This window comes from Pseudomonas koreensis (genome assembly GCF_036668835.1).
Classification (GTDB): domain Bacteria; phylum Pseudomonadota; class Gammaproteobacteria; order Pseudomonadales; family Pseudomonadaceae; genus Aquipseudomonas; species Aquipseudomonas koreensis_I.
The window spans coordinates 57672-171078 of sequence record NZ_JAZEVW010000010.1; the positions used below are offsets into that span (position 1 = coordinate 57672).

Sequence of the window (113407 nt, forward strand, 5' to 3'; positions counted from 1 at the left end):
GGATGTAGGCGGCTATGTCTTGGTGGCCATCAAGTTCCGGGTATTCATCGATATAGATGAACTTCGGAATTGCGCCAGCAGCCCAGCTACAAGCCTGCTGTTGGGCATCCTTGTCAAACACGATGCTATCGGCCAGCTCTTCGAGCTCAGAGAGCGTCTCCTCTTGTTTGTCAGTCAACTCAGCATCAGCGCCGGCCAGCGCTGTCCGCAGAGCGTTTGCCGCAGCCACCATCTGACTAGCCCACGTGTCACGTAACCTTGTGGCGGTCGCAACTTTCTCGAAGGCATCGGCTGCCGCATCCAACGCGCTAGGGGTCTCCTGCTTCAACGCTGCAGCGCGCACCGCCGCAGCTACCTTCTTAACCTTGTTTTTTATGTCGGTTTCGTCGAAGACTATTGCCTTGAGCTCGGGGAATCTCACAGTTCTTAACGAGCCATAGCTACGCCCGACGATGACCAGGGACACCTCCGTGGCCCGCGGAAGTACTTCAAGCAGAGCTTCTTTGTCGTCATCGTCTAAGACCCATGTCGTTGACAACACGGGCGTGTCGTCTGTGCACTCCTCTAGGCGCCTGTGACGGGGAAAGTCCTTAATGGGCCTCAAAGCCTCGAATCCTGTAATCGGGTTTAGGCTGTGCAATGCACGAAGCAGGTTCGACTTGCCGCTCTCGTTTCGTCCCAGAAGGGCGGTAATACGAGAGACCGCGATTTCACCGCTGTCATTGATAGAGCGATAGTTACGAACTCTTAATGACTCTAGCCTCATGGCTACCCCCTGCTTGTTGGCCTAGTTCTCTATAGGTGCGGGTATTTTGGGTAGAAAGCAAGTGGAATAAGGATGCAGGATGCCATCATTGCGTGGAAGGTCCGCAATTGGTCCAAAACGGCACTTGCGAATGGCCGCTTTTGGCCGAGTGCAGCCTATCAAGACGACTCCCTAAAGCCGACGGAGTCGCGTGATCGTTTCTGTAATCGCTTTCGCGTTTTCATCCAGGATTTCCATGGCCCCAACCGCGTTCTTTGCAACTGTCCCTACGCCATTCTCCGAAAGCCACTTGGTGACCTCCTCTTATCGCCGCCCCAAGCGCATGCTGATTGTGCAGTAGTAATGTGAGTGCATCTGCGGTGGCAATGTTGGAATCTGAGTTATTTGGCATAGCAGCCTTCCTTCGAGTTCGGTTCGCAGAAGCCTAGCTCATCGAATCGCTGGCGACGGTCAGCCACCCATTCGGTGGTGGCCATTTCCGCACCAAAATAGCGCCCCGGTCCCATCTCAGTCCCATATGGCCTTTTTTCGCATGCCAAAAACCACAAACCCCCGATTTTCTCTAGCTGCGGGTCAACTCCCGACGCAACACCCGCGAAATGCTGTAGGGGTGCAAGGCGCTCGTGGCCAGATGGCCCCAGCGATTGATACTGCAAAACACCGGCCCCGCCTGCCGGAGACTAAGCGCCAGCCACTCTTCAAATGCCTGGACCGGACACAACCGTTTCAAGGCCGGCACGCTGACGGTGCGGCCCTGATGCTCACGGTCGGATTTACTGCTGGAGAGAAACAGGGTCAAGCCTTCGCCCGCCACCAACTGATTGGACTCAATCCGCAAGCGACACAGATCGTCGCTGCGAAAGGCTCGCAAACGCACCGTCGGATTAGGCGACGTCTCCTCCAGCAGCAGGGTCGTCACACACTGCTCCAGCTCCCGCAGTTGCAAGGGTTCGGCCTGGCGGACTGGCCGCGGGTGCAAGGCCTGAATGCCACGCAACACGTCACGCACCTGCGGGGCTTTGGTCGGGTCGATAGAGCCATGACTTTGGTGCCAGCACGCTAGGGCGGCGAGGTACCCGCGCAAGATGCTGATAGCCAGGGACTCGGCGTGCTCGGCTAGCTAACGCACGATGGTGTCACTGGACGCCGGCAGAAAACCACTAAGCCCACCTCGTAACGCGTGAGGGTCTGCTGGTAGCGCCGCGTCGTGCTGTCCCGCCTTGCTGCCTGCAAGTAAAGCTCTGCAGCCGTGTTCATATTCGTACCCTCCTCACCGAGTTTGCCTCGGGCTGGGGCGGAACAAACTGACGACTCCCCCAATGCATCCTTAAGTGCCCCAACAATGCAGGTCTGTACACGGCTCGGGTTCTGTTGACTATTCGACAAGTCAACATCATCTGGGTCGGATAAGCTGGACCACCGGCAGCCTGTCCGGCGATGGCGCGATGCGCAAACAGATGCGCGCAAAACTCGGCGATGACGTCGATGATTTCATCTGGCACCTGCGCTGGCGCGGCCACGAAATCATCCAACAGCGCGTCGAAAAATATGCCATTGAGTGCGACCTCAAACACGGTCATTTGCACGCGGCGTACAAGCCCGGCCACATGACCGGCCTGCGCAATGACTACGAAGAAGCCGTGCGTCGCGGACTGGGCGATGAGGTCAGTCTGCTCGACCGCAGCCAGGTCCGCGATCTGCTGCAAAGCGAGCTCTATCACGGCGCGATCAAGAACACCCGCAACATGCACCTGCATCCGCTCAACCTGTGCATCGGCGAAGCGCGGGCGGCGGAAAGTCTCGGGGCGCTGATCTTCGAGAACAGCGAAGTGCTGGAGATCATTCACGGTGACAAACCCGGCGTGCGCACCGCTCACGGACAGATCGACGCCAGCCAGGTGATGCTCGCCGGCGACGTTTACCATAAGCTCGAACCGGGCAAACTCAAAGGCAAGATTTTCCCGGCCATGGGCGCCATCGTCACCACCGCGCCGCTGGGCGAACTGGCGCGGCAGATCAACCCGCAAGACCTCGCCGTGTACGACTGCCGTTTTGTCCTCGACTACTACCGCCTGACGGCTGACGGTCGCTTGCTATTCGGCGGCGGCGCCAACTACAGCGGCAAGGATTCGCGGGACATCGCCGCCGAACTGCGCCCGTGCATCGAGCGGACATTCCCGGCGCTCAAAGGCGTGCAGATCGACTATCAGTGGAGCTGCGCGATGGGCATCGTCATCAACCGCATTCCGCAACTGGGCAAGCTCTCGGACAACGTCTGGTACTGCCAGGGCTACTCCGGCCACGGCATCGCCACCACGCACATCATGGGCGAAATCATGAGCCGGGCGATCACCGGGCAACTGGAACAGTTCGACACCTTTGCCGCCTGCCAGCACATTCGCGTGCCGATGGGCGATTTGCTCGGCAACCCGTTGCTGGCGGCGGGGATGTGGTATTACCAGATGCTTGAAAAATTGCGCTGACTGCGCCGACCCCTTCGCGAGCAGGCTCGCTCCCACAGGATTTATGAACGACACAAAAACCCTGTGGGAGCGAGCCTGCTCGCGAAGAGGCCCTCAAATCCAATATCAATCCGGCAACTGCTCGACCACAATCCCCAACCGCCGATAATCCTCGACACTGCCCGACGCCACATGCCGCTCGGTGATCAACATGTGCAACCGCGTGCACGGCGCCACCACAAACGGTTCGACCGCGCCAAGCTTGTCCGCCGAGGTCACCGCAATCACCCGCGCCGCGCCGTCAAGCATCGCTTGCTTGACCGGTACTTCATCGAAATGCAGCGAGGTAATCCCCACCTCCGGATGAATCGCACACACACCGGTTATCGCCAGATCGGCCTTGATCCCGCCCAACAGACGCAGCGCCTCATGCCCACCCGCCGCCATCGTCCGTGGGTTCAACTGCCCGCCAGCGAGAATCACTTTCACTCCTTCGAATTCGGACAAGGCGATGGCCGTCATCGGCGACGCGGTGACCGCTGTAATGCTGATGCCGGCACGCAGCGAGCGCGCCACCTGCAACGTTGTCGAGCCGGAATCGAACAGCACGATCTGTCCGTCCTCGATCTGCTGCGCCGCCAGTTGCGCCAGGCGAACCTTGACCTCATCGGTTTCATCGAGCCGGGTGAAGTAATCCTTGCCCGAATCCTTCGGCCGCGGCAACGCCCCGCCGTGCACGCGTTGTACCAACCCGGCGTTGTCGAGTTCGGCAAGGTCGCGGCGGATGGTGTCCTCGGATACTGCAAAGTGCTGGCTCAACTCGGACGCCATGACCTTGCCGTCGCGTTCGAGGAGCAAGAGGATTTTCTGCCGGCGCAGCGACGGCAATTCGGCGATGGAGTGATCATGCATGGTTGTGCCTGTTTATGCTTGTAGTTGCAGGTTTCATCAAGGCTAGCGAAAGCCTCGGGCAAATACAAACGCAGCGGCCATCAATTGTTTCGATCATTGGAATCAACAAGGCGAATTTTTTCTTTGCGGTGCGCCTGTTCACAATGGCCCCACTCTCAAACGGCTCAGGATGAACACCCCATGAATCTCAATTTCGCCTTCGCGTGCATGATCGTCGTGTCGTTTGCAGTGGCCTTGGTCCACGCCTGATCAGATCTCAGACAGACGCCAGCAGATGCTCGCGCAGCCACTTGTGCGCCGGATCGCGGTGCGAGCGTTCGCCCCAGAACATCGCCATTTCATAACCCGGCACTTCAAGCGGCGCGTCGACCACCTGCAAGGCCGGGTTGCCACGCACCAGCCGTGACGGCAGCATCGCCACCAGGTCGGTGCTGGCCAACACCGACATCGCCATCAGAAAATGCGGCACCGACAACACCACGTTGCGCATCAAGCCGACATCGGCCAACACCCGATCCGTCACCCCGAAAAAGCCCCCACCCTCACGGGAAACCAATACGTGCTCCAACGCGCAGAATCGTTCGCGCGTGGGCGCCGTTTGCAGGTGTGGATGGCCGATGCGCCCGGCCAGCACGTAGCGCTCCTGAAACAGCGGTCGCCGATACAGCTCCGGCGGCGCGTCCTCGCTGATGTGCAGCGCCAGATCGAACACGCCCTGCTCGGCCTCTTTCACGAGTTGTTGCGGGTGCAGGTCGATCACCGCCAGCCGCGTGCCCCGCGCCTGTTCGCGCAAGCCGCTCAGTGCCGGCAGCACCACGGTCGATTCGCCATAATCGGTCGCGGCGATTTTCCAGCTGTGCGTCGCCTGCGCCGGGTCGAACGCACTGGCCGGCGCCACCGCCCGCTCCAACGCCTCCAGCGCTTCGCGCAACGGCTCGCGCAACTCATCGGCCCGCGCCGTCGGGCGCATGCCCCGTGGACCAGGTAGCAACAACGGATCACCGAAAATGTCGCGCAATTTGGCCAGATGCACGCTCACCGACGGCTGCGACAGGTTCAGCCGCTGCGCCGCGCGCGTAACGTTGTGCTCAGCCAGCAGCACATCCAAGGTCAGCAACAGGTTGATATCCAGGCGTCTCAAATTATTCATGGCTATACCAGACATATCAGACATTCATTTCCAATATACCGGGCGAGCGCCGATCCTGCAGCCATCAACCAACGGAGCTTTTCACCATGAATGTATTACTGGTTTACGCCCACCCCGAATCGACGTCGCTCAACGGTTCACTGAAGGATTTCACCGTCCAGCGCCTGCAAGCCGCCGGCCACAGCGTACAAATCTCCGACCTCTACGCGATGAACTGGAAATCCACCCTCGACGCCGACGACGCACCGCAACGCGATCCTTCGCAACCGTTCCACGCATCCCTCGACTCAAAACGCGCCTACGCCGACGGCACCCAGGCCGCCGACATCGCCCGCGAACAGGAAAAACTGCTGTGGGCCGACGCGCTGATCCTGCAATTCCCGCTGTGGTGGTTCACCATGCCAGCGATCCTCAAAGGCTGGGTCGACCGCGTCTACGCCTACGGCTTTGCCTACGGCGTCGGCGAACATTCCGACAGCCGCTGGGGCGAGCGTTACGGCGAAGGCAAAATGAAAGGCAAACGCGCGATGCTGATGGTCACCACCGGCGGCTGGGAATCCCACTACAGCCCACGCGGGATCAACGGGCCGATGGATGATCTGCTGTTTCCGATCCAACACGGGATCTTGTACTACCCCGGTTTTGAGGTGGTGCCGCCATTTGTGGTGTATCGCACCAGCCGGATGGATGCGGCGCGCTATGCCGAGACCACTGATGAACTGGGGCGGCGGCTGGATGAGTTGTGGAGTGCGAGGCCGATCGGGTTCCGGCAGCAGAATGCGGGGGAGTATGAGATTCCGGCTTTGACGTTGAAGGAAGGCATCGCGCCGGGGCTTGAAGGTTTTGCGGCGCATATCCGCTAGCCCTCACCCTAACCCTCTCCCAAAGGGAGAGGGGACTGACCGAGTTGTTTTCTCGAGCTACGGCGACCTGACATCTCGAGCCGAACTCAAATTTCGGACAGCACAGAGATCGGCTCCCTTCCCCCTCGCCCCCTTTGGGGAGAGGGCTGGGGTGAGGGGGATGGATTTAACTGACACGCCGCAACAGATTGGCATCAGCTCGAGTCAGGCTTCCTCCCTCACCCGCCGCACCTGCACCCACAACGCCGGCGCAAAGTGCAGCAATACCATCCGGCTCAAATGATGCGTCAGAATAAACACCACATTCAGCCCGCCACCAAACGCGACAATCGCGATGGTCTCGATCGCTCCGGGCATATAAGCGAGCCATAACGACAGCGGATCGTTGCCCAGCAACCCCGCCGCTACTTCGGCAAACACCGCCGCGACCACAATCATCAAGCCAACCGAGACCAGCGCTGTGCACCCGTGCCGGGCCAGTTCGGCAAAGCCGAGGCCCTGGAACCTTGAGCCGATGCGTACGCCGAGGATCAGCGCGGCCAGGTTCAAACTCCAGTCCGGCATGTGAAAACCGTGCAGCCATCCTGATTTCACGAACACGGCGGTGATGATGATCGCGGTGAGCATGAACGGCGCCGGGACGCCGATCAGCAGCAACAAGCGCCCGAGCAGCACGCTGAGTGCGATCACAGCACACGCGGTCAGCGCCATGCCCGTCGTCAACGGATCGCCATCGGCAACCGCGATGGCGGCCTGGCCGGGAATCAACAAACTCACCAGCACGGTGATCAGCAGCAAGCGCATCAGGTGGACGATGATGACCTTGCTTGATGCCTTTTCCGACTCCAGCAGATCGAACACTGCGGCCAGCGCGCCGGGGTAAACCGCCAGCAGCGCATCGGTGCGACTCCAGCCGGCGCCGCGGGTCAGCCACCAGCCGGCCAATGCGATCTGCACAGTGAGGCAGATCAGCAACACACCGAGGCTGGGCAACAGGGCCGAGGCCGTCGCGCTGTCCCACGCTTCGAACATCAGCCCGGTGGCGATACCCAGCGTGACCTGAATGTAGCCCAGCCCATAAGGCGTCGCCGGCGCGATGCCGGTTTTACTGGCGAACACTGCGGTGACGATAATCGAACCCAGCAGCAATCCATGGGGGACGCCTTCGAACTGCAACAACGCGCCGAAACCGGCAGCAATCAACAAGCAAATAATGGATTTCATAGTCGCCTTCCTGGCTATCAACTGACACATCACCGATCCATTGTGGGAGCGAGCCTGCTCGCGAATGCGGTGTGCCAGTCACTGATGAATAACCGGTCTGACGCCTTCGCGAGCAGGCTCGCTCCCACAGCGGATGTAATCTGTTTCACATGCGCAACCGCGCAATCGCCCGCCGATACTTTTCGATCCGCTCCAGGTCCTCCCAACCCGGTGAGGCGATCCGCGAGATATCGCTGTTCTCCTCCAGATCCGCCAGTTTCACCACCCGGCCAATCGGGTTTTGCGCGGCGCGGTCGACGAAATCCTCGTAGGATTCACCAGGCACTTTAGTCACCGATGCAATCGCCGTCAGCACGTCTTCGCTGAAGCCTTCAATGCGCAAGTCATCGAGGCTGACGCCGCAGTCCTCAACCACATCGTGCAGCACGGCGACGATGCGTTCCTCCAGCGTGGTCATGCGCAACATGACTTTCAGTGGATGGAGAATGTACGGCGCACCGCCCTTGTCGACCTGCCCGGCATGAGCGGTGGCGGCGATGGCGATAGCGCGTTCGAGGGTTTGCGTCATAAGGTTCTCCGAAGGTCAGATGCCGTAACGGCCGCCGACGTGGATGTTGCGTTTGAGCCAGTTGCCGAAGCCTTTCCAGCGCCCGACTGGCTGCGCGGATGCTGCGTGACGCTGAAGAATCAACCCCACCAGCGTCGCTTGATCGGCGTGCGGGTTGGCGTCGATCAACTCCGCGACCCAGGCGCAATTGGCTTTGCTCAAGTGTTCGCGCCAGTCGCCGCACCACGTGTCGAGTTCATTCAGCGCGAGAAATCGCGCCCCGCCATGTTCCATGTGCCCGCCGCCCATCGACTGCTCGAAGCAGAACGGCGTCTCGGGTTTTGCGGGGTCGATATGAAAAAGATAGATATCGTGAAACGGATGCTGCGAAGCGGGGGCGATGTTGCGGCGGCCGATTTCGATCATGGCGACGGTCCAATCCTTGGGCGCTGAATGTTTCTGATTGTTGCGCAGTGTACGCGAAGATCACCCGTCGCGAAGCCGATGGAACCCTGCACGTCATCGCCACCTCGAAAGCAGACAAGCGCCAAATCACCGATCAGACGCGGCGCCATTGGAGAGGAACTGCCGATGAAAACCCGATTGCTGTTGCTGATCGCCACATTCGCCATCATCCCCACCTGCGTCATGGCCGAAGGCTGCGACGTCCAGACCCGCTCTTCGAGCCCCGCAGTGCCCGCCGTGGAAACTCATAGCTGCTATGAATATGAAGGCGTTCCAGTCGATTCGATCAACTGGTCATGCAGCAACGAAAGCAAAGACACCCTCAACGCCACCAAGAAAAAAGTCGCGCGCTGCGAAGATCACTACCAGGCCACCTGCACCGCCCGCCTCACCCAGGAATCGCTGGCCAACCCGCACTCCACCAGCAAAGACAAAAGCGCCCAACCGCTGAACCTGCCGGATAACGCGCAAGTGACGACGTATTACTACGGCGGTGAGCATCTGGAGCAGGCGAAGATCGACTGTGAAAACAGCGGCGGCAACTGGAAGACGAAATAGCCTTCAGTCATCCAGGACTTGCCCATAAAAAAGCCCGGCTACATGCCGGGCTTGCTGCATTCGAAACACGCTTAACCTTCGCCGGCGCCGCTGCTGGTGCCGCTGTCGTTCGATTGTTTCGAACCGCTGGGCTTGCCGCCCGAGGGTGTCGAGCCATCGTTATTGGTGGTATTGCCCTGCGTGCCTTTTGGCACCGTGGCTCCGTTGGAATGGATGTCTTCCGGCGCGCTCGGGTTGGTTTGGCCGTTGCCGTCGTTGGCGGTCGGCGCCGGGGTATCGTTGGCGGCGGTTGCGTAGAGGGACGTGACGGATAACAGGGTGGCGAGGGTCAGGGCTGCGAAGTTGACTGGGCGCATGTTGGCTGTTTCCTTTGCGGGGGGTGAGTTACGCATTGGAAACAGGCGCGGGGTGAAAATGCGGTGCGGCTGACGAATGGCAGCAAAAAAAACGGCCTGATTCAGTCGAAACGGGCCGTTCAGGCAGCGATCGGGATCAGAAATTCGCCGGCGTATTCGCGCTAATAATCTCAGCCTCATCCGCACCGATATTGCGGAACTTGTGCGGCAGCGTGGTGGGAAAGTAATACCCATCCCCCGCACTCAGCACACTCACCTGCCCGTCCACGGTCAACTCCACGGTGCCACGCGTCACCAGCCCGCACTCCTCGCCTTCAGCATGCACGATCGGCTCGTCGCCGGAGCTGGCGCCGGGGGCGTATTGTTCGCGCAGCAGGCGCATCTGGCGGCTCGGGACGGAGGCGCCGATCAGCAGCAGGCGCAGGCCGTGGCGGCCGAGGTCGGGTTGTTCGTTGGCGCGGAAGACGTATTGGTGTTCACGCGGCGGCTGGTCGAAGGTGAAGAAGTCGGCCAGGGACATCGGTATGCCTTCGAGCAGCTTTTTCAATGAGCTGACGGAAGGACTGACACGATTCTGTTCGATCAGTGAGATGGTGGCATTGGTCACGCCGCTACGCCGGGCCAGCTCGCGCTGGGAGAGTTTGTAGCTTTCGCGTACTAGCTTGAGTCGAGAACCCGTATCCATGACAGCCTTATATGAGAACAACAAGGACGATGGGGGGGTGGGTGGCGGGTGACGCGCAGGTCGCGCGGATCACGCTGCTCCCGTGTCCCGGAACCGTGAAAGGCGGCTATTAAATCACGTTTGCAGGTGATGCTCAGCAGGTTCGATGGATGGTGGGGAAAAAGTCCTTCTTGCCTTGGTAATACGGACCTGTAGGAGTGAGCCTGCTCGCGATTGGGTGGCCCATTCACCATTATTTTTGACTGGATGACCGCCTTCGCGAGCAAGCTCGCTCCCACAGGGTTTGTGGTTTTTTCTGTGGGAGGGATGGTGGCTGGGCTGGCCTCATCGCGAGCAGGCTCACTCCTACAATTTGATCTTTGGTGTGTCAGTGGGGTTGATGGTGTATCAGGTAAAAACCGGCGGGGTTTTGGGCCGCCGCCGGGGAGGTAACTTAGACGCCGAAGCGGTCGCGCAGCGAGTAGTAGACGGCGCCCAGGGCGGTCAGCGGTGCGGAGAAGGTGCGGCCGCCGAGCATCGGCATGTGTGGCAGGGAGGCGAAGGCGTCGAAGCGTTCGGCGTCGCCGCGGATCATTTCCGAGATCAGTTTGCCGGCCAGGTGCGAGCAGGTGACGCCGTGGCCGCTGTAGCCTTGCATGTAGTAGGCGTTCTTTTCGATGCGGCCGAATTGCGGCATGCGCGACATGGTCAGCAGGAAGTTGCCGGTCCAGCGGTAGTCGATTTTCACGTCCTTGAGCTGCGGGAAGGTCTTGAGGATCTTCGGGCGGATCAGTTGTTCGATGTCGTCCGGTTCGCGAGCGCCGTAGACCACGCCGCCGCCGTAAAGCAGACGGTTGTCGGCAGTGAGGCGATAGTAATCGAGCAGGTAATTGCAGTCTTCGACGCAGTAGTTGTTGGTGATCAGGCTGCGCGCCTGCTGCTCGGTCAACGGTTCGGTGACGACGATCTGCGAGCCGCACGGCATGCTCTTCGCGGTCACGCGGTTGTCGAGGCCCTGCGGCAGGTAGGCGTTGCCGGCGATCAGCAGGTACTTGGCGCGAACCTGGCCTTTGGCGGTGCGTACGATGTTCGGCTCGCCGTACTTGATTTCCACCGCAGCGGATTGCTCGTAGATCTTGCCGCCCAAGCGCACGATCGCCGCGGCTTCACCGAGCGCCAGGTTCAGCGGGTGAATGTGCCCGCCCTGCATGTCCAGCAGACCGCCGACATAGGCGTCGGAGCCGACTTCGCGACGGATGTCAGCGGCATCGAGCATCTTCAGATGGCGGTTGCCGTAACGCTCCCAACCGCGCTTCTGCTCAGCCAGGCCGTTGAGTTGCTTGTTGTTCAGCGCCGCGAAAATACCGCCCGGCCGGTAGTCGCATTGGATATCGTAATCCTTGATGCGCGAACGGATGATATCCGCGCCTTCGAAGATCATGCTGCCGAGAATTTCCGCAGTCTTGTCGCCGTAGCGCGCTTCGATCACATCGACGTCGCGGCTGTAGGAGTTGACCAGTTGCCCGCCATTGCGGCCGCTGGCGCCGTAGCCGACTTTCGCCGCTTCGAGCACGGTGACTTTGTAGCCCGCTTCAGTCAGGAACAGCGCCGAGGACAGGCCGGTATAACCGGCGCCGATGATGCAGACGTCGCACTCGACCGACTCTTCGAGGGTCGGGAAGTCGATGACTTCGTTGCGGGTGGCGGCGTAGTAGCTGTTGACGTGTTGCTGTTTCATAAATTTCTCCGATGGCCGCCAGACGCTGGCGACCGCCGCTGTAAAAGAATTAGAGCTTGATCCAGGTCGCTTTCAGCTCGGTGTACTTGTCGAACGCGTGCAGCGATTTGTCGCGACCGTTGCCCGATTGCTTGAAGCCACCGAACGGTGCGGTCATGTCGCCACCGTCGTACTGGTTGACCCAGACGCTGCCGGCACGCAAGCCACGGGCGAAGGTGTGCGCCTTGCTCAGGTTGCTGGTCCAGACGCCGGCGGCGAGGCCGAAGATGCTGTCGTTGGCGATCTGCAGCGCTTCTTCGGCGCTGTCGAAAGTGATCAGCGACAGCACCGGGCCGAAGATTTCTTCCTGGGCGATGGTCATCGCGTTGGTCACGCCGTCGAAGATCGCCGGTTGCACATAGAGGCCGCCGGTTTCTTCGAGGGTGCGCTGGCCGCCGGCGATCAGCTCGGCGCCCTGCTCGCGACCGATGCTGATGTAGCGCAGCACGTTGTCGAGTTGACGCTGATCGACCACGGCGCCGACGGTGGTCGCCGGGTCGAGGGCATGCCCCGGTTTCCACGCTTGCAACGCTTCCACCAGCAGCGGAATGAACTGCTCGCGAATCGAACGCTCGACCAGCAGCCGCGAACCGGCCGTGCAGACTTCGCCCTGGTTGAAGGCGATGGCGCTGGCCGCCGCCTGGGCTGCCGCGCGCAAGTCCGGTGCGTCGGCGAACACCACGTTCGGGCTCTTGCCGCCGGCTTCGAGCCAGACGCGTTTCATGTTGCTTTGCCCGGCGTAAATCATCAGTTGCTTGGCGATCGCCGTGGAGCCGGTGAAGGCCAGCACGTCGACGTCCATGTGCAGCGCCAAAGCCTTGCCAACGGTGTGGCCGAAGCCCGGCAGCACGTTGAACACGCCTTTCGGAATGCCGGCATCCAGCGCCAACCGGGCGATGCGAATCGCCGTCAGGGGGGATTTTTCCGACGGTTTGAGAATGAACGAGTTGCCTGCCGCCAGCGCCGGGGCGAACTTCCAGCTGGCCATGATCAGCGGGAAGTTCCACGGCACGATGGCCGCGACCACACCGGATGGCTCGCGGGTGACCAGGCCGAGCTGATCGTGCGGCGTGGCGGCGACTTCGTCGTAGATCTTGTCGATCGCCTCGGCGCTCCAGCGGATCGCGTTGGCGGCCGCCGGGATGTCGATGCTCATCGAGTCGCTGATCGGTTTGCCCATGTCGAGGGTTTCCAGCAGCGCCAGTTCTTCCTGGTGCTGGAGGATCAGATCGGCGAAGCGGATCAGGACGCGCTTGCGCTCGGCCGGGGCTTTTTTCGCCCACACGCCGGAGTTGAAAGACTGGCGCGCGGCTTCGACGGCGAGGTTGGCGTCGGCTTCATCGGTGCTGGCGACCGCGGCAAGAAAGCGGCCGTCGACCGGGCTCAGGCATTCGAAAGTTTCGCCGCTGATCGCCGGGCGGTATTCACCGTTGATGAAGGCACGGGCTTCGAGGGTCAGGGACTGGAAGCGTTGTTCCCAGTCGTTGCGGGTTTTGGTCATTGTTTTGGCTCGACGAGGGGGGATTGGGGGTGGTCTGGTTGCTGTGTCTGGCTTGAGAGGGGTTGCCCTCACCCTAGCCCTCTCCCGGGGGGAGAAAGGACCGACCGGGGGACGCTTGGGATCCGCGCCGACCTGAACGACCGAGTCGAATATGGATTCGGCAAAAATCGTTCAGGTTGGCGGATGGTCCGAGCATCCCCCGATCAGTCCCCTCTCCCTCCGGGAGAGGGTTAGGGTGAGGGGCTTTTGGGTTTTCGGGCTCTCAAACACTCACACCGTATGCAGATACCAGTTGTACTCAAGATCAGAAATCGAGTTCTCGAACTCGGCCAACTCGCTCTCCTTGCACGCGACAAACACGTCGATGTACATCGGGTCGATATAGCGCGCCATGACTTCGCTGTCGTCCAGCTCGCGCAAGGCATCGCGCAAATTGTTCGGCAGGCTCTGCTCGTTCTGCTCGTAGCTGTTGCCTTCGACCGGAGCGCCCGGTTCGATCTGATTGGTCAGACCGTGGTGAATACCGGCCAGCACCGAGGCCATCAGCAGGTACGGGTTGGCATCGGCGCCGGCGACGCGGTGCTCGATGCGCACGGCGTCGGCAGAACCGGTCGGCACGCGCACGGCCACGGTGCGGTTGTCGATGCCCCAGCTCGGCGAGTTCGGGACGTAGAACTGCGCGCCGAAGCGGCGGTACGAATTGACGTTCGGGCAGAGGAAAGCCATCTGCGCCGGCAGGGTCTCGAGCACACCGCCGATCGCGTGACGCAGTGCGGCGTTCTGCTCGGGATCCTCGCTGGCGAAGATGTTGTTGCCTTCTTTATCCAGAATCGAAATGTGCACGTGCAGACCATTGCCGGCCTGGCCCGGATACGGCTTGGCCATGAAGGTGGTGTCCATCTCATGGTCGTAGGCGATGTTCTTCACCAGACGCTTGAGCAGTACCGCGTAATCGCAGGCCTTGATCGGGTCGGAGACGTGGTGCAGGTTGACTTCGAATTGCGCCGGGGCGCTTTCCTTGACGATGGCGTCGGCCGGGATGCCCTGCTCTTTCGCGCCTTCAAGGATGTCTTGCAGGCAATCGACATATTCGTCCAGGTCGTCGATCAGATAGACCTGGGTCGACACCGGACGCTTGCCCGACACCGGCGAGCGTGGCGACTGCGGACGGCCGTTCACGTTGTCCTGGTCAATCAGATAAAACTCGAGTTCGAACGCGGCGCAAATCGTCAGGCCCATTTCATCGAACTTGCGCACCACATTGGCCAAGACTTCACGCGGGTCGGCGAAGAACGGCTGCCCTTCGATTTCGTGCATGGTCATCAGCAGTTGCGCGGTCGGGCGCTTTTGCCACGGCTCGATACTCAGGGTGCCGGGAATCGGATAGCAGATGCGGTCAGCATCGCCGATGTCCAGACCCAGCCCGGTGCTTTCCACCGTGGAGCCGTTGATGTCCAGCGCAAACAGCGAGGCCGGGAGGTTGATGCCTTTTTCGTACACCTTATGAAGACTGGTGCGTTCGATGCGCTTGCCGCGCACCACACCGTTCATATCCGCAATCAGAAGGTCGACGTACAAAACCTCAGGATATTTCTTAAGGAATGCGTTGGCTTCGTTGAGTTGAACGGTACGCAGAGGGACCGACATGATGCACCTATTTAGCTGTTAATTATTATGTTCACTACCCTGTCACGCAGCCAGTCAATCCGAAAGGCAAAGTGAAGTCAATAGCGAACACAGTGCCCCGCAGCCTTTATTTTTCGGGCTTTTTTTAACACTCTCGTGGCCAAGCAGGCGCCAGAGCGGCGTAGACGTCACCGATTTGATGAACGGCGTTTAGAATTTTTTACATGGCAGTTGTTAATTAAAATCAACGAGGCTAAGCTCCGGAAAAGCTCGTTCAAGTGTCAGACTTCGAGGTGAATAAAAATGGCATTCAAGCCATTGATCGGCGTTACTGCGTGCGTCAAACAGATCGGCCTGCACCCCTATCACATCAGCGGCGACAAATATGTTCGCGCTGTCAGCGTTGGCGCTGAAGGGTTGCCGGTGGTCATTCCTTCCCTTGGCAACCTGACGGAAATCGAAGACCTGCTCGGCCAACTCGACGGTCTGTTGCTGACCGGCTCGCCGTCCAATGTGGAGCCCTTCCACTATCAAGGCCCGGCCAGCGCTCCCGGTACGGATCACGATCCGGCGCGGGACGCCACCACCCTTCCTTTATTACGTGCAGCCATCGCGGCCGGCGTTCCGGTGCTGGGCATTTGCCGTGGCTTCCAGGAAATGAACGTGGCGTTCGGCGGCAGCCTGCACCAGAAGGTGCATGAGTTGCCGGGCATGCTCGATCACCGCGAAGCCGACAGCCCGGAGGTGGCCGTGCAATACGCACCGGCCCACGCGGTGACCGTGCTCGCGGGCGGCGTGTTTGAAGCGCTCGAACTGCCGGGTGAGTTTCAGGTCAACTCGATTCACAGCCAGGGCATCGATCGCCTCGCTCCCGGCCTGCGCGCCGAAGCCGTGGCGCCGGATGGCTTGATCGAAGCGATCTCGGTCGGGCACAGCCCGACCTTCGCCCTCGGCGTGCAATGGCACCCGGAATGGCAAGTGCTGGACAACCCGAACTACCTGAAGATTTTCCAGGCGTTCGGCGCGGCCTGCCGGCAACGGGCGGCGCGACGCAACCAGCGCTGATCCAACCCAAGAATACGTAACGATTTACTGCCCCCGCGGCGGTCGGGAGCGCCTGCGCGCATCCGGCAGTCGTGAACAGCAACACCCGTGATAACAACAAGTACGACCCAGGCAGCCAGGACGGCGGTGCCGAACAAGCCGGACGGCAGGAGCAAGACCTTCAGATCAATGCAAAACCCTGTGGGAGCGAGCTTGCTCGCTCCCACGGGGGGATGTGATCCGACCGGGAGTGCACCTGCAGGCTTGCAATCCACTTAAGCCCGGCCACATTGGCCAGGCAAACGAAACCTGTTGGGAGTTTCACATGGCAAACGCCTCCAGCACTTACAGGAAGGCACTTGAAGGTCATCAGCAACCGAAAAAGGTGTTGGTGAAAGTCGATCGTGTCACCAAGAAGTTCGATGAAACCGTGGCCGTGGACGATGTGTCCCTGGAGATCCATCAGGGCGAAATCTTCGCGCTGCTGGGGGGCTCGGGCTCGGGCAAATCGACCCTGTTGCGCATGCTCGCCGGTTTCGAGCGCCCGACCGAGGGGCGGATTCTGCTCGATGGCGTGGACATCACCGACATGCCGCCGTACGAGCGGCCGATCAACATGATGTTCCAGTCCTACGCGCTGTTCCCGCACATGACCGTCGCGCAGAACATCGCCTTCGGCCTCAAGCAGGACCGTTTGCCCGCCAGCGAAATCGATGCCCGCGTCGAAGAAATGCTGCGCCTGGTGCACATGACCCAATACGCCAAGCGCCGCCCGCACCAGTTGTCCGGCGGCCAGCGCCAGCGCGTCGCCCTCGCCCGCTCACTGGCGAAACGGCCGAAGCTGTTGCTGCTCGACGAACCGATGGGTGCGCTGGATAAAAAGCTGCGCTCGCAGATGCAGCTGGAACTGGTCGAGATCATCGAGCGCGTCGGCGTGACCTGCGTGATGGTGACTCACGATCAGGAAGAAGCCATGACCATGGCCGAGCGCATCGCGATCATGCACCTGGGCTGGATCGCCCAGATCGGCAGTCCGGTCGACATTTATGAAGCGCCGGTCAGCCGCATGGTCTGCGAATTCATCGGCAACGTGAATGCCTTCGACGGCACCGTGGTGGAAGACCTCGAAGGCCATGCGATCATTCACAGCCCGGATCTGCAGCAGAAGATTTACGTCGGTCACGGCGTCAGCACATCGGTGCAGGACAAATCGATCACCTACGCGATTCGCCCGGAAAAAATGCTGGTCAGCAGCACCCAACCGGAGGGCCGCTACAACTGGTCCGAAGGCAAGGTGCATGACATCGCCTACCTCGGCGGCCATTCGGTGTTCTACGTCGAATTGCCCGGCGGCAAGATCGTCCAGTCGTTCATGGCCAACGCCGAACGCCGTGGCGCGCGGCCGACCTGGGACGACAAGGTCTACGTGTGGTGGGAAGACGACAGCGGCGTGGTGCTGCGCTCATGAGAACCTTCAATCAGCAATTCCTGCGCCTGGTGCCCAGCGGGCGAAAACTGGTGATCGGCATTCCGTTCATCTGGCTGTTCCTGTTCTTCATGCTGCCGTTCTTTCTGGTGATGAAAATCAGTTTCTCGGAAGCCGCGCTGGCGATACCGCCGTATTCGGAGATCTACACCTACGCCGAACAGAAATTCCAGCTGCTGTTGAACATCGGCAACTACACCCTGCTCGGTGAAGACGAACTGTATCTGTCGGCCTACCTCGGCTCGCTGAAAGTCGCGGCGCTGAGCACGCTGATGTGCCTGGTCATCGGTTTTCCAATGGCCTATGCGATTACCAAGACTGGCAAGGAAACGCAAAACGTCCTGCTGTTGTTGATCATGATGCCGACCTGGACGGCGATCCTGATCCGCGTCTACGCGTGGATGGGCATCCTCAGCAACAACGGCCTGCTCAACGCGTTTCTGATGTGGACCGGGCTGACCGATCAGCCGATCGAGATCCTCAACACCAACACCGCGGTGTATATCGGTGTCGTCTACGCGTACCTGCCGTTCATGGTGCTGCCGCTGTACGCCAATCTGGTCAAGCACGACAACAGCTTGCTGGAAGCCGCGCAGGATCTGGGCTCGAGCAACTTCAACAACTTCTGGAAAATCACCGTGCCGCTGGCCAAGAACGGGATCATTGCAGGCGCAATGCTGGTGTTCATTCCGGTGGTCGGTGAGTTCGTGATTCCCGAACTGTTGGGCGGCCCGGAGACGCTGATGATCGGGCGCGTGTTGTGGCAAGAGTTCTTCAATAACCGCGACTGGCCGGTAGCGTCTGCGCTGGCGGTGGTCATGCTGTTGATCCTGATTGTGCCGATTCTGCTGTTCAACCGCAGCCAGGCCAAAGAGATGGAGGCACGGGGATGAAACGCTTCAATTTTTCCAGGTTCATGCTGATCTTCGGGCTGATGTTCATTTATCTGCCGATGCTGATTCTGGTGATCTACTCGTTCAACGCCTCGAAACTGGTGACGGTGTGGGGTGGCTGGTCAGTCAAGTGGTACGTCGGCTTGCTCGACAACACGCAATTGATGGGCTCGGTAGTGCGTTCGCTGGAAATCGCCTGCTACACGGCGATTGCTGCGGTCGCGCTGGGCACCCTCGCCGCCTTCGTTCTGACGCGGGTGACGCGTTTCAAGGGCCGTACGTTGTTTGGCGGTCTGGTCACCGCGCCGTTGGTGATGCCGGAAGTGATCACCGGTCTGTCGCTGTTGCTGCTGTTTGTGGCAATGGCGCAACTGATCGGTTGGCCGCAGGAGCGTGGCATCGTCACGATCTGGATCGCCCACACCACGTTTTGTGCAGCTTATGTGGCGGTGGTAGTCTCCGCGCGCCTTCGCGAGCTCGACCTGTCGATCGAAGAAGCAGCGATGGATCTGGGCGCGAAACCGTTCAAGGTGTTTTTCCTGATCACCATCCCGATGATTGCGCCGTCGCTGGCGGCGGGCGGGATGATGTCGTTCGCCTTGTCGCTGGATGACCTGGTATTGGCGAGCTTCGTCTCTGGGCCTGGCTCTACGACCCTGCCGATGGAAGTGTTTTCGGCGGTGCGTCTGGGCGTGAAACCGGAAATCAACGCCGTGGCCAGCCTGATTCTGCTGGCGGTGTCGCTGGTGACCTTTCTGGTCTGGTATTTCGGTCGCAAGGCGGAAGCCAATCGCAAAAAAGCGATTCAGGAAGCGATGGATCAGACGGCCAGCGAAGCATGGCAGCCGCAACGTGCGGCAACTGCCTGATCCCGCATCACTCGCGAGTTTCCGCAAATGTTGTCAGCCCCTCGGTCAGTCTCTCTACCTTTGGGAAAGGGTCAGGGTGAGGGGCCTTTGCTTGAAGTGAATAAAAAGAATGGAGTTGTACCGATGAAAATGTTTGGCAGGACTCTGCTGACACTGTCCTTGATGGGCGCAATGGTCATGGGCGCCCAGGCCAACGATAAAGTGCTGCGGGTTTACAACTGGTCCGATTACATCGCGCCGGACACCGTCAAGAAGTTCGAAGACGAGACCGGTATCCGCGTGACTTACGACGTCTTCGACAGCAACGAGACCCTTGAGGCACGTTTGCTGGCAGGTAAATCCGGTTACGACCTGGTGGTGCCGTCGAACAGTTTTCTGGCCAAGCAGATCAAGGCCGGCGTCTATCAACCGCTAGATAAATCGAAGTTGCCGAACTGGAAGAACCTCAACCCGGTGCTGCTGAAAAACGCCTCTGCCAGTGATCCGGACAACGCCCACGCGTTCCCGTACATGTGGGGCTCGATCGGCATCGGTTTCAATCCGGCCAAGGTCAGGGAAGTGCTCGGCGCCAACGCCCCGACCAACTCCTGGGACTTGCTGTTCAAGCCCGAGAACGCTGAAAAACTCAAGGCTTGCGGCATCAGCTTCCTCGATTCGCCGACCGAGATGATCCCGGCTGCACTGCACTATCTGGGCTACCCGGTGAACGACAAGGACCCGGCGCACATCAAGGAAGCCGAGGCGCTGTTCATGAAAATCCGCCCGGACGTGGCGTATTTCCATTCCTCGAAATACATCTCCGACCTGGCCAACGGCAACATCTGCGTGGCGGTCGGTTACTCCGGTGACGTCCTGCAGGCCAAAGCCCGCGCGGTGGAATCGGGTAACAACGTAGTAATCGACTACAGCATTCCCAAGGAAGGCGCCGGCAGCTTCTACGACATGGTCGCCATCCCGCGCGATGCGGCGAACGTCGAGAATGCTTACCTGTTCATGGACTTTTTGATGCGCCCGGAGATCATCGCCGAAATCACCAACAGCAACGGCTACAGCAATGCCAACGCCGCGGCAACGCCACTGGTGGACGAAGCGATCCGCAACGACCCCGGCTCCTACCCGTCGCAAGCGGTGATGGCCACGCTGTATGCCGTGCCGGATCAGCCGATCGCCACGCAGCGGATCATGACGCGCGGCTGGACGCGGGTGAAACTCGGCAAGTGAGCCGAACACAAATCCAAATGTGGGAGCGAGCCTGCTCGCGAAAGCGGTGCGTCAGGCGATGAAAATCGCTGAATCAGCCGACGCCTTCGCGAGCAGGCTCGCTCCCACAGGGACTCTCGCTGGCTTCAACAATTGATCGTTCCCACGCAGAGCGTGGACCGAGCTGCGCAACCCTTTCCGTTCACGCAGCGCTTTACCACCGCTGCCTCCTGCTCTGAACGGCCTCACCTGGCTTCCTCGGTTCAGGTGACTTCAGGCGCCTTCGGGCGCCTTTTTTTGTGCCGTCAAATCAGCGGCCAGTCTTGAATGAGCCGGTAGCGACCCTTGTGCGATTCGAACAGGGCGAAGCGTTCGGCGCGCAAGAAGAATTCCGGCGGTGTGCCGGCCTCAGGCTCAGGTGCGCGAAATTCCCGGGCCAGGGTCAGGTGCGGGCGGAATTCGCGCGGTGTCTCTTCAAAACCGAACGGCAACATGGCTTGTTCCAGTGCGTAGACCAAACGCAACAGTGCCGGCGGCGCCTGCTCCGGCGACAGCGACAAGACCCCGGCGCGGTGCCATACCTGCAGGCGATCCAGAGCAATCCTTAACGCGGCGCCCGGCGTGCGCACCTGGGCCGCGGCTTCGCAGACTGGCTGAATCTGCGCCAACGGCACGGCGCCGAGAAATAGCAGGGTCAGATGAAAATTATCCGCCGGCACCGGTTTGCCGGTTCGCAGGCGCAATTCACTGCGCCACTGCGCGATCGCCTTGCGCTGCGCGGGCGGGCAGTCCAACGCGAAAAACAGCCGCTTGAACGGCTCATCCCTGCGCGCTTCATCGATCATGGTCCCTGCCCCCTTGGTTTACTGTCAGCCGTCGATTTTACACAGCCTGTTCTGACGACCGGTGACAGGCGGCTATAGTTCAAGGATCGCTATCAACCGGAGGCAGCCATGCGCGAGATCCTCAGCAAAGAACCGTGGTGGGCCCGGCCACCGCAACCCGGGCAAGATGAAAGCCAGCTGGAATGGGGCTGGCTGGTGCATTACAGCGAGGGCGAACCGCGGTTCGAGTTCGTCCGCGAACGCCCGACCGATGAACAGATCCGCAACCGCAAAAGTTGCCGCACCACCCCCTCACCCGAGTGAACACAAAACCTGTAGGAGTGAGCCTGCTCGCGATAGCGGTGTGTCATTCAGCACGAATTCGCCTGACACACCGCTATCGCGGTGTGTCAGGCGAATTCGTGCTGAATGACACACCGCTATCGCGAGCAGGCTCACTCCTACAAAGGATCTACGGCGTGATCAGGATTCGCGGAGGCTCTTGAAACCGCCAAAAATCATCCTCTGACCATCAAAACCCATCGGGTTGACGTCCGGTTGCATGCGCGGGTCTTCCATCATTTTCGCCATGCCGGCATCGCGGGTGGCCTTGTCCGGCCAGATCAGCCAGCCGGACGATACGGTCTCGCCATCCTTGAGTTTGACCGCCATGGGGAACGAGGTGAGTTTGCCTTCCGGGACGTCATCGCCCCAACACTGCATCACCTCTGTGGCGCCGTATTCCTTGAACAGCCGCGCGGCGATTTCACAGTGATTTTTGTACTGCTCGTGATTGGCGTTCGGCACCGGCGCCACGAAAATATCGATGTAAGCCATGATCATTCTCCTTGCTCGTTGGGTTCGATCTGCTGACTGGTCGATTGCGGCGGTTGCCATTCGACACGATTTACGCCCAGCCCGACCGGCGGCTCATCACCGCCACCCAGATGGCGCTCGACCTGCCCGGCCATGTGCAGCGTACCGGCCATCACCCCGGTGGTCGGGTTTTGCACCAGCTTCAGCCAGGCCTTGTCGAAGGTCCCGCCCAGACTGCTGCGGATCAGCGCTTCGCTGTCGGGGCGGTCGTTAGCCTGGATGATTGCGCGAATCCCCGCCACGCCCACCGATATCAATCCACCCGCGAGCTTCCCGGCCGCCGCGGCTACCGCACTGGCGGCGCCGCGCGGGGCCATTTCCGCCTCCATGCGCTGGCTCGCGCGTTTGGCCACCGGCGCCATCGCCGTCTCGGTCGAGGCGATGCCTTTGGCGCCGCCGTCGGTGTGGATCTTGTCGATCAGCGCGGCATACGCCGGCAGGGTATTCAGCGGTTCAGTGCTGATGACCTGAAACAACGACGCATCGCGCGCCGGTGGTGGGCCGAGGGCGATGGCCGGGACTTTCTGCAAGCGCCCGTTGAGCTGCGCCAGCGGCACCCCATGGCGTTGGGCGATCAACGGCATCTGCTGCGCCATCAGTTGCGCATAGAACGCGGTGGCCTGAGCGAGAATCGCGTCCGGGTCGATCTCCACCGCCACCGGCGCCAACACCCTTTCCTGATATTGCTCAAGCAGATACGCCGCCAGCCGCTTGGCCGAGGCGTCCTGCTCGCCACCCGCATTGATCGTGTACCAGCTGACTTTCATCGACAGCCATTCCTGGGTCCAGTAACTGCTGAACCACGGGATGAAATTTTCTTCAGTTTGCTGATAGACCCGAGTGCGCCAATGTTCCATCGAACCACGGGCGAACAGCTTGACCTGCGCGGTGGCCTGTTGCGATGCGCTGACGATTTCCCGGTCGACCTGCTGCCAGGTGGCCGGTGACACCACGACGGCGCGCGGCGCGATCACCGGCGCCCGCGCCGAAGTGGCGCAGCCGGTCAGGGTGAGCAGTGCGGCGATCAGCAGCGCACGCGGATTCACGGTGGGGTCCTTCAAACGAGTGTGGCGAATTTTGAGTATAGGTGGGTCAGTCAAAGGTGAGTTGGATGTTCCGGCCCCTTCGCGAGCAGGCTCGCTCCCACAGGGGTTGAATGCGTTTCAAATATGGGAGCGAGCCTGCTCGCAAAGGGGCCATCAGCAGCTCCGCAGAACCCAACCATCACCGCCATCGATATTCACCATCGCCACGATTGCCTTCCGTCAACCGCCCATGAAAGGCACGATTAAGCCATCCGAAACACAACGAGGAGTTCACAACATGATTCACACCCAAGTCACCCTCTGCGTGAGTTTCCCGGTGTTCGGCAGCAACTATTACGCCCAGCAGGTGGTGTCGCACAAGGCCGGCGCGCTGGTGTTCAACGAAGCCTTCGAAGCTCTGCTGATGCCCGCTGCCAGCAATCACTTCAGCAATGAAGTGGTCGGCTTCAACGATCAGTTCCGTTTTCTGAGCGACATTCTCGCCACCCATTTGCTGGACATCGAGGCCGCCGTGCCTGCGCGATCCAGCGTCCGGGCGAGCGCTCGTTTTTAATCCTTGAGATAACCTGTCTGCGTGACAGACAGCCATGAAAAAGCCCACTGGCCGCTTCGGCTCAGTGGGCTTTCTGGCATCGTCAGCGATCAGCGCTTCCAGCAGTCGGCGAAGCGCGAGCAGACTTCGTATTTCGCATCCATGGCGGCCATTCGATCAAGGTGATGGTCGATGGCTTCGGCCATCACGCGGTTGGAGGCCTGGAAATAGAACATCAGCATGGATTTCTCTTCGCCGACCGGCGCCGCGTTGCCGCGTTTGCCATCCTTTCCATCTACGCGGGCCCACTCGGTCAGGCGCTTGTCATCGATGCTGCGCAGGCGCTTGCGATATTCGTCCTGGGTGCGTTGCATCGCCTGGTCTTTGGTGGTCGCGCTTTCCTTGTCGAATTCGATCAGGTTCTGGCGATACAGCGCCCAGTAATCGTCCGGCAACGTAAAGCCCAGTTTGGCCTTGCGGTCGTTGATCAGCGAATCGAGTTTTTCTGCTGAAAAGCTGGCTTGCGGCGTTTTGTCCGCGTCCGGCTTCATGAATACGAAGAGACTGCCTGCGATGATGCGGTCGATCAATAACGTGCGCTGCGGCGTGTCGGGCAGCAGTTCTGGCGGTTTTGGAAAGATCGGGTTACGCCCCACGCACGCGGCCAGTGCCGAGCTGTCCAATGGCATCACGGTGCGCACGTCTTTACCGTCGACCCGCTGCAGATGACGCAACGAAGTGATGCACTGCGTCTTGGTGACATTGAGCGTCACTTCATATTCGTTGCCAGGCTTGGGCGTAAAGGAAAACCCCGAGCCACAGGTGGCGTAACCGACCTGAGTGTTGACCCGCAGGTAAGCCGGCTGCTCGGGTTTGATCTTGAGTTCAAGGTAACCGCGTGCTTTTTCCGGCGGCGCCACCAGCATTCCTGCGCGGCGCTTGCTGTCGCCAATGAGCACGTTGTTGAGCATGCCGGTGGTCAAGCCGTCGCAGTGCCCGGCATCGAAATAGTCGATCGTGGCGTTGTCGGTATTGGCGACGAACCGTACCTTGGCAGCGTCAGGATCAGTCGCATCCTGATAGGTGCCGTTGATGTTGCAACCGACCAGCAGCGCGCAGGACAGCACTGTGCCAGCCACGTACAAGGCCAGGCGCAGCGGAGAAACAATGGACATGATCTTCCTTGGCAGGGTAAAAAAACGCGAATGCTACTGAATTGCCATCATTGCGTCCATCCCCTCTCCTGCAGGCCACCTGCGCCCCTCCCTGGGGCTTTGGGTCAATCAGTCGTCATCCCGGTCACGGTAGTAGCGACGCCCGTCGCGACGATCGTCATCGCGGTCATCCCAGCGTCGGTCGTGGTCGTAATAACGACCATGATCGCGGTCATAATGCCGCCCATGGCGGTGGTCATCATCAAAATCCGCCACGCAGCCACCGAGCAAAACGGCGGCGGTCACGGTCAGCAGGATCGTTGTCGCTTGCTTCATTCAATATTTCCCTAAAACCAAGGTCTTGACGACGGAAACGGCCACGCTGCCCACGCCTTCGGGGCGCAGTGCGCGCAGCCGCAGATACGACCGGGCAAAACGCGGTTGATTCAGTGGCCAGCATTGACCGTTTGTCGCCTTGTCCGTCATCGCCGAACAGCGGCGAAACGCCACCTATACTGCTTGCAACCAACCCCCACGCAATGGATCTGCGCCCTCAATAACAACAAGCAGAGGTGGACCATGGTCTGGCAGCAAGTGTACGACCCGTTTGGCAATCCAGTGCTCTCCACATTGATGGCCGCTGTGCCGGTGGTGGTGATGCTCGCGGCGCTGGCGTTTTTCCACGTCAAGGCGCATCTGGCCGCGCTGTTGGCGCTGGCCTCGGCCCTGCTGATTTCGATTTTCGCGTTCGACATGCCGGCGGGCATGGCCGGTTCAGCGGCGCTGTTCGGCGCGGCGAACGGCCTGCTGCCGATCGGCTGGATCGTGCTCAACATCATCTTTTTGCATCGCCTGACCACCGAGAACGGTTCGTTCAAGGTGCTGCAGGATTCACTGGCACGGATCACCGACGACCGCCGTTTGCAGTTGCTGCTGATCGCCTTTTGCTTCGGTGCCTTTTTCGAAGGCGCGGCCGGTTTCGGCACACCGGTGGCGGTGACCGGGGCGATTCTGATCGGCCTGGGCTTTTCGCCGTTGGCGGCGTCGGGGCTGGCGTTGATCGCCAACACCGCGCCGGTGGCATTCGGCGCGCTGGGCACGCCGATCATCACCTTGGCGAAAGTCACCGGGCTGGATGAAATGGAGCTGTCGATGATGGTCGGTCGGCAATTGCCGTTCTTCTCGGTGCTGGTGCCGTTCTGGCTGATCTGGGCCTTCGCCGGTTGGCGCAAGATGCTTGAAGTGTGGCCGGCGATTCTGGTGGCCGGCGTCAGCTTTGCCATTCCGCAATTTCTGGTATCGAACTACCACGGGCCGATGCTGGTGGATGTCATCGCCGCGCTGATTAGCATGGCGTGCCTGACGCTGTTTTTGAGGGTGTGGAAACCGGCGACCATTCATACTTCGGCGGCACTTTCGGGGCGCGTCGACAACTCCAGGGTCGACGAAGAAAAAGTCACCGCCAGCGCCGCGTTCAGCGATCAGGCGCGGCCGGCGGTGATGCGCGCGTGGATGCCGTGGATCATCCTCACGGTGTTCGTGTTTGCCTGGGGCACCCAGGGCTTCAAAAACATGTTCGACACCCGCCCGGCGATTGATCCGGTGACGCAGTCGGCCAGGCTCGATGCGCAAGGCAAACCGCTGCGCGAGGCCAACCCGATTTTCGCCCCGGCCGTAACTTTCACCAGCCTGCATTTGCAGATCGAAAAAGTGCCGCCCGTGGTGGCCGCGCCGAAAGCCGAAGAAGCGGTGTACAAATTCACCTGGCTCACCGCGACCGGCAGCGGGATTCTGCTGGCGGCGATTGTCGGCGGGCTGTTGATGGGCTATTCGATCCCGCAGTTGATCAAGCAATACCTGCGCACGCTGTGGGTGGTGCGGTTTTCGCTGATCACCATTGCGGCGATGCTGGCGCTGGGGTTCCTCACGCGCTACTCAGGGCTGGACGCGACCATGGGTCTGGCGTTTGCGGCGACGGGGATTTTCTATCCGATGTTCGGCACCTTGCTCGGCTGGCTCGGGGTGGCGCTGACCGGCTCGGACACGGCGTCTAACGTGCTGTTCGGCGGCTTGCAGCGGGTCACCTCGGAACAGCTCGGCATCAGCCCGGTGCTGATGGCGGCGGCGAACAGCTCCGGAGGGGTGATGGGCAAAATGGTCGATGCGCAATCGATCGTGGTCGCCTCCACCGCGACCCGCTGGTACGGGCATGAGGGCGAGATCCTGCGCTACGTGTTCTTCCACTCGATCGTACTGGCGATCCTCGTCGGCGGGCTGGTGACATTGCAGGCGTATGTGGCGCCGTTTACCTCGATGGTGGTGGGCGCACATTAACCCGGCGCAACACATTGCCCCTGTGGGGAGCGAGCCTGCTCGCTCCCACAGGGATTCGAATTGGCCTGATAATTGATGAACGGCGCGCATAACGCTTAGCACGAAATCCGACAAAACCTTTTCCCCTCCCCCGCGGTCACTCCTTTTACGAGACTGGCATGCATGCCGGCGCGCCCGACAGGGCCATCTGTGATCCCTGCCGCCTGATGAGAGACAAGGAATCGAACCATGACGATTTCCCGACGCAGCTTTTTGATCCTCGGCGCTGTGACTGCAACCGCGTATGCGATGCCTCCGTTTATCAGCCTCAAGGCCTATGCGGCCAATCTGGAGCAACCCGCCATGAGCAAAGTGACCCTCAACGTCAACGGCCAACCGCGCGAGTTGAACGTCGATACCCGCACCACCCTGCTTGACGCGCTGCGCGAGCACCTGCATCTGACAGGTACCAAGAAAGGCTGCGATCACGGCCAGTGCGGCGCCTGCACGGTGATCGCCGATGGCCGGCGGATCAATTCCTGCCTGAGCCTGGCGGTGATGCACGAAGGCAGCGAGGTCACCACCATCGAAGGCCTCGGCATGCCCGACACGCTGCACCCGATGCAGGCGGCGTTCATCAAACATGACGGTTATCAGTGCGGCTATTGCACGCCGGGGCAGATCTGCTCGGCAGTGGCGGTGCTCAAGGAGATCCGCGACGGCATCCCCAGCCATGTCAGCCCGAGTCTGACTGAACCACCGCAGCTGATCACCGCCGAATTACAGGAACGCATGAGCGGCAACATCTGCCGTTGCGGCGCCTACTCGAACATCATCGAAGCCATCACTGAAGTCGCGGAGGAATCGGCATGAGAGCGTTCAATTACAGCCGCGCCGACTCGCCCGCCGCTGCCGCCGCGCAAGCCGCTCAGGTCGAAGGCGCACGATTCATCGCCGGCGGCACCAACCTGCTCGATCTGATGAAGCTCGACATCGAAACACCGCCGCATCTGATCGATATCAATCACCTGGGCCTGGATCAGATCGAAGCCACGCCAGAAGGCGGTCTGCGCATCGGCGCGCTGGTGCGCAACACTGATCTGGCTGCCGATGCGCGCGTGCGCAAAGACTACGCCCTGCTCTCCCGCGCGCTGCTCGCCGGCGCCTCGGGACAGTTGCGCAACATGGCCACCACCGCTGGCAACCTGCTGCAACGCACCCGCTGCCCGTACTTTTACGACACCCATCAGGCCTGCAACAAACGCAACCCCGGCAGCGGCTGCGCAGCCATCGGCGGGGTCACGCGACAACTGGGCATCATTGGCGTCAGCAAGGCGTGCATTGCCACCCATCCGAGTGACATGGCCATCGCCATGCGCGCCCTCGATGCACAGATTGAAACGGTAAAACCCGACGGCACCACGCGCAGCATCGCCATGGCCGATTTCCATCAGTTGCCGGGTGACACGCCGCACATTGAAACCAGCCTCACGCCCGGCGAGTTCATCACCGCCGTGACCCTGCCGCCACCGGTGGGCGGCACGCACATTTATCACAAGGTGCGCGATCGCTCCTCCTACGCGTTTGCGCTGGTCTCGGTCGGGCTGATCCTGCAAGCGGACGGCAGCGGCCGCGTGGCGGTCGGTGGCATTGCGCCGAAACCGTGGCGCGTCGAAGCGGCTGAAGCGTTGCTGCCGCAAGGCGCCAAAGCCGTCAGCCAGCGCCTGCTCGAAGGCGCGACACCGACCCACGACAACCAATTCAAACTGACCCTGGTCGAGCGCACGCTCGGCGCGGTGTTGGCGCAAGCGAGGGAAACGGCATGAAATTCGACACGCCTGCCACCACCAATCCGATCGACCAGTTAAAAGTGGTCGGCCAACCCACCCCACGCGTCGAAGGCCGGTTGAAAACCTGCGGTCAGGCGACCTACGCCTACGAGCAACACGAAGCGGCAGCCAATCAGGCGTACGGTTTCATGGTCGATTCCGGCATTGCCAAGGGCCGGATCAAAGCCATTCACCTCGACGAAGCAAAAGCCGCGCCCGGTGTGCTGGCGATTGTCACTGGCGCGAATGCCGGCAAGCTCGACAAGGGCCAATACAACGCCGCGCACCTGCTCGCCCACCCCGAGGTGCAGCATTATCAGCAAGCGGTTGCGCTGGTGGTGGCCGAGACCTTCGAACAGGCCCGCGCGGCGGCGCAGTTGGTCAAGGTCGACTACGAAACCAGTGAAGGCAAGTTCGACCTGGCCAGCGTCCGCGACCTGGGCGTCGAGCCGAAAGACGAATTGCCCGACGTCAATCATGGCGATTTCGACAAGGCCTTCGCCGCTGCGCCGGTGCAGTTCGACCGCACCTACACCACGCCCGACCAGTCCCACGCGATGATGGAACCGCACTCGACCCTGGCGGCGTGGAACGGTGATCACCTGACCTTGTGGACCTCCAATCAGATGGTCGCCTGGACGGTCGGCGACGTGGCCAAGACCCTCGGTCTGCCAGCAGAAAACGTGCGCGTGGTTTCGCCTTACGTCGGCGGTGGGTTCGGCGGCAAACTGTTCGTACGCGCTGACGCGATACTCGCCGCCCTCGGCGCACGCATGGCTGGCCGCCCGGTGAAAGTCGCCCTCGCCCGCCCGCAAATGGCCAACAACACCACTCACCGTCCGGCGACGATTCAGCGCATTCGCATGGGTGCAACGGCGGACGGCAAGCTCACCGCTATCGCCCACGAAGGCTGGTCGGGCAACCTCGCTGACGGCAAGGTCGAACTCGCCGCGCAGCCGAGCCAATTACTCTATGCCGCAGAAAACCGTCGGATCAGCATGCGCCTCGCGCCGCTGGATCTGCCCGAGGGCAATTCCATGCGGGCACCGGGTGAAGCACCTGGGTTGATGGTGCTGGAAATCGCCATGGATGAAATGGCCGAGCAATTGAACATGGACCCGATCCAATTCCGTATTGTCAACGACACCCAGGTCGACCCGGTCAAAACCGAGCGGCCGTTTTCCCAGCGTCAACTGGTCAAGTGTCTGGAGCTTGGCGCGCAGAAATTCGGCTGGGATCAGCGCCACGCCAAACCTGGCACGCGCCGCGAAGGCCGCTGGCTGATCGGCATGGGCGTGGCGGCGGCGTTTCGCAACAACCTGCTGGTCAAGTCCGGCGCGCGAGTGCGGCTGGAACGCGATGGCAAGGTCACGGTGGAAACCGACATGACTGACATCGGCACCGGCAGCTACACGATCATTGCGCAGACCGCTGCGGAAATGCTCGGCGTCGGCCTCAACGATGTGACCGTGCGCCTAGGGGATTCCGACTTCCCGGTATCTTCGGGCTCCGGTGGCCAGTTCGGCGGCAACTGCTCGACCGCCGGGGTGTATGCCGCGTGTGTGAAACTGCGTGAAGCGGTAGCCGGGAAACTTGGCATGGAGGCTGATCAGGCCGAATTTGTCGACGGCCAGGTACGCGCTGGCGGTAAAACCCTGCCATTGCGCAATGCCGCGGAAGGCGGCGCATTGGTCGGCGAGGACAGCATCGAATTCGGCGATCTGGCGGAGAAATATCAGCAGTCGACGTTCGGCGCGCACTTCGCCGAAGTCGCCGTCGATGCCGCCACCGGCGAAGTCCGCGTGCGTCGCATGCTCGCGGTGTGCGCGGCGGGTCGGATTCTCAACCCCACTTCGGCGCGCAGCCAAGTGATCGGCGCGATGACCATGGGCGTTGGTGCGGCGTTGATGGAAGAACTGGCGGTGGATACCCGACTGGGCTTTTTCGTCAACCACGATCTGGCCGGGTATGAAGTGCCGGTGCATGCCGACATTCCTCATCAGGAGGTGATTTTCCTCGACGAGGCCGACCCGATTTCCTCGCCGATGAAGGCCAAAGGCGTGGCAGAACTGGGGATTTGCGGCGTCAGTGCGGCGGTGGCCAATGCGATCTATAACGCCACCGGCGCGCGGGTGCGGGAGTATCCGATTACTCTGGACAAGGTGCTGTCGTCGCTGCCGGAAATGATCTGAGGCCTTCAAAAGCCCCTCACCCTAGCCCTCTCCCAGAGGGAGAGGGGACCGATTGGGGGATATTTGAGGGTTGCATCGGCCTCGACGCGCTGCGGTGTATCTGTAAGCGATACGATTTTTCAGGTCGATGCAAGACGTGAGACACCTCGGTCGGCTCCCTCTCCCTCCGGGCGGTCCGACGTTTCGGGAGGGCTGGGGTGAGGGTCAGGGGTTTACTCGGTCTGCGGATATTGCTCAGCCCCCACCTGCTCCATCCAATCCACCACTTTCCCCTCCAGCACCTCGGCAATGGCGATATGCGTCATTGCCGTGGACGGTGCAGCGCCGTGCCAATGCTTGGCCCCCGGTGCGATCCAGACCGTATCGCCCGGTCCGATCCGCCGAACGGGCTGCCCCCATTCCTGCACCAGCCCCGCGCCCGCCGTCACGATCAACGTCTGCCCCAACGGATGCGTATGCCATGCGGTGCGCGCGCCCGGTTCAAAGGTCACCGTCGCGCCGCTGACCCGCGCCTGCCCGGTGCCCTTGAACGGCGCATCCACCCGCACGGTGCCGGTAAACCAGTCCGCCGGGCCTTGGGCCGAAGGCTGCGAGCCATTCGGGGTTACGCTGACGCGTGGGTTTTCATTGGCTTGCACCTCGCCCGCCAACAGGGAAAGGGTCAACGCCGAAGCGGCAATCGGGTTCATGGCGATTCCTCTTGATAGTCAATGCCACCACTGTACCCAGCCCTACTCTGCGAATAATCGCCTAGAATGCGAAAAAACTTATGCGGACGACTCATCAATGCTTCGAGAAAACGCCACTGATCTGCTCGCTTTTCTCGCGGTGGCCCGCGAGCGCAGCTTCACCAAAGCGGCAGCGAAGCTCGGCGTTTCGCAGTCGGCGCTGAGCCACACCATTCGCGGCCTCGAAGCACGCCTGGGCCTGCGCCTGTTGACCCGCACCACCCGCAGCGTTTCGCCCACCGAGGCCGGCGAGCACTTGTTGCGAACCATCGGCCCGCGCTTCGAAGAAATCGAAGTGGAGCTGGCAGCCCTGAGCAGCCTGCGCGATACCCCGGCCGGGAAAATTCGCCTCAGCGCCACCGACCATTCGCTGGACTGGATCCTGCGCCCGGTGCTGCAGGACTTCCTCTTGCGCTACCCGGACATCGCCGTTGAAGTGTGCTGCGATTACGGCTTCGTCGACATCGCCGGCCAAGGCTTCGACGCCGGCGTGCGTCTGGGCGAGGACGTCGCACAAGGCATGATCGCCACCCGCATCGGCCCGGACATGCGCATGGCCGTGGTCGGCTCACCTGCCTATTTCGCCCATCGCAGCGCGCCGCAAACCCCACGCGACCTGACCGACCACGCCTGCAACAACCTGCGCCTGCCAACCAACGGCGGCTTGTACGCATGGGAATTCGAAAAGGACGGCGAGAGCCTGAAAGTGCGGGTATCCGGGCAGATCACCTTGAATGGGGTCTACCCACTACTGAACGCCGCACTCGACGGATTCGGCCTGAGCTACATACCGGAAAACGTCGCCGCACCGTACCTGGACGACGGTCATTTGCAGCGGGTGCTGATCGATTGGTGCCCGAGCTTCGCCGGTTATCATCTGTACTACCCGAGTCGTCGCCAGGCAGCGCCGGCGTTTGCGTTGTTGCTGGAAGCGCTGCGCTATCGTGGTTGAGCGCCTCGTTTTTAAAACAACCAGCGGTCCGCCAGTAAATCCTGGCCAACCTGACGGCTTGCGCCTCGGACGCTGCAAGCACCGTCGCTTGCTGCCCACTCTCCTGTCCGAGACAGATGTACTGCGTCATCTCTGCCGAAGCGTTCAGGGACATTGCCAACAGACAGCCCACTAGACTGCCGGTCAACGTCTGGCGGACGCTGTTCATGGCAGCCCTTCCTTTTCAGAACCGAAGACCACCATCATTGATCACAGCGACAGCCCTTTCCACTGTCAGACCTGACAGTCTTTTAGACGCTTTAGCAATAACCCGCCGCTGCGGCTACCCCAACAACGCTACCAATTGGTGCCGCTGCGCATCGGTCAGCATCGGCCCGAACCCGGCCTTGACGTTGTCCGCCATGTAGCGCGGATTGCTGGTGCCCGGAATTACGCACGTCACCGCCGAATGCGAGAGCAGAAACTTCAGCGCCAGTTGCGGCCAACTGTTGACCTGCACATCGGAAACCCAGCCCGGCAACGGCTTGCCCTTGAGCCGCGCGAGCAAGCCGCCGCCACCGAATGGCCGATTGCAAATCACTGCGACCCCACGTTCGCGGCACAGCGGCAGGATGCGTTTCTCGACCCCGCGATCGTCGAGGGCGTAATTGATTTGCAGGAAATCAACAGACTCGGCCTTCAGCACCGCTTCAACCTCATCGTAAGCCGAGGGCGTGTAGTGGGTGATGCCGATGTAGCGGATGCGCCCCTGCTCCTTCCATTCACGCAACGTTGGCAAGTGGGTCTGCCAGTCGAGCAGGTTGTGGATCTGCATCAGGTCGATACGTTCGGTTTGCAGCAGGCTGAACGACTGCTCCATCTGCGCGATGCCCTCCTCGCGCCCTCGCGTCCACACTTTGGTGGCGAGAAACGCTGGCGAACGTGGCTGGTGGATCGACAGCAGTTCACCGGTGGTCTGTTCGGCGCGGCCGTACATTGGCGAACTGTCGATGAGGGTGCCGCCCTTTTCGAACAATCGATCGAGTACCGCCGGCAACTGCCGATAAACCGCATCACCGGGGGCCACGTCGAAACCGCGATAGGTGCCCAGGCCTACGATTGGCAGTGCCTCGGAGCTGGAGGGGATGGCGCGGGTCTGCATGGTCTGGCCTCCGGTCGTCGCGGACGTCGTGCGGCTGGCCAAGGCCCGATCAAGGCTCAAGACCGCCGAAACCCCGGCCGCCAGCGTGAGCAGGCGGCGGCGGGAATAACCCTCAGTGTGGCTCATGCTGGCTCCCCTGCTGCATGGATCGGTTGCCGGTTGTGTGGCGAGCGGCCGAGTATTGCAGTGAACTACACTGCGACGGCCAACCTTCACCCACGGTTAAAAATAGCCGAATGTCCCGAACCTTGATGTCACTCGTCGCATTGCTCGTCGCTGTGTACCTGGTGCTGTGTGCGGCGCTGTTCGTGTTTCAGCGTTCGCTGATTTACTTCCCGCAGCCCAACTCCATAGCCAGCCCTGACTCGCAGATGACCTTGTCGATGCCCGACGCGAAGGTTTCGGTGCTTACCCGCGCTCATAACGGCCCGCGGGCGCTGCTGTACTTTGGCGGTAATGCCGAGGACGTTTCGCGCAATCTGCCGGAGTTTGCCGAGGCGTTTCCTGATTACGCGCTGTACCTGCTCAATTACCGTGGTTTCGGTGACAGCGACGGCTCGCCGTCAGAAGCGGCGATTGCCGAGGATGCGCTGGCGCTGTTCGATCAGGTTTACGCCAGTCATCCGCAGATCGTCGTGATCGGGCGCAGTCTCGGCTCGGGTGTCGCCGTGCGCCTGGCCAGCCAGCGACCGGTGCAGCAGCTGATTCTGGTGACGCCTTACAACAGCCTTGAAGAAATCGCCGTGCGCCAATACCCGTGGGTGCCGGTGAAGTGGCTGCTCAAGGATCGCTTCGAGTCGGGCAAATATGCCGCACATATCCGCATGCCGACGTTGCTGCTGGCGGCCAGTGATGATGAGGTGATTCCGCGTGCCAGCACCCAGCGCCTGCTGGAGAATTTCCCTGCTGGCGTGGCGGTGCTTCGGGTGGTGCCGGAGTCGGGGCATAACTCGATTGCCGCGCGGGAGGAGTATTTGCGGTGGATGGGCGACGTGTTGAATCGCTGAAAGTCGAGTTGTCCGAAAGGGCCCCTTCGCGAGCAGGCTCACTCCTACAGGGGAATTGCATTTCAAATGTAGGAGTGAGCCTGCTCGCGATGGCGTCATCCAGCGCAACATTGCATCTTGTCTGATCACGCCCTTTGTCGCCCCACACCAAAACCGCCACCCATCGCTTGAACCAAGTCGCGAATCGCCAGTCCTACCCGCGCCGCATTCCGCGGTTCACTCGACTTCTACGCTGTCCCCCTTCAGAGCCGCCCGCCCCATGCGCCACGCCGTACGTTCGTCTCGCTTCGTTTCGCTGTGCCTGCTGATCCTTTCTGCGCTGTTTATCGAAACCGCTCATGCCGGCGCGGAGCGGCAACTGGTGGCCGCGATCAATGATTATCGTGCCCATCCGCAACGTTGCGAGCGGCGCCCGGCGCAACGTCTGGCACCGTTGCGACTGAACGCGAACCTGGCCCTGCCGATCGGTTACGGCTACGCCGGCGGCATGCGTGAGGCGCTGAAATCCTCGGGCTACGCCGCCACGGCAGTGCGCAGTATTCGTGTGATCGGTGCCGAGGACGCCGAAGAAGCTTTCGACCAATTGCTCGACGAGCACTGCGCCGCACTGCTCGATGCGACGTATGCCGACATCGGCGTCAGCCGCTCGCGCAATCAATGGCAAGTGGTGCTGGCGCGACCGGTGCTCGACAGCCGCGTCGGTGACAACCGCAGCGTCGCAAAGGCACTGCTCGCTGAAGTCAACGCCGTCCGCGCCCACCCACGAATGTGCGGCCGCCAGCGCTTCGCCGCCGCACGGCCCCTGAGCTGGAACGCGGCATTGGGCGCCGCCGCTCAGGGCCACAGCAAAGCCATGGCCTACGGCAACTACTTCGCCCACCGCGACCCGGACGGCGAGCAACCGGCCGACCGCGCCCGCGCCGCCGGTTACCGTGGTCGGCAAATCGGCGAAAACATCGCCGCCGGCCAAAGCTCACCGGGCAAGGCCATGGCCGGATGGCTGGCCAGCCCCGGGCATTGCGCCAACCTGATGAACCCGATGTTCACCCAGGTCGGCACCGGCTTCGCCAGCGAAGCACGCAGCGCCGAAGGGGTTTACTGGACGATGATGTTTGGTGCGCCTTGAGGGGTGCTCCACCCGGAATTTCTTCGCCAGGCGGCAGTCCGCTGAAAATTGACCGCGCCATTAATGCTGGATGGCACGCTTATAAAGAGACCGAAAGACCCAGTTTCAACAGCTCTTTGCGCTGCATGGACGGCTCTAGCACAGCCATTCCAGCGTGCCAGTGGAGCGACAAAAAAGCACTCAGCTTGTGCTGACTGACGAGTGATTCGGCCAGCAAACAGCTTTTTCGGTCGCGGATACTGATGAGGTTCAGCACCCAGTCATCGCCCTGTTCTGCCATCCAGCGGTGGATTATTGAGCGATGTTTTTGCAACAACGTGTCGGCATCCCACACAGTCATTTGCGCGAATACCCGCGGCAGCTGGGTTTCAGGCTTCATTTGTTTCAGATCAGCAGCCAATGCGCCGCCAAGGTCAGATTCAACGGCAGCCTGGCACTCGATGAAATACTGTTCCGGCCAGCCCGCCGATAAATTCGCCAGCCGCGCGAGCACCGCATACGCCTGAACATCCCGCGCGGTGGTCATTTGTCCGGTGAAGTTCAGGGTATTGTCCAGTATCGCCGTGGCCAATAGCGCCGCGCTGTGCTGACTGATATCCGGCAACAAATCGGCGCTCTCCCAACGCTGAAAGACTTGTGTGGCGCAAGCACCGATGGGACGGATATCGGCCGCAGAGAAGAGTCTTTGCTCCCAGTAATGTTCGTAACCGGGATGATGATCGATGACCTCCACAACCTGATCAAGCACCACCAAGGGGTCGAAATGGTGATAGTCCGAAACATCCACCAGGACGAATTCATCCGTTGCTTTGGGCAGGTAATCGTCGAGCGAATCACCATTGATCTTCAGATGCAGAGGAATGCTGGCATTAAGCGGCGCACTGCTGACCGCTCGGGCCGCCACGCCTAGGCCGTTCAGCAGTTCGGCGTAGGCAATGCAGCAGGCGTATGCATCAATGTCCAGGTAGGCCGAACCGGACGTCACCACTCTCACAAGGCGTGCTCCTCAAACCGTGCTGCCGATGCGTTGAGCGGCAAATTCAAAGCCTGAGCGATGCCGGCCAGAATTCTCTCGTAGGTGACCTGACACTGTTCTTCTGCAATGGAAATTCGCACCGTACTCGCGGCGATCAGCTCAGGGTAGCCCAATTGCGTGACGGTATTGGACAGGTTGTTTTTCTTGTCCGAACAAGCTGATCCACCCGTAACGTAGATAGCTTGGTTGTTGAGTAACCATTGCAGTTTTTTGGTGTTCACCCCCGGCAGTGCTACGAAGCTGACGCATGGCACCCGTGGCGCGCGCTGTCCGATCACGACAACTTCACCGATCAGATCCTGCAGCTTGCCTTCAAACCATTCCCTCGCGTGTTGAACCTGGCCATTTCCGTCCGAATACTTGAAGTGTTTTTCCTGCAAAGCCGTTTCGATCGAGAGAATACCCGGGTAATTCTGAGTACCACCGCGCAGCCCGCCCTCTTGGCCGCCGCCTGCAATCAGGGGCGACAAGTCGTAACGATTTCGCGCATACAGAAACCCAGCCCCAGGCAGGGCACCGAACTTGTGTCCCGAGGCAATGGCGAAGTCGACGCCGGATGCTTGTAGATCCACCGAGATTTTGCCAATGGCTTGGGTCATATCGGAAAACAGCGTTCCGCCCTGCGCCTTGACCATACCGGCTATGACTTCGAGCGGTTGAATCACCCCGGTCTCGTTATGCACGGCCATGACGCAGACCAGCGTCGGTCGACCGTGATGTGCGATCAACAAGTGCTGCAGCTGTTCAAGGTCGAGCAAACCGCTTGTGTCATGCCTTACCGCGACAGCATGCAGCCCTTCCAGACCGTAACGCTTGATGTTCTGCAGCGTACAAGCGTGTTCAATGGCCGAGTAGAGCACCACCGGACGATCGTGCTTGTAGCGCTCGAAAAAATCATGAAAAACCTGCGCGCAGCCTTCGCTGGAGCCGCTATTGAAAATCAGGCATTGCGTATCGACATTCAACAATCGAGCAACGCTGCCGCGCGCCCGCTCCACCCGTTCCAGCAATTGCACACCGAGAGCATGGTTGGCATTGGGGTTGGCGCACTGGCGGGTCGAGAACAGAGCCTGGAGCATCTTGCTCACACTCGTCGAGACCGGTGCCGAACCACAAACATCGGCATAAATTGCGTTCACAGACATATCCGTATCCATATCAAACACTTCCAGTTTTCTGTTTTTATGTCGTGAGGATGCTGCCCGAGCACGTCGGGCAGCCGCGGTTGTTCAGGCGATCAAGCGCGCCATGAGCTGAATCGAACAGAGCAGAACGAAGGCATTCAAGGCACGTTTCAAATGCCTGGCATCCAGTCGATGAGACAGGGCTGCGCCCAAAAAGCCGCCCAAAATAATCCCGATCACCAGTTCACCGGTGTAACCGAGAAACTCTTGCGCCGAGCCTAGCCTGCCAAACAATGCACCACTGGCGCCGATGATGCCAATCAGCGCCGAAGTCGAAATGGCCTGTTTGATGGGGAGGCCGAACAGGCTGACCAGCACCGGCAGATAAATGAATCCCCCCCCCTGCCCGACCAGTCCGCACAAAACCCCAAGCGCCAACCCCGTTAACGGCAACGACAATGACGAATGGTTGCACAACAGGGCAACCGGCTGGCGGAACAGGTACGTCAACAGCAGTGATAACAACCCCAGCAGTCCGAAGACAAACAGAATGAAGTTTTCACTGAATGCTTCGGCATGGACCGAGGCGAAAAAGTTGGCAGCGGCCATCGGTACCGCAAAGTTTACAATCACTCGCCAATCAGGCTGAAAGCGGGTGCGGTGCAGTGCAAACGAAACCAGCGAAGAGAAAAAGCCCTGTGCGGAAGACAGCCCCGTTACCACTTCAATCGGTAACTTCTGTCCGGACACCATCGGATAAACCAGCACCAGCAGAGGCGTCACAATGATGCCGCCACCGATACCGAACAGGCCCGACATGAATCCGGCCAGTACTCCCACACCGGTCATGACCGGGTAGAACGTCATGGCTGTCATTTCAGCAAACCTTGATCTTGCCCGTTCCTTGTGTCACTCGGCCAATCACCGTCAGGTCGGCAGACAACGCTTGCCAGGCTTGCCGGTTTTGCGCCAGGCAGGCTTCGCTGACGGTGAACAGCAATCCGCCATTGGTTTGCGGATCGTGCAGCAGAAACTTGTGCGCCAGTGACAACTCGCCAAGATATTCGACATTTTGTGCATATTTCCTGATGTTGGCGAAAACGCCGCTTTCAGATGAAGTCACCGCCACCGCCAGCGATTCGGCACCGTCATAAAAGCTCAGTGCAGCAGTATCCAACAGCACGTCCAGTTGCCCTGGCCCGACCATCTCGCTGATATGCCCGATCAAGCCGAAACCGGTGATGTCGGTCAGGCTACTAACCTCAGGACTAGCACTCAAGGTGCGGCCAAACTCGTTGTCACATGTGATCAACTCCAGGGTCCGCGCAGCAATATCCGCTTGCTCGAGAATCCCGACCTTCAGTGCATTGGCAAGGATGCCTACGCCAAGCGGACGCGTCATCACCAACACGTCGCCGGCCTTGGCGGTGTTGTTCTTTTTCAAACGGTTTTTTTCGACCTGGCCGATGATTGAAAAGCCATAGAGCGGCTGGCTGTTCTTGATTGTGTGGCCGCCAACAATGCTGACATTGAACTTGTTCATGACTGACTGGGCGCCAAGAATCATCTGGGTCACCTGCTCGACTGCTACTTGCTCTGGGTCGAACGCCATGATCGAGTTGGCAATCAACGGATAACCGCCGGAAGCGAAGATATCGCTCACCGCGTTGCTGGCCGCCAATTGGCCGAACATGTACGGATCGTTAACGATCGGTGAGAAGTAGTCGGTGGTGAACAACAGGTAATTGTCGCCATTGTCATAAACGGCGCAGTCATCGGAAGACTCGAAGCCCAGAACAACTCTGTCATCAGAAACAGTACTGGCCGCTGAGGTTTCCGACAGGATTTTGCTGAATACGCTGGATGGGATCTTGCACCCGCACCCGCCACTCTCAGACCTATCCATAATCTGGCAAAACGTCGACATCACACTTCCTTAGAATCCATTTCCTTTGCGAAAGCAGAGCGTTAGTCTGCTCACCACCTGTTACCTCATGTCTCAGGCAGCGGAAAAATCGCACACTCTCATGACGGAAATATGACAGAAGCATTGGATGCTCGAAGTCTGCATGGCACGGCGGCGTCTACTCAGGCCATCGATCTTTGCTGGTTTTATCGATGGCCTGTTTTTTTGCTTTTTCAAGCCGCCGCTTTTCCGGCGGCCACCATCGCCGATGCCGCCAGCATCGCCCGCAGCAACACCGCACACCCTGCCGCCAGATCGTCCGGGGCGGCGTTTTCGATTTCGTTGTGGCTGATGCCGTTTTCGCACGGGACGAAGATCATCCCGGCCGGGCCGAGTTCGGCGAGGAAAATCGCGTCGTGGCCGGCGCCGCTGACGATGTCCATGTGTGACAGGCCCAGCCCTTGCGCCGCGCCGCGTACCGCCTCGACGCAGCCTTTTTCGAAGTACAGCGGCGGGAAGTCGGCAGTCGGCGTCAGTTCATAAGTGAGGCCATGTGCCTGGCAGGTGGCTTCGATGACTTGCTTCACCTCAGCAATCATCGAATCCAGACGCGCCGGCTGCAGATGACGGAAATCCAGGGTCATGCGCACTTCGCCGGGAATCACGTTGCGCGAACCGGGATAGGCTTGCAGGCAACCGACCGTGCCACAGGCGTGCGGCTGGTGGCCGAGGGCGGCGCGGTTGACGGCACCGACGATCACTGCAGCGCCGACCAGTGCATCTTTACGCAGGTGCATCGGCGTCGGGCCGGCGTGGGCTTCGACACCGCGCAACTTGAGGTCGAACCACTTCTGCCCCAGCGCGCCGAGGACCACGCCGATGGTTTTCTTTTCGTCTTCCAGAATCGGGCCTTGCTCGATGTGCGCTTCGAAATAGGCGCCGACCGGGTGTCCGCTGACCTTGCGCGAACCGGCGTAGCCGATGGCGTTGAGCGCTTCACCGACCGTGACACCATCGGCGTCGACTTTGGCCAGGGTTTCGGCGAGGGTGAATTTTTCCGCGAAGACGCCCGAGCCCATCATGCACGGGGCGAAGCGCGAGCCTTCTTCGTTGGTCCAGACCACCACTTCCAGCGGCGCTTCGGTTTCCACGTTGAGATCGTTCAAAGTGCGCAGGACTTCGACGCCGGCGAGCACGCCGAAGCAGCCGTCGAACTTGCCGCCGGTGGGTTGCGTGTCGATGTGGCTGCCGGTCATCACCGGTGGCAACTCGGGATTACGCCCCGGACGACGGGCGAAAATGTTGCCGACGGCATCCACCGTGACGCTGCATCCGGCCTCCTTGCACCATTGCACAAACAGGTCGCGGGCCTGGCGGTCGAGGTCGGTCAGGGCCAGGCGACAGACGCCGCCCTTGACCGTGGCGCCGAGTTTGGCCAGCTCCATGAGCGAGGCCCACAGACGATCGCGGTTGATGTGCTGATGGGTCGATTGCAGAACGTCGACGGCTGCGTTCATGGGGATCTCCTCAGTGTTGATACCGATAGGGACGCAGAGCATCCCTGGCTGCATTCCCATGCAGAGCGTGGGAACGATCAATTTCTTTTGTGTCTGGTAAACCGCTATCGCGAGCAGGCTCACTCCTACAGGGGAACGCATTTCAAACTGTAGGAGTGAGCCTGCTCGCGATGAGGCCAGTCGCTACACCGCTGATTTAACGACCGATGGCTGCGCGCGCATCACGCACAACCCGTAATAGATCAAACCGCCCAGCGCCGAGCCGGTGAACCAGCCGTAGCTGTAGAACCAGCTCAATGCATCGCTGCCCAGCGACAGCAACGTCAGCGCCACCGGCACGCCGAACGCGATGAAACCAGCGCCGTTCCATGCCGGGTACACGTCATCGCGGTACAGGCCGGCCAGGTCCAGTTGCTGTTTCTTAATCAGGAAATAGTCCACCACCATGATCCCGGCAATCGGCCCGAGCAGGCTCGAATAGCCCAGCAGCCAGTTGGAATACACGCTTTCCAGGCTGACATCGGAAACGATCAGACCGAGTTTTTTCAGCAGCTCATGGGCCATCAGCGCCAGGCCCACCAGACCGGTGAGCAACACCGCTTTGGTGCGGTTGATCACCTTCGGCGCGATGTTTTGGAAGTCGTTGGTGGGCGAGACGATGTTGGCCGCGGTGTTGGTCGACAGCGTCGCGATGATGATCAGCGCCATGGCCACCGCCACCCACACCGGGCTCTGGATATGACCGATCAGCGTGACCGGGTCCGACACGGTCACGCCGACCAGTTTCACCGATGCTGCGGTCATCACCACGCCGAGCGCGGCGAACAGAAACATGGTCAATGGCAGGCCGATGATCTGCCCCAGAATCTGGTCTTTCTGACTTTTGGCGTAGCGGCTGAAGTCAGGAATGTTCAGCGACAGCGTGGCCCAGAAACCGACCATCGCCGTCAGCCCCGCGGCAAAGTAACCGACCACACTGGCGCCTTCCGGACGCTTGGCCGGGATCGCCATCAGTTCGCTCATCGACACATTGGGCATCGCCCAGACGAGCAGACCGATGCCGACCGCCACCAGCAGCGGCGCGGACAGGGTTTCCAGCCACTTGATCGACTCGGCACCGCGAATCACCACCCACAGGTTCAGCGCCCAGAACACCATGAAACCGATCACCTCACCGGTGCCGCCCAAGGATTTCCAGCCTTCGAATACGGAGCCCAGGAACAGGTGAATCGCCAGGCCACCGAACATGGTCTGTATGCCGAACCAGCCACACGCGACCAGCGCGCGAATCAGGCACGGGACGTTGGAGCCGAGAATGCCGAACGACGAGCGCAGCAGCACCGGGAACGGGATGCCGTACTTGGTGCCGGGGAATGCGTTCAGCGTCAGCGGAATCAGCACAATGATGTTGGCGAACAGAATCGCCAGTAGCGCTTCACCGACTGTCAGGCCGAAATAGGCGGTGAGCACGCCGCCCAGCGTATAGGTCGGCACGCAGATCGACATGCCGACCCACAGCGCGGTGATGTGCCATTTGTTCCAGCTGCGTTCGTGCACCTTGGTCGGTGCCATGTCGTGGTTATAACGGGGACTGTCGAGGACGTCGCTGCCGGCTTCGAGCTCGAACAAGCCGTCGCGCTCGCTCACTTGCGATCTGATCTGTTGCATGGCCGCTCCACTGTTCTTCTGATTATTTTTGCTCATCAGGCGGCTGGCACACGCAGGTGCGAGCCGGACGATGGCCGGAGGAACTGACAACTTTCATGCACCGGCCATGGTGTCAGCGGCGGCATCAATAAACGTGCCGGGTGTCCCGCTTAGCGACAGGGCCGAGCTTTAAACGCTTTGCAACTTTCTGATATTCATCAGTTTTAATTATTTATCCAGCCGGCCCGCGGAAACTTGTCTGAACGCTCAGGCTAAACGTCGGGCAAGTTGTCCAAACTGTCAGGACTCAATCTGGTGCACTGCACTTTTTTTCCTTGTGAGCGTACCGCTGCAGCTCAACTTCAAGCGGCTGATTTCACATAGAAAATCTTGCTCATATTTCCATCCTGTCAAGTGCGTCAAAATGGTGAACGGGCTCACCATTTTGGTGAATATGCATTTTTATCTATATTTATCAGCGTGTTAAAACACCTCTAAGCTTATGAAAAATATTCTTGCTCAATTAGAAAATCGCGACTAATTTCTATTCCTGACAGCCATGACAGGAATAAACCCTGCTGAGCTGAAGATCTATAAAACATCTAGAACCGACACCAGTCGGTCATGCCTGCGAGGAACTCGGAATGTCTCTGTTGATCCGTGGTGCCACCGTTGTTACCCATGATGAAAGTTATCGCGCCGACGTCTATTGCGCTGACGGCGTGATCAAAGCCATCGGTGCAAACCTGGATGTTCCGGCCGGCGCTGAAGTGCTCGACGGCAGCGGCCAATACCTGATGCCCGGCGGCATCGATCCGCACACGCACATGCAGCTACCGTTCATGGGCACCGTGGCCAGTGAAGACTTCTACAGCGGCACGGCGGCGGGTCTGGCCGGCGGCACCACGTCGATCATCGACTTCGTGATTCCCAACCCGCAGCAGTCATTGATGGAAGCGTTTCATCAGTGGCGCGGCTGGGCGGAAAAGTCCGCCTCCGACTACGGCTTTCACGTCGCGATCACCTGGTGGAGCGAGCAGGTCCGCGAGGAAATGGCCGAACTGGTCAGCCACCACGGCATCAACAGCTTCAAGCACTTCATGGCCTACAAAAACGCGATCATGGCCGCCGACGACACGCTGGTGGCGAGTTTCGAGCGTTGCCTGGAACTCGGCGCGGTGCCGACCGTGCATGCGGAAAACGGCGAGCTGGTCTATCACCTGCAACGCAAGCTGATGGCCCAGGGCATCACCGGGCCGGAAGCGCATCCGTTGTCGCGGCCGTCACAAGTCGAAGGCGAAGCGGCGAGCCGGGCGATTCGTATCGCGGAAACCATCGGTACACCGCTGTACCTGGTGCACGTGTCGACCAAGGAAGCCCTCGACGAAATCACCTATGCCCGCAGCAAGGGCCAGCCGGTTTACGGCGAAGTGCTGGCCGGGCACCTGCTGCTTGATGACAGCGTTTACCAACACCCGGACTGGCAGACCGCTGCCGGCTACGTGATGAGCCCGCCGTTCCGCCCGCGCGGTCACCAGGAAGCGCTGTGGCATGGCTTGCAGGCCGGCAACCTGCACACCACCGCCACTGACCACTGTTGTTTCTGCGCCGAGCAAAAAGCCGCCGGGCGCGATGACTTCAGCAAGATTCCCAACGGCACGGCAGGCATCGAAGACCGCATGGCGGTGCTCTGGGATGAAGGCGTCAACAGCGGGCGCTTGTCGATGCAGGATTTCGTCGCCCTCACCTCCACCAACACCGCGAAGATCTTCAATCTCTATCCGCGCAAAGGCGCGATCCGCGTCGGCGCCGATGCCGATCTGGTGCTGTGGGACCCGCAAGGCACGCGGACGATTTCCGCCAAGACCCACCATCAGCAGGTGGACTTCAACATCTTCGAAGGCAAGACCGTGCGCGGTGTGCCCAGCCACACGGTCAGCCAGGGTCGGCTGCTCTGGGCCGACGGCGACCTGCGCGCCGAACGCGGCGCCGGGCGATACATCGAACGGCCGGCGTATCCGGCGGTGTTTGATTTGCTGAGCAAGCGCGCTGAGCAACATAAGCCAGTTGCTGTGAAACGCTGAAATCCAGGCCTTCGGCCTTCGCGAGCAAGCTCGCTCCCACAGGGAAATGCATTCCAAATGTGGGAGCGAGCTTGCTCGCGAAGAGGCCATCCCGAACGCCACAAAAACCACTGCCCGACAGAGGCAGAACACCTCAAATAACCGTGAGGCACACCACCGTGATCGACTCCCTGAACCACCTCCCCCACCCGCACGAAAGCGCGGCCGCCCTCGCCGGGCATTTCACCGATCTGGCGCCGCCGCTCAATGCCCGGCAGGCGCATCTGGAAGCCTCGCGCTGCCTGTACTGCTACGACGCGCCGTGCGTCAATGCGTGCCCGAGCGAGATCGACATTCCGTCGTTCATTCGCAATATCCATCAGGACAACGTGTCCGGCGCGGCGCAGAAAATCCTTTCGGCGAACATTCTTGGCGGTAGTTGCGCGCGGGTTTGTCCGACCGAGATTCTTTGCCAGCAAGCCTGCGTGCGCAACAACGCCCAGGAATGCGCACCCGTGCTGATCGGCCTGCTGCAACGCTACGCCGTCGACAATGCGCACTTTACCGAGCACCCGTTCCAGCGCGCCGCCGCCACTGGCAAGCGCATCGCGGTGGTCGGTGCCGGGCCGGCCGGGTTGTCCTGTGCACATCGCAGCGCCATGCACGGGCATGACGTGGTGATTTTCGAAGCGCGGGGCAAGGCTGGCGGCCTCAATGAATACGGCATCGCCAAGTACAAACTGGTCGACGATTACGCGCAGAAAGAATTGGATTTCCTCCTGCAGATCGGCGGCATCGAAATCCGCCACGGGCAGAAACTCGGCGACAACCTGACCCTCAGCGAACTGCATCAACAGTTCGACGCGGTGTTCCTCGGCCTCGGCCTCAACGCCAGCAAGCAACTCGGCCTGGCCCACGAAGACGCGCCCGGCCTGCTCGCCGCCACCGATTACATCCGCGAACTGCGCCAGACCGATGACCTCTCGCAATTGCCGCTGGCCGAGCGCTGCATCGTCCTCGGCGCCGGCAACACGGCAATCGACATGGCCGTGCAAATGGCCCGCCTCGGTGCGCGTGATGTGAATCTGGTCTATCGCCGTGGCGCCGCGGACATGAGCGCGACGAGGCACGAACAGGACATCGCCAAGGCCAATCAGGTGCGTTTGCTGACCTGGGCGCAACCAGAAGAAGTGCTGCTCGACGCTCAGGGCCGGGTGCGCGGCATGCGTTTTGCCCGCACTGATCTGGTCGACGGACGCCTGCAAACCACCGGCGAAACCTTCGAGCTGGCCGCCGACGCGATATTCAAAGCCATCGGCCAGAGCTTCGACGGCGGCGCCCTCGCCGACCCGCTGGCGCGCGAACTCAAACGCCAGGGCGAGCGTATCGCAGTCGATGCAAACCTGCGCACCAGCATCCCAGGCGTGTATGCCGGCGGTGACTGCACCAGCCTCGATCAGGACCTCACCGTGCAAGCCGTGCAGCACGGCAAACTCGCCGCCGAGGCGATCAACGCTCAACTGATGCTCAACGTGGAGGCTGCGTAAATGGCCGATCTTTCGATAGTCTTCGCCGGCATCAAAGCTCCGAATCCGTTCTGGCTGGCCTCCGCGCCACCCACCGACAAGGCTTATAACGTGGTCCGCGCCTTCGAAGCCGGATGGGGCGGCGTGGTCTGGAAAACCCTTGGCGAAGACCCGGCGGCAGTCAATGTTTCCTCACGCTACTCGGCGCACTACGGCAATAACCGAGAAGTGCTGGGTATCAACAACATCGAGCTGATCACCGACCGCTCGCTGGAGATCAATCTGTGCGAAATCACTCAAGTGAAAAAGGACTGGCCGGACCGTGCGCTGATCGTCTCGCTGATGGTGCCGTGCGTGGAGGAATCGTGGAAACACATCCTGCCGCTGGTCGAAGCCACTGGCGCTGACGGTATCGAACTGAACTTCGGCTGCCCCCATGGCATGCCCGAGCGCGGCATGGGCGCGGCGGTCGGTCAGGTGCCGGAGTATGTCGAGCAGGTGACGCGTTGGTGCAAGACCTATTGCTCGCTGCCGGTGATCGTCAAACTGACGCCGAACATTACCGACATCCGCGTCGCCGCCCGCGCCGCACATCGCGGCGGCGCCGATGCAGTGTCGTTGATCAACACGATCAACTCGATCACCAGTGTCGACCTGGAACACATGGTCGCCCTGCCCACCGTCGGCAGCAAAAGCACCCACGGCGGCTATTGCGGCTCGGCGGTCAAACCGATTGCGCTGAACATGGTCGCCGAAATCGCCCGCGATCCGCAGACCCAGGGCTTGCCGATCTGCGGGATCGGCGGCATCGGCAGTTGGCGCGATGCGGCGGAATTCATGGCGCTGGGCAGTGGCGCGGTGCAGGTGTGCACGGCGGCAATGCTCCACGGCTTCCGTATAGTCGAGGAGATGAAGGACGGCCTGTCGCGTTGGATGGACAGTCAGGGTTACGCCAACATCGCCGATTTTTCCGGGCGCGCGGTGGGCAATACCACCGACTGGAAATACCTCGACATCAACTACCAGGTGATTGCCAGGATCGATCAGGAGGCGTGCATTGGTTGCGGGCGCTGTCACATCGCTTGCGAAGACACCTCACATCAGGCGATCGGCAGTTTGAAACAGGCGGACGGCACGCATAAATATGAGGTGATCGACGACGAGTGTGTCGGCTGCAATTTGTGCCAGATCACCTGCCCGGTGGCGGACTGCATCGAGATGGTGCCGATGGAAACGGGCAAGCCGTTTCTCGACTGGAATCATGATCCGCGCAATCCGTATCACGTTGTCGTCTGAGTCGTGCGCTGATCCGAAAGCCCTCACCCTAGCCCTCTCCCAGAGGGAGAGGGGACTGATCGGGGGATGCGGCGACACTGCGCCGACCTGTTATTGCTGCTGGTAATCGATCGTTCCCACGCTGAACCTGGGAACGATCAATCGACTCGGTCTTTCAGATCGATGTACCTCTCAAGACACCTCAGTCAGTCCCCTCTCCCTCTGGGAGAGGGTTAGGGTGAGGGGCTTTTGATTGCGCCTCAAGGCTCCAATCCGATCCCGCGCAAGATCACACTCGTCACCGTCTGCACCGCCCGCTCAAACTGCATGTCCGACAGCGGTTGATGCTCGTTCAAAATATTCACCTGATGATCGAAGTCGGCATAGTGCTGGGTCGAGGCCCAGATCATGTACAGCAGGCTCGACGGTTCGACCGGCAGAATCCGCTTGTCCTCGACCCACTGACGAATCTTCGCTTCCTTCATTTTCGCCCAGTCATACAGGCTGGCATCCAGCGCCTCGCCGAGGGTCGGCGCGCCATGGATGATTTCGTTGGCCCAGACTTTCGAGCCGTACGGGCGGCTGCGCGAGTGGTTCATCTTGGCGCGGATGTAACTGCTGAGCACAACGCGCGGGTCGTCGAACATTTCGAAGCACAGCGCGTCCTGTTTCCATACTTCGAGCAGGTCGAACAGCACCGCGCTGTACAGCTCGCTCTTGGTTGAAAAGTAGTAATGCAGATTGGAGCGTGGCAGTTGCACCTCGGCGGCGATATCGGCCATTGCAGTACTGCCGAAGCCTTTTTCGGCGAAGACTTTTTCCGCCGCCAGCAGGATTTTCTCGACGTTATTGCGGCGAATTTCGATCTTGTGATTGCCCATGTGGGCTCCCTGACGACAGCGTTGACCAAGACTAGCATTCGCTTGCAACGGATGGAAAACCCAGGCTCCCACAGGCTCAATGCGGTTGTGTGTCACCTGCCGCGGTGTCGATGCTGACCACCACCGACATCCCAGGCCGCAACCGCTCCTCTTCCTGCTGATCCGGATCGATGGTGATCCGCACCGGCACGCGCTGGGCGATCTTGACGAAGTTGCCGGTGGCGTTGTCGGCCTGCAGCAAGGCAAATTCGGAACCGGTGCCCGGCGAAATATGCTGCACATGCCCGGTGAATTTGCGGTGGTTCAAGGCATCGACAGTGAAGCGCACCGGTTGCCCGACGCGGACGTTGTCCATCTGGGTTTCCTTCATGTTGGCAATTACCCACTTCTGCTCCGGTACCAGCGCCATCAACTGCGCCCCGGAGTTGACGTAGGCGCCGAGGCGCACGCCGATCTGCCCGAGCTGGCCATCGCGCGGGGCGACGATGCGCGTGTTCGACAGGTCGATCCGCGCCAGTTTCACTGCGGCTTCGGCGCTGGCCACGGCGGCTTCCAGCGAGCCGCGATTGACGATTACGGTTTGCAGGTCCTGGCGAGCGATTTCCAGGTTGGCCTTGGCTTGCGCCACGGCGGCGGTGCTTTGTGCATTGGCGGCGAGGGTTACGTCGAATTCGCGTTTGGACACCGAGCCGTCGCTGACCAGATCCTTGTTGCGGCGCAGATCCGCTTCGCTCTTGCGCAACTGCGCTTCACTGTCGGCGAGCACCGCCTGACGCAGCTTGATCGTCGCTTCGGCGCTGTTGCGTTGCTGCACCACGTTGGCGAGCGCCGCGCGCTGCACCGCCAGTTGTGCCAGTGCCTGATCGAGGCGCTGCTGATAGATCCGGTCATCCAGACGCACCAGCAGATCGCCGGCCTTCACGTACTGAAAATCCTGCACCGGCACTTCAAACACATAGCCGCTGAGCTGCGGCCCGATGATGGTCACCTGCCCGCGAATCAAGGCGTTTTCGGTGGTCTCGACGGCACTGCTGAACGGCGGCAATTGCCAGGCGTACAGCACGATCAGCACGCCGACGATGGCAATTGCGGCAAAGCCCAGTGACGAGATGATGCGCACGCGCAGCGAGCGCGGCGCGGTGTTCGGCGATGACGGCGGCGTCTGCCCCTCAGGCGTGGCGGCGATGGCATTGGTGGTTGTGGTGGTCGGTTCGGTCATGAAGAAGTGGCACCGCTTGATGGTACGGAAGGCGTCGGCTCGATGGCTTTGGTGGTGCTCATCAGCCACAGCGCGCGAATCGAAAGCCAGATCATGGTCAGTACGGCAATGACCGCGATCAGCATGAAGACATCGTTATAGGCCAGCACGTTCGCTTCGCGTGTCGCCGCATTGGCGAGACTGCGAATGCCGACCAGGTTGCGCAGGCCAGGGTCGGCGAAAAGCCCGCCGTAGGCCGCACCGCCACTCTGCACGCGCGCTGCCACCAGCGGATCGGACATCACCAGTTGCTCGACGATGTGGCTGGAATGGTACTTCTCACGCACGATTTGAAAGGTCCCGAGCAACGCCGCGCCGAGCAGCCCGCCGAGGTTGTTGCAGATCCCGAACAGCACGGAAAAACTCACCAGATTGCGCGGATTGGTCAGCACGTTGCGCGTGCCGAAGACCATGGTCGGGCCGAGGAAAAACGTACTGCCGAATGCCAGCAGGAACTGGCTGAAATACAGGTTTTGCGGGCGCGTGATGTTGCTGGAAAAACTGTCCATCACCGACCCCGTGGCCATCAGCGCCAGGGAAATGATCAGTGGCATCAGCAAGTGTTTCGGGTCGATGGTCAGTGCGCTGGTCGCCAGCCCGGCGATGCTGCCGATCAGCATCACCACGTACAGACTGTGCAGTTGCTCATAACCCATGTTCAGGTTCTGCATGAAGCCGACTGCGCCGGTGGATTGTTCCGAGGTAACCATGCGAATCAGGGTCACCGCCAGCGCCAGGCGGATCATCGTTCCGCTGCCCAGCCAGCGGGTCATCAGCAGCGGGTTGCTGCGGTTGTGCTCGATGGCCAGGCCCATGATGATCAGGGCGATCGACGCCGCCAGCGCGATGCCGATCCAGTCGGCTTCCAGCCACCAGTCGATGCGCCCCAGTGACAGCACCGCACAAAGCAGGCCGACGCCGGTGGCGAGAATGGCGAAGGTCAGGAAGTCGAGTTTTTCGAAGGTCTTGAAGCGGTCACCCGGCGGCAACTTGAGCAGCAACACGCAGCCCAGCGACAGCAGCGCCATGCCCAGTTCGAACAGGTACAAACCGCGCCATTCGGCAATCTGCAGCAAGTCTTCGGAGAACAGCCGCGCCAGCGGCAGCGCCAGCTGCGAGGTGCCGAGGCCGAGCACCAGCGCCTTCAGCCGCCACTTCGCCGGGAACGCCTGAACCATGTAATACAGGCCCAGCGAACTTAGCGCCGCGCCGACCATGCCATGCGCCGCTCGCACGGCGATGGCCGAATTCAGGTCGTTGACGAACAGATGCCCAAAGGTCACCAGTGCGTACAGCACCAGAAACACCTCGGTGAACGCACGCAAGCCGAACTGCTGACGAAACTTCACCAACAGCAGGTTCATCGACACGTTGGTCATCACGAAGGCTGCGGGCAACCAGGCCATTTCTGCCGTGGTTGCGCCGAGCGAGCCTTGCAGATAAATCAGGTTGGCAACCACCAGCGAATTGCCCAAACCGCCGGTCACCGCCACCAGCACACCGACCAGCGCATAGGCCAGGCGCTTGCGGTTGGAGTGCAACGGCGTCGAGGGCGAACCCGGCAGACTGGGCTTCTCGTGTGGTTGCCATTGGCGCGGGGCGTATTTATCCATCGAAAGGCCTTGTGCAGAGGATGGGCCAAGTTTGCCGCAAATCGCCCGGCAACACACTTTTCCCCCGGGGGAGCCCCCTGTGGGAGCCTGCTCGCGAAAGCGGTGTATCAGTCGACAACGATGTCGAGCGAAAGTCTGCATTCGCGAGCAGGCTCGCTCCCATAAGGTTCTGCGTCGGAACGGGGAGTCATCGTATAACTTGCTGTTGACAATCCCCGAAAATATGGGAAATATCCGCATCGATGTTGTACGACGACGTATGACAAATAATAAGAACAACAAGCGAATCTGGGAGCGTCACAGTGAGCACACTCGCCCGCAATTCCGTCCGCCCTTCACCTGTTTCCAATTTCAAACCGCGTTCGACCCTGAGCCTGATCGGCTGCAGCAGCCTGGTCCTCGCCCTGCCGATGAGCGCCCAGGCCGAAGGTTTCCTCGAGGACAGCAAAGCCACGCTGAACCTGCGCAACGCCTACTTCAACCGCAACTTCGTCAACCCGGCCAACCCGCAGGGCAAGGCTGAGGAGTGGACGCAGAGCTTTATCCTCGATGCCAAATCCGGTTTCACCCAAGGCACCGTCGGCTTTGGCCTCGATGTGCTCGGGTTGTACTCGCAAAAGCTCGATGGCGGCAAAGGCACCGGCGGCACGCAACTGTTGCCGATTCACGATGACGGGCGCCCGGCGGACAACTTCGGTCGCCTCGGCGTGGCGCTCAAGGCCAAGGTGTCGAAGACCGAATTGAAAGTCGGTGAGTGGATGCCAGTGTTGCCGATCCTTCGCTCCGACGACGGTCGTTCGCTGCCGCAAACCTTCCGCGGTGGCCAGATCACCTCCACCGAGATCAACGGTCTTACCGTCTACGGCGGCCAGTTCCGTGGCAACAGCCCGCGTAACGATGCGAGCATGGAAGACATGTCGATGAACGGCCGCGGCGCGTTCACTTCGGATCGCTTCAACTTCGGCGGCGGCGAATACACCTTCAACGACAAGCGCACCATGGTCGGCGTGTGGTACGCCGAGCTGACCGATATCTATCAGCAGCAATATTTCAACCTCAGCCACAGCCAGCCACTCGGCGACTGGACGCTGGGCGCCAACCTCGGTTTCTTCACCGGCAAGGAAGACGGCAGCGCTCAGGCCGGCGATCTCGACAACAAGACCGCGTTTGCCATGCTTTCGGCCAAATACGGCGGCAACACATTCTACGTCGGCCTGCAGAAACTCACCGGTGACGATGCCTGGATGCGGGTCAACGGCACCAGCGGCGGGACCCTGGCCAACGACAGTTACAACGCCAGTTATGACAACGCCAAGGAACGCTCCTGGCAGTTGCGTCACGACTACAACTTCGTTGCCCTCGGCATTCCCGGTCTGACTTTGATGAACCGCTACATCAGCGGCGATAACGTGCACACCGCCAGCACCAACGATGGCAAGGAATGGGGCCGCGAATCGGAACTGGCCTACACCGTACAAAGTGGCCCGCTGAAAAGCCTCAACGTGAAATGGCGCAACGCGACCATCCGCCGCGATTTCAGCACCAACGAGTTCGACGAAAACCGGATTTTCATCAGCTATCCGATTTCGTTGTTGTAACGGTTGGCGGGTTCACGCACATCTCCTGTGGGAGCGAGCCTGCTCGCGAAAGCGCCAGATCCGTCGAATTGTTGTGACTGACACACCGCCTTCGCGAGCAGGCTCGCTCCCACACGGGGATTGCATTGCAAGGCGGTTATCAGGGTTCAGAAAAATGATTCGGCCCTTCCGTCATCTACACCAAAAGTCGCGTTGACAAGTTCCCGGAACCCTACCGATACTTCAGCGCAGTCATACGACAACCTACAACAAACCTAATAACAATGTGTTCAGGGATTGCCATGACGTCTACCTCTACTCCGCGCGCTCCATTCAATCGCCTGCTGCTGACCGGCGCTGCCGGTGGCCTGGGCAAAGTCCTGCGCGAACGCCTGCGTCCTTACGCCAATGTGCTGCGTTTGTCCGACATCGCCGCCCTCGCCCCGGCCGTCGATGATCACGAAGAAGTCGTACTCTGCGATCTGGCCGACAAACAGGCCGTGCATCAACTGGTCGATGGGGTCGACGCGATCCTGCATTTCGGCGGTGTCTCGGTCGAGCGCCCGTTCGAAGAAATCCTCGGCGCCAACATCAGCGGCGTTTTCCACATCTACGAAGCGGCACGCAAACATGGTGTGAAGCGGGTGATTTTTGCCAGCTCCAACCACGTCATCGGCTTCTACAAGCAGGACGAAAAACTCGACGCCAGCTCCCCGCGCCGCCCTGACGGTTACTACGGTCTGTCCAAGTCCTACGGCGAAGACATGGCCAGCTTCTACTTCGATCGCTACGGCATCGAAACCGTCAGCATCCGCATCGGCTCTTCGTTCCCGGAACCGCAGAACCGCCGGATGATGCACACCTGGCTGAGCTTCGACGACCTTACGCAACTGCTCGAGCGTTCGCTGTACACACCGAACGTCGGCCATACCGTGGTCTACGGAATGTCCGACAACAAGGACGTGTGGTGGGACAACCGCTACGCCAGCCACCTCGGTTATGAAGCCAGGGACAGCTCGGAAGTGTTCCGCGACAAGGTCGAAGCGCAGCCGATGCCGGCCGCTGACGACCCGGCGCGAATCTACCAGGGTGGCGCCTTTGTGGCGGCCGGCCCGTTCGGCGACTGATCCCCGCGACCACGACACGAGGTAATCAGTATGCAAGCCGAATTGATCGTCGATGCGCGCAACGCTGTGGGCGAAAGCCCGGTCTGGGTCGCCGAGGAAAACGCCCTGTACTGGGTGGACATTCCCAACGGCGGGCTGCAACGCTGGAGCGCCGAGAGCGGGCACGTGGCGTCGTGGAAAGCGCCAGAAATGCTCGCCTGCATCAGCCGCCATCGCAGTGGTGGCTGGGTGGCCGGCATGGAAAGCGGTTTCTTTCGCCTGCACCCGCACAGCGACGGCAGCCTCGACAGCGAATTGCTCGCCAGCGTTGAGCACAGCCGCGCGGACATGCGCCTCAACGATGGTCGCTGCGACCGTCAAGGGCGTTTCTGGGCCGGCAGCATGGTGCTGAACATGGGCCTCAATGCGCCTGAAGGCCGGCTGTATCGCTACGGCGCCGGGCAGTCTGGTGTGATCGAAGCGCAACTCGACGGTTTCATCGTGCCCAACGGCCTCGGGTTCAGCCCGGACGGCAAAATCATGTACCTGTCGGATTCGCATCCCGACGTGCAACTGATCTGGGCGTTCGACTACGACACCGAGACCGGCACGCCGTCGAACCGCCGGGTGTTTGTCGACATGAACCACTTCTCTGGCCGCCCCGATGGCGCCGCCGTGGATGCCGAAGGTTGCTACTGGATCTGCGCCAACGACGCCGGCCTGATTCACCGCTTCGCCCCGGACGGTCGCCTGGATTTTTCACTGGAAGTGCCGGTGAAGAAACCGACCATGTGTGCCTTCGGCGGCAGCGACATGAGCACCTTGTTTGTCGCTTCGATTCGCCCCGGCGACGACCACGATCCGCAATCCCTGGCCGGCGGCGTGTTCGCCCTGAAGCCCGGCGTCAAAGGACTCGCCGAACCACTGTTCAACGATTTGCTTTAGACCCTCTGCTGCACCGCTGCGCCTTGAACACAAAAATAACAAGACTGGAGACTCACCCCCATGAACTTCAAACGCACCTTGCTCGCCGCTGCACTCCCGCTGATGTTCACCTTTGCCGGTGCCGCTCAGGCGGAAATGAAACTGAAATTCGCCGACATTCACCCCGCCGGTTACCCAACCGTGGTGGCTGAAAAATCCATGGGCGATACCCTGACCAAGGAAACCAACGGCGAGCTGACTTTCCAATATTTCCCGGGCGGTGTGCTGGGTTCGGAAAAGGAAGTCATCGAGCAGATGCAGGTCGGCGCGGTCCAGCTGTCGCGCGTCAGCCTGGGGATCGTTGGCCCGGTGGTGCCGGACGTCAACGTGTTCAACATGCCGTTCATTTTCCGCGATCAACAGCACATGCGTAACGTCATCGACGGTCCGGTGGGCGACGAGATCCTCGACAAGATCACCAACTCCGAATTCGGCCTGGTGGCCCTGGCGTGGATGGACGGCGGCACGCGCAACATCTACAGCAAAAAACCGGTGCGCAAGCTCGAAGACCTCAAGGGCATGAAAATCCGTGTGCAAGGCAACCCGATGTTCATCGACATGATGAACGCCATGGGCGGCAACGGCATCGCCATGGACACCGGCGAGATCTTCAGCGCCCTGCAGACCGGCGTGATCGACGGCGCGGAAAACAACCCGCCGACCCTGCTCGAACACAACCACTTCCAGAACGCCAAGTTCTACAGCCTGACCGGTCACCTGATCCTGCCAGAGCCGATCGTGATGTCGAAAATCACCTGGGAAAAACTCACCCCGGATCAGCAGACCCTGGTCAAGAAAGCTGCCAAGGCTGCCCAGGCTGAAGAACGTGTGCTGTGGGACAAGAAGTCCGCTGCCAGCGAAGAAAAACTCAAGGCCGCCGGCGTCGAGTTCATCACCGTCGACAAGAAACCCTTCTACGACGCCACCGCTCCGGTACGCGAGAAGTACGGCGCGAAATACGCTGACCTGATCAAGAAAATCGAAGCCGTTCAGTAACGCCCCCTCTCCGTACTCATGAAAAAAGGCCCGGCGCGCCTGCTGTTCGAGGCGCGCCCGGTTACGGTGGAACCCGATGAAGAATCTGCTGCTGCGTATCAACGACAAGATCTACATGACGTGCATCTGGGTCGCCGGCCTGTCTGTCCTGGCGATCTCCCTGATGATTCCCTGGGGCGTATTCGCCCGCTATGTACTTGGTACCGGCTCGAGCTGGCCGGAGCCCACGGCGATCCTGCTGATGATGGTGTTCACCTTCATCGGCGCCGCCGCCAGTTACCGCGCCGGTGCGCACATGGCCGTGGCCATGCTCACCGACCGCATGCCGCCAAAGCTGAAATCCGCAGCGGCGATTTTCTCCCAACTGCTGATGGCAGCGATCTGCATCTTCATGACCATTTGGGGCGCCAAGCTGTGCATGTCGACCTGGAACCAGTTCATGGCCGCCCTGCCCGACCTGCGGGTTGGCGTGACCTACCTGCCAATTCCGCTGGGCGGCCTGCTGACGCTGATTTTCGTGCTGGAAAAACTCTTGCTCGGTGACCAGAGCAAACGTCGGGTCGTGCAGTTCGACCTGGTTGAAGAAAGTGAAGGTGCCGCGTAATGGACGCTCTGATTCTGCTGGGCAGTTTTATCGTATTGATCCTGGTCGGCATGCCGGTCGCCTACGCGTTGGGCGCCGCTGCGCTGATCGGTGCGTGGTGGATCGACATTCCGTTCCAGGCGGTGATGATTCAGGTCGCCTCGGGGGTAAACAAATTCTCGCTGCTGGCGATTCCGTTCTTCGTCCTGGCCGGTGCGATCATGGCCGAGGGCGGCATGTCGCGCCGGCTGGTGGCGTGTGCCGGGGTGCTGGTGGGTTTCGTGCGTGGTGGCCTGTCGCTGGTCAACATTGTCGCCTCGACCTTCTTCGGCGCGATCTCCGGCTCCTCGGTAGCGGATACCGCCTCGGTGGGTTCGGTGCTGATTCCGGAAATGGAACGCAAGGGCTATCCACGGGACTTCTCCACCGCCGTGACCGTCAGCGGTTCAGTGCAAGCCCTGCTGACCCCGCCAAGCCATAACTCGGTGCTCTACTCGCTGGCCGCCGGCGGTACGGTGTCGATTGCCTCGCTGTTCATGGCCGGCATCGTCCCGGGCCTGCTGATGAGCGCGTGCCTGATGGTGCTGTGCCTGATCTTCGCGAAGAAGCGCAACTACCCCAAGGGTGAAGTGATCCCGATGCGCCAGGCGTTGAAAATCGTCGGCGAAGCGCTGTGGGGCATGATGGCCATGGTGATCATTCTCGGCGGCATTCTTTCGGGGATTTTCACCGCCACCGAATCGGCGGCCATCGCCGTGCTGTGGTCGTTCTTCGTGACCATGTTCATCTATCGTGACTACAAGTGGAGCGAGCTGCCGAAACTGATGCACCGCACCGTGCGGACGATTTCGATCGTGATGATCCTGATCGGTTTCGCCGCCAGCTTCGGCTACATCATGACCCTGATGCAGATCCCGGCGAAGATCACCACGATGTTCCTGACCCTGTCGGACAACCGTTACGTGATCCTGATGTGCATCAACGTCATGCTGCTGTTGCTCGGCACGGTGATGGACATGGCGCCGCTGATCCTGATCCTCACGCCGATCCTGATGCCAGTCATACTGGGTATCGGTGTCGACCCGGTGCAGTTCGGCATGATCATGCTGGTCAACCTGGGGATCGGATTGATAACGCCGCCCGTGGGAGCCGTGCTGTTCGTCGGCTCGGCGATCGGCAAAGTCAGCATCGAAAGCACCGTGAAAGCACTGCTGCCGTTCTACGGCGTGCTGTTCATGGTGCTGCTGCTGGTGACCTACGTGCCGGCCATCTCTCTGTGGCTGCCGCATCTGGTGTTGTAAACCGCTGAGCCATCGCAGCCCGGGCCGGGCTGCGATGGTTTCACCTCAGGCCCGCAGCAACATGTACCCCGCCACCACCACACAGACACTTGCAAACCCGACCTGCAATGCCCGCGCCGGCACCCGCGCACAAAGTTTGCGGCCAATGATCATGCCGACCACGCTGGCGACAATGAATGCCGCGCCCTGACTGTCAATCCGCACACCGGCATGAAACGCGCCGACCACACCAATGACCGAAATCAGACTGATCACCATCAACGACGTGGCGACAATGCCGCGCATCTGCACGTCGGTCAGTTGCTTGAACGCCGGCACGATCAGAAAACCGCCACCGACGCCGAGCAAACCCGAGACGACGCCCGTGACTGCGCCCAACGCCGCCAGGGTCGCGGTGCATTTGGCGGTCCAGTCGAAGCGCCCGGTCTGCTCGTTGAGCATGCAATTCTTCTGGCCCCAACTGGCGTGGCCATGATCGCTCGGCCCGGCTTGCTGACGCTCTTTTCTGAACATGCGCCAGGCGACCATGACCATCAGCAGGCTGAACAGGATCATCAGCACCTGTTCCGGCAACTGATGCGCGAAATAGATCCCCAGCGGCGAAAACACCGCGCCTAATGCTGCAATCAGCAACGCGGCGCGATAGCGCACCAGACCATGGCGCAAACCGTCGAGGGCGCCGACCGCCGCCGCACTGCCCACCGCAAACAACGCCACCGGCGCCGCTTGCGTCATGCTCCAGCCGAGGCCGAGCACCAGCGCTGGCACCGCAAGAATACCGCCGCCAGCGCCGGTCAAACCAAGCACCAGGCCCATCACCACGCCAAACACACTTGCGAGCCACATAAGGTTTTCTCAGTCGACTCTGGACAGGCGGGTCAGCCATTCGCGGCCCTTGAGCATGCCGTTCCAGTAGAACCACGGCAGCAGCGTCGCCTTCAACCACCATGCAGAACGGCGTGCGACGGTCGGGTCAAGGGCAAAGGTCGGCAGCAGTTTTCCGCCATAGCCGAACTCGGCCAGAATCACCTTGCCCTTCTCCACCGTCAGCGGGCAGGAACCGTAGCCGTCGTACTTCAGCGGCAGCGCTTGTTGCCGGCGTGCGGCCAACAGGTTCTGCGCGACCACCACGACTTGCTTGCGCACCGCCGCAGCGGTTTTCGCGTTGCTGGTGCCGCAGATGTCGCCGAGGGCGAACACCTCGGGAAAGCGTGGGTGTTGCAGGCTGTGCGGGTCGACTTCGCACCAGCCAGCCGCGTCGGCCAGCGGACTTTGCGCGATGAAATCCGGCGAAACCTGCGGCGGCACGACATGCAGCAACTCGAAGGTTTTCGCCACACGGTTGACGTTGCCCTCGGCATCCTTGATCTCGAACCAGGCGGTTTGCGCGGGGCCGTCGACTTTCACCAGATTGGAATTGAAGGCCAGCTGCGCGTTGTACTTTTCGATGTATTTCATCAACGGCGGGACGAAGGTCGCCACGCCGAACAGCGCCGCACCGGCGAGGTTGAATTCCACCTCGATGTTGTTCAGCACTGCGCTTTTGCGCCAGTGATCGCAGGACAGGTACAAGGCCTTTTGCGGCGCGCCGGCGCACTTGATCGGCATCGCCGGCTGGGTGAACAGCGCCTTGCCGCCGCGCAGTTTTTGCACCTGATCCCAGGTGTATTGCGCATGCTGATAGCTGTAGTTGGAGGTCACGCCGTATTGGCCGAGACTGTCCTGCAGGCCTTCGATTTTTTCCCAGGCAAGACGCAGGCCGGGGCAGACGATCAGATTCTGATAGCTGACCGTACGCTGATCGTTGAGCGTGAGTTGACGTTGCGCCGGATCGATTGCTGTGACTGCCGCCTGCACCCAGTTGGCTTGCCGGGGCATGACTTTGCTCATCGGCCGGACGCTGTCCTTGACGTCGAAAGCGCCGCCGCCGACCAGCGTCCACGCTGGCTGGTAATAGTGATAGGTGCTCGGCTCGATCACGGCGATGTTCAGCGCCGAATCCCGCTTGAGCAGACTGGCGACCAGCGCAATACCGGCCGAACCGCCACCGATGATCACGATATCGGCACTGATGGATGGGCCCCAGTGTTGATCGTTCATTGCTTGTTCCTTTTGCTGCACGCAAGGATTTTTCAGCCTTCCCACAAATCCATTGTAGGAGTGAGCCTGCAGGGGATAGCGTGATGGCTGGCATTTATGGCTGTTCCCAGCTCTTGAGCACCGCCCCGCAATAAAGCCCGGACAGGGTCTTCATCACCTGGATCACTTCGTGACTGGCGAGGCCGTAAAAAATGTACTTGCCTTCACGGCGAGTCGCGACGAGCCCTTCGTCGCGCAGGATGCCCAGTTGCTGGGACAGCGTCGGCTGGCGTACGCCGGTCATGGTTTCCAGTTCGCCGACATTGCGCTCGCCCTGAGTCAGTTGACACAGGATCAACAGACGATCCTCATTGGCCAGGGCCTTGAGCAGCGCGCAGGCCTTGGAGGCCGAGGCGCGCAGTTGGGCGACTTCACATTCGGTCAGACTGGATTGCATTTGCACGACGCCTTCAAGGTCACTTAAGCTGCGAACATTATGTTTTTAGATAAAGTGTTGCAACCCATTTTCCACGTTCAGGTTGGTGACCATGCCCGCGCAGATTGAAGCTTTCCTTGACCCCGCCTCTTCGACCTACAGCTATGTTGTCTACGAAGCGGATGGCGGACAATGCGCGATCGTCGACCCGGTGCTCGATTACGACGGCGCCGCCGGGCGCACCGGCACCGTGCAGGCGGACAAGATCATTGCGTTTGTCGAGGCGCGTCAATTACAGGTCCAATGGCTGCTGGAAACCCATGCCCACGCCGATCACCTGTCCGCCGCGCCGTATCTACGGCAGAAGCTGGGTGGAAAGATCGCCATCGGCGCCTCGATCAGACACGTGCAGAACGTGTTCAAGACATTGTTCAATCTGGAGCCGGAATTCTCCGTCGACGGCTCGCAGTTCGATCATCTGTTCGCGCCGAACGAGTCATTCCACATCGGCAATCTCAAAGCCACCGCCCTGCATGTGCCCGGCCACACCCCGGCCGACATGGCCTATCTGATCGACGGCGAGCAGATTCTGGTCGGCGACACGCTGTTCATGCCCGATGTCGGCACGGCGCGCTGCGACTTCCCCGGCGGCAACGCCCATCAGCTGTTCGCTTCGATTCAGAAACTGCTGGCCTTCCCCGCCAGCGTGAAGCTGTACGTTTGCCACGACTACCCGCCCGAAGGCCGCCAATCACATTGCCAGACCACAGTCGGCGAGCAGCGTAAAAGCAATATCCACGTGCATGACGGCATCGACGAAGCGACGTTTGTCGAGATGCGCACCCGACGCGATGCCGGTTTGGGTATGCCGACGCTGTTGCTGCCAGCGATTCAGGTGAATGTGCGGGCGGGGAATTTGCCGGCGGCGGAAGACAATGGCGTGGTGTATTTGAAGATTCCGATTGACAAGATGTGAGTTGAACCGCCCTGTCGACTTTTCGCTCCCGCAACGAAAGAACCGCTCTAGATCATTCCCTAGCCAAAATGCCACCACCGTGTAATATCCCGAAACTTAAACCGCTTCGGTAGACACCTGCGACTCAATCACGCTGGTGAGTAATCACACGGACATCGCCGAAGCCAGACTTCGTCGAGAAGACTTTTTGCAGGGAAACCATGAGTCAAACTTCTCCACACGGGCAACCCGCCGGGCAGCAAGCTGAAACCTTCAATCGCGAACTCTCGATTCTCCGACGCGCAATTGCCTTCCTGTTGTCCGGAGCCCTTGAGGCACTCAAAGCCATTGACGGGCGCTCTTTCTTCAAGGGTAAAGAAGCAGGCATCAGACAGGGCAATCACACCGGCTTGCTTGCCGGAAAGAAGCTCGGCTACGCGGACGGGTATGCAAAAGGGCGCGCCGTTCTAGAGATCAACGATCTGCGCTCATCCGCATCATTGCCGGGAGAAGATCACTGCCTCTTTGACAATGAACTCATGCCCATCACCGATGATATCAAGCAGAAAATGCGTGAGGAGGTGTGGGAAAAACTTGATAAGAAAGAGCAACCGAGCGATCAGCAGTGGGCGATGATTTTTGCCAACTCCACCTGTACATCAGTGATTGCTGGCGCGGGTTCCGGCAAGTCTACGACATTGGCCTTGCGTGTCGTACTTAAACACTTTCACTTGGGCATCCCCCTTCATCACATGCAGGTGACTACCTTCACCACTGAGTCTAAAAAAGACTTGCAGAAAAAAATGGTGAACATTTTCAAATTGTGGGGCAAAGAACTGAGCGAGGATCAGACCAAGAGTCTGGTGCGCACCTTCCATAGCAAAGTATTCGGCTTTATGAAAACCTTCTCGGATGCGCCTATTGACTACTTCGATTTTTTAGGTGCAAAAAAAACAAGTGACGATGAGGGCGAACTGGAAAACCCCTTCTCGTCAAAAATCACGACTGAGCAAGGAAGCGTACTTTCCAATGTGTTCAACACGCTTTATGAAAAGAACGCTGAATTCAAAAAGCATATCCTGGATCTTTACAAATCTATCGTCTTCGTTGCACCTGATCCTATGTCGGGTCCCATGCAACAAAAAAAAGACTACATCATTCGCAAGATGTCAGAGAAAGATGAAGCCTTCTGCGATGAAATTGAAGCAGCGTGGATTGAACTGGGTTTGTGGCCGATTCCGGGTGTAAGTGAGCGCCGAACCTTTAACATCGAGAGAAAGCCTTTCATCGCTAACGGTTATCTGCCAGAGCACGACACGTTAGTTATTCTTGGCTGGCCAAATACAAAAAATCAGTCGGCGGAGATTCCCACGCGCGCAGGCCAATCGGTCAATCTTGAGCGGGAAAACTGGAGTCGCCAAGCAATGATTGGTGAGTGTTATCGTGGAAAAAAATACATTCTCATCAATAACGTAATGGCTGCGAAGACATTGATGGGCAATCATGAACACATGATCGTTCAGGATGCCGGTTTCGATTATCACTTGCCGGGCACGACTATCAAGGAAACGAAGCTGACCGAGGTATTCTTTGCCGAGGGCAACTACATTGAGAACCTAGGTCTGGATGTCGCTCAGGCGATCGGCTCACTGAATTTTGTGCCGGGCGATCCACGTCAGCCGTTCTACCTTGCGTTGCAGATCTATTGGCGCGGCTTTCATGACTATCTGGAAGGCATGTCGCCCAGAAAGTTGATCACGTTCAACAAAGCATTCGCGCTGTTCGGCGAGCATAATCCTGAAAATATAAAGCGCATTCCAACGGTCGAGCTGGACGGCATGCGGCACCTCATGATTGATGAGTTTCAGGACGTCTCCGGTTTGAACGTTTCCTGGGTGCGGCAATGTTGCAAGGAGATCCGTACTCGTAATCAGGGCCAGCCTGGATTGGGCAACAGCCTCATGGCAGTCGGCGACGACTGGCAAAGCATTTATGGGTGGCGCGGCAGTTCACCCCAATATCTGATGGATTTCCATGAGCATTTCCACGCTCATACGTGCGACACGCTGTACATGCAAAACAACTACCGTTCTCATCAGACAATCATTGATGCGGCCGAACAAATTGTCCGTGCAACCACAACCGACAAAGCCAAACATGGGATTGCAGCAAACGAAAAGGTGATGAATAACAAGACACCCGTATACCTGCACTACGTGGCCAAGGATAAAAAGATCACCGAACCGGACGAAACGATTCTGCGACTCGTCAGACAAGCATATGACGACGGTCACAGCATCCTGATGGTGTTTCGCGTTGGCGAGGTTGAGAGAGCATACAAAATCGCCTTGCAAGGTTTGTTAAACGACGCACGAAAAAGCCGGCGCAACGTCAAACTCATGACCTTTCACAAGTCTAAGGGATTGCAGGCGCAATCAGTTTTCGTTATCGGTGACTGTTTCTATAAGCCGACTAAATCCAAACGCAACGACATATACAGTCTCACCAACTTGGGCGATAAATCGCCAACTCCTTATGACAACGCTCAATCCGATGAGGCACTGCGTTTAGCCTACGTAGGTATTACGCGTGCCGAACTCAGGTGTCATTGGCTGGTTGATCGAGAGATCACGGCGACGACAAAACAAAGCGCAACCAATGCTTCGGGTTATGCCAATTTCGAATCCGGATGCTACAAAAAGTGGACTCATCAGCAAACATCCGCAGTTTCAGCTCTGTCGCCGCCATAAAGATGTTTATCCAGAGGCGACGAGAACGCTACGTGCCCAGCGTCAACCCGTTGGCGGGTAGTGGCAACGCGGTCTTGTAGCGCACCTGCTTCAGCGCAAAGCTTGAGCGGATGTTCGCCACCCCCGGAACTTTGGTCAGAAAGTCCATCATGAAGCGCTCCAGCGACTGGATCGTCGGCACCAGCACGCGGATCAGATAGTCCGGGTCGCCGGCCATCAGGTAGCACTCCATCACTTCGGGGCGATCCGAGATCGCCTCTTCGAAATGCTGCAGCGCCTCCTCAACCTGTTTTTCCAGGCTGACGTGGATGAATACGTTCACGTGCAGCCCCAGCAGGTCGGCATCCAGCAGCGTCACCTGCTCGCGAATCAGCCCCAGTTCTTCCATGGCCTTGACCCGGTTGAAGCATGGCGTCGGCGACAGGTTCACCGAGCGGGCGAGGTCGGCGTTGGTGATGCGTGCGTTCTCCTGAAGGCTGTTGAGAATGCCGATGTCGGTACGGTCCAGTTTGCGCATGAGACAAAACCACCTGTTTTTTATGTTTATGCAGAATTTCTATCTGCAAATCATCTTCAGCGCAATGAAACACAGATAAATATTCTTCTTGGCCGCGCCTATGATTGTTGTAGGACAAGATTTCTTCTACCGAGGAATGACTGCCAGCTCACTACAAGAAATTCACAAGATCGAGCGTAGAAGCCATGACCCAAGCGTATGAACCGCTGCGTCTGCACGTCCCTGAACCCTCGGGCCGTCCAGGCTGCAAAACCGATTTTTCCTACCTGCATCTGACCGACGCAGGCACGGTGCGCAAACCTCCCATCGATGTAGAACCTGCCGACACGGCCGACCTGGCGCGAGGCCTGATCCGCGTGCTCGACGATCAGGGCAACGCCCTTGGCCCGTGGGCCGAAAACGTGCCCGTCGAGATTCTGCGCAAAGGCATGCGCGCGATGCTCAAGACGCGCATTTACGACAACCGCATGGTCGTCGCCCAGCGTCAGAAAAAAATGTCGTTCTACATGCAGAGCCTTGGCGAAGAAGCCATCGGCAGCGCCCAGGCCTTGGCGCTGAACATCGATGACATGTGCTTCCCGACCTATCGCCAGCAAAGCATTCTGATGGCCCGCGATGTGCCATTGGTCGACCTGATCTGCCAATTGCTGTCCAACGAGCGCGATCCGCTCAAGGGTCGGCAGCTGCCAATCATGTACTCGGTAAAGGACGCCGGTTTCTTCACCATCTCCGGCAACCTTGCCACCCAGTTCATTCAGGGCGTGGGCTGGGGCATGGCCTCGGCGATCAAGGGCGATACGAAAATCGCCTCGGCGTGGATTGGCGATGGCGCCACCGCCGAATCGGACTTCCACACCGCCCTCACCTTCGCTCACGTCTACCGCGCGCCAGTGATCCTCAACGTGGTCAACAATCAATGGGCGATTTCGACCTTCCAGGCGATTGCCGGCGGTGAAGCGACCACTTTCGCCGGACGCGGCGTCGGTTGCGGCATCGCCTCGCTGCGGGTCGATGGCAACGACTTCTACGCGGTCTACGCCGCTTCTGCCTGGGCCGCCGAACGCGCCCGCCGGAACCTTGGCCCGACCATGATCGAATGGGTCACCTACCGCGCCGGCCCGCACTCGACCTCGGATGATCCATCCAAATACCGCCCGGCCGATGACTGGAGCCACTTCCCGCTCGGCGATCCGATTGCGCGCCTGAAGCAGCACCTGATCAAGGTCGGCCACTGGTCGGACGAAGAGCACGCCGCCGTCAGCGCCGAACTCGAAGCCGAAGTGATTGCCGCGCAGAAGCAGGCCGAACAGTACGGCACCCTCGCCGGCGGCCAGATCCCAAGCGCTGCGACCATGTTCGAAGACGTCTACAAAGAGATGCCGGAGCACTTGAAGCGCCAGCGTCAGCAGCTGGGGATCTGAAATGAACGATCACAACAACAATATTCAGCTGGAAACCGCCATGACCACGACCACCATGACCATGATCCAGGCCCTGCGCTCGGCCATGGATGTGATGCTTGAGCGTGATGACAACGTGGTCGTGTTCGGTCAGGACGTCGGCTACTTCGGCGGCGTGTTCCGTTGCACCGAAGGCCTGCAGACCAAGTACGGCACCTCGCGAGTGTTCGACGCACCGATCTCGGAAAGCGGCATTGTCGGCGTGGCCGTGGGCATGGGCGCTTACGGTCTGCGTCCGGTGGCTGAGATCCAGTTCGCCGACTACGTCTACCCGGCCTCCGACCAGATCATTTCCGAAGCGGCGCGCCTGCGTTATCGCTCGGCAGGCGAGTTCACCGCACCGATGACCCTGCGCATGCCATGCGGCGGCGGCATCTATGGCGGCCAGACCCACAGCCAGAGCATCGAGGCGATGTTCACTCAGGTCTGCGGCCTGCGCACGGTGATGCCGTCCAACCCGTATGACGCCAAAGGCCTGCTGATCGCCTCCATCGAAAACGATGACCCGGTGATCTTCCTTGAGCCGAAACGCCTGTACAACGGCCCGTTCGACGGCCACCACGACCGCCCGGTAACCCCTTGGTCGAAACACCCGCAGGCCCAGGTGCCGGACGGTTATTACACCGTGCCGCTGGACGTCGCCGCGATCACCCGTCCAGGCAAGGACGTGACCGTGCTGACCTACGGCACCACCGTCTACGTGTCACAAGTGGCGGCCGAAGAATCCGGCGTCGATGCCGAAGTCATCGACCTGCGCAGCCTGTGGCCACTGGACCTGGAAACCATCGTCAAATCGGTGAAGAAAACCGGCCGTTGCGTGGTGGTTCACGAAGCCACCCGCACCTGCGGTTTCGGCGCCGAACTGGTCTCGCTGGTGCAAGAGCATTGCTTTCATCACCTGGAAGCGCCGATCGAACGCGTCACCGGTTGGGACACCCCCTACCCGCACGCGCAGGAGTGGGCGTATTTCCCAGGGCCGTCCCGAGTGGGCGCGGCGTTGAAACGGGTCATGGAGGTCTGAATGGGCACGCACGTTATCAAGATGCCGGACATTGGCGAAGGCATCGCAGAAGTGGAACTGTCGCAGTGGCACGTCAAGGTCGGCGACCTGGTGGTTGAAGATCAGGTGCTGGCGGACGTGATGACCGACAAGGCGATGGTCGATATTCCGTCGCCGGTACACGGGAAAGTGATTGCGCTCGGTGGTCAGCCGGGTGAAGTGATGGCGGTCGGCAGTGTATTGATCAGCATTGAAGTGGAAGGCGCTGGCAACTTTAAAGAGTCCGCCGCTCCTGTTGTGACCAAAGAGCCTGCGGCGCCGACAGTTGAAACCGTCGTTGAGAGCAAACCTGCTGCAGCCGCGCCGCGCCCTGCTCCTGTTTGCCAAGGCCCGATGGTTGCCCGCGAGGCCGATGAACGTCCGCTGGCCTCGCCGGCCGTGCGCAAACATGCGCTGGATCTGGGTATTCAATTGCGACTGGTACGTGGCAGCGGCCCGGCCGGTCGCGTGCTACACGAAGACCTTGAAGCCTATCTGGCGCACGGTCAGTCGAACGCTTCGGCGCCCGCTGCCGCTGCTTATGCCCAGCGCAACGATGAAGAACAGATCCAAGTGATCGGCATGCGTCGCAAGATCGCCCAGCGCATGCAGGACGCCACGCAGCGTGCCGCGCATTTCAGTTACGTCGAGGAAATCGATGTCACCGCCATCGAAGAACTGCGCGCGCACCTGAATGAAAAGCACGGTGCCAGCCGTGGCAAGTTGACCTTGCTGCCATTCCTCGTGCGTGCGCTGGTCGTTGCCCTGCGCGACTTTCCGCAGATGAACGCCCGTTACGATGACGAAGCGCAAGTCATCACCCGCCTCGGCGCGGTGCATGTCGGCGTCGCCACGCAAAGCGATGTCGGCCTGATGGTGCCGGTAGTGCGTCACGCCGAAGCACGCAGCCTGTGGGACAGCGCCGCGGAAATCTCGCGCCTCGCCAACGCCGCGCGCAATGGCAAGGCCAGCCGTGACGAGTTGTCCGGCTCGACCATCACCCTGACCAGCCTCGGTGCGCTGGGCGGCATCGTCAGCACGCCGGTGCTGAACCTGCCGGAAGTGGCGATCGTCGGCGTGAACAAGATCGTTGAACGGCCGATGGTCGTCAAAGGCCAGGTGGTGATCCGCAAGATGATGAACCTGTCCAGCTCGTTCGATCACCGCGTGGTCGACGGCATGGACGCGGCGCTCTTCATCCAGGCCATTCGCGGCCTGATCGAACAACCCGCCACTTTGTTTGTGGAGTAAGGCGCCCATGCAATCTCTGAACACCACGCTGCTGATCATCGGCGGCGGCCCAGGCGGTTACGTCACGGCGATTCGCGCCGGGCAACTGGGCATCCCAACGATTCTGGTCGAAGGCCAGGCGCTGGGCGGCACTTGCCTGAATATCGGCTGCATTCCGTCGAAAGCGCTGATCCACGTCGCCGAACAGTTTCACCAGACGCAACATCACAGCCAGCATTCGGCGCTGGGCATCAGCGTTTCCGCGCCGACCCTCGACATCAGCAAGAGCGTCGAGTGGAAGGACGGCATCGTTGATCGCCTGACCACCGGCGTTGCCGCGCTGCTGAAGAAGCACAAGGTTCAAGTCATCAATGGCTGGGCGACAATCATCGACGGCAAAACCGTTGATGTGGGCGACACGCGCATCCATTGCGAACATCTGGTACTGGCCACCGGATCGACCAGCGTCAATCTGCCGATCCTGCCGATTGGCGGGCCGATCATCTCCTCCACCGAAGCGCTGACGCCGAAGTCGGTGCCCAAACGCCTGATCGTGGTCGGCGGCGGTTACATCGGTCTGGAACTGGGCATCGCTTATCGCAAGCTCGGCGCCGAGGTCAGCGTGGTCGAGGCGCAGGATCGCATCCTGCCCGCCTACGACGCGGAACTGACGCAACCGGTGCACGAGGCGCTGAAGCAGCTGGGCGTGAAGCTGTACCTCAAGCACAGCGTCTCGGGTTTCGACGGCACGTTGCAGGTGCGCGATCCTGACGGCGCAACCCTGAACCTGGAAACCGATCAGGTGCTGGTTGCGGTGGGGCGCAAACCGAACACCCAGGGCTTCAACCTTGAAGCGTTGAATCTGGACATGAACGGCACGGCAATCAAGATCGACAGCCGTTGCCAGACCAGCATGCGCAACGTCTACGCCATCGGCGACCTGAGCGGCGAGCCGATGCTGGCGCACCGTGCCATGGCGCAGGGTGAAATGGTCGCCGAACTGATCAGCGGCAAGAGCCGAGAGTTCAACCCCACCGCCATCGCCGCCGTGTGCTTCACCGACCCGGAACTGGTGGTGGTCGGCAAGACTCCCGATGAAGCCAAGGCTGCGGGACTGGACTGCATCGTTTCCAGCTTCCCGTTCGCTGCCAATGGCCGGGCGATGACCCTGGAATCGAAAAGCGGTTTTGTCCGCGTAGTCGCCCGTCGCGACAATCATCTGATTGTCGGCTGGCAAGCGGTGGGCGTTGGTGTGTCGGAGTTGTCGACGGCGTTCGCGCAAAGCCTGGAAATGGGCGCGCGTCTGGAAGACATCGGCGGCACCATCCATGCGCACCCGACGCTGGGTGAAGCGGTGCAGGAAGCGGCGTTGCGTGCTCTTGGGCATGCTTTGCATCTATAGACAGTGGCGGCCCCTTCGCGAGCAGGCTCGCTCCCACATTTGAAATGCGTTCGACCTGTGGGAGCGAGCCTGCTCGCGAATTCCTGAAGCTGACGCGGTCTATCTGTCGCTCATCCGATAGTCCGGGCTGCGAAACCGCTCAAGAATGAAGTATTGTTGTGCCCATCCAAAAAACGTCAGAAGCCTTGAACCGTTTCGGCGGTTGTTCAGTGATAGAGGGTGTCATGGGTAACGAGAGCATCAATTGGGACAAGCTGGGTTTTGATTACATCAAGACCGACAAACGCTATTTGTCGTACTTTCGCGATGGCGAGTGGGACAAAGGCACCCTGACCGAAGACAACGTGCTGCACATCAGCGAAGGCTCGACGGCTCTTCACTATGGCCAGCAATGCTTCGAAGGCATGAAGGCCTATCGTTGCAAGGACGGTTCGATCAACCTGTTCCGCCCGGACCAGAACGCCCTGCGCATGCAGCGCAGCTGTGCACGTCTGCTGATGCCGACGGTAGACACCGAGCAGTTCATCGAAGCCTGTAAAGCCGTGGTTCGCGCCAACGAGCGTTTCATCCCGCCTTACGGCACTGGCGGCGCGCTGTACCTGCGTCCGTTCGTGATTGGCGTCGGTGACAATATCGGCGTGCGTACCGCGCCCGAGTTCATCTTCTCGATTTTCTGCATCCCGGTTGGCGCCTACTTCAAGGGCGGCCTGACCCCGCACAACTTCCAGATCTCCAGCTACGACCGTGCCGCCCCACAAGGCACTGGCGCCGCCAAGGTCGGTGGCAACTACGCCGCCAGCCTGATGCCGGGCTCGAAAGCCAAGAAAGCCAACTTCGCCGACGCGATCTACCTGGACCCGATGACCCACACCAAGATCGAAGAAGTCGGCTCGGCCAACTTCTTCGGGATCACTCACGACAACAAGTTCGTCACCCCGAACTCGCCGTCGGTGCTGCCGGGCATCACCCGCCTGTCGCTGATCGAACTGGCGAAATCGCGTCTGGGCCTGGAAGTGGTCGAAGGCGACGTGCTGATCGACAAACTGGCGGACTTCAAGGAAGCCGGCGCTTGCGGCACCGCTGCCGTGATCACCCCGATTGGCGGCATCAGCTACAACGACCATCTGCACGTGTTCCACAGTGAAACCGAAGTCGGCCCGGTGACGCAGAAGCTCTACAAAGAGCTGACCGGCGTGCAGACCGGCGACATCGAAGCGCCAGCGGGCTGGATCGTCAAGGTTTGATTTGACGGTTGCTGATGTTGAAAAAGCCCTCCGCCGAGTGATTGGTAGGGGGCTTTTTTTTTATTGAGCTCGACCGATATTTCTGTGTCGTGCTGGCGATCCTCGCCCCCTCACCCCAGCCCTCTCCCCCAAGGGGGCGAGGGGGAAAGGGAGCCGATCGTTGGGCTTTTCAAAACCTGAGTTCGACTCGATAGTTCAGGTCGATGAATCAAGTCCGAACACCTCGGTCAGTCCCCTCTCCCTCTGGGAGAGGGTTAGGGTGAGGGTTTGCTACTGGCTTTTTTAGCGCAATCCGCTTACCCGACCGCTCCGCAATCCCACTCGCCTGCCCATCCCCCTGCTTGCCCATCCGCGCCTGCGTAATCAGCCCGGGGATCAATTCCCCCTCCGGCAGATTCTTCCAGAACCGCACCGGCAAATGCCCTTGCATGACTTTTGGGTTCAACCGCGCCGGATTGAAGATGTGGCTGTAATAGGTCAGCCACAAATCACCATGGGGATCGTCAACATTCTGCGCCAATTGCTGCCATTCCACCGGACATTGGCGCTGATGGATCAGTTGCTCGCCATCGTAATAAACCCCGTCCAGCGGCGTGGCGATCAGCCAGCGATGGCGGCCCATGCGCCCGATGAAGTGCGCGCTGGCGCTGTGCAGAACGTCGTGAGCCGGTTCATGCCACGCCACGTATTCGGGGCCGGCGCTGTCTTTGGGCCGTTCGATAAAGCGCACAAACGCATGCAGGTGATGGGCTTCACGACTCACCTGTTTGATCCGCCGCTGCAACTCGCTGCCGAGTTTGTCGCCGGCCATCATCGCGGTACGGTCGCCGTGGCTGACGCGCCACAACACTTCGTACAGCAAACTCCAGCGCTGATCACCGCGATAGCGCGAGGCCTGTTCCAGTGTGTCGAGCAACGTTCGCGGAATGCGCGCCTGAAACGGTCCCTGCCCTTCGGGCACCGGCTCGTCATTGGCAAACAGATCACCCACGCCCTGCGAGGCCCAGCTCACCAGACTCGGGTCGATTTCATGGCTGAGCAGCCAGCGCGCCTGCTGGCGCCAGGTATCGAACAGGTCGTCGCAATCGAGATTGATCATCCCCACAACCCCATCTGCTGCGGCATCGGCCGGTCGCGCAATTGCTGATAGAGCATGTGGCTGGTGACTTCGGCCTGCTGCGGATGGTAGTCGCTAGTGATGATGAACGGCTTGGCCTTGGCCAACACGCAGCGCATGCGCGCGACGTCTTCGTAGCGGATGCGTCGCTGTCGGCGCAACTCGACCAGTCGTTCAGTGGTGCGCAGGCCGATGCCGGGAATGCGCGCGATCAATGAGGCCTCGGCGCGATTCAGATCCAGCGGGAACACCTCACGATTCTGCAGCGCCCAGGCCAGTTTCGGGTCGATGTCGAGCGCCAGATTGCCCGGCCCCTTGAGCAGTTCGTCCGCGCTGTAGCCATAACTGCGCAACAGGAAATCAGCCTGATACAAACGGTGCTCGCGCATCAGCGGTGGCGCGGCTAATGGCACGCTTTTCGGACTGTCGGGGATCGGGCTGAACGCCGAGTAATAAACCCGGCGCAGGCGGAAATTGCCATACAAGGATTGAGCACTGTGCAGGATGGTGCTGTCGTCGGTGTCATCGGCACCGACAATCAATTGCGTGCTCTGCCCGGCCGGGGCGAACTTCGGCGCGCGTGGCTCGTTGAGCACGGTCTGCACCCCGGTGTAGATGGTATTCATCGCTTGCTTGATCGAACCGATATCCTTCTCCGGCGCCAATGTTTGCAGACTGGCATCGGTGGGCAGTTCGATATTGACACTCAGGCGATCGGCATAACGCCCCGCTTCCGCGATCAGCGCCGGATCGGCCTCGGGAATGGTCTTGAGATGGATGTAACCGCGAAACTCATGCTCCTCGCGCAACAGCTTCGCCACCCGCACCAGTTGCTCCATGGTGTAGTCCGCCGAGCGGATGATGCCGGAGCTGAGAAACAGCCCGCTGACGCAGTTGCGCCGGTAGAAATCCATCGTCAGCGCCACGACTTCCTCGGGGGTGAACCGTGCGCGCGGCACATCGCTGGAACGGCGATTGACGCAGTATTGGCAATCGTAAAGACAGAAATTGGTGAGCAGGATTTTCAGCAGCGACACACAACGCCCGTCCGGCGTGTAGCTGTGGCAAATGCCCATGCCATCGGTCGAGCCCAGCCCGCTCTTGCCCTCTGAACTGCGCTTGGGCGCGCCACTGCTCGCGCAGGACGCGTCGTACTTGGCGGCGTCGGCGAGAATGCTCAGCTTGTCGATGATTTGCATGGTGCGGGCTCTTTACTGGGTGCATATACAGTATAGAGCCCGCGCACGCGGTTCAAGGCCCAGGTCGGCCTCTCGTCGGTCAGTCCGGCAGAAACCCCGGCGCTTTGGCGCCGCACCCTGCGAGATTGCCGGTGTGCGTGTCGCAGCGGGCGATGTGATTGTGCTGATACCCGACTTTAAACTTGGTGCAGCTCGACCGTCAGGTGTGCCAGCTCGTGCACCGCAGCCAACTGCTCGCGAACGGCGTCGGCAGTGACACCCGCTGCGGCCACGACGCTGACAATCGCTGCCCGCGATTGCGGGCCGACCTGCCAGACATGCAAATCACTGATACGCAGATCACCCGAGGCTTCCAGCAACTCGCGGATTTCAACGGCCACGGCTTCGTCGGTGGCATCAAGCAAGACCGCCGCGCTGTCACGCATCAAGTTATAGGCCCACTTGGCAATGACCACCGCACCGACGATACCGATCACCGGATCCAGCCAGACCCAACCCAGATAGCGCCCCGCCAGCAAGGCGGCAATCGCCAGCACTGACGTCAACGCATCGGCCAGCACGTGGACGTACGCCGAACGCAGGTTGTTGTCGTGATGGTGGTGATGATCGTGCGAGTGACCATGATGGTCATGGCCGTGATAGCCCATCAGCAGAAAGGCGCTGACCAGATTCACCGCCAGCCCGACGATGGCGATCACTGTGGCCTCACCGAATGCCACCGTGGTGGGCTGGAACAAGCGCAGGATCGATTCGCCGGCAATCCCCAGCGACACCAGGCCGAGCAACATGGCCGAGGCGAACCCGGCCAGATCGCCGACTTTGCCAGTACCGAAACTGTAACGGCTGTTGTGCGCATTGCGCCGGGCGAAACTGTAGGCTGCCGCGGCAATCCCCAATGCGCCAGCGTGGGTGGCCATATGGAAGCCGTCCGCCAGCAACGCCATGGACCCGGTCATGTAACCGGCGAAGATCTCACCGACCATCATCACCAAAGTCAGCGCCACCACCCACAAGGTGCGGCGCGCGTTTTCGTTATGCGACGCACCGAGAAACTGGTGGTCGTGGCGCAGGTGCTCAGCCTTGGGCGTCAGGCTCATGATGCGATCGCTCATTTGGAGTAACGACGGATGGCTTGCAGCAAATCTTCGGCGCCCTGGGCACGCGCTTCGTCACTAAGGTCAGGGTGGGCCACGTGTTCGCGCGTGTGCGCCTCAATGAACTGCTCCATCAGGCCATTGACCGCTCCGCGAATCGCTGCAACCAGATGCAGGGTCTTGGCGCAATCGGCATCGCCCACCAAGGCGCTCTCTACCGCTTGCACCTGCCCGGCAATGCGCCGAACGCGGTTGAGCAACTCGTCTTTGTGTTCATGAATGTGCGACATACCTATACCCCCTACCCCTATATTGCGCGCATGGTCGCAGATCATCCGGGAGGGAACAAGGTTGGCGCAAAGAAAAGAGACTGAAGGCCAATGCCGCGGCGTCACGTCGACAAATGCTCGCGCCGCCCCTTATGGAGAGAGTTGTCTGTCAGTGGCTCAAGCCGCCCACTGCAGAATCAGCCAGCTATTAGCCCCACTGATCACTACAAACAACCCCCACGCCAACACCCGCGTCGGCCAGCGATTTACAAACGGCCCCATGAGTTGCTTGTCATTGGTCATGCGGATCAACGGATACAAGGCAAACGGCAGTTGCAGGCTCAACACCACCTGACTCAGCACCAGCAGCTTGCCGATCGCGCCGTCGCCCAGCAGCCACACGCCGATGAACGCCGGAATCAGCGCCAGCCCTCGTGTGATCAACCGGCGCTGCCAGCACGGGATGCGCAGGTTCAGATAACCCTCCATGATCACCTGCCCGGCGATAGTGCCGGTGAACGTCGAGCTCTGCCCCGAGGCGAGCAGCGCCACGCCGAACAACACGCTGGCCAGCGCGCCGCCCACCAGCGGATCGAGCAAGTGATAGGCGTCCTGAATGTCCACCACCTCGGTATGCCCGGACTGGTGAAACGCCGCCGCTGCAAGGATCAGGATCGCCGCGTTGACCAGCAGCGCCAGCGCCAGTGAACCGATGGTGTCGATGCGCGCCAGTTTTACCGCGTCCTGCTTGCTCGCCAGGTCCTTGCCGATCATCCGTGTCTGCATGATCGAGGTGTGCAGATACAGGTTATGCGGCATCACCGTGGCGCCAAGAATGCCAATGGCCAGATACAACGGCGCGGCATCGCCGATCGCTGAAAGCGAGGGTTTGAAGCCTTGGGCGACGTCCGGCCAGTAGGGTTTGATCAACAGCAATTCGACGAAAAAACACACACCGATGGTCGCGACCAACACCAGCATGATCGCTTCCAGACGACGGAAGCCGCGATTCTGCAGGGCCAGCACCAGCAGCGTGTCGAACGCGGTCAGCGCGATGCCGAAGGTCAGCGAGCAACCGAGCAACAAGTGAAACGCCAGCGCGCAACCGAGCACTTCGGCAAGGTCGGTGGCGATGATCGAGATTTCCGCCAACACCCACTGCAAGCGCGCGGTCGGCGTGCTGTAACGCTCGCGCGACAGTTGCGCCAGATCGCGTCCGGTGGCGATGCCCAGCCGCGAACACAGACACTGCACGACCATCCCCGCCAGGCTTGCCAGCAGCACCACGAACAACAGGCTGTAACCAAACCGCGAGCCGGCCTCGATCGCCGTCGCCCAGTTGCCGGGGTCCATGTAGCCGATCGACACCAGCAGACCGGGGCCGGCAAAACGCAGTACACGTTTGAAGAACGAGGCAGAAGGGTCGACCGCAACACTGCCGGCCACTTCCGGCGGGCAAAACGGCGCGGTGGCGAGTTTGGGCAAGCTGAATTTCACGCACACATCCAGAAACAAGTCGAAAGGACGCAGCTTAGACGGTTCGCCCGGTGCGGTGGAAGGTCAAGGTTGGCGGGTGCCCAACAATTGCTCGCGCAGATCGGGATTGCGCGTACGCGGGTCGAGCCAGATGTCGAAAAACGCACGGGCGAATTGTGGATCGTCGATCTCGTGCTGCAAGCGCTGGCCGACAAAAAACCGCGCGCCCCGCCCTGGCAGATACACCCCGGTAATGCGTGTGCCGGACTGCACATCGACGAACGATTGCTCCATCTGCGCCTGCCAACCGGCCAGTTGCGCTGGGCTCACTCGATTACAGGACAGACGTTTGATCTCGTCAACGCTGGCCTGTACCAGATCATCGCGGGAAATCTTGCGACGGTAGATCAGCTCCAGCGCAAACGGCTGATCCGTGGCGAGCGGGCGCGACGCACTCCACAGCCGTGCATCGTAAACGTCGAAACCGAACACGCTGAACTCGCCGCTGCCAATGATCTGCGCACCCGGCACCGCGTCCTGCCAATTGGCCCAGGTCGGCGTCAGCAACAGCGCCCACAGGCCGATGCCACAGCAACCGCGGAGCATTTTTGAGGATTTGTTCATCGCACATCGCTTCCGGCCAGCCCTGACAGTCAGAGCATAGCTGTATTTGCTTTCACGTTTTTGTATACAGAAATTGCAAACATAGTCAGCAATCGCTTTGCCACGGTGCTAACGTGGCCTACCTGCATCTCGACGGGAGACACCTGCGTGCTGATCCTCAAACTGCTGCTGATTCCGGCCTTCCTTCTGCTGATCTCGCTGGCGGGCAAACGCTGGGGGCCGAGTGTGGCCGGATGGCTGTCGGGGTTGCCGGTGGTGGTCGGGCCGATTCTGTTTTTCCTCGCCATCGAACAGGGGCCGGAGTTTGCCGCGCAATCGGCGGTGGCGGCGTTATCGGCGATGTTTGCGATGATTGCCTTCTGCATCACCTACGCGCAGGTGGCACAACGGGCGAACTGGCCGTGGGCACTCGCGGCCTCGCTGGCCGCCTGGACCGTACTGGCGCTGCTGCTGTCACTGGTGCCGCCGTCGTTGCCGTTTTCGTTGGCGGCGGCGGCGATTGCGCTCCTGGCCTCGCCTTACTTGTTTCCGGAGGTGCAGCCGGTGCTGAACGGTCCTGCGCCAAAGTCCGACCGACTGGTCTGGCGCATGCTGGCCGGTGCCGCGCTGACGTTGGCGGTGACGATGCTGGCCAGCACCGTCGGCGAGCGCTGGAGCGGTTTGCTCGCGGTGTTCCCGGTGCTCGGCAGCGTGATGGCGGTGTTCTCGCAACAGACCCGCGGCCCGGCCTTCACCGCCGCGCTGTTGCGGGCGACGGCGACCGGCATGTATTCATTTTCCGCGTTCTGTCTGGTGTCGGCGCTGACCTTGCCGAGCCTCGGCCTGAACGGTTTCATCGTCGGAGTGGCGGTGTCGGTGTCGGTGGCCATGCTCGGGGTGACCAGAAAACTGCTGGCCCGGCCAGTGGCCAGAGCGCCGGCGCAGTAACCGCTCGGGCGAATCGGGCTGGAACGTGCGCCCTGCTCCGTGGGATCATCGCCCGCCTCGCGCGACCATCCCACGGAGATTCACATGTCATTGTTGAGCAAAAAAGCTGCCGTCCTGCTGCTGTCGGCGATTGCCGCTCTCGGCGCGATCAACGCACAAGCGGCCAAGGGAAAAGCCACCAGCGAGAAAGTCTCGCTGCTCGACGGCAAGTTCAGCTTCGTCCTGCCCAAAGGCTTCGTCGCCGACCCGCTGCCGCCAAGCCCGAGCGGCGCCAAGGGCACGATGTACACCAACCAGGCGACGAAAACCGTGGTCATCGCCGCTGAAAACCAGATTCCGCAAGGGCAGAACGTCAAGGACAACGACGGGCCGTTTCTCGACGGTGCCGTGTCCAGCTTCATCGAAGACCAGCGTAAAGCGCTGCCGGATTTCAACAAGCTCAGCGAAAAAAGCCTGACTCGCAAAGGCACCGGCCTCGGCTTGCGCCAAGTCGACAGCACTGCCACTCAGGGCGGCGGCCAGACCCTCAACACCACTTTGATGGCTGGCTCCGGGACGAAGATGGCGCTGGTGCAGGTGATCTCCCGCGCCAGCGACAAGCAAGGTCATGACGCGCTGATCAAGACCCTGCTCAAGGATTGAGCTGCTGCAGCCAGCCGTTCAGGTCGCGCAATTGGACCGGAGTGATGCTGTGGCCGATGCCGGGATAGGCATGAAACTGCGGTTTGTACCCGAGCTTCTGCAGTTGCGCGTTGGCTTCGGTGCCGAGGCGGTACGGCACCGGATTATCGGCGGTGCCGTGGCCGATGAAAATGTGCAGCGGCAGCGGGGGTTGATCGGCTTTCAACTCGCTTTTCAGCACCGGCAGCAAGCGTCCGCTCAACGCGGCAAACCCGCCGATGACCACGGGCGGCCGCAGCCCCACTTCGTAACTCATCATCGCGCCCTGGCTGAAGCCGATCAGGTACACCTTGTCCGGGGTCGTGTGATATTTGCCCGTGGCTTGAGTGATGAACTCACGCAGCTTCTGGCCACTGACCTTGAGATCATCGGTCTCGCCGTTGTAGGCGCCTTCGCCCTTTTTGCGAAACCACTGGTAACGCCCTTCACCCAGCGCCATCGGCGCCTGCACCGACAGGTAGTTGTACTGCGCCGGAAGCTGAAACTTCATACCGATCAGATCGGCTTCGTTACTGCCGTACCCGTGCAGGAAAATTACCAGCGGCCGCGGCTCGACATCGGGGTAAACCTGTTCGAGGTATTTGAGCGGCAGATCGGATTGCAGCGTGGTTTGCGCGTGCACGGCGGTGGATGCGAGCAGGGTCAGCAGAGCGAATATCTTCAACATTGCAGCGTTCCTTCACAGAGTGTCGGGTTCGGGGGGAGCCTAACATTCTGAGCCGGGTAACCAAATGCTCTGGAGTTGCTGATGGCCCCTTCGCGAGCAGGCTCGCTCCCACAGGAGAACGCATTCCAACTGTGGGAGCGAGCCTGCTCGCGAAGAGGCCGGTGAATCCGGCGCAAAACTGTCAGTCGTTGGTCAGCTTGCCAGTGCGAAACGGCACCCGCCCCGCCACTTTCGCCTGCCAGATCCCAGGCTCCGTATAGCGCCCGCGATCCAGCGCAAACAACACGCCGCTGGTGCCGGCGCGCACGATGCTGACGCGGTCCTGCAACGGGTCGACCACTTCGAACAAGGCGTCGCCCTTCTCTACCCATTCGCCGGCACTACGCAGGAAACTCACCACGCCATGGTGCGGTGCGAACAAATATTCGGTGCCTTCGAACGGCAGGCCTTCGCAACATGCACTTGGCGCCGCCGGCCATTCGCCGCTGATGAAACCCTGCTCGGCGAGAAAACCCAGAATCGCCTCGCAATTGGCCTGCGCCTGATCGACCCGGGTGTCGCCCATGCTACCCAGCTCCAGCGTGGTCGCCAGATTCGCCGCCGGAATAGCAGCCTGCGGAAACGCCCGTGCCAGACGCAACCACGGCGTCGAGCAGGATTCATCAAACGAGCTGCCACCGGAGTCTTCACACAACAGTGCTACGCCGGCCTGCAAGCGCGCTGCCAGCGATCGCCATTGCGGCCAGTGTTGCGGCAGTGCGTAGAGGTGAATCGCCGCATCGAAATCGCAATGCAGATCGAGGGTGATATCGGCGTCGCAGGCATGGCGCAGCAACAGCCGATGCAGCGCTTCCAGTTGCGAAGCCGGCGCCGGCAGCGCATCGAATACCTCGCCCATCGCCTTGCGGATCAGCGCGACGTTAGCCTCGGCATCCGTGCCCAACTGCTCGCCGACCAGCGCCGCAACCGGCGCGCTGAGTTCGACGAACGCGCGGTTGAAATTCTTGCCGCTGCCCAGCTCGAAACGGCCCATGTGCGCGCCTTGCACATGCTGATCGAGGCCGATCGGGTTGGCCACCGGCACCAGCTCGATCACGCCGTGCAAACGGCCCTGCTGCTCGAGTTGGTTAAGACGTTGCTTGAGCTCCCACGCGGTGCGCATGCCCGGCAATTCATCGGCGTGCAGGCTGGCCTGGATGTACACCTTGCGGCTGCCTGCGCCATAGCGAAACACGCTGAGAAAACGCTCACTGCCCAAGTGGCTCCAGGGCAGGGTGTGGTCGATGCGTTGCATGGGGAAACTCCTGAAATATGAGCGCGACACAAATCCCCTGTAGGAGTGAGCCTGCTCGCGATAGCGGTCTGTCAGTCAATGAAGATGTTGAATGATAAACCGCTATCGCGAGCAGGCTCACTCCTACAGGTTCTTCGTCGGTAGGAAGAAAGCACAAAAAAAGTGGCCTCCGCGCAAACGGGGCCACTTTTTTCTACGGCGTATTAATGGCCGTACACATCAAAGTCGAAGTACTTGTCCTGAACTTTCTTGTACTCGCCGTTGGCGCGGATTTCGGTGATGGCTTTGTTGAATTGCTCGGCCAGCGCGGTATCGCCCTTGCGCACCGCAATGCCCGCGCCGCCGCCGAAGTACTTGGCGTCTTCATAGGTCGGGCCGACGAACTCGAAGCCTTTGCCGGCGTCGGTTTTCAGGAAACCGTCGCTGAGGTTGACCGAGTCGGCCAGCATCGCGTCGATACGACCAGACACCATGTCGAGGTTGGCTTCCTGCTGCGAGCCGTAGCGCACCAGTTCGATCCCGGCCGGAACCAGCACTTCGGTGGCGTAGCGGTCGTGGGTACTGGCACGCAGCACGCCGACTTTCTTGCCCTTGAGCTCGGTCAGCGGGTCTTTCACGCCCGAGCCTGCCTTCATCACGAAGCGCGCCGGGGTGTGGTAGTACTTGATGGTGAAATCGACGTTTTTCTTGCGGTCGTCGGTGATGGTCATCGACGACAAAATCGCGTCGATCTTCTTCACTTTCAGCGCCGGGATCAGGCCATCGAATTCCTGCTCGACCCAGGTGCATTTGACCTGCATCTGCGCGCACAGCGCATCACCGATATCGACGTCGAAACCGGTGAGTTTGCCGTCAGGGGTTTTCATCGAGAATGGCGGGTAACCGGCTTCGATACCGATGCGGATCGGCTTGGCGTCGGCGGCCACGGCGGTCAGAGACAACATCGACAGTGCCAGGGCACCGAACATCACTAGCTTGTTCATTTATAACTCCTGTGTGCGGAGGCTTTTATTGGCAGCTTCAAGTCAGCGTTCGGTCCGGCCTTGGAACGGCAAAAACCGACGTGGCCGGCAGTCTATGGCGGCGCGCACAGGGCAAATTGTGTTTAAGCGACAAATACTTATGTAAGTTCGGCGCAGCGCTTGACCGGGGTCAAAGGCTGCGCCGTCGTGGTGCAAAGGCTGTAGGACAAGCGCCGTTTTTGCTCAGAATTGTTCTAAAAGTCCGTCAGCATTCGCAGGCGATCGGGGCCTTGGCCAGTTGTGCAACGCTCAGCACGAACCCTTCATCGAGCCAACCGGTGACACCGCCGATCATCTCCTTGACCGGGTAGCCGAGCGCCGCCAGTTTCACCGCAGCCTTGTTCGCACCGTTGCAATGCGGGCCGGCGCAATAGACCACGAACAGCGTGCTTTTTGGGTAGCTCGCCAGCTCGGTCGCGGTGAGCAAGCGCGTCGGGATATTGATCGCGCCCGGGACATGCCCGCGTTCGAACGCCAGCGGCCCGCGCACGTCCACCAGGACAAAGTCAACATCGCCGACCTCGTAGCTGCTGAACACGTCGGAACAATCGGTTTCGAAGGTCAGACGATTGCTGAAGTGCATCAGGGCAATCGCCGAGGGGGCGGCAGGAATGTCGCGAACCAGGCTGGTCATGGGTGTGGCTCCTTGCTTCTGTTCAGGGGTGAACAGACTTTATCGCCGGCCCGCTTGCCGCTACAGTGGCGGACAAGACACCTACCGGGAACTTTCCGCCAAATGCCGACCTCCTCCAATCTGGTGGCGATTCTCGCCTACGACGGCCTCTGCACCTTCGAGTTCGGCATCGCCGTGGAGATCTTCGGCCTCGCCCGGCCGGAGTTCGATTTTCCTTGGTATACGCATGCGATTGCGGCAGTCGATCGGGGCCCGATGCGCGCCATGGGCGGCATTCAGGTATTGGCCGATGGCGGTCTGGAAATATTGGCCGAAGCACGCACCATCATTATTCCCGGCTGGCGCGATCGCAACGCGGCGGTACCGGAAACATTGCTCGCTGCACTGCGCCAGGCCCACGCCAACGGCGCGCGCTTGCTGTCGATCTGTTCTGGCGTCTTCGTGCTGGCAGCCACTGGCTTGCTCGACGGCCACCGCGCCACGACGCACTGGCGCTACTCCGACGAACTGGCGCAGCGCTTTCCCGCCATCGAAGTCGACCCGGACGTGCTCTATGTCGACGCCGGCCAACTGATCACCTCGGCCGGCAGCGCCGCCGGCATCGACGCCTGCCTGCACCTGGTCGCCCGTGACTTCGGCACCCAGGTCGCCAACAGCGTCGCGCGGCGACTGGTGATGTCGCCACAACGCACCGGCGGCCAGGCGCAGTTCATTCCGACGCCGGTCAGCGCCACCCCGCGCAATGATCTGTCGCGAGTCATGCAATGGGCCCGCGAGCGGCTGCATCAACCGCTGGAGGTGCGCGATCTGGCCAGCGAAGCGGCGATGAGCGAGCGCACGTTTCTACGACGGTTTACCGAGGCCAGCGGACAGTCGCCCAAGGCGTGGTTGCAGCATGAACGACTGGCGCGGGCGCGGGAGTTGCTGGAGAGCACGGATCAGCAGACTGAACAGATTGCCGAGCGCTGCGGGTATCGCTCGGTGGAGAGTTTTAGGGTCGCGTTTCGCGGGGTCGTGGGAGTGCCGCCTTCGGTTTATCGGGAGCGGTTTGGCCGGGGTGTGACGGTTTAGCTGATTCGCCCCAGAAGTGTTCAGGGCGAGTCGCCGATTGTCGGATCGAACGCTGATTGACCCGCGCCATCAATTGCTCGGCGCTTTCCTTGCGTTCGGAATAGCGGTTGAAAATGCGCGTTTCAGCACCGAAGTGCTCAAGCAGGCGCGCCGCCTCTTCGACCAGCAAACGGCTGAACGAGCGTTCGCGGGTGGAGCCGTAGAGCAGCAGGATCCGCGGCTTGTGCGTATCCGGGGTCGTCGGTTTGGCGGCATCGAACAGACTGGCATCAAGGTTGGGCAGGTGGTCTGACATGGAGCCTCCTTAAGACTTGCCGATACGATCGAGTTCGACTTGCAGCTGATCGCGACTGAGTTGAGCAAACGGCAGATCGAGGAAGGCCTGGCAGCGCCGCCCGATGCGCATCAGCGTGGCGTGGAAGGCCGCGTCGATGCTGGCTTCGTCACCGCTGAGGCTGGAAGGATCTTCGAGCCCCCAATGACTTTTCAGCGCCGGGCCGAAGTACACCGGACAAGGTTCGCCCGCGGCGTTGCCGCACACCGTGATAACGACATCCGGCGGGTTGCCTGCGAACGCGTCGTTGCCTTTGCTGTACAAACCGTCGATGGCAATTCCGGCCTTTTGCAGCGTCTGCAGACTGCGCGGCAATACCTGCCGCTTGGGGCAACTGCCGGCACTCACCGCCTCGAAGCCTGCCGGCGCGAGATGATTGAACATCGCTTCAGAAAGGATGCTGCGGCAACTGTTGGCCGTGCACATGAACAGGACTCGCATGGTTTTTTGCTCCATCAGCAACACGCGGCTTCACGAACCGGACGCCCGTGCATGTTCTGCAGGCGGGCGGCGTTGTCCTGCAGCCAAGCGGTGTTGGCTTCGGACGTCATTTGCAGGATTTGCGCGATCCACGCCGGCAGATCCGGGTTGAGGCGGTAATAGACCCACTGGCCTTGACGCCGATCGAGCACCAGGCCGTTGTTGCGCAATTGCGCGAGGTGGCGGCTGATCTTCGGTTGGCTGTCGCTGAGCGCGCACATCAGTTCGCACACGCAAAGTTCTCCCTGCGCGGCGATCAGCAGCATGGCGCGCAGGCGGGTTTCGTCGGCGAGACTTTTGAAGACTTCGGTGGGAGTGAGCATGGGGTGAGCCCAACACATACGGGAAATCGAATATACGGATATCCATATATTTCGCAACCTGAAATGCTGCCCCTGCAGGAGTGAGCCTGCTCCGAGCAGGTCTATCATTGAACATCATTCTTGACGGACACATCGCTATCGCGAGCAGGCTCACTCCTACAGGTGATTTCTGTGTACCGGCTAACCGAGCAACAACCCCTGCTCCGCCTCGCACAATCCCACCACATAATCCCAGACCACGCGCAAGCGCACCGACTTGTGCAGCTCGCGGCGAGTGCTGATCCAATAACTGCGTTCGATGCTTTCATCCGCCAGCAATGGCACCAGCTCCGGATCTGACGCGGCCATGTAGCAAGGCAGAACCGCAATGCCCAGTCCTGAGCGTGCGGCCTCCTGCTGGGCGATGACGCTGGTGCTGTGAAACACCACGCGCGGGCTGCGGCAGAAACTGTTGAGGAACATCAGTTCCTGGCTGAAGAGCAGATCGTCGACATAGCCGATCCACGCATGACGGCCAAGGTCTTCGCGGCTGTGCAGCGGGGGCGCTTTGTCCAGGTAGGCCTGGCTGGCATAGAGCGCCAGTCGGTAGTCGGTGAGTTTGCGCGTGACCAGCATGTCGGCCGCCGGGCGTTCGAGATGGATGCTGATTTCCGCCTCGCGGTTGAGGATGCTGACGAAGCGCGGTACGGCGACCAGCTCCACTTCCAGTCCCGGATAGCGTTCGAACAGGCCGATCATGCGGCTGGCAAGAAATTTGACGCCGAGGCCCTCCGTCACGCCGACGCGGATCTTGCCCAGCGGCGCGGTGGATTGGGTGATTTCTTCCTGGGCCAGCAGCGCGACGTTTTCCATCGCTTCGGCATGTTTGAGCAGTGCCTCCCCGGCCGGAGTCATTTCATACCCTTGGGCGTGCTGGACGAACAGCGCGGTGCCGAGGCTTTTCTCGATGGCTTCGATATGCCGGGCGACGGTGGCATGGGTGGTGTTAAGCCGGCGGGCGGCGGTGAGGAGGCGGCCGCTGCGTTGCAGTTCGAGAAAAAACCGCAGGTCGTTCCAGTCGAACATGGCGTGTCCTTGTCAGCGAAGGTCGATGCAAGCTGTTTGAAAACGCACAGCGGCTGCGCAAAAACTAACATTCTTTTAACGAAAGCTAACAACTAGAGTGTCCGACAATAAAAACAAAAAGCGAGGTCAGGGAATGCAGACTTCCCTCGATGAATTCGACTACATCGTGGTCGGCGCCGGTCCGGCCGGCTGTGTGCTGGCCAATCGATTGTCAGCGGACCCGCAGCGCCGGGTGCTGTTGCTCGAAGCCGGCGGCCGCGACAACTATGCGTGGATTCACATCCCGGTCGGTTACCTGTTCTGCATCGGTAACCCGCGCACCGACTGGTGTTTCAAAACCGAGGATCAGGCCGGGCTCAACGGCCGAGTGCTGAGCTATCCGCGCGGCAAAGTGCTGGGCGGTTGTTCGTCGATCAACGGCATGATCTACATGCGCGGCCAGGCCAGCGACTACGACGGCTGGGCGGCCGAAGGCAATTCCGGTTGGGCGTGGAACGACGTTCTGCCGTTGTTCAAACAGAGCGAAAACCACTTTGCCGGCAGCGCTGATTTTCATGGTGCCCAGGGTGAATGGCGGGTCGAGCAACAGCGCTTGTCATGGCCGATTCTCGATGCCTTTCGCAGTGCCGCCGAGCAGAGCGGAATTGCCAGCGTCAGCGACTTCAATCAGGGCGACAACGAGGGTTGCGGCTACTTTCAGGTCAACCAGAAAGCCGGGGTGCGCTGGAACGCCGCCAAGGCGTTCTTGAAACCGCTGCGCAACCGCGCAAATCTGACCGTGCTGACTGGCGTTGAGGTCGACCGCGTGCTGCTGGAGGATGGTCGCGCATCGAAAGTCAGCGCGCGGCATGAAGGCCAGATCAAACAGTTCACGGCACGCAAGGAGATTGTCCTGTGCGCTGGCTCGGTGGGCTCGCCGAGCATTCTGCAGCGCTCCGGGATTGGACCTCGACCACTGCTCGAACGCTTGGGCATCGGCGTGATTCATGAACTGCCGGGCGTTGGCGGCAACTTGCAGGATCACCTGCAACTGCGGCTGATCTATCAACTGGAAAATGCGCGCACGCTGAACCAGATTGCCGGCAGTGTCTGGGGCAAGATGGGCATGGGCTTGCGTTATTTGTATGACCGCAGCGGGCCACTGTCGATGGCGCCTAGTCAATTGGGCGCGTTTGCGCGTTCGGGGCCGGAGCAGACTTCGGCGAACCTCGAATACCACGTCCAGCCGCTGTCGCTGGAGCGTTTTGGCGAGCCGTTGCACAGCTTCCCGGCATTCACCACCTCGGTGTGCGATCTGCGTCCGCAAAGCCGTGGGCGCATCGAGATCCGCTCGGCGGACCCGCAGCAGGCGCCGCTGATCAACCCCAATTATCTGAGCCATCCTGAAGATCTGCGTGTGGCCGCGGACGCGATTCGTTTGACCCGACGCATCGTCAGTGCCCCTGCCCTGCGCGGGTTCAAACCGGTCGAATATCTGCCGGGCGAGAGCCTGCAAACCGAGGAGCAACTGCACGACGCCGCGGCGAAAATCGGCACGACGATTTTCCATCCGGTCGGCACCTGCCGCATGGGCAACGACGGCGATGCGGTGGTCGATGCGCAACTGCGCGTGCACGGCGTACCCGGTCTGCGCGTGGCCGACGCGTCGATCATGCCGCGGATCATCTCCGGCAACACGTGTTCGCCTACGCTGATGATTGGCGAGAAGGCTGCGCAGCTCATTCTCAGCTCCAAAGCTGTAAACACCGTGCCTGTGGGAGCGAGCTCGCTCGCGAAAGCGGTAGATCATTCAACATAGAGGTTGACTGACAGGACGCCTTCGCGAGCAAGCTCGCTCCCACAGGGTTTTGCAACAGCTCCAAGGCATCGCGCAACACCGGGACACGCAACACCAGTGGAACAACAAAAACAATCACTGTGAGGGATACCGACATGTCAGAACACGCTCAGCCGCTGGACGCTGCGAGCAGCGCCGAGACCAGCAATGCCACGCAAAAAGTCATCTTCGCCTCGTCCCTCGGGACGGTGTTCGAGTGGTATGACTTCTTCCTTTACGGCGCGCTCGCGGCAGTGATCAGCAAGCAATTTTTTGCCGGGGTCAACGACACCACCGCGTTCATTTTTGCACTGATGGCGTTCGCCGCCGGCTTCATCGTGCGGCCGTTCGGTGCGCTGGTGTTCGGGCGACTGGGCGACATGATCGGGCGCAAATACACGTTTCTGGCGACGATCATTCTGATGGGCGTGGCGACGTTCTGCGTCGGCCTGCTGCCGACCTACGCGAGCATCGGCATTGCCGCGCCGATCATTCTGGTGGTGCTGCGGATGCTCCAAGGTCTGGCGCTCGGCGGCGAATACGGCGGCGCGGCGACTTACGTGGCCGAGCACGCGCCAATCGGCAAGCGCGGTTTCCACACCAGCTGGATTCAGTCCACCGCGACCCTGGGCCTGTTGCTGTCGCTGCTGGTGGTGCTCGGTTGCCGTTATTTCACCGGCGACCAGTTTGAAGTCTGGGGCTGGCGCATTCCGTTCCTGCTGTCGATCGTGCTGCTGGGCATTTCCACCTGGATTCGCCTGAGGCTGCACGAGTCGCCGGCCTACCTGAAAATGAAGGAAGAAGGCAAAACCTCGAAAGCGCCGATCCGCGAATCCTTCGGCAAATGGGAAAACCTCAAAGTCGTGCTGATCGCCCTGTTCAGCATCAACGCCGGACAAGCGGTGACGTTTTATGCGGCGCAGTTCTACGTGCTGTTCTTCCTCACCCAGTTCCTGAAAATGGACCCGGCAGTGGCCAACAGCCTGCTGATTGTCAGCGTGGTCATCGGCGCGCCGTTCTTCATTTTCTTTGGCTGGCTATCGGACAAGGTCGGGCGCAAACCGGTGTTGATGCTGGGCTTGCTGCTGGCGACCGCGCTGTACTTTCCGATCTTCAAATCCCTCGCGCATTACGCCAACCCGGCGATCGATCTGGCCAGCCGTCAGGCGCCGATCACCGTGACGGCGGATCCGGCGACCTGCACCTTCCAGTTCGACCCGGTGGGCAAAGCCAAATTCGACAGCCCGTGCGACAAGGTCAAGACCTTCCTCGTCAAACAAGGCCTGCCCTACTCCAGCGTCGCCGCCCCGGCCGGCAGTGGCGTGCAGGTGAGCGTCGGTGACGTCAAACTCGATGGCTTCGATGAAGCCGCCCTGCGCGGCGCGATCACCCTCGCCGGCTACCCGCAACAGGCCGACATGCAGCAGATCAACAAACCAATGATCGTCGCGCTGATCGTGGCGCTGATCATCATCTCGGCGATGTGCTACGGCCCACTGGCGGCGCTGATGGTCGAGCTGTTCCCGACACGCATCCGCTACACCTCGATGTCGCTGCCCTACCACATCGGCAACGGCTGGTTCGGCGGTTTCCTGCCGACGGTGTCGTTTGCCCTGGTGGTGTACACCGGCGATATCTTTTACGGGCTGTGGTACCCGGTATTGATTACCGGAGTCAGCCTGGTGGTGGGCATGATCTGCCTGCGTGAGACGAAGAACATCGACCTCGACAAGAACTGAAACCGCTGCCGGCGAGAGCGTTCGCGCTCTCGCCGCTTTTTTGCTCAGGCATCCGCCTTGATCACCTCGAATTTCACCTGATCCGGATAGAACGCCACGTAGTCGCGGATTGGCGCCACCGACACTTTCGGGTTCTCGTACGTCCAAACCGCATTCGCCTGCTCATGCCCCGGCACCTGCAAACTGAAGTAACTGGCATCGCCCTTGTACGGGCAATAGCTGGTGTGATCGGTGCGGGCGAAATATTTTTCATCGATGTCTTCGCGCGGCAGGTAATACACCGGCGGGTAATTGGCTTCTTTGAGGACCAGCACGTGGGAGGATGCGGCCACCTGGATGCCGTGGAATTTCACCACCAGGCAGCCGGAGAGCTGTTCGAGGTTGATCACGGGGCTGGGGCTTTTCATGGGGTTCTCCTGGATACGGCGAAGAGACGGTTCAGGTATAGCTGATGACGCCTGATGAAGACGGGATTGCAGCCGAACGGCGAAGCGCCTCGCCCCCCGAACAGTCCCTTCTCTCTCCGGGAGAGGGCAAGGGCCGGTAACTTTTACATGTATATCCATACAGATAAAAGTTGCCCCCACCGCCAAGTCCGGCCATTCTGTGCACCTGTTCCGACCCTGATCGACGATGGTGGCTATGCGGCTGTACCTCTGTGAAAAACCCTCCCAGGCCAAAGACATTGCGGCCGTGCTCGGCGCCCGGCGTCGGGGCGACGGCTGCTGGCTGGGAACGGACGTCACGGTGACCTGGTGCATCGGCCATCTGCTCGAAACCGCGCCGCCGGACGCCTACGACGCGCGCTACAAACGCTGGGTGCTGGCGGACCTGCCGATCATTCCGGACAAATGGAAAATGACCGTCAAGCCGCGCACCGCCAGCCAGTTCAAAGCGGTGAAACGCCTGCTCGGCGAAACCAGCGAACTGATCATCGCCACCGACGCCGACCGTGAGGGCGAAATGATCGCCCGGGAATTGGTCGAGCATTGCCGCTATCGCGGGCCGATCCGCCGCTTGTGGCTGTCGGCGCTGGACGAGGCGTCGATCCGCAAGGCCCTGGCCGCACTCAAGCCGGGCGCGGAGACCTTCAGCCTGTACCACTCGGCATTGGGGCGTTCGCGGGCGGACTGGCTGATCGGCATGAACATGAGCCGTCTGTTCACCCTGCTCGGCCGCCAGTCGGGTTATCAAGGTGTGCTGCCGGTAGGCCGGGTGCAAACGCCGACCTTGCGGCTGGTGGTGGATCGCGACCGTAGCATCGCCGATTTCGTGCCGGTGCCGTTCTGGGCAATCGATGTCGATCTGCTGCACAACGGCACGCGGTTTACCGCGCAGTGGCGCGCGCCGACGGACGCCTGTGACGATCAGGAGCGTTGCCTGAATCAAGCGCTGGCCCAGCAGGCAGCGGCGGCGATCGGCAGTGCGGCCAGTGCGCGAGTGGTCAAGCTGAAAACCGAGCGCATGCGTGAAGTAGCGCCACTGCCCTTCGATCTCGGCACCTTGCAGGAAGTCTGCTCGAAGAAACTCGGCCTCGGCGCACAGGAAACCCTCGACATCGCCCAGGCGCTGTACGAAACCTACAAAGTCATCACTTACCCGCGCAGTGATTGCGGTTACCTGCCGCTGAGCCAGCACAGCGAAGCGCCGGGCATTCTCGCCGCGTTGCGTCAGGCCGATCCGGGCCTCGAAGCGCTACGAGGCCATCTCGAACCACAGCGCCGTTCGCGCGCATGGAACGACGCCAAGGTCAGCGCGCACCACGGCATCATCCCCACCGCGGCGGCGAAAAACCTCGAACGCCTGACCGGCAAGCATCGCGCGGTCTACACGCTGATTCGCGCGCGCTATCTGGCGCAGTTTCTGCCCAACCATGAATACGATCGCACCCAGGCCGATTTCGATTGCGCTGGCCAAGCGCTGCGCGCAGTCGGCAAGCAGATCATCGAACCGGGCTGGAAACGCGCGTTGCCCGAGGCACTGGCTCCGGCCAAGGGTCGCGAGGCTGCCGCGCCGCAAACGTTGCCGACCCTCAGCCAGGGCGTCGAATGCGCCGTCGCCGAGGTCAAGCTCAAGGACCTGTGGACGCAACCGCCGAAACCCTACACCGAAGGCGATCTGATCAAGGCGATGAAGAACGTCGCCAGACTGGTGGAAGATCCGCTGCTCAAGCAGAAACTCAAGGACACCACCGGGATCGGCACTGAAGCCACCCGCGCCTCGATCATTCAGGGTTTGATTGATCGGGGTTATCTGGTGAAAAACGGCAAGGCGCTCGCCGCCACCCCGGCCGCGTTCAGCCTGATCGACGCCGTACCGCGAGCGATTGCCGACCCCGGCACCACGGCGATCTGGGAGCAGGCGCTGGACATGGTGCAAAGCGGTGAGATGAGCCTGGAAGAATTCGTTACCAAACAAGCGGCGTGGATGAGCAAGCAAGTCACCCGTTGTTCCGGCCTGAGCCTGACCATCAGCGGCCCGCCACCCGCCGGTAAAGCCGCGGCGCCGTGGAAGAAAAAGCGCAAATCGACCGCCAGCAAAACCACCGCCACACGCAAACGCACGGCCCGACCGGCGCCCCGTTAAGCCCCATACCGTTCACTGATTCCGTCTCCACAACGGAGCTTTTCTCATTCCAGACAGCTTTGTCCGACAATATGTAGTGCCTGAAAATAATCACTACAAAACCGTTGACGGCATCGTTTTGCTTTTGCATGATGAAGACGTTCCCCGATCGGGAGCGCTGGTAACACGCTTGAGCAAACTCGTCTGACCGCCGAGTTGTTTTTTCCGGATACACGCTGCCCACAAGGCAGATTGAAGAAGCTGACCTGGCCTGAACGTCCAGTACAAGGACGAGAAGCGCTGGCGAAAATTCTCAAGATGCTTGTGGTCGACACTGAAAGCGTCGGCAATGCGCCTCCCGGTTTTCGCTGCTTCTCCTCGTTGTGACGCTATTGCGTAGCAGTTATTCAACACGACTACATGCAACAGATGCACGACCCCGTACTCAACACGGGCGAGCGCTGACGTCCTGGTTTCGGTGCCAGGGATCAACTAACCGATGGGCTACCTGTATTAGCGAATCAACTTTGAAAGATCACCAGACTGGTCAAGGGGCAATAATCATGAATCTGAACAATCAACCTACTGTCGAAGAACTGGCTCGTATGTTCGCTGCGCAAAAAGACAGCCACGACAGCCATATTCTATGGATCAGCAAGTCGGGTCAGGTGCATATCGACTGCCTGTCGCCCCATGCCGGTGAAGAAGAATTCGACCGCAACCACCAGAACCTGGCGGCCCGCCTGAAGATGTACCGGCGCGGCCACGGTTATGTCGGCAAGAAGGCAGCGGCCGACAGGGACTTCATTGGCAATGTTCTGCAGACGCTGAAACAGGCGTGGGATTCGCTGCAGAACAATAATGAAGTTCGGGTGATTGATCGGTTGTATTGAGTTAGCAATCAATAAATTGAAAGGCCTGATTCCTTAAAGGAAGCAGGCCTTTTTTTGTTCGCTTGCATTGATTTGGCGTGACTGAAATTGTAGCCCCTCACCCCAGCCCTCTCCCGAGGGAGAGGGAGCTGATCCATGATGGATTGGAAATTCGCGTTCGGCTCAGGACTTTCAGGTCGACTTAACTCGTCAAATCACCTCGGTCAGTCCCCTCTCCCCTTGGGAGAGGGTTAGGGTGAGGGGCTTTTCAGCCCCAGCACCAACTCGACAAACGCCAGCGCCGCCGCACTGTGGTAGTTATTACGCCGGCGCAGTATTGCCGCCCCTCGCTGCGGCGCGTCCCCTTCGACATGCAACCGGCGCAACGCCCGCTCCTCTGTAGCAATAGCCTGCGGCAACATCGTTGCCATCGGCGAACAGCGCACCACTTCCAGCAACGTGCTCACCGAATTCACCTCGATGTGCACCTTCGGCGTGATCCCCTGCTGTCGAAAGTACTCGTCCACCGACAACCGCGTAATGAACTCGGCCGCCAGCAAGGCGAAATCCAGCTGAGCAATGTCCTCTGCCAGTAACCGCGAGTCGCTGGCATACAGTGGATGTTCACGCCCGACCATGATCGCCAACGTTTCGGTAAAGGCCGGAATGCACTCGATCTCCGCGTTGCGCACCGGCGTAAAGGCAATGGCGATGTCCAGCGAGTCATCCGCCAGCCCGGCCTCGATATCGTCCATCGACAACTCGAAAATCTGCAGATGAATCGCCGGATACCGCGCCGCAAAATCCCGCACCAGCGGCCCGACCAGGTACGCCATGAACGTCGGCGTCATGGCCAGACGCAACGTGCCGCGCGACAGGTCCTTTACATCGTGCAGGGCGCGCTTGCCCGCCTCCAGCTCTACCAGCACGCGCCGCGCACATTCGAGGTACGCCGCGCCGGCATCGGTAGGTTTGACGGTGCGCGAGGTACGATCGAACAGCGTTACGCCGAGGGTTTCTTCCAGCTGACGAATCTGCTGCGACAGGGTCGGCTGCGACACATGCAGCGCTTCGGCGGCACGGGTGAAACCGCCGTGATCGGCAACGGCCAGCAGATACCGCAAATGTCGCAACAACATGGGGCGCACCATCTATAGGCAGGACTAATGCCAAGCATTGTATATCGGTCTTGGACGCTATGGATCAATCGGCAGAAGATCTCTCCCACACAGCAAGCCAACCCTGAAAGGAGTGACACCGTGCAACAGTCCCATGCCTATAACGACACCAGCCTGGCCCTGACCACCCGCATCCTCGACGCCAAGGCACGCAAGGATCTTTCGTGGCAGGATCTCGCCGATGACACTGGCCTGAGCCTGGCTTACGTCACCGCCGCCCTGCTCGGCCAGCACCCACTGCCGGAAAGCGCCGCGAAAGTGGTCGGCGACAAGCTGGAGCTGAGCGTGGAAGATGTCGCCGCGATGCAGATCATCCCGTTGCGCGGCAGCCTCAACGGCGTGCCGACCGACCCGACCATCTACCGCTTCCACGAGATGATTCAGATCTACGGCACCACGCTCAAGGCGCTGGTCCACGAGCAGTTTGGCGACGGCATCATCAGCGCGATCAACTTCAAACTCGACATCAAGAAAGTCGACGATCCAGAAGGCGGCTCCCGCGCCGTGGTCACCCTCGACGGCAAGTTCCTGCCGCTGCGCCCGTTCTGATTGCTCCGGCCCGCATCCCGGATGCGGGCCACTCGATCGCCTTATAGAGGACACGCCCATGCAATCCCTGATCGACGGTTTCCTGAAATTTCAGAACGAAGCCTTTCCGCAACGCAGCGAACTGTTCCGTCACCTGGCTACCACGCAACAGCCCGGCACGTTGTTCATCACCTGTTCCGACAGCCGCGTGGTGCCGGAGCTGCTGACCCAGCAAGAACCCGGCGAACTGTTCGTGATTCGTAACGCCGGCAACATCGTGCCGTCCTACAGCCCGCATCCGGGCGGGGTTTCAGCAACCGTGGAATATGCGGTGGCCGTGCTCGGCGTGAGCGATATCGTGATTTGCGGTCATTCAGATTGTGGCGCGATGACAGCGATTGCCCAGTGCAAATGCATGGATCATTTGCCCGCAGTCAGCGGCTGGCTGCAGCATGCCGAATCAGCGAAAGTGGTCAACGAAGCACGACCGCACGCCGATGATGCGGCGAAGCTGATTTCGATGGTGCGTGAGAACGTCATTGCGCAATTGGCCAATATTCAGACTCACCCGAGCGTGCGTCTGGCGCAGGAAAAAGGCCTGTTGAACTTGCATGGCTGGGTGTACGACATCGAGACCGGCTCGATCAATGCGCTGTCTTCGGACCGCCGCACCTTTATACCGCTGGCCGAACAACCGGCGACCTGTGCGATCCACGCAAAAACCGCTGACGCCGACTGAACGGATCGTTCCCACGCTCTGCGTGGGAACGATCACCGGCTAAGTGATCAACGTTTTACCGTGAGATCAACCTGCGTCATGCGGCTGCGCACGGTGAACACACCATCCCCGGAAAGAATCGCACTGCGCGCAAACAAGCGCCCGCTCTCCCAGTTGGAAAGGCCCAGTTCCGGCTTGTTCAGCGCGTACTGGCCATCGACCCAGCGGGTGATGCCATTGCCCACGAACGGCGCGTTGACCGCGTTGTAGAAACGCTCATGGACGGCGGCATCCTCGCTGATCAACGACACGGTGAATTGCGGGCTGTAGCGGTTGAACAAGGCGATCGCCTGGTCCAGATCGTCGACGATCATCAGGCTGACTTCCGGTGTTTCCTCCCACTCCCACTCGCGGCCCAGTTCCGATTCCGCCAGCGGTTCGGCGAGCGTTTCAGTCTGGTAACCCTCGGCGCGGTAAACCTCGACCGTTGCGTCCTGCCAATCACTCGGCAAGCAGCTTTCGCTGCCTTCGACGATGTGCAGTTTGCAACCCTGGCCGCGCGCAGTACCCGCCTGCCTCAAGGCATCGAGGAACAACGGCACCAACTCAGCGGCACGATCACGCTGGATCAGGCAAACGTTGAGGGTGTTGCAGACTTTGCGGTCCAGCGAGTTGCGCACAACCGCGGCAAAGCGCTCGGCGTCGGCTGCCTGATCGGCGATCAGCCATGCCCCACCAGTGCCGTGCAGGCTGACCGCGGTACCGGCCTGCTGGGCGATGCTGCCCAGTTGACTGACCGCACGACCCGAACCCCGCGCTACCGCCAGCGACAAGCGTCGGTCAGCGAACATCGCCCAACCGGCGGCGTGATTGACACTTTCCACCAGCGACACCGCGCCGTCCGGCAGGCCGGCTGCGGCCAGCGCCGGGTCCAAGGCGTGGGCGACGATCGCTTGCGCGGTGCCCAGCGCATCGCTGCCAATACGCAGCACAGCGGTGTTGCCGGTGCGCAAGACGCCCGCCGCATCGGCGAACACGTTCGGTCGCCCTTCAAAGACGAACGCAACGATGCCGAGCGGCGCGACCACTTGCTCGACCTTCCAGCCGTCGTGCTCGACGCTGCTGATGACTTTACCGCGAGTCGCCGGCGCATCGCGCCAGGCACGCAGGCCGCCGATCATGTCGCGGCGCATGCGTTCGTCGGCGAGCAGTCGGGTGGTGGAGCGGCCACGGGCTTTGGCGCGCTCGATGTCGGCACGGTTGGCGGATTCGATGTGGGCCCAGCATTGCTGGTCTTCCAGGCGCTGGGCAAACAGGTCGAAAAACTCGCTGATCGCCTCGTCGCTCACCGCCGACAACGCAGTGAATGCCGCAGCCGCACGCTCGATCGCAACCGACGCCGCTTGCTGGTCCGCCACGGGGATCAGCAGCAATTCACCACTGACCTGCTCGACCAGCAGATGATCACCAGGCTGAAAGCGCGCGGCCAGTTCGGGGCTGACCACGGTCACCCGGTTACCAGCGAAAGGGATCGGCGTGCCAGCGACTAGACGTTCGAGCGCAAGAGACATGAAGCGGTTTCACCATGCAGGGGGCGGCCGGAAAATGTATAGAACCCAATCCCCCAAAGCAACTCTGCCCCCTGTGGGAGCGAGCCCGCTCGCGAAAGCGTCCGGTCAGGCAACATGGATGCTGAATGTATGTACCGGCCTCTTTGCGAGGAGGCTCGCTCTCACAGGGAAACCGCAGTATGTTTTCAGAACACCGACCAGCCGATCCGTGAGCTGAGCAATTCCAGCGCCGCCATCCCCGCCAGCGAATTACCGGCGGCGTTCAGCTCCGGCGACCACACGCAGACCGTGAACTGCCCCGGCACCACCGCGACAATCCCGCCGCCGACGCCGCTCTTGCCTGGCAAACCGACGCGGTAGGCGAAGTTGCCGGCCTCGTCATACAGCCCGCTGGTGGCCATGATCGAGTTGACCTGCTGGGTCTGCCGAGGCGTGAGGATGCGCTCGCCGCTGTGTTTGCAGAAACCGTCATTGGCCAGAAAGCAGAAGGCCCGGGCCAGATCGATGCAGTTCATGCGCAGTGCACAGTGGCTGAAATAACTGCGCAGCACCGCTTCGACATCGTTGTGGAAATTGCCGAACGACTGCATCAGGTACGCCATCGCCGCATTGCGCGCGCGGTGCTGGTATTCGGAGTCGGCGACTTTGCCGTCGATCATGATTTGCGGATTGCCCGACAAGCGCCTGACGAAATCGCGCATCGACAAGGTCGGCGCGGCGAAGCGTGACTGATTGATATCGCAAATCACCAGTGCGCCGGCATTGATGAACGGATTGCGTGGCCGGCCACGTTCGAATTCCAGTTGCACCAGCGAGTTGAACGGCTGCCCGGAAGGCTCGTGGCCGAGGCGCTCCCAGATCGCTTCGCCGGAATGGTCGATCGCCTGCACGAGGCTGAACACCTTGGAAATACTCTGCACCGAGAACGGTGTTTCGGCGTCGCCGGCGCAGTACATTTCGCCGTCATTACCGTACACGGCGATGCCCAGTTGATTGGCCGGTACGGTGCCGAGGGCGGGGATGTAGTCAGCCACTTTACCCTGCCCGATCAACGGGCGGACAGCGTCAAGGATCTCGTTCAACAGCGCTTGCATGCCGGGTCTCGAAGTCTCGCCCCAAGGGATCGCGGGGACACTGGGGCTAGACGCCGCGCGCGGGCGGCGCATCACACCGCGCACAATGTTCTAGGCTTGTGCAGACATTCATCATCAGGAGAAGGCCATGCACCTCGAAGGCTCCTGCCATTGCGGCGAGGTTACGTTCAGCCTCGACAGCGCCCACCCCTACCCTTATCAACGCTGCTATTGCACGATCTGTCGCAAGACCCAGGGCGGCGGCGGTTATGCGATCAACCTTGGCGGCGACGCGACCAGCCTCAAGGTGCGCGGACGCAAACACATCAGCATCTACCACGCGAAAATGAAAAAACCCGGCGATCAGCGCGCCCATCGCAGCAGCGCCGAACGGCACTTCTGCTCACTGTGCGGCAGCGGCTTGTGGCTGTTCAGCCCGGAATGGCCAAAACTGATCCATCCATTTGCCTCGGCGATCGATACAGCGCTGCCGGTGCCGCCGGAGCACACGCATTTGATGCTCGGGTCGAAAGCGTCGTGGGTTGAAATCGAGGCAAAAGCCAAGGATCGGCAATTTGACGAATACCCCGAAGAATCGATTGCCCAGTGGCATGAACGTCTCGGTGTGACCCGCTGAACCGTGCCCCTTGCAGGAGCGAGCCTGCTCGCGAAGGGGCCTGCAACTTCACCACAATCAATCCGGATCCGCCCAGGTCATCCGAAGCAATGCGCGGCGGGCACACCGCTGTGGAAGCGGAATTCTTCGTCCGGCGACTCGATCAATTCCTGCTCGGCGGCGCGGACTTTTTCAATCACCTGCGCGACGTCTTTCGCGTCGCCGTATTGATAGGCCAGTTTCAGATAACCCTGAAAATGCCGCGCCTCGCTTTTCAGCAGACCGAAGTAGAACTTGCCCAGTTCTTCGTCCAGATGCGGCACCAGCGCCTCGAAACGTTCGCAACTGCGCGCTTCGATAAACGCGCCGACCACCAGCGTATCGACCAGTTTTACCGGCTCATGGCTGCGCACGACTTTACGCAGACCCGAGGCGTAACGGCCGGCGTGCAGCTGACGCAGCTCGATCTTGCGACGCTTCATGATGCGCACCACTTGCTCGTGGTGCACCAGCTCTTCCCGGGCCAGACGCGACATCATGTTGATCAGGTCGACGTGGGAATGATACTTGGCAATCAGGCTCAGAGCGGTGCTGGCGGCCTTGAACTCGCAGTTCTTGTGGTCGATCAGCAGGGTTTCCTGATCGGCCAGGGCGGCCTGAACCCAGGCGTCGGGGGTGCGGCAGCCGAGGAATTCGTGGATTTCGGGAAGGATCATGGGGCTCACGGCAAAAGGTCTACGAGCGAAGGGCGCCGATTATACCGGCCTGCCCGCAGACCACCAGCGGCTGGCGTTGATATGCATCAAGTCGCAGACGATCGCGCAGCAACTATAGTTGTGCAACGCCGTGCCTTTTCATTGCTGGAGACTCCGCTCATGCAAGCCATTCGCAGCATTCTGGTGGTCATTGAACCCGAACACGCGGAAAGTCTGGCGCTCAAACGCGCCAAGCTGATCGCCGGCGTGACCCAGGCGCATCTACATCTGCTGGTGTGCGACAAGAAACATGACCACGCCGGCCTGCTCAGCGTGCTCAAGGCGGCGCTGCTGGCCGAAGGTTACAGCGTGACCACCGAACAGGCATGGAACGACAGCCTGCATGAAACCATCATCGACGTGCAGCAGGCCGAGGGTTGCGGGCTGGTGATCAAACAGCACTTCCCCGACAGTCCTTTGAAAAAAGCCCTGCTGACCCCGGCGGACTGGAAATTGCTGCGCCACTGCCCTACTCCGGTGTTGCTGGTGAAGACTACGGGCTCGTGGAAAGACCGAGTGATTCTGGCGGCAATCGACGTCGGCAATGCCGATGGCGAACATCGGCATCTGCACACCACGATCATTGATCACGGCTACGACATCGCCAGCCTGGCCAAGGCGCACTTGCATGTAATCACAGCGCATCCGTCGCCGATGCTTTCCGCGGCAGACCCAACTTTTCAGCTCAAATCGACGATAGAAGCCAAATATCGCGAACAGTGCCGGGCGTTTCAGGCTGAGTTCGATGTCGATGACGAGCATTTGCACATCGAAGAAGGCCCGGCGGACGTCTTGATCCCGTTCATGGCGCACAAGCTGCAGGCGGCGGTAACGGTGATTGGCACCGTGGCGCGCAGCGGCCTGTCAGGCGCATTGATCGGCAATACCGCCGAAGCGGTGCTCGATGCGCTGGAAAGCGACGTGCTGGTGCTCAAACCATTGGAGGTTGAGGATCATCTGATGGAGTTGGCGGTGAAACATTGAATCGTTGTTTGAAATGCGATTGCTGTAGGAGTGAGCCTGCTCGCGATGGCGTACCGTCAGTCGCTACCTTCTTTGAATAGATGACCGCTATCGCGAGCAGACTCACTCCTACAAGGGAAATGTATTCCACTGTGGGAGCGGGGTTGCTCGCGAAGCTTTTGCTCTTCAGGCGCCAAAGGCGTCCTTGAGGAAGCCGGGGGCAATGTAGCGCTGATAATGCGCTTCCGACAGCAGGAAGAATTCCCGATCAATGGCATCGCGCAGTTCCGGCAGGTTCCAGTCGCGAAACTCCGGCAGCAAGACCATCCCGTACGCTTCCAGATTAACGATCACCCGCGCCCCGCGGGCAATCAACTGATAGGCCCAGCAATATTCCGACTGATGCGGCACGAAGCGGATCTTGCGCTGTTCCAGCTGTTCACGCAGGCGCGCCGGGTCGAAGATCTCGACCTTGCTCGCCATCACTTGTGACAGCAATTGCTCCAGGCGCAGCCACACCGCGCGCTTGTGCTCCTCGTCGTAACCATTCCAGTGGATCACTTCGTGGTGGAAACGCTTGCAGCCACGGCAGACCAAGTCACCGTAAACAGTGGAGCAGAGGCCGACGCAGGGAGTCTTGATGGTCTGATTGGGCATAAGGTAGACAAGGCACTGAAACGCGGAACAGACCGGCATGTTAGCCCTTTGTCGGCCATTGATCACCCCTCGCACATCAGGGGCAAAGCCGCGCCGGGACTTCGCTGCCACCGCGCCGATTGCCACGAAAGTCCAATAGAGCGCGACTTACCTTTAAATTTTTTTTGCCGTAGAATCAGCCAGCCTTTTAAGGCGCCAATGTCCGTTAGAAGCTGTTTTCAAAGCGTCACGAGCACAGTCGTTCCTTCAGAGCGGTGTTGGCGAAGGGTTTTTCCAGCGGGGAAAAGCCCAACGCCAACCCTCATCAGCTCCCCGTTCTGCAGGCGTAAAACTTTGAAAGCAGCTTCTGTAAGGAATGCCCGGTAATTCTGGCTAAGCGGCCCACAACGCCACGCAGCGCATGAGTACGAGCATTTCGCGACGAGCGTCCCGGACACCCATTTGGGACCACTGATGAGGGTAATAACTGTGCTTGAAGCCTACCGCAAACATATCGAAGAGCGTGCAGCCCTGGGTATCGTTCCCCAGCCGCTTAACGCCGAACAAACAGCAGGCCTGGTCGAGCTGCTGAAAAACCCTCCGGCTGGCGAAGAAGCTTTCCTCGTTGACCTGATCACCAACCGCGTACCGCCTGGAGTGGATGAAGCCGCCTACGTCAAGGCCGGCTTCCTGTCTGCCCTGGCCAAGGGCGAAGTCAACTCCCCTCTGCTGGACAAGAAACGCGCTGTAGAACTGCTCGGCACCATGCAGGGCGGCTACAACATCGTCACCCTGGTTGAATTGCTGGACGACGCCGAACTGGCGCCAGTCGCCGCCGAAGAACTCAAGCACACCCTGCTGATGTTCGACGCCTTCCACGATGTAGCTGAAAAAGCCAAGAACGGCAACGTTCACGCCAAGGCCGTGCTGCAATCCTGGGCTGACGGCGAGTGGTTCAAGAAGCGCCCGGTACTGGCCGACAAGATCAGCCTGCGCGTATTCAAGGTCACCGGCGAAACCAACACCGACGATCTCTCCCCGGCGCCAGACGCCTGGTCGCGTCCTGACATCCCGCTGCACGCCCTGGCCATGCTGAAAATGGCCCGTGACGGCATCGTTCCGGACGAGCAAGGCAAGACCGGCCCGATGAAGCAGATCGAAGAGATGCGCGGCCAGGGCTTCCCGATCGCCTACGTCGGTGACGTGGTCGGTACCGGTTCTTCGCGTAAATCGGCCACCAACTCGGTGCTGTGGTTCTTCGGCGACGACATCCCGTACGTGCCGAACAAGCGTGCTGGCGGTTTCTGCTTCGGCAGCAAGATCGCTCCGATCTTCTACAACACCATGGAAGATGCCGGCGCACTGCCGATCGAGTTCGACGTGTCGAACATGAACATGGGCGACGTGATCGACCTGTACCCGCACGCTGGCAAAGTCTGCAAGCACGGTACCGACGAAGTCATCACCACCTTCGAAATGAAAACCCCGGTGCTGCTGGACGAAGTCCGTGCCGGCGGTCGTATCCCGCTGATCATCGGCCGCGGCCTGACCGAGAAGGCTCGCGCCGAACTGGGTCTGCCAGCGTTCGATCTGTTCAAGAAGCCTGAAGCTCCGGCTGAAAGCACCAAGGGTTTCACCCTGGCGCAGAAAATGGTCGGCAAGGCCTGCGGTCTGGCAGAAGGCCAAGGTGTGCGTCCTGGCACCTACTGCGAACCGAAGATGACCACCGTGGGTTCTCAGGACACCACAGGTCCAATGACCCGTGACGAACTGAAAGACCTGGCGTGCCTTGGCTTCTCCGCTGATCTGGTGATGCAGTCGTTCTGCCACACCGCGGCTTATCCAAAGCCGATCGACGTGACCACCCACCACACCCTGCCTGACTTCATCATGACCCGCGGCGGCGTTTCCCTGCGTCCGGGCGACGGCATCATCCACTCGTGGCTGAACCGCATGCTGCTGCCGGACACCGTCGGTACCGGTGGCGACTCGCACACCCGTTTCCCGATGGGCATTTCGTTCCCGGCCGGTTCTGGTCTGGTGGCGTTTGCTGCAGCCACTGGCGTCATGCCGCTGGACATGCCGGAATCGATCCTGGTGCGTTTCAAAGGCAAAATGAAACCTGGCATCACCCTGCGTGACCTGGTTCATGCCATTCCTTACTTCGCCATCCAGAACGGTCTGCTGACCGTCGAGAAGAAAGGCAAGAAAAACGCCTTCTCCGGTCGCATCCTGGAAATCGAAGGTCTGGAAGGTCTGACCCTCGAGCAGGCGTTCGAACTGTCCGACGCCTCGGCCGAACGTTCGGCTGCCGGCTGCACCATCAAGCTGTCGAAAGAGTCGATCACCGAGTACCTGCAGTCCAACATCACCCTGCTGCGCTGGATGATCGGCGAAGGCTACGGCGATGCGCGCACCCTGGAACGTCGCGCTCAAGCGATGGAAGCCTGGATTGCCAACCCAGAGCTGATGGAAGCCGATGCCGACGCCGAATACGCCGAAGTCATCGAAATCGATCTGGCCGAAATCAACGAGCCTGTGCTCTGCGCGCCAAACGATCCGGACGACGCCCGTCTGCTGTCCAGCGTTGCTGGCGAGAAGATCGACGAAGTGTTCATCGGTTCGTGCATGACCAACATCGGTCACTTCCGCGCTGCCGGTAAACTGCTGGATCAGGTCAAGGGTCAGCTGCCAACCCGTCTGTGGCTGTCGCCGCCGACCAAGATGGACGCTCACCAACTGACCGAAGAAGGCTACTACGGCATCTACGGCAAGGCCGGCGCACGCATGGAAATGCCAGGCTGCTCGCTGTGCATGGGTAACCAGGCGCGCGTTGAGCCGAACAGCACCGTGGTCTCGACTTCCACGCGTAACTTCCCGAACCGTCTGGGCGACGGCGCGAACGTCTACCTGGCCTCGGCCGAGCTGGCGTCCGTTGCTTCGATCCTGGGTCGCCTGCCGACTGTCGAAGAGTACATGGAATACGCTGGCAAGATCGACAGCATGGCGGCTGATGTCTACCGCTACCTGTCCTTCGACCAGATCGCCGAGTTCCGTGAAGCTGCTGCGAACGCCAAGATTCCAGTCGTTCAAGCCTAACGCTGCAAGGCAATAAAAAACGCCGCCCATCGTGAGATGAGCGGCGTTTTTTTGTGCCTGATGCTGATCGTTCCCACGCTCCGCGTGGGAACGATCACTCACACGGCCAGCTTGTAAACCAGCGCCGAAATCGCCACCAGACCTACCGCCGTTACAAACACATTCGACGCCTGACCACGATAACGCGCCATGGCCGGCACTTTGCGAATCGCATACATCGGCATGAGGAACAGAATCGCCGCGATCACCGGGCCGCCAATTGTCTCGATCATCCCCAGAATGCTCGGGTTCAGCGTCGCCACGATCCAGCAGACCACCAGCATGAGCGCCGCGACGATGCGGTCCAGTGCCTTGGCCCCCGGACGCTTGCCGCTCTTGACGATCAAGCCTTTCAGACCTTCGCTCGCACCGATGTAGTGGCCGAGGAACGACTTGGAGATTGCCACAAACGCAATCAACGGCGCCGCGAAGGCAATGGTCGGGTTGCTGAAGTGGTTGGCCAGGTACGACAGGATCGACAGGTTCTGCGCCTTGGCTTCAGCCAGTTGCTCCGGCGACAGCGTCAGCACGCAACTGAACACGAAGAACATCACCATCAGCACCATCAACGCGTGGGCGCGCGACAGGATCTGCGAACTGCGCTCCTCTGCGTGCTTGCCGTAGCGGCGTTTCTGGTCGACCGCAAATGCCGAGATGATCGGCGAATGGTTGAATGAGAACACCATCACCGTAATCGCCAGCCACAGGGTACGCAACAGCTCAGACGGTGCTGGTACATGCGAAGCGGTGGCGAGAATGCCGCCGTTCCAGTGCGGGATCAGATACACCGCAAGAAACAGCAGCGCAACGATAAACGGATAGACCATCAGGCTCATCGCTTTGACGATCGCTTGCTCGCCGCAGCGCACCACCGCCAGCAAACCGATGATCAGCACGAACGACAGCAGTGCCCGTGGCGGCGGCGTGATGTGCAGTTGGTGTTCGAGGAAACTGGCGACGGTGTTGGTCAGGCCAACGCTGTAGATCAGCAAGATGGGAAAGATGGCGAAGAAGTACAGCAACGTGATCAGTGCGCCGGCCTTGATGCCGAAATGCTGCTCGACCACTTCGGTGATGTCGGCGCCTTCACGCCCGGACAACACGAAACGCGTCAGGCCACGGTGCGCATAAAACGTCATCGGGAACGCCAGCAGCGCGAGGATCACCAGCGGCCAGAAGCCCCCCAGACCCGCGTTGATCGGCAGAAACAGGGTGCCGGCGCCAATGGCCGTCCCGAACAATCCCAACATCCAGGTGGTGTCCTGGCGATTCCAGCTCGAAAGTTCAGCGGGTGCTGCTGCATCAAAGCGCTCTTCGACGCTATTGGCCTGATCATTCATCCGGTCGGATCTCCGCATTCCGGTCACTTGCCACTCGGTCAGGACGCGTCGGAAAAAACCGACAGACATGCTCCGGCCGAAACAGGGGCGCGATTCTCCGTGATAAATCAACAGAAGCAAAGACTTAGCTGAGGAATGGTTGTGCGGTGCAGATCACGCCGGCGTCGTTTTCAGTGCGACACGTGTCGCTAATCGATATGAGTGATGTCGTTTACGAAACACTGCTGCGATTGTCACCACGTTTCAAACGAATCGAACCAGTACCATTGCGAAGCCCATCCCGATCGCCGCAATCAACATTCCCAGACCAAAAAGCAAAATCGTTTCGCGCATTTCAGCCTTGTGGAAAGGTCTCATGGCTTCTCTGAAATCAAACTCCTCTTGGTACAGTTTTTCGATCCTGGCTCTTCGTTCTTCCGAGTTCATACTGGCCTCTTTATTCGGGTCGGTTGATCGCTACGTGGTTTTTTTCAACAGTCATTCACGGCTTGAGGAAAAAGCCGAACATAGTGGTGAGCGCGGCCAAAACGGCAGCGCCGGCCACAAGGGGGTAAAAAAACGTCTCCCTTTTCAACTTCGCCTCCTCCGCCAGCAGTTTGCGTCTCTCCGCCCCAAGTTTTTGTGCTTCCGTTTGTAGCTTTTCAATTTCCGCGTTTTCGCGATCATTAACAAACATGTGCCGTCCCTGGCTTTTTGCGGTGTGCGCCGCGAGCGCTATGGCGTTGATCGGCGTCGCGCCTTATGCCATTCATCATTTCGGTTTCGCCCTGCGCTGACTAGCAGACGGATCTGCCTGCTGCGTAGGCAAAATCCGGGCATTATGTAATCCAGCTCATACTGAAAATTCCTGACATTCCAGACCAAACACCCTGCCAATGTCGCGCGTTTGGACTAGCGTGACAGGTGCCCATCATTCCCGGAGCCTCTCATGCCACTGGTCCGCGTCGACATTCAGCAAAACCCCAATCCCGAGTTCGCAAAGCGTATCGGCGAACAGATCTATGCCGCCCTGCGCAGCTGCATCGATGTGCCGGAACATGACAATTTCCAGATTCTCACCGAGCACGATGCGCAGCACTTGGTTTACGACCCGCAATATCTCGGGATTCAACGCAGCAACGGTGTGGTGTTCATTCAGATCACCATCAGCGAGGGTCGGTCAGTGGAGAAAAAGCAGCTGTTGTTCAAAACCATCGCCGATAACCTGCACGCTGAATTGGCGGTGCGTCTGGAAGACGTGTTCATCAATCTGATCGAGGTGAAGAAAGAGAACTGGTCGTTTGGCAATGGTATTGCGCAATACGTTACTTGAGGCAGCGCTCCGGGCGCTTGGTCAATGGTCTTGATGACACATCCAGTAAAGCCATCAGCAAAACTGACGCAGCGTTTATTCAGCCCACACTTAAAATGCGCAAGGGCTGACAGTAATCGCCCACATAAACACTTATATCTTATCGACAAGTCAGAATATTCCTACAACTCAGGCAACTCATAACAATCACAACAAAATATTACCCAGAAACAAATACAAGCTATTTGTTACAAGCAACTACCGAACCATTGAATTACTTTTCAAACCACAGCAACATCCTTCACGCCCTGCATCAGAAATCCAACAGCAAGCAATCCTTGAATTCGATAAAGAGGACGCAGCATGCACAAGCCCACGATTATTGGTCTGTTATTGGCGGCACTCTCCTTACCCCACCTCAGCGCCGCTCAAGCTACCGACATACGCCAACTGGCCTCCTCGCCGCGATGGCTGACCACCAAGGTCTATATTGACGGCGCCCCTGAAACCGACGTCAAAGCGAAGTATCCCGGCGTCGTGGGTATATCGACTTGGGATCCTGAAAGCAATCGATACGAATTCTTTTACCCGGATACTGGTGAGTCAAAGTACAACAACGGTGGCGGTGGTTATTTCTTTGTCACCGGTGATCAGAAACAGCACATTCTTGTTCCCGACATGGGTTCGACCAGAACAATTGTCAGGCGCCTGGAAACACTGAATGACCAGGAATTCACTTATTCCCGGGAAGTACCTCGCGACATGATCGAAACCAACCCGCTTGTACGTATACATGTCGTTCACGCACCCTATACGGGAACCGTACAAACCAAGTCCGCCATTACACAATAAAACAAGGAATTGAATATGCAAAAGACACTCAAAACCCTGCTGATGTCGACGTTACTGGCCTCCTCGGTGTATTGCGCAGGCGTCAACGCGCAAGCCGCCAGCCAACCGGCAAAAAATGCCGCCGCCACAGCCGACAATGCCATGATGCTGACGGTTTTTCTGAAGCATGATCAAACCCGACCGCTGAGCGAACTCAAGGCCCAGCTCGCGCAACAGGGTTTCTACAAGACTTTCCCTCCGGCCGGCGTCGAAGTGGTGAGCTGGAACATCATGATGGGCATCGGCCAAGTGGTCACCGTGCGCTTCCCCGCGTCCCGGCTGGCAGAAGTGAACCTCGCGCTGGAAAACACCGCCTGGGGCAGTTATCGCACCGAGTTTTACCCAACCTACGATTTCAAGCCGATCGCGCTGGCCGAACAAGCCAAAGCCCAGACAGCCCAATGAGATTCGCAGCACAGCGGTTCACCGCTGTGCTGCTGCGCCTTGCTTCTTGCCCGAAGCCGTCCAGAATCAATGCACGACTGCGCGAATGATCATGATTGCCAAAACGCGGCGGATTCAGCACGCTGAAACGATTTTCGCGACCCACCCGCCATTGATCTCAGGAGCCGTGCAATGCCCGCAACCGTTCTGGTACTGGTTGAAACCATCAATGACTATCTGCCGATTCTCGAACATCAGGGCTTTCACCTGATCCTCGCGCCCACGCCTGCCGAACGTGCGCAAGCCATCGTCAGCCTCGGCAGCCGCATCGACGCAGTGCTGACCCGTGGTCCGCTGGGCCTCACCGCCGAGGAAATCGCCGCCCTGCCCGCGCTGAAGATCATCACTGTGATCGGCGCCGGTTACGAGCAAGTGGATTTGCAGGCAGCCAGTGATCGTGGAATTACCGTGACCAACGGCGCCGGGGTCAACGCCTCCTCGGTGGCCGACCACGCGATGGCGATGCTGTTGGCGCTGGTGCGCGATATACCCCGTTGTGACGCCGCCGTACGCCGGAGTGAATGGCCGAAAATCATGCGCCCTTCGCTGGCCGGCAAACGTCTGGGCATTCTCGGGCTCGGCGCGGTGGGCATGGCCATCGCCAAACGGGCCAATCTGGGTTTCGACATGCCGATCAGTTACCACAACCGTCAGGTACGCAGTGATGTGCCTTACGCGTTCTGCTCAACCCCGAGCGAGCTGGCGCGGGCTGCGGATTTTCTGATCGTCGCTACGCCCGGTGGCATCGGCACACAGCATCTGGTGACCCGCCCGGTGCTGGATGCGCTGGGCCCGAACGGTTTCATCGTCAATATAGCCCGCGCCAGTGTCATCGATACGGCGGAACTGGTTGCGGCTCTAGAACAACGCCGGATTGCGGGTGCCGCGCTCGATGTGTTCGACCATGAGCCGCAAGTGCCCGACGCCTTGAAAACCCTTAGCAATGTATTGCTCACCCCGCACATAGCCGGCCTGTCACCGGAAGCCATGCAAGGCACGGTGGAGCTCGTGGGGAAAAACCTCGTGGCGTTTTTCTCCGGACAACCCGTGTTAACCCCCGTTGCCTTGCCGCCCCGCCTTAACGACCAGCGCGCTTGCTGAAGATCGCCAACCCGCGTTCTGCATCGCAAAGAGCCCACGCCTGCAGCCCCCTTCCGCGCGGAAGGGAGGGCTCATTCCCAAAGGTGATTATCCGGCAACACGCTAACCTATAACACCGACCCGCGCTTGTCGGTGCACGAGCGTGCCATTAGATTAGCCAATGATGTCTGGCCTCCAAAATAAGCAAAAGGGATAAGCATGGCGCTTACTGACCAGTCCACCCGTATCCGCTCCGGCGAAGAACTCGATGCCAGCCTGATCGATCCGTACCTCAAAGCGCACATTCCGGGCCTGACCGGCACACCTGCGATCAGCCAGTTTCCCGGGGGTGCATCGAACCTGACTTACCTGCTCGAGTACCCGGAACAGGAGTTCGTCCTGCGCCGTCCGCCCTTCGGCCACAAGGCCAGGTCCGCCCATGACATGGGTCGCGAATGCCGCATCCTCAATCAATTGCGCGACGGCTTCCCGTATTGCCCCAAAGCCTATGTGCACTGCACTGACGAATCGGTGATGGGCGCCGAGTTTTACGTGATGGAACGGGTCAAGGGCATCATCCTGCGCTCGGATCTGCCGCCGGAACTGGGCCTCGATTCGGCGAAAACCGAAGCGCTGTGCAAAAGTTTTATCGACCGTTTCGTTGAACTGCACCGCGTCGACTACAACGCCTGTGGCCTGGGTGATCTGGGCAAACCCGAAGGCTATGTCGCCCGCCAGATCAAAGGCTGGAGCGAGCGCTACGAGAAAGCCCTGACCCCGGATGCGCCGCACTGGGAGCAGGTCAAGGCCTGGCTCAACGACAAGATGCCTGCCGACCACCCGACGTCGAGCATCGTCCACAACGATTACCGCTTTGATAACGTCATCCTTGACCCGCAGAACCCGATGCAGATCATCGGCGTGCTCGACTGGGAGCTGACCACCCTCGGCGATCCGCTGATGGACCTGGGCAACACCCTCGCCTACTGGATTCAGGCTGACGACCCGGCGCCGGTGCAACTGATGCGCCGCCAGCCGAGCCACGCGCCGGGCATGCTCACCCGCCGTGAGTTCGTCGATTACTACGCCGAGCGTTCGGGCATCAAAATCGACAATTTCGACTTCTACTACACCTACGGCCTGTTCCGCCTCGCCGGTATCGTGCAGCAGATCTACTACCGTTTCTACCATGGCCAGACCCAGGACAAACGTTTCGCGCAGTTCATTCACATGAACAAACTGCTCGAACAGATGAGCCTGCAGGTCATCGCGAAATCGAGCCTCTGACGGCCCACACCAAGGAACCCTTATGTCCAAGACTCAGTTGTTCGACCTCGACGGCAAGATCGCTTTCGTCTCCGGCGCCAGCCGTGGTATCGGTGAAGCCATCGCCAAACTGCTGGCCCAGCAAGGCGCCCATGTAATCGTCTCGAGCCGCAAGCTCGACGGCTGCCAGCATGTCGCCGACGCGATCATCGCCGCCGGCGGCAAAGCCACGGCCGTGGCATGCCACATCGGTGAAATGGAACAGATTGCCCAGGTGTTCGCCGGGATCAAGGAACAGTTCGGCCGCCTCGACATCCTGGTCAACAACGCTGCGACCAACCCGCAGTTCTGTAATGTGCTGGACACCGACCTGGGGGCGTTTCAAAAGACTGTCGACGTGAACATCCGTGGCTATTTCTTCATGTCGGTCGAAGCCGGCAAGCTGATGCGCGAGAACGGCGGCGGCAGCATCATCAACGTCGCCTCGATCAACGGCATCTCCCCGGGAATCTTTCAGGGCATCTATTCGGTGACGAAAGCTGCTGTGATCAACATGACGAAAGTCTTCGCCAAGGAATGCGCGCAATTCGGCATCCGCTGCAACGCCCTGCTGCCGGGCCTGACCGACACCAGGTTCGCCTCGGCACTGGTGAAAAACGATGCGATCCTCAAACAGGCACTGACGCAGATCCCGCTCAAGCGTGTCGCTGATCCAAGTGAAATGGCTGGCGCCGTGCTGTATCTGGCCAGCGATGCGTCGAGCTACACCACCGGTGTGGCGCTGAACGTGGACGGCGGTTTCCTGTCCTGATTGTTCAGGCAACTGCAAACCCTGCGGAAGCGAGCGCGCTCGTTCCCGCAGGGTTTGTGCGCCGCTGCTACTGAGTGATGCAACGAGTGGTGGTGATGTGCCGGGTTACCTGCCCGTCCACGTACATGTCACCGGCAACCTCGGTGTTCTCCATGACCTGACAGGTGCGCTCGGGCGGTGGTGGCGGCGCCACTGGCGCCGGGGGTGGTGGACTGGCGCAACCGGCCAGTAGCACAAACAGAAAAGCCAACGGCAACACGCGATTCCCAGAATTGTTCATAGGACGACCCGCGGTGAATGAGAGAAGAATTCCCGCGACCCCAATGGGTCACGAAAAACCTGACGACTCATTATTTATAGCCGAGACCCTTGCAAGTGCCAGTGAACAGGCTGTTTGAACGGGTCAGGGCTGTCGATTTTGCGTTGGAATTTACGTAAGTGGACGGTTGGAAAAGGGGTTGCCGAGTAGATCGCCTTCGCGAGCAGGCTCGCTCCCACAGCAGCGCATCGGGATCAGAAGCCAGATTCAGCCGATGAGCGCAACGAGTTGCTTTCCAGCTCATAGCGCAATTCATCGACCAGCGCCTGCACCGACTCCGGTGTGCGCAATTCATCGAGCTTCAGACCGCTAATCACCAGGTCCACCGCTCCCGAATCCTTGTGATAAAGCTTCACCGTCAGCGAATGATCGCCATCCACCGAACACTCACACGCCAGCGGCGGAAAACTGCGCTCAAGCTGCGCACGCAACTGTGCAAGATTCATCATTTGGGTTGTTCCTTTGGCTGCATCGAGGGGGACGCGGTCCCGTGCCAAAAAAGGCTCGTACCGCACCCCACAAGCCTAAGAACAGAGCTCGCCGGCCAATACACGAATTTGCACCCGAATCACTAGTGCATTTGCACCCCTAGCGTTGCCCCTTGGCGCCCCACTCGCCGGAAAACAACCCGCGTTCTCGGGCCCAGACGATCGCCTCGCTGCGGCTATGCACGTCGAGCTTGGAGTAGACCGTGGCAACATGATTGCGCACGGTATTGGGCGCCAGCTTCAGTCGTGCGGCGATTTCCTTGTCCGCCAGACCCTCGCAGATCAGCCCCAGTACATCGCGTTCGCGCGCGGTCAAGTCGGTGAACGACGCGCTCGGCAACTGCGGCGAATTGATCTTTTTCACGTTGGCCAGTTTTTCAATCAGCGTGCGGCTGAACCACGATGCATCCTTCATCACCTCTTCAATCGCGGCGACCAACTCCAGCTCGGAACGCTTGCGCTCGGTCATGTCCATCAGTACCAGCAGGTAGCACGACGTGTCGTGGATCTTCACCGTGTCCGCCGACACCGCGCACTCGAGCAATTCGTCGTCGCGCTTGCGCACGCGCACGTCCACCCGGTCTACTCGAGCATTGTTTGCCAGCGCCGCCAGCAACCGCGTGCGTTCGCCTTCATCATCGATGAACTTCAGTTGGGTGACGGTTTTCCCCAAGATGTCATCAGCCTCATAGGCCAGCGTTTCGAGGAACGCCTGGTTGACGTCGATGACCTCCTGCCGGTCGGCGCTGCAGATCAGAATCGGCACCGGAGTCAGGCGGAACGCCTTGGCGAAACGTTCTTCGCTCTGACGCAGGGCGAGTTCGACCTTGCGCCGCGGTTCCATGTCGACGAAGGAAAACAGCATGCAATTCTCATCGTTGAGCAACAGCGGTTGCCCGGCGACGATCACTTGCTTGCTGCCACCATCGGGCAGACGCAGTTCCGCCTGCATCTGCGGGATGGTTGCAACGTCGCGCAGGCGCTGGATGGCCAGATCGCGTTTTTCGGCCTGCTCAAAAATATCGATTTCATACGCGGACGTGCCGATCACCTGCTCGCGACTGTAGCCGGTCATTTCGAGGAAACCCGGATTGACCTTGATATAGCGCAAGTCGCTGAGGCGGCAGATCACCGCCGGCGCCGGGTTGGCATTGAAGGTTTTTTCGAAACGCTGCTCGGCATTGGCCCAGTCGGTGACGTCGCTCATGATCAGCACCAGCGACTCGGGCTGCCCCAAACGGTCGGTCAGCACCATGCTGCGTACGCTGTGCACCCAGATGCGTTCCGGGTCATCGGCGGGCGAGACTTCGATCAGCACATCATTGAACATTTCGCAGCGCGCGACGCGGCTGATCGGATAGTTCTCCGGCGGCAACGTGTGATTGTTGCGATAGCGCAGGCTGAACCGCTTAACGTATTCCTCGGCATTGGTGCCCAGCTCGCC

At 60.2% G+C, this 113407-nt stretch carries 108 protein-coding genes and 3 pseudogenes (2 of these 111 only partly in view); 51 read left to right on the plus strand and 60 right to left on the minus strand.

Annotation, left to right across the window (positions count from 1 at the left end; translation table 11 throughout):
* From V6F91_RS23460 to V6F91_RS23470, 3 genes and pseudogenes are all read right to left on the minus strand, one after another.
* Positions 1-766, minus strand: partial view of an AAA family ATPase gene (locus V6F91_RS23460; protein WP_332768619.1) — the start only. 1259 nt of this gene lie to the left of the window's left edge; 766 of the gene's 2025 nt are visible here — the first part of the coding sequence; the start codon lies at positions 764-766; its stop codon lies beyond the left edge, outside the window.
* Positions 767-937: 171 nt separating this feature from the next.
* Positions 938-1157 (minus strand): annotated as a pseudogene (locus V6F91_RS23465) (hypothetical protein).
* A 171-nt stretch (positions 1158-1328) separates the two neighbouring features.
* Positions 1329-1766, minus strand: a complete 438-nt coding sequence (locus V6F91_RS23470; protein WP_332768621.1) for a hypothetical protein — start codon at positions 1764-1766, stop codon at positions 1329-1331.
* Positions 1767-2184: 418 nt separating this feature from the next.
* Between V6F91_RS23470 and V6F91_RS23475 the strand changes: the two are divergent.
* Positions 2185-3249: pseudogene (locus V6F91_RS23475) on the plus strand (NAD(P)/FAD-dependent oxidoreductase); the annotation flags it as partial.
* A gap of 105 nt (positions 3250-3354) precedes the next feature.
* Here the strand turns inward: V6F91_RS23475 and V6F91_RS23480 are convergent.
* Both V6F91_RS23480 and V6F91_RS23485 read right to left on the minus strand, forming a co-directional pair.
* The gene (locus tag V6F91_RS23480) at positions 3355-4140 is read right to left on the minus strand and encodes a DeoR/GlpR family DNA-binding transcription regulator (protein ID WP_332768622.1); all 786 of its coding nucleotides are present in this window, start codon (positions 4138-4140) and stop codon (positions 3355-3357) included.
* A 256-nt stretch (positions 4141-4396) separates the two neighbouring features.
* Complete coding sequence (locus V6F91_RS23485; RefSeq protein ID WP_332768623.1) at positions 4397-5290, minus strand: LysR substrate-binding domain-containing protein; 894 nt, start codon at positions 5288-5290, stop codon at positions 4397-4399.
* Between the two features lie 86 nt (positions 5291-5376).
* Here V6F91_RS23485 and V6F91_RS23490 point away from each other — a divergent pair, with 86 nt between their 5' ends.
* Positions 5377-6153 carry an NAD(P)H-dependent oxidoreductase gene (locus V6F91_RS23490; protein ID WP_332768625.1) on the plus strand — a complete coding sequence of 259 codons (777 nt, stop codon included), beginning with the start codon at positions 5377-5379 and terminating at the stop codon, positions 6151-6153.
* A 204-nt stretch (positions 6154-6357) separates the two neighbouring features.
* Here V6F91_RS23490 and V6F91_RS23495 read toward each other — a convergent pair whose 3' ends face one another.
* The 3 genes from V6F91_RS23495 to V6F91_RS23505 form a co-directional block, all read right to left on the minus strand.
* Positions 6358-7377: an AbrB family transcriptional regulator gene (locus V6F91_RS23495; protein ID WP_332768627.1), complete on the minus strand. Its 1020-nt coding sequence runs from the start codon at positions 7375-7377 to the stop codon at positions 6358-6360.
* Between the two features lie 145 nt (positions 7378-7522).
* On the minus strand, positions 7523-7945 hold the full coding sequence (locus V6F91_RS23500; RefSeq protein WP_332768629.1) for an HD domain-containing protein: 423 nt from the start codon (positions 7943-7945) through the stop codon (positions 7523-7525).
* A 15-nt stretch (positions 7946-7960) separates the two neighbouring features.
* Positions 7961-8350, minus strand: coding sequence for a hypothetical protein (locus tag V6F91_RS23505; protein WP_332768631.1), 390 nt, complete (start codon positions 8348-8350; stop codon positions 7961-7963).
* 165 nt (positions 8351-8515) lie between these two features.
* Here V6F91_RS23505 and V6F91_RS23510 point away from each other — a divergent pair, with 165 nt between their 5' ends.
* A complete protein-coding gene (locus V6F91_RS23510; RefSeq protein WP_332768633.1) occupies positions 8516-8947 on the plus strand; it encodes a hypothetical protein in 432 nt (143 codons plus the stop codon).
* 71 nt (positions 8948-9018) lie between these two features.
* Here the strand turns inward: V6F91_RS23510 and V6F91_RS23515 are convergent, their stop codons facing one another.
* The 5 genes from V6F91_RS23515 to V6F91_RS23535 form a co-directional block, all read right to left on the minus strand.
* Positions 9019-9303 carry a hypothetical protein gene (locus V6F91_RS23515; protein ID WP_332768635.1) on the minus strand — a complete coding sequence of 95 codons (285 nt, stop codon included), beginning with the start codon at positions 9301-9303 and terminating at the stop codon, positions 9019-9021.
* A gap of 136 nt (positions 9304-9439) precedes the next feature.
* Positions 9440-9988 carry a cupin domain-containing protein gene (locus V6F91_RS23520; protein WP_093102357.1) on the minus strand — a complete coding sequence of 183 codons (549 nt, stop codon included), beginning with the start codon at positions 9986-9988 and terminating at the stop codon, positions 9440-9442.
* 433 nt (positions 9989-10421) lie between these two features.
* Complete coding sequence (locus tag V6F91_RS23525; RefSeq protein ID WP_332768639.1) at positions 10422-11705, minus strand: FAD-binding oxidoreductase; 1284 nt, start codon at positions 11703-11705, stop codon at positions 10422-10424.
* A 49-nt stretch (positions 11706-11754) separates the two neighbouring features.
* Positions 11755-13245 carry an aldehyde dehydrogenase gene (locus V6F91_RS23530; RefSeq protein WP_332768641.1) on the minus strand — a complete coding sequence of 497 codons (1491 nt, stop codon included), beginning with the start codon at positions 13243-13245 and terminating at the stop codon, positions 11755-11757.
* A gap of 270 nt (positions 13246-13515) precedes the next feature.
* A complete protein-coding gene (locus tag V6F91_RS23535) occupies positions 13516-14892 on the minus strand; it encodes a glutamine synthetase family protein (protein WP_332768643.1) in 1377 nt (458 codons plus the stop codon).
* A 282-nt stretch (positions 14893-15174) separates the two neighbouring features.
* Here V6F91_RS23535 and V6F91_RS23540 point away from each other — a divergent pair, with 282 nt between their 5' ends.
* The 5 genes from V6F91_RS23540 (at position 15175) to V6F91_RS23560 (ending at position 20384) form a co-directional block, all read left to right on the plus strand.
* The gene (locus V6F91_RS23540; RefSeq protein ID WP_332768645.1) at positions 15175-15936 is read left to right on the plus strand and encodes a gamma-glutamyl-gamma-aminobutyrate hydrolase family protein; all 762 of its coding nucleotides are present in this window, start codon (positions 15175-15177) and stop codon (positions 15934-15936) included.
* Between the two features lie 304 nt (positions 15937-16240).
* The gene (locus V6F91_RS23545; protein WP_090282859.1) at positions 16241-17383 is read left to right on the plus strand and encodes an ABC transporter ATP-binding protein; all 1143 of its coding nucleotides are present in this window, start codon (positions 16241-16243) and stop codon (positions 17381-17383) included.
* Complete coding sequence (locus V6F91_RS23550) at positions 17380-18294, plus strand: ABC transporter permease subunit (RefSeq protein WP_332768648.1); 915 nt, start codon at positions 17380-17382, stop codon at positions 18292-18294. Before V6F91_RS23545 ends, V6F91_RS23550 begins: the two co-directional genes overlap by 4 nt.
* The gene (locus V6F91_RS23555; RefSeq protein WP_332768650.1) at positions 18291-19163 is read left to right on the plus strand and encodes an ABC transporter permease subunit; all 873 of its coding nucleotides are present in this window, start codon (positions 18291-18293) and stop codon (positions 19161-19163) included. The genes V6F91_RS23550 and V6F91_RS23555 overlap by 4 nt, the downstream gene beginning before the upstream one ends.
* A 123-nt stretch (positions 19164-19286) precedes the next feature.
* Positions 19287-20384, plus strand: coding sequence for a polyamine ABC transporter substrate-binding protein (locus tag V6F91_RS23560; protein ID WP_332768652.1), 1098 nt, complete (start codon positions 19287-19289; stop codon positions 20382-20384).
* A gap of 284 nt (positions 20385-20668) precedes the next feature.
* Here V6F91_RS23560 and thpR read toward each other — a convergent pair whose 3' ends face one another.
* The gene (gene thpR, locus V6F91_RS23565; RefSeq protein WP_332768654.1) at positions 20669-21208 is read right to left on the minus strand and encodes an RNA 2',3'-cyclic phosphodiesterase; all 540 of its coding nucleotides are present in this window, start codon (positions 21206-21208) and stop codon (positions 20669-20671) included.
* 108 nt (positions 21209-21316) lie between these two features.
* Between thpR and V6F91_RS23570 the strand changes: the two genes are divergently transcribed.
* Complete coding sequence (locus V6F91_RS23570; protein ID WP_332768656.1) at positions 21317-21511, plus strand: hypothetical protein; 195 nt, start codon at positions 21317-21319, stop codon at positions 21509-21511.
* A 159-nt stretch (positions 21512-21670) separates the two neighbouring features.
* On the opposite strand, the gene V6F91_RS23575 is transcribed toward V6F91_RS23570, so the two are convergent.
* The gene (locus tag V6F91_RS23575; protein ID WP_332768658.1) at positions 21671-22024 is read right to left on the minus strand and encodes a DUF1428 domain-containing protein; all 354 of its coding nucleotides are present in this window, start codon (positions 22022-22024) and stop codon (positions 21671-21673) included.
* Between the two features lie 2 nt (positions 22025-22026).
* The gene (locus tag V6F91_RS23580; protein ID WP_332768660.1) at positions 22027-23109 is read right to left on the minus strand and encodes a hypothetical protein; all 1083 of its coding nucleotides are present in this window, start codon (positions 23107-23109) and stop codon (positions 22027-22029) included.
* A 277-nt stretch (positions 23110-23386) separates the two neighbouring features.
* Between V6F91_RS23580 and V6F91_RS23585 the strand changes: the two genes are divergently transcribed.
* Positions 23387-23662 (plus strand): hypothetical protein, encoded by a 276-nt coding sequence (locus V6F91_RS23585; protein WP_332768662.1) that lies wholly within the window; start codon positions 23387-23389, stop codon positions 23660-23662.
* Positions 23663-23751: 89 nt separating this feature from the next.
* On the opposite strand, the gene V6F91_RS23590 is transcribed toward V6F91_RS23585, so the two are convergent.
* The 3 genes from V6F91_RS23590 to V6F91_RS23600 form a co-directional block, all read right to left on the minus strand.
* Entirely contained in the window at positions 23752-24816 is a 1065-nt protein-coding gene (locus V6F91_RS23590) for a hypothetical protein (protein ID WP_332768664.1), read from the minus strand.
* Between the two features lie 108 nt (positions 24817-24924).
* Entirely contained in the window at positions 24925-25131 is a 207-nt protein-coding gene (locus V6F91_RS23595) for a hypothetical protein (RefSeq protein ID WP_093102387.1), read from the minus strand.
* Positions 25132-25305 (minus strand): hypothetical protein, encoded by a 174-nt coding sequence (locus V6F91_RS23600; protein ID WP_332768668.1) that lies wholly within the window; start codon positions 25303-25305, stop codon positions 25132-25134.
* Positions 25306-25374: 69 nt separating this feature from the next.
* On the opposite strand from V6F91_RS23600, the gene V6F91_RS23605 reads away from it, so the two are divergent.
* The 4 genes from V6F91_RS23605 (at position 25375) to paoC (ending at position 31129) form a co-directional block, all read left to right on the plus strand.
* On the plus strand, positions 25375-27129 hold the full coding sequence (locus tag V6F91_RS23605; protein WP_332768670.1) for an L-lactate permease: 1755 nt from the start codon (positions 25375-25377) through the stop codon (positions 27127-27129).
* Positions 27130-27357: 228 nt separating this feature from the next.
* Positions 27358-27981, plus strand: a complete 624-nt coding sequence (paoA, locus tag V6F91_RS23610; RefSeq protein WP_332768672.1) for an aldehyde dehydrogenase iron-sulfur subunit PaoA — start codon at positions 27358-27360, stop codon at positions 27979-27981.
* Positions 27978-28934: a xanthine dehydrogenase family protein subunit M gene (locus V6F91_RS23615; RefSeq protein ID WP_332768675.1), complete on the plus strand. Its 957-nt coding sequence runs from the start codon at positions 27978-27980 to the stop codon at positions 28932-28934. The genes paoA and V6F91_RS23615 overlap by 4 nt, the downstream gene beginning before the upstream one ends.
* Positions 28931-31129 (plus strand): aldehyde oxidoreductase molybdenum-binding subunit PaoC, encoded by a 2199-nt coding sequence (paoC, locus tag V6F91_RS23620; protein WP_332768677.1) that lies wholly within the window; start codon positions 28931-28933, stop codon positions 31127-31129. Before V6F91_RS23615 ends, paoC begins: the two co-directional genes overlap by 4 nt.
* Before the next feature lie 212 nt (positions 31130-31341).
* Here the strand turns inward: paoC and V6F91_RS23625 are convergent, their stop codons facing one another.
* Positions 31342-31818 carry a (R)-mandelonitrile lyase gene (locus V6F91_RS23625; protein WP_332768679.1) on the minus strand — a complete coding sequence of 159 codons (477 nt, stop codon included), beginning with the start codon at positions 31816-31818 and terminating at the stop codon, positions 31342-31344.
* Positions 31819-31915: 97 nt separating this feature from the next.
* On the opposite strand from V6F91_RS23625, the gene V6F91_RS23630 reads away from it, so the two are divergent.
* Entirely contained in the window at positions 31916-32809 is an 894-nt protein-coding gene (locus V6F91_RS23630; RefSeq protein ID WP_332768681.1) for a LysR family transcriptional regulator, read from the plus strand.
* A 322-nt stretch (positions 32810-33131) separates the two neighbouring features.
* Here the strand turns inward: V6F91_RS23630 and V6F91_RS23635 are convergent, their stop codons facing one another.
* Positions 33132-34076 (minus strand): aldo/keto reductase, encoded by a 945-nt coding sequence (locus V6F91_RS23635; protein ID WP_332768683.1) that lies wholly within the window; start codon positions 34074-34076, stop codon positions 33132-33134.
* A 110-nt stretch (positions 34077-34186) separates the two neighbouring features.
* Between V6F91_RS23635 and V6F91_RS23640 the strand changes: the two genes are divergently transcribed.
* Both V6F91_RS23640 and V6F91_RS23645 read left to right on the plus strand, forming a co-directional pair.
* The gene (locus V6F91_RS23640; protein ID WP_332768685.1) at positions 34187-34957 is read left to right on the plus strand and encodes an alpha/beta hydrolase; all 771 of its coding nucleotides are present in this window, start codon (positions 34187-34189) and stop codon (positions 34955-34957) included.
* Between the two features lie 259 nt (positions 34958-35216).
* Positions 35217-36083 carry a CAP domain-containing protein gene (locus V6F91_RS23645; protein ID WP_332768687.1) on the plus strand — a complete coding sequence of 289 codons (867 nt, stop codon included), beginning with the start codon at positions 35217-35219 and terminating at the stop codon, positions 36081-36083.
* Between the two features lie 79 nt (positions 36084-36162).
* On the opposite strand, the gene V6F91_RS23650 is transcribed toward V6F91_RS23645, so the two are convergent.
* The 6 genes from V6F91_RS23650 to V6F91_RS23675 all read right to left on the minus strand — a co-directional run bounded on the left by V6F91_RS23650 (position 36163) and on the right by V6F91_RS23675 (position 43334).
* Entirely contained in the window at positions 36163-37077 is a 915-nt protein-coding gene (locus V6F91_RS23650; RefSeq protein WP_332768689.1) for a DHH family protein, read from the minus strand.
* On the minus strand, positions 37074-38276 hold the full coding sequence (locus V6F91_RS23655) for a cysteine desulfurase family protein (RefSeq protein ID WP_332768691.1): 1203 nt from the start codon (positions 38274-38276) through the stop codon (positions 37074-37076). Before V6F91_RS23655 ends, V6F91_RS23650 begins: the two co-directional genes overlap by 4 nt.
* 72 nt (positions 38277-38348) lie before the next feature.
* Positions 38349-39119, minus strand: a complete 771-nt coding sequence (locus tag V6F91_RS23660; RefSeq protein WP_332768693.1) for a sulfite exporter TauE/SafE family protein — start codon at positions 39117-39119, stop codon at positions 38349-38351.
* Position 39120: 1 nt separating this feature from the next.
* A complete protein-coding gene (selD, locus tag V6F91_RS23665; RefSeq protein WP_332768695.1) occupies positions 39121-40170 on the minus strand; it encodes a selenide, water dikinase SelD in 1050 nt (349 codons plus the stop codon).
* A gap of 212 nt (positions 40171-40382) precedes the next feature.
* Positions 40383-41666, minus strand: a complete 1284-nt coding sequence (locus V6F91_RS23670; RefSeq protein ID WP_332768697.1) for a Zn-dependent hydrolase — start codon at positions 41664-41666, stop codon at positions 40383-40385.
* Between the two features lie 183 nt (positions 41667-41849).
* Positions 41850-43334 carry an NCS1 family nucleobase:cation symporter-1 gene (locus V6F91_RS23675; RefSeq protein ID WP_332768699.1) on the minus strand — a complete coding sequence of 495 codons (1485 nt, stop codon included), beginning with the start codon at positions 43332-43334 and terminating at the stop codon, positions 41850-41852.
* A 623-nt stretch (positions 43335-43957) separates the two neighbouring features.
* Here V6F91_RS23675 and hydA point away from each other — a divergent pair.
* The 3 genes from hydA to preA all read left to right on the plus strand — a co-directional run bounded on the left by hydA (position 43958) and on the right by preA (position 48198).
* On the plus strand, positions 43958-45397 hold the full coding sequence (hydA, locus tag V6F91_RS23680; RefSeq protein ID WP_332768701.1) for a dihydropyrimidinase: 1440 nt from the start codon (positions 43958-43960) through the stop codon (positions 45395-45397).
* A gap of 158 nt (positions 45398-45555) precedes the next feature.
* Positions 45556-46923 carry an NAD(P)-dependent oxidoreductase gene (locus V6F91_RS23685; RefSeq protein WP_332768703.1) on the plus strand — a complete coding sequence of 456 codons (1368 nt, stop codon included), beginning with the start codon at positions 45556-45558 and terminating at the stop codon, positions 46921-46923.
* The gene (gene preA / locus V6F91_RS23690) at positions 46924-48198 is read left to right on the plus strand and encodes an NAD-dependent dihydropyrimidine dehydrogenase subunit PreA (protein WP_332768705.1); all 1275 of its coding nucleotides are present in this window, start codon (positions 46924-46926) and stop codon (positions 48196-48198) included.
* A 239-nt stretch (positions 48199-48437) separates the two neighbouring features.
* Here the strand turns inward: preA and V6F91_RS23695 are convergent, their stop codons facing one another.
* The 3 genes from V6F91_RS23695 to V6F91_RS23705 form a co-directional block, all read right to left on the minus strand.
* On the minus strand, positions 48438-49058 hold the full coding sequence (locus V6F91_RS23695; protein ID WP_332768707.1) for a TetR/AcrR family transcriptional regulator: 621 nt from the start codon (positions 49056-49058) through the stop codon (positions 48438-48440).
* Positions 49059-49134: 76 nt separating this feature from the next.
* Positions 49135-50277 carry an HlyD family secretion protein gene (locus V6F91_RS23700; RefSeq protein ID WP_332768709.1) on the minus strand — a complete coding sequence of 381 codons (1143 nt, stop codon included), beginning with the start codon at positions 50275-50277 and terminating at the stop codon, positions 49135-49137.
* Positions 50274-51929: an MFS transporter gene (locus V6F91_RS23705; protein WP_332768711.1), complete on the minus strand. Its 1656-nt coding sequence runs from the start codon at positions 51927-51929 to the stop codon at positions 50274-50276. Before V6F91_RS23705 ends, V6F91_RS23700 begins: the two co-directional genes overlap by 4 nt.
* 302 nt (positions 51930-52231) lie before the next feature.
* Between V6F91_RS23705 and V6F91_RS23710 the strand changes: the two genes are divergently transcribed.
* The 6 genes from V6F91_RS23710 to V6F91_RS23735 all read left to right on the plus strand — a co-directional run bounded on the left by V6F91_RS23710 (position 52232) and on the right by V6F91_RS23735 (position 58476).
* Complete coding sequence (locus V6F91_RS23710; protein ID WP_423815354.1) at positions 52232-53527, plus strand: OprD family porin; 1296 nt, start codon at positions 52232-52234, stop codon at positions 53525-53527.
* Between the two features lie 281 nt (positions 53528-53808).
* Positions 53809-54633, plus strand: coding sequence for an NAD-dependent epimerase/dehydratase family protein (locus tag V6F91_RS23715; protein ID WP_208940710.1), 825 nt, complete (start codon positions 53809-53811; stop codon positions 54631-54633).
* A 30-nt stretch (positions 54634-54663) separates the two neighbouring features.
* Positions 54664-55557, plus strand: a complete 894-nt coding sequence (locus V6F91_RS23720; protein ID WP_332768713.1) for an SMP-30/gluconolactonase/LRE family protein — start codon at positions 54664-54666, stop codon at positions 55555-55557.
* A 60-nt stretch (positions 55558-55617) separates the two neighbouring features.
* Positions 55618-56592 carry a TRAP transporter substrate-binding protein gene (locus V6F91_RS23725; RefSeq protein ID WP_332768715.1) on the plus strand — a complete coding sequence of 325 codons (975 nt, stop codon included), beginning with the start codon at positions 55618-55620 and terminating at the stop codon, positions 56590-56592.
* A gap of 76 nt (positions 56593-56668) precedes the next feature.
* Entirely contained in the window at positions 56669-57196 is a 528-nt protein-coding gene (locus V6F91_RS23730; protein WP_332768717.1) for a TRAP transporter small permease, read from the plus strand.
* Positions 57196-58476, plus strand: a complete 1281-nt coding sequence (locus V6F91_RS23735) for a TRAP transporter large permease (protein WP_332768719.1) — start codon at positions 57196-57198, stop codon at positions 58474-58476. Before V6F91_RS23730 ends, V6F91_RS23735 begins: the two co-directional genes overlap by 1 nt.
* 45 nt (positions 58477-58521) lie before the next feature.
* Here the strand turns inward: V6F91_RS23735 and V6F91_RS23740 are convergent, their stop codons facing one another.
* From V6F91_RS23740 to V6F91_RS23750, 3 genes are all read right to left on the minus strand, one after another.
* Entirely contained in the window at positions 58522-59322 is an 801-nt protein-coding gene (locus V6F91_RS23740; RefSeq protein ID WP_332768721.1) for a sulfite exporter TauE/SafE family protein, read from the minus strand.
* 9 nt (positions 59323-59331) lie between these two features.
* A complete protein-coding gene (locus V6F91_RS23745; RefSeq protein WP_332768723.1) occupies positions 59332-60576 on the minus strand; it encodes an FAD/NAD(P)-binding oxidoreductase in 1245 nt (414 codons plus the stop codon).
* Between the two features lie 94 nt (positions 60577-60670).
* On the minus strand, positions 60671-61012 hold the full coding sequence (locus V6F91_RS23750; RefSeq protein ID WP_008086967.1) for an ArsR/SmtB family transcription factor: 342 nt from the start codon (positions 61010-61012) through the stop codon (positions 60671-60673).
* 91 nt (positions 61013-61103) lie between these two features.
* Between V6F91_RS23750 and V6F91_RS23755 the strand changes: the two genes are divergently transcribed.
* Positions 61104-61967 (plus strand): MBL fold metallo-hydrolase, encoded by an 864-nt coding sequence (locus tag V6F91_RS23755; protein ID WP_332768732.1) that lies wholly within the window; start codon positions 61104-61106, stop codon positions 61965-61967.
* Positions 61968-62167: 200 nt separating this feature from the next.
* The gene (locus V6F91_RS23760; protein WP_332768734.1) at positions 62168-64696 is read left to right on the plus strand and encodes a UvrD-helicase domain-containing protein; all 2529 of its coding nucleotides are present in this window, start codon (positions 62168-62170) and stop codon (positions 64694-64696) included.
* A gap of 28 nt (positions 64697-64724) precedes the next feature.
* Here the strand turns inward: V6F91_RS23760 and bkdR are convergent, their stop codons facing one another.
* Positions 64725-65213, minus strand: coding sequence for a Bkd operon transcriptional regulator BkdR (bkdR, locus tag V6F91_RS23765; RefSeq protein ID WP_008059350.1), 489 nt, complete (start codon positions 65211-65213; stop codon positions 64725-64727).
* 185 nt (positions 65214-65398) lie between these two features.
* Between bkdR and V6F91_RS23770 the strand changes: the two genes are divergently transcribed.
* From V6F91_RS23770 to V6F91_RS23790, 5 genes are all read left to right on the plus strand, one after another.
* Positions 65399-66634 carry a 3-methyl-2-oxobutanoate dehydrogenase (2-methylpropanoyl-transferring) subunit alpha gene (locus V6F91_RS23770; protein ID WP_208940703.1) on the plus strand — a complete coding sequence of 412 codons (1236 nt, stop codon included), beginning with the start codon at positions 65399-65401 and terminating at the stop codon, positions 66632-66634.
* Between the two features lies 1 nt (position 66635).
* Positions 66636-67694, plus strand: a complete 1059-nt coding sequence (locus tag V6F91_RS23775; RefSeq protein WP_003224000.1) for an alpha-ketoacid dehydrogenase subunit beta — start codon at positions 66636-66638, stop codon at positions 67692-67694.
* A complete protein-coding gene (locus tag V6F91_RS23780; RefSeq protein ID WP_332768745.1) occupies positions 67695-68963 on the plus strand; it encodes a dihydrolipoamide acetyltransferase family protein in 1269 nt (422 codons plus the stop codon).
* A gap of 7 nt (positions 68964-68970) precedes the next feature.
* Positions 68971-70344 carry a dihydrolipoyl dehydrogenase gene (lpdA, locus tag V6F91_RS23785; protein WP_332768747.1) on the plus strand — a complete coding sequence of 458 codons (1374 nt, stop codon included), beginning with the start codon at positions 68971-68973 and terminating at the stop codon, positions 70342-70344.
* A gap of 224 nt (positions 70345-70568) precedes the next feature.
* A complete protein-coding gene (locus V6F91_RS23790) occupies positions 70569-71588 on the plus strand; it encodes a branched-chain amino acid aminotransferase (protein WP_041476992.1) in 1020 nt (339 codons plus the stop codon).
* A 208-nt stretch (positions 71589-71796) separates the two neighbouring features.
* Here V6F91_RS23790 and V6F91_RS23795 read toward each other — a convergent pair whose 3' ends face one another.
* From V6F91_RS23795 to V6F91_RS23820, 6 genes are all read right to left on the minus strand, one after another.
* Positions 71797-72687: a TIGR03915 family putative DNA repair protein gene (locus tag V6F91_RS23795; protein WP_332768750.1), complete on the minus strand. Its 891-nt coding sequence runs from the start codon at positions 72685-72687 to the stop codon at positions 71797-71799.
* A complete protein-coding gene (locus V6F91_RS23800; protein WP_203421651.1) occupies positions 72684-73904 on the minus strand; it encodes a putative DNA modification/repair radical SAM protein in 1221 nt (406 codons plus the stop codon). The genes V6F91_RS23795 and V6F91_RS23800 overlap by 4 nt, the downstream gene beginning before the upstream one ends.
* A gap of 176 nt (positions 73905-74080) precedes the next feature.
* On the minus strand, positions 74081-75001 hold the full coding sequence (gene dmeF, locus V6F91_RS23805) for a CDF family Co(II)/Ni(II) efflux transporter DmeF (protein WP_332768932.1): 921 nt from the start codon (positions 74999-75001) through the stop codon (positions 74081-74083).
* An 11-nt stretch (positions 75002-75012) separates the two neighbouring features.
* Entirely contained in the window at positions 75013-75288 is a 276-nt protein-coding gene (locus V6F91_RS23810; protein ID WP_332768753.1) for a metal/formaldehyde-sensitive transcriptional repressor, read from the minus strand.
* A 156-nt stretch (positions 75289-75444) separates the two neighbouring features.
* A complete protein-coding gene (locus tag V6F91_RS23815) occupies positions 75445-76764 on the minus strand; it encodes an Nramp family divalent metal transporter (RefSeq protein ID WP_332768755.1) in 1320 nt (439 codons plus the stop codon).
* Positions 76765-76827: 63 nt separating this feature from the next.
* Positions 76828-77367 (minus strand): chalcone isomerase family protein, encoded by a 540-nt coding sequence (locus V6F91_RS23820; RefSeq protein WP_332768757.1) that lies wholly within the window; start codon positions 77365-77367, stop codon positions 76828-76830.
* A 147-nt stretch (positions 77368-77514) separates the two neighbouring features.
* Between V6F91_RS23820 and V6F91_RS23825 the strand changes: the two genes are divergently transcribed.
* Both V6F91_RS23825 and V6F91_RS23830 read left to right on the plus strand, forming a co-directional pair.
* Positions 77515-78294 (plus strand): hypothetical protein, encoded by a 780-nt coding sequence (locus V6F91_RS23825; RefSeq protein ID WP_332768759.1) that lies wholly within the window; start codon positions 77515-77517, stop codon positions 78292-78294.
* A gap of 84 nt (positions 78295-78378) precedes the next feature.
* Positions 78379-78936: a hypothetical protein gene (locus V6F91_RS23830; protein ID WP_332768761.1), complete on the plus strand. Its 558-nt coding sequence runs from the start codon at positions 78379-78381 to the stop codon at positions 78934-78936.
* Here the strand turns inward: V6F91_RS23830 and V6F91_RS23835 are convergent.
* The 4 genes from V6F91_RS23835 to V6F91_RS23850 all read right to left on the minus strand — a co-directional run bounded on the left by V6F91_RS23835 (position 78926) and on the right by V6F91_RS23850 (position 82592).
* Positions 78926-79642, minus strand: coding sequence for an alpha/beta hydrolase (locus V6F91_RS23835; protein WP_332768763.1), 717 nt, complete (start codon positions 79640-79642; stop codon positions 78926-78928). The genes V6F91_RS23830 and V6F91_RS23835 overlap by 11 nt on opposite strands.
* Before the next feature lie 181 nt (positions 79643-79823).
* Positions 79824-80936, minus strand: coding sequence for a succinylglutamate desuccinylase/aspartoacylase family protein (locus V6F91_RS23840; RefSeq protein ID WP_332768765.1), 1113 nt, complete (start codon positions 80934-80936; stop codon positions 79824-79826).
* Between the two features lie 203 nt (positions 80937-81139).
* Entirely contained in the window at positions 81140-81919 is a 780-nt protein-coding gene (locus V6F91_RS23845) for an ABC transporter substrate-binding protein (protein WP_258448764.1), read from the minus strand.
* Positions 81920-82163: 244 nt separating this feature from the next.
* On the minus strand, positions 82164-82592 hold the full coding sequence (locus tag V6F91_RS23850) for a rhodanese-like domain-containing protein (RefSeq protein ID WP_332768772.1): 429 nt from the start codon (positions 82590-82592) through the stop codon (positions 82164-82166).
* Positions 82593-82694: 102 nt separating this feature from the next.
* Here V6F91_RS23850 and ftrA point away from each other — a divergent pair, with 102 nt between their 5' ends.
* Positions 82695-83663, plus strand: a complete 969-nt coding sequence (gene ftrA, locus V6F91_RS23855; RefSeq protein ID WP_332768774.1) for a transcriptional regulator FtrA — start codon at positions 82695-82697, stop codon at positions 83661-83663.
* Positions 83664-83769: 106 nt separating this feature from the next.
* Here ftrA and V6F91_RS23860 read toward each other — a convergent pair.
* The 4 genes and pseudogenes from V6F91_RS23860 to V6F91_RS23875 all read right to left on the minus strand — a co-directional run.
* A pseudogene (locus V6F91_RS23860) lies at positions 83770-83958 on the minus strand (NADPH-dependent FMN reductase); the annotation flags it as partial.
* A 9-nt stretch (positions 83959-83967) separates the two neighbouring features.
* Positions 83968-84438 (minus strand): arsenate reductase ArsC, encoded by a 471-nt coding sequence (locus V6F91_RS23865; protein WP_332768776.1) that lies wholly within the window; start codon positions 84436-84438, stop codon positions 83968-83970.
* A 14-nt stretch (positions 84439-84452) separates the two neighbouring features.
* On the minus strand, positions 84453-84800 hold the full coding sequence (locus V6F91_RS23870; protein WP_332768778.1) for a metalloregulator ArsR/SmtB family transcription factor: 348 nt from the start codon (positions 84798-84800) through the stop codon (positions 84453-84455).
* Positions 84801-84980: 180 nt separating this feature from the next.
* The gene (locus tag V6F91_RS23875; RefSeq protein WP_332768780.1) at positions 84981-85865 is read right to left on the minus strand and encodes a LysR family transcriptional regulator; all 885 of its coding nucleotides are present in this window, start codon (positions 85863-85865) and stop codon (positions 84981-84983) included.
* Positions 85866-85998: 133 nt separating this feature from the next.
* On the opposite strand from V6F91_RS23875, the gene V6F91_RS23880 reads away from it, so the two are divergent.
* Together V6F91_RS23880 and V6F91_RS23890 are read left to right on the plus strand one after the other, a co-directional pair.
* Positions 85999-87663 (plus strand): GMC family oxidoreductase, encoded by a 1665-nt coding sequence (locus V6F91_RS23880; RefSeq protein WP_332768782.1) that lies wholly within the window; start codon positions 85999-86001, stop codon positions 87661-87663.
* A gap of 134 nt (positions 87664-87797) precedes the next feature.
* Complete coding sequence (locus tag V6F91_RS23890; RefSeq protein ID WP_332768784.1) at positions 87798-89420, plus strand: MFS transporter; 1623 nt, start codon at positions 87798-87800, stop codon at positions 89418-89420.
* Positions 89421-89464: 44 nt separating this feature from the next.
* Here V6F91_RS23890 and V6F91_RS23895 read toward each other — a convergent pair whose 3' ends face one another.
* A complete protein-coding gene (locus V6F91_RS23895; protein ID WP_332768786.1) occupies positions 89465-89827 on the minus strand; it encodes a DUF427 domain-containing protein in 363 nt (120 codons plus the stop codon).
* A 235-nt stretch (positions 89828-90062) separates the two neighbouring features.
* Between V6F91_RS23895 and V6F91_RS23900 the strand changes: the two genes are divergently transcribed.
* Both V6F91_RS23900 and V6F91_RS23905 read left to right on the plus strand, forming a co-directional pair.
* Positions 90063-92006, plus strand: coding sequence for a DNA topoisomerase III (locus V6F91_RS23900; protein ID WP_332768788.1), 1944 nt, complete (start codon positions 90063-90065; stop codon positions 92004-92006).
* Positions 92007-92548: 542 nt separating this feature from the next.
* Entirely contained in the window at positions 92549-92878 is a 330-nt protein-coding gene (locus V6F91_RS23905; protein WP_332768790.1) for a hypothetical protein, read from the plus strand.
* Between the two features lie 230 nt (positions 92879-93108).
* On the opposite strand, the gene cynR is transcribed toward V6F91_RS23905, so the two are convergent.
* The gene (gene cynR, locus V6F91_RS23910) at positions 93109-93996 is read right to left on the minus strand and encodes a transcriptional regulator CynR (protein ID WP_332768791.1); all 888 of its coding nucleotides are present in this window, start codon (positions 93994-93996) and stop codon (positions 93109-93111) included.
* Between the two features lie 120 nt (positions 93997-94116).
* On the opposite strand from cynR, the gene cynS reads away from it, so the two are divergent.
* Positions 94117-94584 carry a cyanase gene (gene cynS / locus V6F91_RS23915; protein ID WP_332768793.1) on the plus strand — a complete coding sequence of 156 codons (468 nt, stop codon included), beginning with the start codon at positions 94117-94119 and terminating at the stop codon, positions 94582-94584.
* Between the two features lie 58 nt (positions 94585-94642).
* Positions 94643-95302, plus strand: coding sequence for a carbonic anhydrase (locus V6F91_RS23920; RefSeq protein ID WP_332768795.1), 660 nt, complete (start codon positions 94643-94645; stop codon positions 95300-95302).
* Between the two features lie 47 nt (positions 95303-95349).
* On the opposite strand, the gene V6F91_RS23925 is transcribed toward V6F91_RS23920, so the two are convergent.
* Both V6F91_RS23925 and glsB read right to left on the minus strand, forming a co-directional pair.
* Positions 95350-96852 (minus strand): aldehyde dehydrogenase family protein, encoded by a 1503-nt coding sequence (locus V6F91_RS23925; protein WP_332768796.1) that lies wholly within the window; start codon positions 96850-96852, stop codon positions 95350-95352.
* 185 nt (positions 96853-97037) lie between these two features.
* Positions 97038-97946 (minus strand): glutaminase B, encoded by a 909-nt coding sequence (gene glsB, locus V6F91_RS23930; protein WP_206415946.1) that lies wholly within the window; start codon positions 97944-97946, stop codon positions 97038-97040.
* 127 nt (positions 97947-98073) lie between these two features.
* Here glsB and V6F91_RS23935 point away from each other — a divergent pair, with 127 nt between their 5' ends.
* Positions 98074-98562, plus strand: coding sequence for a GFA family protein (locus tag V6F91_RS23935; protein ID WP_332768797.1), 489 nt, complete (start codon positions 98074-98076; stop codon positions 98560-98562).
* Positions 98563-98639: 77 nt separating this feature from the next.
* On the opposite strand, the gene V6F91_RS23940 is transcribed toward V6F91_RS23935, so the two are convergent.
* On the minus strand, positions 98640-99257 hold the full coding sequence (locus V6F91_RS23940; protein WP_332768799.1) for a tRNA-(ms[2]io[6]A)-hydroxylase: 618 nt from the start codon (positions 99255-99257) through the stop codon (positions 98640-98642).
* A 159-nt stretch (positions 99258-99416) separates the two neighbouring features.
* Here V6F91_RS23940 and V6F91_RS23945 point away from each other — a divergent pair, with 159 nt between their 5' ends.
* Positions 99417-100280 carry a universal stress protein gene (locus V6F91_RS23945; protein WP_332768800.1) on the plus strand — a complete coding sequence of 288 codons (864 nt, stop codon included), beginning with the start codon at positions 99417-99419 and terminating at the stop codon, positions 100278-100280.
* 165 nt (positions 100281-100445) lie between these two features.
* Here the strand turns inward: V6F91_RS23945 and V6F91_RS23950 are convergent, their stop codons facing one another.
* Positions 100446-100916, minus strand: coding sequence for a DUF1289 domain-containing protein (locus tag V6F91_RS23950; protein WP_332768801.1), 471 nt, complete (start codon positions 100914-100916; stop codon positions 100446-100448).
* 468 nt (positions 100917-101384) lie between these two features.
* Here V6F91_RS23950 and acnB point away from each other — a divergent pair, with 468 nt between their 5' ends.
* Positions 101385-103994 (plus strand): bifunctional aconitate hydratase 2/2-methylisocitrate dehydratase, encoded by a 2610-nt coding sequence (acnB, locus tag V6F91_RS23955; RefSeq protein ID WP_332768934.1) that lies wholly within the window; start codon positions 101385-101387, stop codon positions 103992-103994.
* Between the two features lie 98 nt (positions 103995-104092).
* Here the strand turns inward: acnB and V6F91_RS23960 are convergent, their stop codons facing one another.
* The 3 genes from V6F91_RS23960 to V6F91_RS23970 form a co-directional block, all read right to left on the minus strand.
* Entirely contained in the window at positions 104093-105373 is a 1281-nt protein-coding gene (locus tag V6F91_RS23960; protein WP_332768802.1) for an HAAAP family serine/threonine permease, read from the minus strand.
* 243 nt (positions 105374-105616) lie between these two features.
* The gene (locus V6F91_RS23965) at positions 105617-105799 is read right to left on the minus strand and encodes a hypothetical protein (protein ID WP_332768803.1); all 183 of its coding nucleotides are present in this window, start codon (positions 105797-105799) and stop codon (positions 105617-105619) included.
* Positions 105800-105854: 55 nt separating this feature from the next.
* Entirely contained in the window at positions 105855-106049 is a 195-nt protein-coding gene (locus V6F91_RS23970; RefSeq protein WP_208937853.1) for a hypothetical protein, read from the minus strand.
* Between the two features lie 252 nt (positions 106050-106301).
* Here V6F91_RS23970 and V6F91_RS23975 point away from each other — a divergent pair, with 252 nt between their 5' ends.
* The 6 genes from V6F91_RS23975 (at position 106302) to V6F91_RS24000 (ending at position 111156) form a co-directional block, all read left to right on the plus strand.
* Entirely contained in the window at positions 106302-106685 is a 384-nt protein-coding gene (locus V6F91_RS23975; protein WP_332768804.1) for a tautomerase family protein, read from the plus strand.
* Positions 106686-107027: 342 nt separating this feature from the next.
* The gene (locus tag V6F91_RS23980; protein ID WP_332768805.1) at positions 107028-107516 is read left to right on the plus strand and encodes a DUF4822 domain-containing protein; all 489 of its coding nucleotides are present in this window, start codon (positions 107028-107030) and stop codon (positions 107514-107516) included.
* Positions 107517-107531: 15 nt separating this feature from the next.
* A complete protein-coding gene (locus V6F91_RS23985; RefSeq protein WP_332768806.1) occupies positions 107532-107960 on the plus strand; it encodes a hypothetical protein in 429 nt (142 codons plus the stop codon).
* Positions 107961-108131: 171 nt separating this feature from the next.
* Entirely contained in the window at positions 108132-109100 is a 969-nt protein-coding gene (locus tag V6F91_RS23990) for a 2-hydroxyacid dehydrogenase (RefSeq protein WP_332768807.1), read from the plus strand.
* Positions 109101-109298: 198 nt separating this feature from the next.
* The gene (locus V6F91_RS23995; RefSeq protein ID WP_332768808.1) at positions 109299-110366 is read left to right on the plus strand and encodes a phosphotransferase family protein; all 1068 of its coding nucleotides are present in this window, start codon (positions 109299-109301) and stop codon (positions 110364-110366) included.
* A 22-nt stretch (positions 110367-110388) separates the two neighbouring features.
* A complete protein-coding gene (locus V6F91_RS24000) occupies positions 110389-111156 on the plus strand; it encodes an SDR family oxidoreductase (RefSeq protein WP_208937857.1) in 768 nt (255 codons plus the stop codon).
* Positions 111157-111223: 67 nt separating this feature from the next.
* On the opposite strand, the gene V6F91_RS24005 is transcribed toward V6F91_RS24000, so the two are convergent.
* The 3 genes from V6F91_RS24005 to V6F91_RS24015 all read right to left on the minus strand — a co-directional run.
* Complete coding sequence (locus V6F91_RS24005; RefSeq protein ID WP_203421617.1) at positions 111224-111436, minus strand: hypothetical protein; 213 nt, start codon at positions 111434-111436, stop codon at positions 111224-111226.
* Between the two features lie 233 nt (positions 111437-111669).
* Positions 111670-111924, minus strand: coding sequence for a DUF1652 domain-containing protein (locus V6F91_RS24010; protein ID WP_332768810.1), 255 nt, complete (start codon positions 111922-111924; stop codon positions 111670-111672).
* Between the two features lie 139 nt (positions 111925-112063).
* Positions 112064-113407, minus strand: the 3' portion of a protein-coding gene (locus tag V6F91_RS24015; protein WP_332768811.1) for a helix-turn-helix transcriptional regulator. Its footprint extends 153 nt past the window's final position; only the last 1344 of its 1497 coding nucleotides appear in the window; the start codon falls outside the window, past its right edge; it ends in the stop codon at positions 112064-112066.

Excerpts from the sequence above, each read along its gene's own strand:
- V6F91_RS23480 (WP_332768622.1), bottom strand. The coding sequence starts at position 4,140 with ATGCATGATCACTCCATCGCCGAATTGCCGTCGCTGCGCCGGCAGAAA.
- V6F91_RS23485 (WP_332768623.1), bottom strand. The coding sequence starts at position 5,290 with ATGAATAATTTGAGACGCCTGGATATCAACCTGTTGCTGACCTTGGAT.
- V6F91_RS23490 (WP_332768625.1), top strand. The coding sequence starts at position 5,377 with ATGAATGTATTACTGGTTTACGCCCACCCCGAATCGACGTCGCTCAAC.
- V6F91_RS23495 (WP_332768627.1), bottom strand. The coding sequence starts at position 7,377 with ATGAAATCCATTATTTGCTTGTTGATTGCTGCCGGTTTCGGCGCGTTG.
- V6F91_RS23500 (WP_332768629.1), bottom strand. The coding sequence starts at position 7,945 with ATGACGCAAACCCTCGAACGCGCTATCGCCATCGCCGCCACCGCTCAT.
- V6F91_RS23505 (WP_332768631.1), bottom strand. The coding sequence starts at position 8,350 with ATGATCGAAATCGGCCGCCGCAACATCGCCCCCGCTTCGCAGCATCCG.
- V6F91_RS23510 (WP_332768633.1), top strand. The coding sequence starts at position 8,516 with ATGAAAACCCGATTGCTGTTGCTGATCGCCACATTCGCCATCATCCCC.
- V6F91_RS23515 (WP_332768635.1), bottom strand. The coding sequence starts at position 9,303 with ATGCGCCCAGTCAACTTCGCAGCCCTGACCCTCGCCACCCTGTTATCC.
- V6F91_RS23520 (WP_093102357.1), bottom strand. The coding sequence starts at position 9,988 with ATGGATACGGGTTCTCGACTCAAGCTAGTACGCGAAAGCTACAAACTC.
- V6F91_RS23525 (WP_332768639.1), bottom strand. The coding sequence starts at position 11,705 with ATGAAACAGCAACACGTCAACAGCTACTACGCCGCCACCCGCAACGAA.
- V6F91_RS23530 (WP_332768641.1), bottom strand. The coding sequence starts at position 13,245 with ATGACCAAAACCCGCAACGACTGGGAACAACGCTTCCAGTCCCTGACC.
- V6F91_RS23535 (WP_332768643.1), bottom strand. The coding sequence starts at position 14,892 with ATGTCGGTCCCTCTGCGTACCGTTCAACTCAACGAAGCCAACGCATTC.
- V6F91_RS23540 (WP_332768645.1), top strand. The coding sequence starts at position 15,175 with ATGGCATTCAAGCCATTGATCGGCGTTACTGCGTGCGTCAAACAGATC.
- V6F91_RS23545 (WP_090282859.1), top strand. The coding sequence starts at position 16,241 with ATGGCAAACGCCTCCAGCACTTACAGGAAGGCACTTGAAGGTCATCAG.
- V6F91_RS23550 (WP_332768648.1), top strand. The coding sequence starts at position 17,380 with ATGAGAACCTTCAATCAGCAATTCCTGCGCCTGGTGCCCAGCGGGCGA.
- V6F91_RS23555 (WP_332768650.1), top strand. The coding sequence starts at position 18,291 with ATGAAACGCTTCAATTTTTCCAGGTTCATGCTGATCTTCGGGCTGATG.
- V6F91_RS23560 (WP_332768652.1), top strand. The coding sequence starts at position 19,287 with ATGAAAATGTTTGGCAGGACTCTGCTGACACTGTCCTTGATGGGCGCA.
- thpR (WP_332768654.1), bottom strand. The coding sequence starts at position 21,208 with ATGATCGATGAAGCGCGCAGGGATGAGCCGTTCAAGCGGCTGTTTTTC.
- V6F91_RS23570 (WP_332768656.1), top strand. The coding sequence starts at position 21,317 with ATGCGCGAGATCCTCAGCAAAGAACCGTGGTGGGCCCGGCCACCGCAA.
- V6F91_RS23575 (WP_332768658.1), bottom strand. The coding sequence starts at position 22,024 with ATGGCTTACATCGATATTTTCGTGGCGCCGGTGCCGAACGCCAATCAC.
- V6F91_RS23585 (WP_332768662.1), top strand. The coding sequence starts at position 23,387 with ATGATTCACACCCAAGTCACCCTCTGCGTGAGTTTCCCGGTGTTCGGC.
- V6F91_RS23590 (WP_332768664.1), bottom strand. The coding sequence starts at position 24,816 with ATGTCCATTGTTTCTCCGCTGCGCCTGGCCTTGTACGTGGCTGGCACA.
- V6F91_RS23595 (WP_093102387.1), bottom strand. The coding sequence starts at position 25,131 with ATGAAGCAAGCGACAACGATCCTGCTGACCGTGACCGCCGCCGTTTTG.
- V6F91_RS23605 (WP_332768670.1), top strand. The coding sequence starts at position 25,375 with ATGGTCTGGCAGCAAGTGTACGACCCGTTTGGCAATCCAGTGCTCTCC.
- paoA (WP_332768672.1), top strand. The coding sequence starts at position 27,358 with ATGACGATTTCCCGACGCAGCTTTTTGATCCTCGGCGCTGTGACTGCA.
- V6F91_RS23615 (WP_332768675.1), top strand. The coding sequence starts at position 27,978 with ATGAGAGCGTTCAATTACAGCCGCGCCGACTCGCCCGCCGCTGCCGCC.
- paoC (WP_332768677.1), top strand. The coding sequence starts at position 28,931 with ATGAAATTCGACACGCCTGCCACCACCAATCCGATCGACCAGTTAAAA.
- V6F91_RS23625 (WP_332768679.1), bottom strand. The coding sequence starts at position 31,818 with ATGAACCCGATTGCCGCTTCGGCGTTGACCCTTTCCCTGTTGGCGGGC.
- V6F91_RS23630 (WP_332768681.1), top strand. The coding sequence starts at position 31,916 with ATGCTTCGAGAAAACGCCACTGATCTGCTCGCTTTTCTCGCGGTGGCC.
- V6F91_RS23635 (WP_332768683.1), bottom strand. The coding sequence starts at position 34,076 with ATGAGCCACACTGAGGGTTATTCCCGCCGCCGCCTGCTCACGCTGGCG.
- V6F91_RS23640 (WP_332768685.1), top strand. The coding sequence starts at position 34,187 with ATGTCCCGAACCTTGATGTCACTCGTCGCATTGCTCGTCGCTGTGTAC.
- V6F91_RS23645 (WP_332768687.1), top strand. The coding sequence starts at position 35,217 with ATGCGCCACGCCGTACGTTCGTCTCGCTTCGTTTCGCTGTGCCTGCTG.
- V6F91_RS23655 (WP_332768691.1), bottom strand. The coding sequence starts at position 38,276 with ATGGATACGGATATGTCTGTGAACGCAATTTATGCCGATGTTTGTGGT.
- V6F91_RS23660 (WP_332768693.1), bottom strand. The coding sequence starts at position 39,119 with ATGACAGCCATGACGTTCTACCCGGTCATGACCGGTGTGGGAGTACTG.
- selD (WP_332768695.1), bottom strand. The coding sequence starts at position 40,170 with ATGTCGACGTTTTGCCAGATTATGGATAGGTCTGAGAGTGGCGGGTGC.
- V6F91_RS23670 (WP_332768697.1), bottom strand. The coding sequence starts at position 41,666 with ATGAACGCAGCCGTCGACGTTCTGCAATCGACCCATCAGCACATCAAC.
- V6F91_RS23675 (WP_332768699.1), bottom strand. The coding sequence starts at position 43,334 with ATGCAACAGATCAGATCGCAAGTGAGCGAGCGCGACGGCTTGTTCGAG.
- hydA (WP_332768701.1), top strand. The coding sequence starts at position 43,958 with ATGTCTCTGTTGATCCGTGGTGCCACCGTTGTTACCCATGATGAAAGT.
- preA (WP_332768705.1), top strand. The coding sequence starts at position 46,924 with ATGGCCGATCTTTCGATAGTCTTCGCCGGCATCAAAGCTCCGAATCCG.
- V6F91_RS23695 (WP_332768707.1), bottom strand. The coding sequence starts at position 49,058 with ATGGGCAATCACAAGATCGAAATTCGCCGCAATAACGTCGAGAAAATC.
- V6F91_RS23700 (WP_332768709.1), bottom strand. The coding sequence starts at position 50,277 with ATGACCGAACCGACCACCACAACCACCAATGCCATCGCCGCCACGCCT.
- V6F91_RS23705 (WP_332768711.1), bottom strand. The coding sequence starts at position 51,929 with ATGGATAAATACGCCCCGCGCCAATGGCAACCACACGAGAAGCCCAGT.
- V6F91_RS23715 (WP_208940710.1), top strand. The coding sequence starts at position 53,809 with ATGACGTCTACCTCTACTCCGCGCGCTCCATTCAATCGCCTGCTGCTG.
- V6F91_RS23720 (WP_332768713.1), top strand. The coding sequence starts at position 54,664 with ATGCAAGCCGAATTGATCGTCGATGCGCGCAACGCTGTGGGCGAAAGC.
- V6F91_RS23725 (WP_332768715.1), top strand. The coding sequence starts at position 55,618 with ATGAACTTCAAACGCACCTTGCTCGCCGCTGCACTCCCGCTGATGTTC.
- V6F91_RS23730 (WP_332768717.1), top strand. The coding sequence starts at position 56,669 with ATGAAGAATCTGCTGCTGCGTATCAACGACAAGATCTACATGACGTGC.
- V6F91_RS23735 (WP_332768719.1), top strand. The coding sequence starts at position 57,196 with ATGGACGCTCTGATTCTGCTGGGCAGTTTTATCGTATTGATCCTGGTC.
- V6F91_RS23740 (WP_332768721.1), bottom strand. The coding sequence starts at position 59,322 with ATGTGGCTCGCAAGTGTGTTTGGCGTGGTGATGGGCCTGGTGCTTGGT.
- V6F91_RS23745 (WP_332768723.1), bottom strand. The coding sequence starts at position 60,576 with ATGAACGATCAACACTGGGGCCCATCCATCAGTGCCGATATCGTGATC.
- V6F91_RS23750 (WP_008086967.1), bottom strand. The coding sequence starts at position 61,012 with ATGCAATCCAGTCTGACCGAATGTGAAGTCGCCCAACTGCGCGCCTCG.
- V6F91_RS23755 (WP_332768732.1), top strand. The coding sequence starts at position 61,104 with ATGCCCGCGCAGATTGAAGCTTTCCTTGACCCCGCCTCTTCGACCTAC.
- V6F91_RS23760 (WP_332768734.1), top strand. The coding sequence starts at position 62,168 with ATGAGTCAAACTTCTCCACACGGGCAACCCGCCGGGCAGCAAGCTGAA.
- bkdR (WP_008059350.1), bottom strand. The coding sequence starts at position 65,213 with ATGCGCAAACTGGACCGTACCGACATCGGCATTCTCAACAGCCTTCAG.
- V6F91_RS23770 (WP_208940703.1), top strand. The coding sequence starts at position 65,399 with ATGACCCAAGCGTATGAACCGCTGCGTCTGCACGTCCCTGAACCCTCG.
- V6F91_RS23775 (WP_003224000.1), top strand. The coding sequence starts at position 66,636 with ATGAACGATCACAACAACAATATTCAGCTGGAAACCGCCATGACCACG.
- V6F91_RS23780 (WP_332768745.1), top strand. The coding sequence starts at position 67,695 with ATGGGCACGCACGTTATCAAGATGCCGGACATTGGCGAAGGCATCGCA.
- lpdA (WP_332768747.1), top strand. The coding sequence starts at position 68,971 with ATGCAATCTCTGAACACCACGCTGCTGATCATCGGCGGCGGCCCAGGC.
- V6F91_RS23790 (WP_041476992.1), top strand. The coding sequence starts at position 70,569 with ATGGGTAACGAGAGCATCAATTGGGACAAGCTGGGTTTTGATTACATC.
- V6F91_RS23795 (WP_332768750.1), bottom strand. The coding sequence starts at position 72,687 with ATGATCAATCTCGATTGCGACGACCTGTTCGATACCTGGCGCCAGCAG.
- V6F91_RS23800 (WP_203421651.1), bottom strand. The coding sequence starts at position 73,904 with ATGCAAATCATCGACAAGCTGAGCATTCTCGCCGACGCCGCCAAGTAC.
- dmeF (WP_332768932.1), bottom strand. The coding sequence starts at position 75,001 with ATGAGCCTGACGCCCAAGGCTGAGCACCTGCGCCACGACCACCAGTTT.
- V6F91_RS23810 (WP_332768753.1), bottom strand. The coding sequence starts at position 75,288 with ATGTCGCACATTCATGAACACAAAGACGAGTTGCTCAACCGCGTTCGG.
- V6F91_RS23820 (WP_332768757.1), bottom strand. The coding sequence starts at position 77,367 with ATGAACAAATCCTCAAAAATGCTCCGCGGTTGCTGTGGCATCGGCCTG.
- V6F91_RS23830 (WP_332768761.1), top strand. The coding sequence starts at position 78,379 with ATGTCATTGTTGAGCAAAAAAGCTGCCGTCCTGCTGCTGTCGGCGATT.
- V6F91_RS23835 (WP_332768763.1), bottom strand. The coding sequence starts at position 79,642 with ATGTTGAAGATATTCGCTCTGCTGACCCTGCTCGCATCCACCGCCGTG.
- V6F91_RS23840 (WP_332768765.1), bottom strand. The coding sequence starts at position 80,936 with ATGCAACGCATCGACCACACCCTGCCCTGGAGCCACTTGGGCAGTGAG.
- V6F91_RS23845 (WP_258448764.1), bottom strand. The coding sequence starts at position 81,919 with ATGAACAAGCTAGTGATGTTCGGTGCCCTGGCACTGTCGATGTTGTCT.
- V6F91_RS23850 (WP_332768772.1), bottom strand. The coding sequence starts at position 82,592 with ATGACCAGCCTGGTTCGCGACATTCCTGCCGCCCCCTCGGCGATTGCC.
- ftrA (WP_332768774.1), top strand. The coding sequence starts at position 82,695 with ATGCCGACCTCCTCCAATCTGGTGGCGATTCTCGCCTACGACGGCCTC.
- V6F91_RS23865 (WP_332768776.1), bottom strand. The coding sequence starts at position 84,438 with ATGCGAGTCCTGTTCATGTGCACGGCCAACAGTTGCCGCAGCATCCTT.
- V6F91_RS23870 (WP_332768778.1), bottom strand. The coding sequence starts at position 84,800 with ATGCTCACTCCCACCGAAGTCTTCAAAAGTCTCGCCGACGAAACCCGC.
- V6F91_RS23875 (WP_332768780.1), bottom strand. The coding sequence starts at position 85,865 with ATGTTCGACTGGAACGACCTGCGGTTTTTTCTCGAACTGCAACGCAGC.
- V6F91_RS23880 (WP_332768782.1), top strand. The coding sequence starts at position 85,999 with ATGCAGACTTCCCTCGATGAATTCGACTACATCGTGGTCGGCGCCGGT.
- V6F91_RS23890 (WP_332768784.1), top strand. The coding sequence starts at position 87,798 with ATGTCAGAACACGCTCAGCCGCTGGACGCTGCGAGCAGCGCCGAGACC.
- V6F91_RS23895 (WP_332768786.1), bottom strand. The coding sequence starts at position 89,827 with ATGAAAAGCCCCAGCCCCGTGATCAACCTCGAACAGCTCTCCGGCTGC.
- V6F91_RS23900 (WP_332768788.1), top strand. The coding sequence starts at position 90,063 with ATGCGGCTGTACCTCTGTGAAAAACCCTCCCAGGCCAAAGACATTGCG.
- V6F91_RS23905 (WP_332768790.1), top strand. The coding sequence starts at position 92,549 with ATGAATCTGAACAATCAACCTACTGTCGAAGAACTGGCTCGTATGTTC.
- cynR (WP_332768791.1), bottom strand. The coding sequence starts at position 93,996 with ATGTTGTTGCGACATTTGCGGTATCTGCTGGCCGTTGCCGATCACGGC.
- V6F91_RS23920 (WP_332768795.1), top strand. The coding sequence starts at position 94,643 with ATGCAATCCCTGATCGACGGTTTCCTGAAATTTCAGAACGAAGCCTTT.
- V6F91_RS23925 (WP_332768796.1), bottom strand. The coding sequence starts at position 96,852 with ATGTCTCTTGCGCTCGAACGTCTAGTCGCTGGCACGCCGATCCCTTTC.
- glsB (WP_206415946.1), bottom strand. The coding sequence starts at position 97,946 with ATGCAAGCGCTGTTGAACGAGATCCTTGACGCTGTCCGCCCGTTGATC.
- V6F91_RS23935 (WP_332768797.1), top strand. The coding sequence starts at position 98,074 with ATGCACCTCGAAGGCTCCTGCCATTGCGGCGAGGTTACGTTCAGCCTC.
- V6F91_RS23940 (WP_332768799.1), bottom strand. The coding sequence starts at position 99,257 with ATGATCCTTCCCGAAATCCACGAATTCCTCGGCTGCCGCACCCCCGAC.
- V6F91_RS23945 (WP_332768800.1), top strand. The coding sequence starts at position 99,417 with ATGCAAGCCATTCGCAGCATTCTGGTGGTCATTGAACCCGAACACGCG.
- V6F91_RS23950 (WP_332768801.1), bottom strand. The coding sequence starts at position 100,916 with ATGCCCAATCAGACCATCAAGACTCCCTGCGTCGGCCTCTGCTCCACT.
- V6F91_RS23960 (WP_332768802.1), bottom strand. The coding sequence starts at position 105,373 with ATGAATGATCAGGCCAATAGCGTCGAAGAGCGCTTTGATGCAGCAGCA.
- V6F91_RS23965 (WP_332768803.1), bottom strand. The coding sequence starts at position 105,799 with ATGAACTCGGAAGAACGAAGAGCCAGGATCGAAAAACTGTACCAAGAG.
- V6F91_RS23970 (WP_208937853.1), bottom strand. The coding sequence starts at position 106,049 with ATGTTTGTTAATGATCGCGAAAACGCGGAAATTGAAAAGCTACAAACG.
- V6F91_RS23975 (WP_332768804.1), top strand. The coding sequence starts at position 106,302 with ATGCCACTGGTCCGCGTCGACATTCAGCAAAACCCCAATCCCGAGTTC.
- V6F91_RS23980 (WP_332768805.1), top strand. The coding sequence starts at position 107,028 with ATGCACAAGCCCACGATTATTGGTCTGTTATTGGCGGCACTCTCCTTA.
- V6F91_RS23985 (WP_332768806.1), top strand. The coding sequence starts at position 107,532 with ATGCAAAAGACACTCAAAACCCTGCTGATGTCGACGTTACTGGCCTCC.
- V6F91_RS23990 (WP_332768807.1), top strand. The coding sequence starts at position 108,132 with ATGCCCGCAACCGTTCTGGTACTGGTTGAAACCATCAATGACTATCTG.
- V6F91_RS23995 (WP_332768808.1), top strand. The coding sequence starts at position 109,299 with ATGGCGCTTACTGACCAGTCCACCCGTATCCGCTCCGGCGAAGAACTC.
- V6F91_RS24000 (WP_208937857.1), top strand. The coding sequence starts at position 110,389 with ATGTCCAAGACTCAGTTGTTCGACCTCGACGGCAAGATCGCTTTCGTC.
- V6F91_RS24005 (WP_203421617.1), bottom strand. The coding sequence starts at position 111,436 with ATGAACAATTCTGGGAATCGCGTGTTGCCGTTGGCTTTTCTGTTTGTG.
- V6F91_RS24010 (WP_332768810.1), bottom strand. The coding sequence starts at position 111,924 with ATGATGAATCTTGCACAGTTGCGTGCGCAGCTTGAGCGCAGTTTTCCG.